Source organism: Streptomyces sp. MP131-18 (assembly GCF_001984575.1).
In the GTDB taxonomy this organism is placed as follows: Bacteria; Actinomycetota; Actinomycetes; order Streptomycetales; family Streptomycetaceae; genus Streptomyces; species Streptomyces johnsoniae.
Map to the genome: position 1 here is coordinate 6750729 of NZ_LZNS01000001.1, position 114064 is coordinate 6864792.

At 72.9% G+C, this 114064-nt stretch carries 108 protein-coding genes, 1 rRNA gene and 1 pseudogene (1 of these 110 running past the window's edge); 71 read left to right on the top strand and 39 right to left on the bottom strand.

What is annotated here, in order from left to right; genetic code table 11:
- Positions 1 to 67: 67 nt before the first annotated feature.
- The 3 genes and pseudogenes from rrf (at position 68) to STBA_RS38460 (ending at position 2033) form a co-directional block, all read left to right on the top strand.
- Positions 68 to 184 (top strand): 5S ribosomal RNA (rrf, locus tag STBA_RS30145).
- Between the two features lie 175 nt (positions 185 to 359).
- Positions 360 to 1037 (top strand): annotated as a pseudogene (locus STBA_RS38455) (tetratricopeptide repeat protein); the annotation flags it as partial.
- 306 nt (positions 1038 to 1343) lie between these two features.
- Entirely contained in the window at positions 1344 to 2033 is a 690-nt protein-coding gene (locus STBA_RS38460) for a hypothetical protein (protein ID WP_253195300.1), read from the top strand.
- Positions 2034 to 2039: 6 nt separating this feature from the next.
- Here STBA_RS38460 and STBA_RS30155 read toward each other — a convergent pair whose 3' ends face one another.
- Genes STBA_RS30155 through STBA_RS30165 form a run of 3 tightly spaced genes read right to left on the bottom strand, consistent with a single transcriptional unit; the run spans position 2040 to position 5741 of the window.
- Positions 2040 to 3848, bottom strand: a complete 1809-nt coding sequence (locus tag STBA_RS30155) for an IucA/IucC family siderophore biosynthesis protein (RefSeq protein ID WP_077062212.1) — start codon at positions 3846 to 3848, stop codon at positions 2040 to 2042.
- A 4-nt stretch (positions 3849 to 3852) separates the two neighbouring features.
- A complete protein-coding gene (locus STBA_RS30160) occupies positions 3853 to 4440 on the bottom strand; it encodes a GNAT family N-acetyltransferase (RefSeq protein ID WP_077062213.1) in 588 nt (195 codons plus the stop codon).
- Between the two features lie 47 nt (positions 4441 to 4487).
- On the bottom strand, positions 4488 to 5741 hold the full coding sequence (locus tag STBA_RS30165; protein ID WP_077062214.1) for a DUF1015 domain-containing protein: 1254 nt from the start codon (positions 5739 to 5741) through the stop codon (positions 4488 to 4490).
- A gap of 46 nt (positions 5742 to 5787) precedes the next feature.
- On the opposite strand from STBA_RS30165, the gene STBA_RS30170 reads away from it, so the two are divergent.
- The 6 genes from STBA_RS30170 to manD all read left to right on the top strand — a co-directional run bounded on the left by STBA_RS30170 (position 5788) and on the right by manD (position 12430).
- Positions 5788 to 6855 carry an HAD hydrolase-like protein gene (locus tag STBA_RS30170; RefSeq protein WP_077062215.1) on the top strand — a complete coding sequence of 356 codons (1068 nt, stop codon included), beginning with the start codon at positions 5788 to 5790 and terminating at the stop codon, positions 6853 to 6855.
- 43 nt (positions 6856 to 6898) lie between these two features.
- Positions 6899 to 7681 carry a FadR/GntR family transcriptional regulator gene (locus tag STBA_RS30175; protein ID WP_077063713.1) on the top strand — a complete coding sequence of 261 codons (783 nt, stop codon included), beginning with the start codon at positions 6899 to 6901 and terminating at the stop codon, positions 7679 to 7681.
- A 322-nt stretch (positions 7682 to 8003) separates the two neighbouring features.
- Positions 8004 to 9320: an extracellular solute-binding protein gene (locus tag STBA_RS30180; RefSeq protein WP_077062216.1), complete on the top strand. Its 1317-nt coding sequence runs from the start codon at positions 8004 to 8006 to the stop codon at positions 9318 to 9320.
- The gene (locus tag STBA_RS30185; RefSeq protein WP_077062217.1) at positions 9320 to 10288 is read left to right on the top strand and encodes a sugar ABC transporter permease; all 969 of its coding nucleotides are present in this window, start codon (positions 9320 to 9322) and stop codon (positions 10286 to 10288) included. Before STBA_RS30180 ends, STBA_RS30185 begins: the two co-directional genes overlap by 1 nt.
- A complete protein-coding gene (locus STBA_RS30190; protein WP_077062218.1) occupies positions 10285 to 11154 on the top strand; it encodes a carbohydrate ABC transporter permease in 870 nt (289 codons plus the stop codon). The genes STBA_RS30185 and STBA_RS30190 overlap by 4 nt, the downstream gene beginning before the upstream one ends.
- A gap of 55 nt (positions 11155 to 11209) precedes the next feature.
- Entirely contained in the window at positions 11210 to 12430 is a 1221-nt protein-coding gene (gene manD, locus STBA_RS30195) for a D-mannonate dehydratase ManD (protein WP_077062219.1), read from the top strand.
- 57 nt (positions 12431 to 12487) lie between these two features.
- On the opposite strand, the gene STBA_RS30200 is transcribed toward manD, so the two are convergent.
- Both STBA_RS30200 and STBA_RS30205 read right to left on the bottom strand, forming a co-directional pair.
- Positions 12488 to 13321 (bottom strand): siderophore-interacting protein, encoded by an 834-nt coding sequence (locus tag STBA_RS30200; protein WP_077062220.1) that lies wholly within the window; start codon positions 13319 to 13321, stop codon positions 12488 to 12490.
- 30 nt (positions 13322 to 13351) lie between these two features.
- The gene (locus STBA_RS30205; protein ID WP_077062221.1) at positions 13352 to 13543 is read right to left on the bottom strand and encodes a hypothetical protein; all 192 of its coding nucleotides are present in this window, start codon (positions 13541 to 13543) and stop codon (positions 13352 to 13354) included.
- Between the two features lie 174 nt (positions 13544 to 13717).
- On the opposite strand from STBA_RS30205, the gene STBA_RS30210 reads away from it, so the two are divergent.
- The 5 genes from STBA_RS30210 to STBA_RS30230 all read left to right on the top strand — a co-directional run bounded on the left by STBA_RS30210 (position 13718) and on the right by STBA_RS30230 (position 18934).
- Positions 13718 to 14050: a hypothetical protein gene (locus STBA_RS30210; RefSeq protein ID WP_077062222.1), complete on the top strand. Its 333-nt coding sequence runs from the start codon at positions 13718 to 13720 to the stop codon at positions 14048 to 14050.
- A gap of 7 nt (positions 14051 to 14057) precedes the next feature.
- Positions 14058 to 14882, top strand: coding sequence for a TlyA family RNA methyltransferase (locus tag STBA_RS30215; RefSeq protein WP_077062223.1), 825 nt, complete (start codon positions 14058 to 14060; stop codon positions 14880 to 14882).
- The gene (locus tag STBA_RS30220) at positions 14879 to 15793 is read left to right on the top strand and encodes an NAD kinase (protein ID WP_077062224.1); all 915 of its coding nucleotides are present in this window, start codon (positions 14879 to 14881) and stop codon (positions 15791 to 15793) included. The genes STBA_RS30215 and STBA_RS30220 overlap by 4 nt, the downstream gene beginning before the upstream one ends.
- Positions 15794 to 15846: 53 nt before the next feature.
- On the top strand, positions 15847 to 17649 hold the full coding sequence (recN, locus tag STBA_RS30225) for a DNA repair protein RecN (protein WP_077062225.1): 1803 nt from the start codon (positions 15847 to 15849) through the stop codon (positions 17647 to 17649).
- A gap of 172 nt (positions 17650 to 17821) precedes the next feature.
- Positions 17822 to 18934, top strand: coding sequence for a glycosyltransferase family 4 protein (locus STBA_RS30230; protein WP_077062226.1), 1113 nt, complete (start codon positions 17822 to 17824; stop codon positions 18932 to 18934).
- A gap of 27 nt (positions 18935 to 18961) precedes the next feature.
- Here STBA_RS30230 and STBA_RS30235 read toward each other — a convergent pair whose 3' ends face one another.
- Positions 18962 to 20014, bottom strand: coding sequence for a LacI family DNA-binding transcriptional regulator (locus STBA_RS30235; protein WP_077062227.1), 1053 nt, complete (start codon positions 20012 to 20014; stop codon positions 18962 to 18964).
- A 136-nt stretch (positions 20015 to 20150) separates the two neighbouring features.
- On the opposite strand from STBA_RS30235, the gene STBA_RS30240 reads away from it, so the two are divergent.
- On the top strand, positions 20151 to 21095 hold the full coding sequence (locus STBA_RS30240; RefSeq protein ID WP_077062228.1) for a glycoside hydrolase family 16 protein: 945 nt from the start codon (positions 20151 to 20153) through the stop codon (positions 21093 to 21095).
- A 33-nt stretch (positions 21096 to 21128) separates the two neighbouring features.
- On the opposite strand, the gene STBA_RS30245 is transcribed toward STBA_RS30240, so the two are convergent.
- A complete protein-coding gene (locus tag STBA_RS30245) occupies positions 21129 to 22934 on the bottom strand; it encodes a glycoside hydrolase family 15 protein (RefSeq protein WP_077062229.1) in 1806 nt (601 codons plus the stop codon).
- Positions 22935 to 23273: 339 nt separating this feature from the next.
- Here STBA_RS30245 and STBA_RS30250 point away from each other — a divergent pair, with 339 nt between their 5' ends.
- From STBA_RS30250 to der, 13 genes are all read left to right on the top strand, one after another.
- The gene (locus STBA_RS30250; RefSeq protein WP_077062230.1) at positions 23274 to 24962 is read left to right on the top strand and encodes a CTP synthase; all 1689 of its coding nucleotides are present in this window, start codon (positions 23274 to 23276) and stop codon (positions 24960 to 24962) included.
- Positions 24963 to 25046: 84 nt separating this feature from the next.
- Positions 25047 to 25691: an NUDIX hydrolase gene (locus STBA_RS30255; protein ID WP_077062231.1), complete on the top strand. Its 645-nt coding sequence runs from the start codon at positions 25047 to 25049 to the stop codon at positions 25689 to 25691.
- Between the two features lie 54 nt (positions 25692 to 25745).
- Positions 25746 to 27926 (top strand): tetratricopeptide repeat protein, encoded by a 2181-nt coding sequence (locus STBA_RS30260; RefSeq protein ID WP_077062232.1) that lies wholly within the window; start codon positions 25746 to 25748, stop codon positions 27924 to 27926.
- 77 nt (positions 27927 to 28003) lie between these two features.
- Complete coding sequence (gene ald, locus STBA_RS30265) at positions 28004 to 29119, top strand: alanine dehydrogenase (protein ID WP_171987912.1); 1116 nt, start codon at positions 28004 to 28006, stop codon at positions 29117 to 29119.
- A 342-nt stretch (positions 29120 to 29461) separates the two neighbouring features.
- Positions 29462 to 30631 (top strand): ParA family protein, encoded by a 1170-nt coding sequence (locus STBA_RS39100; protein WP_077062234.1) that lies wholly within the window; start codon positions 29462 to 29464, stop codon positions 30629 to 30631.
- Positions 30628 to 31200 (top strand): hypothetical protein, encoded by a 573-nt coding sequence (locus STBA_RS30275; protein ID WP_171987914.1) that lies wholly within the window; start codon positions 30628 to 30630, stop codon positions 31198 to 31200. The genes STBA_RS39100 and STBA_RS30275 overlap by 4 nt, the downstream gene beginning before the upstream one ends.
- Positions 31190 to 32398: a segregation/condensation protein A gene (locus tag STBA_RS30280; RefSeq protein WP_253195113.1), complete on the top strand. Its 1209-nt coding sequence runs from the start codon at positions 31190 to 31192 to the stop codon at positions 32396 to 32398. Before STBA_RS30275 ends, STBA_RS30280 begins: the two co-directional genes overlap by 11 nt.
- Positions 32395 to 33033, top strand: a complete 639-nt coding sequence (gene scpB / locus STBA_RS30285) for an SMC-Scp complex subunit ScpB (RefSeq protein WP_077062236.1) — start codon at positions 32395 to 32397, stop codon at positions 33031 to 33033. Before STBA_RS30280 ends, scpB begins: the two co-directional genes overlap by 4 nt.
- A complete protein-coding gene (locus STBA_RS30290; RefSeq protein WP_077062237.1) occupies positions 33033 to 34001 on the top strand; it encodes a pseudouridine synthase in 969 nt (322 codons plus the stop codon). The genes scpB and STBA_RS30290 overlap by 1 nt, the downstream gene beginning before the upstream one ends.
- A gap of 42 nt (positions 34002 to 34043) precedes the next feature.
- Positions 34044 to 35129: a prephenate dehydrogenase gene (locus STBA_RS30295; protein ID WP_077062238.1), complete on the top strand. Its 1086-nt coding sequence runs from the start codon at positions 34044 to 34046 to the stop codon at positions 35127 to 35129.
- 153 nt (positions 35130 to 35282) lie between these two features.
- Entirely contained in the window at positions 35283 to 35972 is a 690-nt protein-coding gene (gene cmk, locus STBA_RS30300; protein ID WP_077063714.1) for a (d)CMP kinase, read from the top strand.
- A complete protein-coding gene (locus STBA_RS30305) occupies positions 35969 to 36607 on the top strand; it encodes a lysophospholipid acyltransferase family protein (RefSeq protein WP_077063715.1) in 639 nt (212 codons plus the stop codon). The genes cmk and STBA_RS30305 overlap by 4 nt, the downstream gene beginning before the upstream one ends.
- A 59-nt stretch (positions 36608 to 36666) precedes the next feature.
- Positions 36667 to 38133, top strand: coding sequence for a ribosome biogenesis GTPase Der (gene der, locus STBA_RS30310; protein ID WP_077062239.1), 1467 nt, complete (start codon positions 36667 to 36669; stop codon positions 38131 to 38133).
- Positions 38134 to 38161: 28 nt separating this feature from the next.
- On the opposite strand, the gene STBA_RS30315 is transcribed toward der, so the two are convergent.
- Positions 38162 to 38461 (bottom strand): hypothetical protein, encoded by a 300-nt coding sequence (locus STBA_RS30315; protein WP_253195115.1) that lies wholly within the window; start codon positions 38459 to 38461, stop codon positions 38162 to 38164.
- 122 nt (positions 38462 to 38583) lie between these two features.
- Positions 38584 to 39408 (bottom strand): hypothetical protein, encoded by an 825-nt coding sequence (locus STBA_RS30320; RefSeq protein WP_171987818.1) that lies wholly within the window; start codon positions 39406 to 39408, stop codon positions 38584 to 38586.
- A 421-nt stretch (positions 39409 to 39829) separates the two neighbouring features.
- Between STBA_RS30320 and STBA_RS30325 the strand changes: the two genes are divergently transcribed.
- Positions 39830 to 40045 (top strand): hypothetical protein, encoded by a 216-nt coding sequence (locus STBA_RS30325; RefSeq protein WP_077062241.1) that lies wholly within the window; start codon positions 39830 to 39832, stop codon positions 40043 to 40045.
- A 50-nt stretch (positions 40046 to 40095) separates the two neighbouring features.
- On the opposite strand, the gene STBA_RS30330 is transcribed toward STBA_RS30325, so the two are convergent.
- The gene (locus STBA_RS30330) at positions 40096 to 41055 is read right to left on the bottom strand and encodes a phosphatase PAP2 family protein (RefSeq protein ID WP_107485139.1); all 960 of its coding nucleotides are present in this window, start codon (positions 41053 to 41055) and stop codon (positions 40096 to 40098) included.
- A 376-nt stretch (positions 41056 to 41431) separates the two neighbouring features.
- Here STBA_RS30330 and STBA_RS30335 point away from each other — a divergent pair, with 376 nt between their 5' ends.
- From STBA_RS30335 to STBA_RS30345, 3 genes are all read left to right on the top strand, one after another.
- A complete protein-coding gene (locus STBA_RS30335; RefSeq protein ID WP_079252237.1) occupies positions 41432 to 43009 on the top strand; it encodes an MFS transporter in 1578 nt (525 codons plus the stop codon).
- Between the two features lie 10 nt (positions 43010 to 43019).
- Positions 43020 to 44207: an acyl-CoA dehydrogenase family protein gene (locus STBA_RS30340; protein WP_077062242.1), complete on the top strand. Its 1188-nt coding sequence runs from the start codon at positions 43020 to 43022 to the stop codon at positions 44205 to 44207.
- A 136-nt stretch (positions 44208 to 44343) separates the two neighbouring features.
- Positions 44344 to 45516 carry a glycosyltransferase family 39 protein gene (locus STBA_RS30345; RefSeq protein WP_253195302.1) on the top strand — a complete coding sequence of 391 codons (1173 nt, stop codon included), beginning with the start codon at positions 44344 to 44346 and terminating at the stop codon, positions 45514 to 45516.
- 37 nt (positions 45517 to 45553) lie between these two features.
- Here the strand turns inward: STBA_RS30345 and sepF are convergent, their stop codons facing one another.
- Positions 45554 to 45997, bottom strand: coding sequence for a cell division protein SepF (gene sepF / locus STBA_RS30350; RefSeq protein WP_077062243.1), 444 nt, complete (start codon positions 45995 to 45997; stop codon positions 45554 to 45556).
- Positions 45998 to 46367: 370 nt separating this feature from the next.
- Here sepF and STBA_RS30355 point away from each other — a divergent pair, with 370 nt between their 5' ends.
- Positions 46368 to 47288 (top strand): S1 family peptidase, encoded by a 921-nt coding sequence (locus STBA_RS30355; RefSeq protein WP_077062244.1) that lies wholly within the window; start codon positions 46368 to 46370, stop codon positions 47286 to 47288.
- A gap of 459 nt (positions 47289 to 47747) precedes the next feature.
- Positions 47748 to 48830 (top strand): S1 family peptidase, encoded by a 1083-nt coding sequence (locus tag STBA_RS30360; RefSeq protein ID WP_077062245.1) that lies wholly within the window; start codon positions 47748 to 47750, stop codon positions 48828 to 48830.
- Between the two features lie 121 nt (positions 48831 to 48951).
- On the opposite strand, the gene STBA_RS30365 is transcribed toward STBA_RS30360, so the two are convergent.
- A complete protein-coding gene (locus STBA_RS30365) occupies positions 48952 to 49977 on the bottom strand; it encodes an aspartate-semialdehyde dehydrogenase (protein WP_077062246.1) in 1026 nt (341 codons plus the stop codon).
- A 205-nt stretch (positions 49978 to 50182) separates the two neighbouring features.
- On the opposite strand from STBA_RS30365, the gene STBA_RS30370 reads away from it, so the two are divergent.
- From STBA_RS30370 to STBA_RS30395, 6 genes are all read left to right on the top strand, one after another.
- Positions 50183 to 50485 (top strand): urease subunit gamma, encoded by a 303-nt coding sequence (locus STBA_RS30370; protein ID WP_077062247.1) that lies wholly within the window; start codon positions 50183 to 50185, stop codon positions 50483 to 50485.
- Between the two features lie 62 nt (positions 50486 to 50547).
- The gene (locus STBA_RS30375; protein ID WP_077062248.1) at positions 50548 to 50874 is read left to right on the top strand and encodes an urease subunit beta; all 327 of its coding nucleotides are present in this window, start codon (positions 50548 to 50550) and stop codon (positions 50872 to 50874) included.
- Entirely contained in the window at positions 50867 to 52588 is a 1722-nt protein-coding gene (locus tag STBA_RS30380; RefSeq protein ID WP_077062249.1) for an urease subunit alpha, read from the top strand. Before STBA_RS30375 ends, STBA_RS30380 begins: the two co-directional genes overlap by 8 nt.
- A 12-nt stretch (positions 52589 to 52600) precedes the next feature.
- Complete coding sequence (locus tag STBA_RS30385; protein ID WP_077062250.1) at positions 52601 to 53275, top strand: urease accessory UreF family protein; 675 nt, start codon at positions 52601 to 52603, stop codon at positions 53273 to 53275.
- A gap of 13 nt (positions 53276 to 53288) precedes the next feature.
- Positions 53289 to 53987 (top strand): urease accessory protein UreG, encoded by a 699-nt coding sequence (gene ureG, locus STBA_RS30390; protein ID WP_077062251.1) that lies wholly within the window; start codon positions 53289 to 53291, stop codon positions 53985 to 53987.
- A complete protein-coding gene (locus tag STBA_RS30395; protein ID WP_077062252.1) occupies positions 53984 to 54748 on the top strand; it encodes an urease accessory protein UreD in 765 nt (254 codons plus the stop codon). Before ureG ends, STBA_RS30395 begins: the two co-directional genes overlap by 4 nt.
- Here the strand turns inward: STBA_RS30395 and STBA_RS30400 are convergent.
- Positions 54727 to 55635, bottom strand: a complete 909-nt coding sequence (locus STBA_RS30400; protein WP_079252239.1) for an AraC family transcriptional regulator — start codon at positions 55633 to 55635, stop codon at positions 54727 to 54729. The genes STBA_RS30395 and STBA_RS30400 overlap by 22 nt on opposite strands.
- A 75-nt stretch (positions 55636 to 55710) precedes the next feature.
- On the opposite strand from STBA_RS30400, the gene STBA_RS30405 reads away from it, so the two are divergent.
- Entirely contained in the window at positions 55711 to 56520 is an 810-nt protein-coding gene (locus STBA_RS30405) for a phytanoyl-CoA dioxygenase family protein (RefSeq protein ID WP_077062253.1), read from the top strand.
- A 63-nt stretch (positions 56521 to 56583) separates the two neighbouring features.
- Here the strand turns inward: STBA_RS30405 and STBA_RS30410 are convergent, their stop codons facing one another.
- Positions 56584 to 57609 carry an aldo/keto reductase gene (locus STBA_RS30410; protein ID WP_077062254.1) on the bottom strand — a complete coding sequence of 342 codons (1026 nt, stop codon included), beginning with the start codon at positions 57607 to 57609 and terminating at the stop codon, positions 56584 to 56586.
- A gap of 197 nt (positions 57610 to 57806) precedes the next feature.
- On the opposite strand from STBA_RS30410, the gene STBA_RS30415 reads away from it, so the two are divergent.
- Positions 57807 to 58379: a TetR/AcrR family transcriptional regulator gene (locus tag STBA_RS30415; protein ID WP_077062255.1), complete on the top strand. Its 573-nt coding sequence runs from the start codon at positions 57807 to 57809 to the stop codon at positions 58377 to 58379.
- Positions 58380 to 58400: 21 nt separating this feature from the next.
- On the opposite strand, the gene STBA_RS30420 is transcribed toward STBA_RS30415, so the two are convergent.
- A complete protein-coding gene (locus STBA_RS30420; RefSeq protein WP_077062256.1) occupies positions 58401 to 59057 on the bottom strand; it encodes an HAD family hydrolase in 657 nt (218 codons plus the stop codon).
- Between the two features lie 303 nt (positions 59058 to 59360).
- On the opposite strand from STBA_RS30420, the gene dnaE reads away from it, so the two are divergent.
- From dnaE to STBA_RS30440, 4 genes are all read left to right on the top strand, one after another.
- Complete coding sequence (gene dnaE / locus STBA_RS30425; RefSeq protein ID WP_077062257.1) at positions 59361 to 62801, top strand: DNA polymerase III subunit alpha; 3441 nt, start codon at positions 59361 to 59363, stop codon at positions 62799 to 62801.
- Entirely contained in the window at positions 62798 to 63781 is a 984-nt protein-coding gene (locus STBA_RS30430) for a helix-hairpin-helix domain-containing protein (protein ID WP_077063719.1), read from the top strand. Before dnaE ends, STBA_RS30430 begins: the two co-directional genes overlap by 4 nt.
- A 246-nt stretch (positions 63782 to 64027) precedes the next feature.
- Positions 64028 to 64258, top strand: coding sequence for an antitoxin (locus STBA_RS30435; RefSeq protein WP_077062258.1), 231 nt, complete (start codon positions 64028 to 64030; stop codon positions 64256 to 64258).
- Positions 64255 to 64680 carry a type II toxin-antitoxin system VapC family toxin gene (locus STBA_RS30440; RefSeq protein ID WP_077062259.1) on the top strand — a complete coding sequence of 142 codons (426 nt, stop codon included), beginning with the start codon at positions 64255 to 64257 and terminating at the stop codon, positions 64678 to 64680. Before STBA_RS30435 ends, STBA_RS30440 begins: the two co-directional genes overlap by 4 nt.
- Before the next feature lie 567 nt (positions 64681 to 65247).
- Here STBA_RS30440 and STBA_RS30445 read toward each other — a convergent pair.
- Positions 65248 to 65484, bottom strand: a complete 237-nt coding sequence (locus STBA_RS30445; protein WP_171987608.1) for a hypothetical protein — start codon at positions 65482 to 65484, stop codon at positions 65248 to 65250.
- Complete coding sequence (locus STBA_RS38105) at positions 65481 to 65681, bottom strand: hypothetical protein (protein WP_171987609.1); 201 nt, start codon at positions 65679 to 65681, stop codon at positions 65481 to 65483. The genes STBA_RS30445 and STBA_RS38105 overlap by 4 nt, the downstream gene beginning before the upstream one ends.
- A gap of 240 nt (positions 65682 to 65921) precedes the next feature.
- On the opposite strand from STBA_RS38105, the gene STBA_RS30450 reads away from it, so the two are divergent.
- Positions 65922 to 67163, top strand: a complete 1242-nt coding sequence (locus tag STBA_RS30450; protein ID WP_077062260.1) for a PP2C family protein-serine/threonine phosphatase — start codon at positions 65922 to 65924, stop codon at positions 67161 to 67163.
- A gap of 560 nt (positions 67164 to 67723) precedes the next feature.
- On the opposite strand, the gene STBA_RS30455 is transcribed toward STBA_RS30450, so the two are convergent.
- On the bottom strand, positions 67724 to 68563 hold the full coding sequence (locus STBA_RS30455; protein ID WP_077062261.1) for a class I SAM-dependent methyltransferase: 840 nt from the start codon (positions 68561 to 68563) through the stop codon (positions 67724 to 67726).
- Here STBA_RS30455 and STBA_RS30460 point away from each other — a divergent pair.
- The 4 genes from STBA_RS30460 (at position 68550) to STBA_RS30475 (ending at position 73525) form a co-directional block, all read left to right on the top strand.
- Positions 68550 to 69407, top strand: coding sequence for a hypothetical protein (locus STBA_RS30460; RefSeq protein WP_143659587.1), 858 nt, complete (start codon positions 68550 to 68552; stop codon positions 69405 to 69407). The genes STBA_RS30455 and STBA_RS30460 overlap by 14 nt on opposite strands.
- A gap of 34 nt (positions 69408 to 69441) precedes the next feature.
- On the top strand, positions 69442 to 70341 hold the full coding sequence (locus STBA_RS30465) for an aminoglycoside phosphotransferase family protein (RefSeq protein ID WP_077062263.1): 900 nt from the start codon (positions 69442 to 69444) through the stop codon (positions 70339 to 70341).
- Positions 70342 to 70706: 365 nt separating this feature from the next.
- Entirely contained in the window at positions 70707 to 72197 is a 1491-nt protein-coding gene (locus STBA_RS30470) for a pyridoxal-dependent decarboxylase (protein ID WP_216355989.1), read from the top strand.
- The gene (locus STBA_RS30475; protein WP_077062265.1) at positions 72194 to 73525 is read left to right on the top strand and encodes a SidA/IucD/PvdA family monooxygenase; all 1332 of its coding nucleotides are present in this window, start codon (positions 72194 to 72196) and stop codon (positions 73523 to 73525) included. Before STBA_RS30470 ends, STBA_RS30475 begins: the two co-directional genes overlap by 4 nt.
- On the opposite strand, the gene STBA_RS30480 is transcribed toward STBA_RS30475, so the two are convergent.
- On the bottom strand, positions 73513 to 74301 hold the full coding sequence (locus tag STBA_RS30480; protein WP_077062266.1) for a class III extradiol ring-cleavage dioxygenase: 789 nt from the start codon (positions 74299 to 74301) through the stop codon (positions 73513 to 73515). The two genes, STBA_RS30475 and STBA_RS30480, sit on opposite strands and share 13 nt — an antisense overlap.
- 27 nt (positions 74302 to 74328) lie before the next feature.
- A complete protein-coding gene (locus STBA_RS30485; protein ID WP_077062267.1) occupies positions 74329 to 74901 on the bottom strand; it encodes a DoxX family protein in 573 nt (190 codons plus the stop codon).
- A 113-nt stretch (positions 74902 to 75014) separates the two neighbouring features.
- Here STBA_RS30485 and STBA_RS30490 point away from each other — a divergent pair, with 113 nt between their 5' ends.
- Positions 75015 to 75479, top strand: a complete 465-nt coding sequence (locus STBA_RS30490; RefSeq protein WP_077062268.1) for a MarR family winged helix-turn-helix transcriptional regulator — start codon at positions 75015 to 75017, stop codon at positions 75477 to 75479.
- Positions 75479 to 75907, top strand: a complete 429-nt coding sequence (locus tag STBA_RS30495) for a GntR family transcriptional regulator (RefSeq protein WP_171987819.1) — start codon at positions 75479 to 75481, stop codon at positions 75905 to 75907. Before STBA_RS30490 ends, STBA_RS30495 begins: the two co-directional genes overlap by 1 nt.
- Positions 75908 to 75914: 7 nt before the next feature.
- Here the strand turns inward: STBA_RS30495 and STBA_RS30500 are convergent, their stop codons facing one another.
- The 3 genes from STBA_RS30500 to STBA_RS30510 form a co-directional block, all read right to left on the bottom strand.
- Positions 75915 to 77591 (bottom strand): glycoside hydrolase family 13 protein, encoded by a 1677-nt coding sequence (locus STBA_RS30500; protein ID WP_077062269.1) that lies wholly within the window; start codon positions 77589 to 77591, stop codon positions 75915 to 75917.
- A 115-nt stretch (positions 77592 to 77706) separates the two neighbouring features.
- Positions 77707 to 78729: a LacI family DNA-binding transcriptional regulator gene (locus tag STBA_RS30505; protein WP_077062270.1), complete on the bottom strand. Its 1023-nt coding sequence runs from the start codon at positions 78727 to 78729 to the stop codon at positions 77707 to 77709.
- Between the two features lie 228 nt (positions 78730 to 78957).
- Positions 78958 to 79584, bottom strand: coding sequence for a hypothetical protein (locus STBA_RS30510; protein WP_077062271.1), 627 nt, complete (start codon positions 79582 to 79584; stop codon positions 78958 to 78960).
- A 174-nt stretch (positions 79585 to 79758) separates the two neighbouring features.
- Between STBA_RS30510 and STBA_RS30515 the strand changes: the two genes are divergently transcribed.
- Complete coding sequence (locus STBA_RS30515; RefSeq protein WP_077062272.1) at positions 79759 to 80964, top strand: helix-turn-helix transcriptional regulator; 1206 nt, start codon at positions 79759 to 79761, stop codon at positions 80962 to 80964.
- A 49-nt stretch (positions 80965 to 81013) separates the two neighbouring features.
- On the opposite strand, the gene STBA_RS30520 is transcribed toward STBA_RS30515, so the two are convergent.
- The 7 genes from STBA_RS30520 to STBA_RS30550 form a co-directional block, all read right to left on the bottom strand.
- Entirely contained in the window at positions 81014 to 82447 is a 1434-nt protein-coding gene (locus STBA_RS30520; RefSeq protein WP_077062273.1) for an RICIN domain-containing protein, read from the bottom strand.
- A 621-nt stretch (positions 82448 to 83068) separates the two neighbouring features.
- Complete coding sequence (locus tag STBA_RS30525) at positions 83069 to 84064, bottom strand: phosphotransferase (RefSeq protein WP_077062274.1); 996 nt, start codon at positions 84062 to 84064, stop codon at positions 83069 to 83071.
- Between the two features lie 400 nt (positions 84065 to 84464).
- A complete protein-coding gene (locus tag STBA_RS30530; protein WP_077062275.1) occupies positions 84465 to 86399 on the bottom strand; it encodes a DUF2264 domain-containing protein in 1935 nt (644 codons plus the stop codon).
- Positions 86396 to 87379, bottom strand: coding sequence for a hydroxyacid dehydrogenase (locus tag STBA_RS30535; RefSeq protein WP_079252506.1), 984 nt, complete (start codon positions 87377 to 87379; stop codon positions 86396 to 86398). Before STBA_RS30535 ends, STBA_RS30530 begins: the two co-directional genes overlap by 4 nt.
- Before the next feature lie 32 nt (positions 87380 to 87411).
- The gene (locus STBA_RS30540; protein WP_253195117.1) at positions 87412 to 88236 is read right to left on the bottom strand and encodes a carbohydrate ABC transporter permease; all 825 of its coding nucleotides are present in this window, start codon (positions 88234 to 88236) and stop codon (positions 87412 to 87414) included.
- 26 nt (positions 88237 to 88262) lie between these two features.
- Positions 88263 to 89189 (bottom strand): sugar ABC transporter permease, encoded by a 927-nt coding sequence (locus STBA_RS30545; protein ID WP_077062277.1) that lies wholly within the window; start codon positions 89187 to 89189, stop codon positions 88263 to 88265.
- Positions 89186 to 90511 (bottom strand): extracellular solute-binding protein, encoded by a 1326-nt coding sequence (locus STBA_RS30550; protein WP_077062278.1) that lies wholly within the window; start codon positions 90509 to 90511, stop codon positions 89186 to 89188. The genes STBA_RS30545 and STBA_RS30550 overlap by 4 nt, the downstream gene beginning before the upstream one ends.
- A gap of 118 nt (positions 90512 to 90629) precedes the next feature.
- On the opposite strand from STBA_RS30550, the gene STBA_RS30555 reads away from it, so the two are divergent.
- The 5 genes from STBA_RS30555 to STBA_RS30575 all read left to right on the top strand — a co-directional run bounded on the left by STBA_RS30555 (position 90630) and on the right by STBA_RS30575 (position 96633).
- Complete coding sequence (locus tag STBA_RS30555; RefSeq protein ID WP_077062279.1) at positions 90630 to 91721, top strand: substrate-binding domain-containing protein; 1092 nt, start codon at positions 90630 to 90632, stop codon at positions 91719 to 91721.
- A 310-nt stretch (positions 91722 to 92031) separates the two neighbouring features.
- Entirely contained in the window at positions 92032 to 92997 is a 966-nt protein-coding gene (locus STBA_RS30560; RefSeq protein ID WP_366510909.1) for an ABC transporter permease subunit, read from the top strand.
- Positions 92994 to 93926 (top strand): carbohydrate ABC transporter permease, encoded by a 933-nt coding sequence (locus STBA_RS30565; RefSeq protein ID WP_253195119.1) that lies wholly within the window; start codon positions 92994 to 92996, stop codon positions 93924 to 93926. Before STBA_RS30560 ends, STBA_RS30565 begins: the two co-directional genes overlap by 4 nt.
- Before the next feature lie 20 nt (positions 93927 to 93946).
- The gene (locus STBA_RS30570) at positions 93947 to 95596 is read left to right on the top strand and encodes an extracellular solute-binding protein (RefSeq protein WP_077062280.1); all 1650 of its coding nucleotides are present in this window, start codon (positions 93947 to 93949) and stop codon (positions 95594 to 95596) included.
- 305 nt (positions 95597 to 95901) lie between these two features.
- Entirely contained in the window at positions 95902 to 96633 is a 732-nt protein-coding gene (locus tag STBA_RS30575) for a class I SAM-dependent methyltransferase (protein WP_077062281.1), read from the top strand.
- Between the two features lie 17 nt (positions 96634 to 96650).
- On the opposite strand, the gene STBA_RS30580 is transcribed toward STBA_RS30575, so the two are convergent.
- The gene (locus tag STBA_RS30580; protein WP_077062282.1) at positions 96651 to 97586 is read right to left on the bottom strand and encodes an RNA polymerase sigma-70 factor; all 936 of its coding nucleotides are present in this window, start codon (positions 97584 to 97586) and stop codon (positions 96651 to 96653) included.
- 173 nt (positions 97587 to 97759) lie between these two features.
- Here STBA_RS30580 and STBA_RS30585 point away from each other — a divergent pair, with 173 nt between their 5' ends.
- Complete coding sequence (locus tag STBA_RS30585) at positions 97760 to 98245, top strand: carboxymuconolactone decarboxylase family protein (RefSeq protein ID WP_077062283.1); 486 nt, start codon at positions 97760 to 97762, stop codon at positions 98243 to 98245.
- A 318-nt stretch (positions 98246 to 98563) separates the two neighbouring features.
- Positions 98564 to 98833: a hypothetical protein gene (locus tag STBA_RS30590; RefSeq protein ID WP_077062284.1), complete on the top strand. Its 270-nt coding sequence runs from the start codon at positions 98564 to 98566 to the stop codon at positions 98831 to 98833.
- Positions 98834 to 98867: 34 nt separating this feature from the next.
- Here STBA_RS30590 and STBA_RS30595 read toward each other — a convergent pair whose 3' ends face one another.
- The 5 genes from STBA_RS30595 to STBA_RS30620 all read right to left on the bottom strand — a co-directional run bounded on the left by STBA_RS30595 (position 98868) and on the right by STBA_RS30620 (position 104942).
- Positions 98868 to 99626: a GntR family transcriptional regulator gene (locus STBA_RS30595; RefSeq protein ID WP_077062285.1), complete on the bottom strand. Its 759-nt coding sequence runs from the start codon at positions 99624 to 99626 to the stop codon at positions 98868 to 98870.
- A 49-nt stretch (positions 99627 to 99675) separates the two neighbouring features.
- Complete coding sequence (gene hmgA / locus STBA_RS30600) at positions 99676 to 100968, bottom strand: homogentisate 1,2-dioxygenase (protein ID WP_077062286.1); 1293 nt, start codon at positions 100966 to 100968, stop codon at positions 99676 to 99678.
- A 62-nt stretch (positions 100969 to 101030) separates the two neighbouring features.
- Complete coding sequence (locus tag STBA_RS30605; protein WP_077062287.1) at positions 101031 to 102338, bottom strand: hypothetical protein; 1308 nt, start codon at positions 102336 to 102338, stop codon at positions 101031 to 101033.
- 230 nt (positions 102339 to 102568) lie between these two features.
- On the bottom strand, positions 102569 to 103030 hold the full coding sequence (locus tag STBA_RS30610; RefSeq protein WP_077062288.1) for a MaoC family dehydratase: 462 nt from the start codon (positions 103028 to 103030) through the stop codon (positions 102569 to 102571).
- A gap of 394 nt (positions 103031 to 103424) precedes the next feature.
- On the bottom strand, positions 103425 to 104942 hold the full coding sequence (locus STBA_RS30620) for an NAD(P)-binding domain-containing protein (protein WP_077062290.1): 1518 nt from the start codon (positions 104940 to 104942) through the stop codon (positions 103425 to 103427).
- A gap of 127 nt (positions 104943 to 105069) precedes the next feature.
- On the opposite strand from STBA_RS30620, the gene STBA_RS30625 reads away from it, so the two are divergent.
- From STBA_RS30625 to STBA_RS30640, 4 genes are all read left to right on the top strand, one after another.
- Positions 105070 to 106098: an aldo/keto reductase gene (locus tag STBA_RS30625; RefSeq protein WP_077062291.1), complete on the top strand. Its 1029-nt coding sequence runs from the start codon at positions 105070 to 105072 to the stop codon at positions 106096 to 106098.
- 70 nt (positions 106099 to 106168) lie between these two features.
- Complete coding sequence (locus STBA_RS30630; RefSeq protein ID WP_077062292.1) at positions 106169 to 106729, top strand: GNAT family protein; 561 nt, start codon at positions 106169 to 106171, stop codon at positions 106727 to 106729.
- A gap of 63 nt (positions 106730 to 106792) precedes the next feature.
- Positions 106793 to 107209 (top strand): AraC family transcriptional regulator, encoded by a 417-nt coding sequence (locus STBA_RS30635; RefSeq protein WP_216355992.1) that lies wholly within the window; start codon positions 106793 to 106795, stop codon positions 107207 to 107209.
- Between the two features lie 48 nt (positions 107210 to 107257).
- Positions 107258 to 107665, top strand: coding sequence for a VOC family protein (locus tag STBA_RS30640; protein ID WP_077062294.1), 408 nt, complete (start codon positions 107258 to 107260; stop codon positions 107663 to 107665).
- 8 nt (positions 107666 to 107673) lie between these two features.
- Here the strand turns inward: STBA_RS30640 and STBA_RS30645 are convergent, their stop codons facing one another.
- On the bottom strand, positions 107674 to 107988 hold the full coding sequence (locus STBA_RS30645; protein WP_077062295.1) for a DUF202 domain-containing protein: 315 nt from the start codon (positions 107986 to 107988) through the stop codon (positions 107674 to 107676).
- The gene (locus STBA_RS30650) at positions 107985 to 108383 is read right to left on the bottom strand and encodes a DUF202 domain-containing protein (RefSeq protein ID WP_077062296.1); all 399 of its coding nucleotides are present in this window, start codon (positions 108381 to 108383) and stop codon (positions 107985 to 107987) included. Before STBA_RS30650 ends, STBA_RS30645 begins: the two co-directional genes overlap by 4 nt.
- 112 nt (positions 108384 to 108495) lie before the next feature.
- Here STBA_RS30650 and STBA_RS30655 point away from each other — a divergent pair, with 112 nt between their 5' ends.
- Positions 108496 to 109482, top strand: a complete 987-nt coding sequence (locus STBA_RS30655; protein WP_077062297.1) for an oxidoreductase — start codon at positions 108496 to 108498, stop codon at positions 109480 to 109482.
- Positions 109483 to 109518: 36 nt separating this feature from the next.
- On the opposite strand, the gene STBA_RS30660 is transcribed toward STBA_RS30655, so the two are convergent.
- Positions 109519 to 110214, bottom strand: coding sequence for a GntR family transcriptional regulator (locus STBA_RS30660; protein WP_077062298.1), 696 nt, complete (start codon positions 110212 to 110214; stop codon positions 109519 to 109521).
- 183 nt (positions 110215 to 110397) lie between these two features.
- On the opposite strand from STBA_RS30660, the gene STBA_RS30665 reads away from it, so the two are divergent.
- The 5 genes from STBA_RS30665 to STBA_RS30685 form a co-directional block, all read left to right on the top strand.
- Positions 110398 to 111684 (top strand): MFS transporter, encoded by a 1287-nt coding sequence (locus STBA_RS30665; protein ID WP_077062299.1) that lies wholly within the window; start codon positions 110398 to 110400, stop codon positions 111682 to 111684.
- Positions 111685 to 111817: 133 nt separating this feature from the next.
- On the top strand, positions 111818 to 112585 hold the full coding sequence (locus STBA_RS30670; protein ID WP_077063725.1) for a putative hydro-lyase: 768 nt from the start codon (positions 111818 to 111820) through the stop codon (positions 112583 to 112585).
- Complete coding sequence (locus STBA_RS30675; RefSeq protein WP_077062300.1) at positions 112582 to 113355, top strand: 5-oxoprolinase subunit PxpA; 774 nt, start codon at positions 112582 to 112584, stop codon at positions 113353 to 113355. The genes STBA_RS30670 and STBA_RS30675 overlap by 4 nt, the downstream gene beginning before the upstream one ends.
- On the top strand, positions 113352 to 113972 hold the full coding sequence (locus tag STBA_RS30680; protein ID WP_077062301.1) for an allophanate hydrolase subunit 1: 621 nt from the start codon (positions 113352 to 113354) through the stop codon (positions 113970 to 113972). Before STBA_RS30675 ends, STBA_RS30680 begins: the two co-directional genes overlap by 4 nt.
- Positions 113969 to 114064, top strand: partial view of a biotin-dependent carboxyltransferase family protein gene (locus STBA_RS30685; protein WP_077062302.1) — the start only. It continues 777 nt past the right edge of the window; the window shows 96 of its 873 coding nt (coding positions 1-96); it begins with the start codon at positions 113969 to 113971; the stop codon falls past the right edge of the window. Before STBA_RS30680 ends, STBA_RS30685 begins: the two co-directional genes overlap by 4 nt.

Sequence of the window (114064 nt, forward strand, 5' to 3'; positions counted from 1 at the left end):
GACGGCTATTTATCTTGAAGTGACAAGTGAAGAGTGCGCTTGTTCGCTTGGAGCACTTCCAAAGTGTTCCGGTGGTCATGGCGGAGGGGAAACGCCCGGTTACATTCCGAACCCGGAAGCTAAGCCCTCCAGCGCCGATGGTACTGCATGGGGGACCGTGTGGGAGAGTAGGACACCGCCGGACAATTTTTATGGGACCTCTGGTTTCTCAGCGTTCATGCTGGGAAATCAGAGGTCTTTTTTTTGTGAGCTGAGAGGCAGGAATCACGGCGATGTCGAATTCGGACGAGGAACGGCCGGCGCGGCCCGAGCGCGGGTCCGGCCGGGATGGACGGGACGACGGGCGGAACCGCGGTTACCGGCGGGACGAACGTCGTTTCGGTGGGCGGGACGGGGACCGTCGTGATGTTCGCCGTGATGAGCGGCCGCGCAGCTCCGGCCGGTTTGGGCGCGATGACCGGCGTGACGATCGGCCTGGCGGTAGTGGTGGTGGGTTCCGGCGTGACGACCGGCGGGATGACCGGCCGCAGGGTGAACGGCCCCGTGGGGGCGGTGGCTTTCGTCGGGACGATCGGCCTGGCGGCAGTGGTGGTGGGTTCCGGCGTGACGACCGGCGGGACGATCGGCCGCAGGGTGAACGGCCCCGTGGGGGCGGTGGCTTTCGTCGGGACGATCGGCCTGGCGGCAGTGGTGGTGGGTTCCGGCGCGATGACAGGCGGGATGACCGGCCGCAGGGTGAACGGCCCCGTGGGGGCGGTGGCTTTCGTCGGGACGATCGGCCTGGCGGCAGTGGTGGTGGGTTCCGGCGCGATGACAGGCGGGATGACCGGCCGCAGGGTGAACGGCCCCGTGGCGGAAGCGGATTCCGGCGGGACGACCGGCCTGGCGGCAGTGGTGGTGGATTCCGGCGTGACGACAGGCGGGACGATCGGCCGCAGGGTGAACGGCCCCGTGGGGGCGGTGGCTTTCGTCGGGACGATCGGCCGCATTCCGGCGGGGGTGGGTTCCGGCGGGATGACCGGCCGTACGGTGATCGTCCCCGTGGCGGTGGGGGCGGGTTCCGGCGCGATGACAGGCGTGATGACCGGCCGCATGCTGACCGGCCGCGGGGCGGCGGGGCTGGGTTCCGGCGGGATGACCGAGGGCGTGGCGGTGCCGCCGGATACCGGCGGGACGACCGCAGGGACGACAGGCGCGACGAGCGCCGTGACTCGGATCGGCCCGGCGGACGGGACTTCCGGGGGCGGCGCGATGACCGCGGCGGTCCCCGTGCGGGGTACCGGCGCGAGGGACGGGCGCGCGGTCCGGAGCAGCAGACGCGGCGGCTGCCCATCCCGGACGAGGTGACCGGGGAGGAGATCGACAGGTCGGTGCGGCAGGAGCTGATGAGTCTGCCGAGGACCCTGGCGATCGACGTGGCCAGGAACCTGGTCATGGTGGCGCAGCTGCTTGATGAGGACCCCGAGCGAGCCTACGGCTATGCGCGGGTTGCGTTGCGGCTGGCGTCGCGCGTGGCCGCCGTACGCGAGGCCGCGGGCTTCGCCGCGTACGGGGTGGAGAAGTACAGCGAGGCGCTGACCGAGTTCCGCGCGGCCCGGCGCATGTCCGGGGCGGTGGACCTGTGGCCGATCATGGCGGACTGCGAGCGCGGTATCGGGCGGCCGGAGCGGGCGCTTGCAATGGCCGGGGAGCCCGAGGTGCGGCAGCTGGACAAGGCGGGGCAGGTCGAGATGCGGCTGGTCGCGGCCGGCGCACGGCGTGACCTCGGTCAGGCGGAGGCGGCGGTCGTGACGTTGCAGAGCCAGGAGCTGGCGTCCACGGCCGTGCATCCGTGGACGGCCCGGCTGCGCTACGCGTACGCGGACGCCCTGCTCGCGGTGGGCCGCGAGCAGGATGCGCGGGAGTGGTTCGCGAAGACGGTCGAGGCCGACAGCGGCGGCACCACGAATGCCGCCGACCGGCTTGCCGAGATCGACGGGGTGGAGTTCGTCGACGCCCTGGACCCGGACGCCGACGAACCAGACGAGGAGTGACGCCGCTCAGGCGAAGCGGGCCAGGGGGTTCTCCAGCGTCCCGATGAGCTGGAGGGCCTCCGCGGCCTGCGCGGGGTCCTGGATGTTCACCATCTGCTGGTTGTTGCGCAGCTGAAGGCGGTTCAGGCAGGAGAGGGCGAAACGCTCCACGAACAGGTCGAGGCGATTGAACTTCTCGGCCAGGTGGGGCGTCGCTTTTTGGTAGTCGGTGATGCACTCGGCGACCGCGGCCCAGAAATCGTCCTCGTCGAGCAGGCCGGCCTCACTGAGGATGGCACTGAGGAACCGGAAGAAGCAGTCGAAGACGTCGGTGAACAGGGTGAGCGTCCACAGGTCGTCTGATATGTCCAGCCGCAGCGCCTCCATGACCGGGGGCAGCGGGGTGTCGGGGTTCATGACGCCGATTTCCTCGGCGATGTCCTTGATGAACACCCGCTGCGGGACGCCGTCCGCCAGCACCATGATCACGTTCTCGCCGTGCGGCATGAACACCAGGTCGTAGGCGTACAGGCAGTGCAGCAGCGGCGTCAGGTAGGCGGTGAGGTAGCGGCGCAGCCAGTCGGCGGCGGTGAGGCCGGATTCCTCGATGAGCGCGCCGACGAACGGGTCGCCGTAGCGGTCGACGTGCAGGAGCGAGGCCATGGTGGCGAGGCGTTCGCCGGGCCGCAGGGAGGGGACCGGGCTCTCGCGCCACAGGGCGGCGAGCATTTTCAGGTAGGGCGAGCCCTTCTCCGCGATGGCCTCGTACTGCGTGTGGTGGTAGCCGATGGAGGCGCGTTCCCGCAGGACGCCGAAGCCGTTGGCGGTGAGGAACGCGTCGCCGGTGACGGTCTCCGCCACCCACTCGTTGATGGCGGGGGTGCGGTCCATGTAGGCGGCGGAGAGGCCGCGCAGGAAGCCCATGTTGAGGACCGAAATGGCGGTCTTCACGTAGTGCTTGCCGGGGGCGCTGGTGTTGAAGAACGTGCGGATCGACTGCTGGGCCTGGTACTCGTCGTCGCTGTGGCCGAGGAACACCAGGTGACGGCGGGCTATCTCGGCGGCGAAGGTGATGGTCAGCTTGTTGACCCACTGCCAGGGGTGCGCCGGGAAGAGGTAGTAGTCGTCCAGGTCGAGGCCGAGGTCGGCCATGCGGTCGGCGAAGGCGCGCAGGGTTTCCTGGGCGATTTCCTGGGCGATGAGCGTGTCGTAGTCGAGGTCGGCGGACGACTTGAACGTGGCCAGATCGCGGCGGGCGGCCAGCCACACCAGGCGGACGGGGGCGGCGGCCTCGGGTGTGTAGGCGTGGTACTCAAGGCCGTCGAAGCCGATGCGCCCGTTGTTGGCGACGAAGCAGGGGTGGCCCTCCGTCATCCCGGCCTCGATCGTCTGGAAGTCGCTGCGGGCCAGTTCGGCCGCGGTGCGCGGGGGTGCGGCCAGTTTGTACGCGGTGCCCGCCAGGGTGCTGCTGATCTCTTCGAGGTAGACGGGGAGGACGGAGTCGTCGAGGCCGAGGGTGCCGCGCAGGTCCACGAAGAAGTCGAGGGCGTCGAGGGTGAGCGGGGCGCCGTCACGTTCGCGGGTGATGCTGGAGGCGTCGACCTGCCAGTGGTCAAGGGCGAGGCGGCGGGCGGCGAAGCGGTAGGCGACGGTGCCGTCGTCGCTGTGGACGGTGTGGCGGCCGTCGGGCGCGGGCTCCGGGGAGAGGATGCGTTCGTGGGAGAACTCGGCGAGTGCCTTGCGGATCAGCAGGCGGTTGGCGCGCTCCCAGTGCTCGGGCGTGAGGTGGGCGACGATCTCGTGTCCGGCGGCGGGGTGGGGGTGGGGGAGGGGCATGGGGTCATTCACTCCTGGTCGTCGCCGGGGCGGCGGCTGCCGCCGGTGCGTACTGCTCGCGCGTGCAGGTGCTGAGGTAGGCGTCCTTGCCGGGGAGGGACACGGTCCGTTCGACGCGGAAGCCGACGGCGGCGTTCAGTGCGTGGACGGACCGGTTGCGCACGTCGGGTTCGACGACGACGCGGCGGGTGGCGGGGTCGGCGAAGAGCAGTTCCATGACGGTGGTGATCACGGCGCGGGTGAAGCCGTGCAGCGGGGTGTCGGTGGGGGCGACCAGGAAGTGCATCCCGACGTCGCCGGGACGCACGTCGTAGGCGGCGCCGACCGGCTCGGTCGCCGGGTCGTAGCGTTCGACGAGGAACGCGGGGCGGCCGTTGTGCAGGCCGAGCAGGGCCTCGTGCGTGGGGGAGGCGGCGATGGCGCGGAACTCCTCCTGCACGTCGGCGAGCTGGGCGTTCTGCATCAGCCAGAAGACCGACTTGGGGTGTGTGAGCCAGCGGTGGAGCAGCTCGGCGTCGGTGGCGGGGTCGACGTGGCGGAGGGCGAACTGCCCCAGCCGGTCGTCCTGTCGGGCGAAAATGGTGGCGCTCATGCGGCTCCCAGATGAGGCGGTCAAGCTGGGAGTGAGGTTAGCCTAACCTAATTTTCGTCGGCAATGTCGAGTGGCCTGAGCAGCAGGCCCGTGGCCGGTTTCGGACCGAACGACGTCGACTTGTGCGGCATGGTGACCCCGGCCTCGGCAAGCGCGCGTACCGTCGGCTCGGCCACGGCCCGCATCAGGACGGCGCTGCCGCCGGCACGCTCGGCCTGGGCGACGGCGGCGTCCGCGTCGTGCAGGTGGCGCACCGTTCCCGGCTCGACGTCGGACCGCCACAGCGTGCCGAGCAGCGCGGCGTGCAGCACGGTCGCGTCCAGGCGGCGCCAGGCGGGCGGGCGGTCGTGGCGGACGGTGCGGTCGAGCAGCCCCGGATCGGGTCGGTCGAGCAGATGGCAGTGGCCCTCGCCCGCCAGGAGGAACGCCGTGCCCGGTGTCGTGTCGAGGAGGTCCAGGGCGTGCGCGGCCGGTACGTCGAGGCGCCGGGTGCGGAACGCACCGTTGAGCCGCGCCAGGGCCGCGGCCGGCGGCAGCGTGGGCAGGACGCGGTGGATGGGCTGCACATGCAGCGGGTACCTGGCGGTGTCGACCAGCAGCACGAGTCCGCGGTCCCACGGCGGCCGGCCCTCGTGCTCGGCGGACAGCCGCAGGTAGGTCGCCCAGCGGTGGTGGCCGTCCGCGATCAGGGCCCGATGGCCCCTCAGGCCCCCGGTGAGCGCGGCGACTTCGGCCGGTTCCGTCACCGGCCACAGGCGGTGGCGTGTGCCGTCCGCGGTGGTGGTGGCCAGTAACGGGGGGCGGCGCGCGATGCGTTCGACGGCGTCCGTGGTGGAGTCGGTGCCGTGGCAGGCGAGCAGCAGCGGTTCCAGGTTCGCGGCCGTGGCGCGCATCAGCGCGGCCCGGTCCTCGACGACGTCCGGCATGACGTCCTCGTGCGGCAGCACCACGCCCGCCTCGGGAGGGCTGAGCGCGAGGGCGCCGATCAGGCCGCGCTGGAGCGTTCCGCCCGCGCGCTGCTCGTAGACCCACACGGCCGGGTCCGGGTCGGCGGCCAGCACGCCTTCCGCGCGCCACCCGCGCAGCGTCCGTGCGGCATCGCGGTGGGCCGCGGCGGGGTCGCCCGCCTGCGGGAGGATCAGCCGGACGATGTTGTAGCGGTCGGCGGTCTGGAGTTCGCGCAGCCCGTCCGGGCGGACGACGACGTCGTAGGGCGGGGAGGTGACGGCGGCGAGGCTGCCGACCCGGTCCTGGGCGTAGCGCAGGGCGCGGAACGGCGCGAGGTCGAGACCGGCGTGCATCCCCGCATCGTAGGCGCTGGGGGGCGTGCGCGATGATCGGACCGACATGGCTGAATCGACGAATGAACGAAGCGACCCGCCGTCCGCCCCGCGGACCGCGCCCGGCGAGTGCGCCCAGGCGCTGTGCGAGGCGTACGACACCGCGCTGCTCGACCTGGACGGCGTGGTCTATGCGGGCGGCGACGCGCTGCCGCACGCCGTCGCGTCACTGCGGACGGCTCGGTCCCGCGGGATGCGGCTGGCGTACGTGACGAACAACGCGGCCAGGACGCCGCGGACCGTCGCGGACCATCTGACGCGGCTCGGCGTGCCCGCGGAGCCCGCGGAGGTCGTCACCTCGGCGCAGGCCGTGGCGCGGCTGATCGCCGAGCAACTGCCCGTGGGCGCCCGGGTGTTGTGCGCGGGCGGCGAGGGCCTGCGGGTGGCCTTGGCCGAACGGGGCCTGCTGCCGGTGGACTCGGCGGACGACGATCCCGCCGCGGTGGTGCAGGGGTACGGCGGCCCGGAACTGCCCTGGGGGGTGCTGACGGAGGCGGCGCTCGCGGTGAACCGCGGGGCGGCCTGGTTCGCCTCGAACACGGACCTGACGATTCCCAGCGGGCGCGGCACGGCGCCGGGGAACGGGGCCGCGGTGGAGGTCGTGCGCATCGCGACCGGGTACCGCAAGGAGCCGCGGGTGGCGGGCAAGCCGTGCCCGCCGATGCACCGGGAGAGCATTCTGCGGACCGGCGCGTGGCGCCCGCTGGTGGTCGGCGACCGGCTGGACACCGACATCGAGGGCGCGCACGCCGGCGGCGTCGACTCGTTGCTGGTGCTGAGCGGTGTGACGGACGCGGCGGAACTGCTCGCGGCGCGGCCGGCGCACCGGCCGACGTACGTGGCGGCCGACCTGCGCGGCCTGCTCGTCGCCCAGCCGGCCCCGGTGCCGGACGGCGACGGGTTCGCCTGCGGCGGGTGGCGGGCGTCGGTGCGCGCCGGGCGGCTGGAGCTGTCGGGGCAGGACGACGACCCGCTGAACGGGCTGCGCGCGCTGTGCGCCGCGGCCTGGTCGGCGGCGGGACGGGAGCGCGGCACGGCGGAGTGCGGGGCGGCCGTCGCGCGGCTGGGGCTGTGACGCGGGAGTCACCGCGGTGGCGGCACCCTGTATCCTCCAGAGCATGCCCGCCGTCCCCGCCTCAGCGCCGGGCCGCGTCGCCCCTCAGCAGCGGGGACTGCTGACCGAGCGGATCGCTCGTCAGCTGGAGCACGACATCCGGTCCGGGAAGTTCGCCGTCGGGGCCAAGCTTCCGTCCGAGCGGGAGCTGGCCACGCAGTTCGGCGCGAGCCGCAATGTGGTGCGCGAGGTGTTGCGGCGTCTGGAGGCGCAGCACCTGATCTCGGTGGCACCCGGCCGCGGCTCGTTCGTCAGCGAGCAGTCCTCGGGGCAGGCGCGCAGCTACGACGCGCTGTACCGGGCGGGGCGGCCGACGGTCAGGCAGCTGATCGAGGCGCGTATTCCGCTGGAGGTCGAGATCGTGGGGCTCGCCACCGAGCGGGCCACCGAGGAGGATCTGGCCGTGATGCGGGCGGCCAACGACGGGCTGCTGCACGCGACGGACGTGATCGTGAAGGCGAACGCGGACCTCGCGTTCCACGACGCGATCGCGGCGGCGAGCGGCAATCCGGTGCTGCGGATCATGCTGTCGTCGATCAGCGGCATGATGTTCGAGATGATGCTCCGGTCCAATTCGGACCCGTCGATCGGCGAGCCAGGGGTGCCGCACCATCCGGAGATCCTGGCCGCGATCCTGGACCGCGACGTCGAGCTTGCGCGCCGGCACATGCGCGAGCATCTGCGGCTGGGGCTGCGCACGTACGGGCGGGACCTGGATGTGAGTGTCGGCGTCATGGCGCAGCAGCACATCGAGACACTGCTGCGGCAGGGGAACGGCCACTCCTAGGTCCTGTTGTTTGGATCTTCGTGGGTCAGGTCGCGTTGTCAGATGCGGTGGTCCCCCAGGTCTTTGGGGGCCTGGGAGGTGCCCCCAAGGCGGTGGATCGCACTGGGCACCTCCCAGGGAGCCAGGCCGGGGGAGTGCCGTAGCTGGCAGCCGCGGGCCCGCGAAGATCCGAACGACAGGGCCTAGTCGCGGGCGGCGGCTTTCCGGGGGGCTCGCGGATTGAGGGTGGTCATCCGGTGGTCTCGCTGTTATGGTCCCACTGGTCCTACCAGTTGGACCAGGAAAAGCGGGACAGAACGTAGCAAGAAAGTCGAGGACGCGGATGTCCACGAGGAGCCAGTCCCTCAGCCGCCGTTCCTTCGGGAAACTCGCGGCGGCCGCGGCGGCAGCCGCGGGCGGGGTCACGCTCGGCGCCTGTTCGAGCGGCGGGGGCACCGCCTCGCCGAACGCGCCCTTGCGGATCATGGCGATCAATCACGTGTGGACGCACACGATCAGCAAGCGCCTCGGCGAGTTCGAGGATTTGATCGGCCGACGGGTGTCCATATCGATGCTCACCGCCGACCAGCTGGCCAACAGCTACAACGTGAAGCTGAACGCGTCGGCCACCGACGTGGACGTGATGATGGTCCGCGCGCTCCAGGAGCAGCTGATCTTCGCCCACAACGGCTGGCTCACCGACCTGTCCGACCGGGTGCGGGACGATGCCTTCCGCTGGGACGACTTCCAGGAAGCGCCGCGTGAGCGCTCCGCGACCGCGGGCAAGGTGCTGAGCGTGCCCGTCGTGACCGAGCGGCCCGCGCTGTACTACCGCAAGGACCTCGTGGCGGACCTCGGCGGCCCGCCGCGCACGCTGGACGCCCTCATGGACCAGTCCCTGGAGCTCGCCGACCGGCGGAACAACTTCTTCGGCTACGTCGGACGCGGCCAGCGCAACGGTTCGGTCAGCCAGTGGTCCAGCTTCCTGTACTCCTTCGGCGGCGACTTCACCGTCGACGGGCAGTCGGCGATCGGCACGCCCGAGGCCATCGCGGCCTACGAGTTCTACGGGCGGCTGCTGGAGCGCACCGGGCCGCCCGGCGTCACCAACATGAGCCTCGAACAGGCCATGCCGATCTTCGCGCAGGGCAAGGCGGCGTTCTACATCGACGCCGACGCCATCTACACCAACTTCCTCGACCCGGGCGTCTCGACCGTCCAGGACACTGTCGGCTTCGCGCCGTTCCCCGCGGGCCCCGCCGGGTCGCGGCCGCACAACATCCCGTCGTGGAGCCTGGCGATCAACGAGTTCTCCCTGCTGCGCGACGACGCCTGGGCGTTCATCCGCTGGGCGTCGAGCCCCGAGATGGTCGCGGCCCTCCAGTCCGAGGGCATACCCGGGGCCCGCGAGTCCGCGTGGTCGGACCCCGCGACGCTCGGCGCGTTCCCCGGGGAACTGGCCGAGAGCATGCGGATCAGCACCGAGAACGGCCTGGGCCACGACCGGCCCGACGTACTCCAGGTCAGCCGCGCCAGGGACATCGTCGGCCGCCCGCTCGTGGCCGGGATCCTCGGGGAATCGGTGCCGCCCGTCGCGCGCGACGCCGACGCCGAGTTCGCCGACTTCCTTGTCCGCGACAACCGCCACCGGGAGAGCTGATGCCCACCACCAAGGCCCCGGAGACGACCCCGGAGCGCGCGGCCCTCCCCGGCCCGCGCCGCCCGCGCACCACGCGCGCGCCCCGCACGTTCGAGCAGGCCAACCGGCGGCTGAAGTGGGCCATGCTCGCCCCCGCGCTCGTGTTCGTCGGGGCGATGATCGTCTTCCCGCTGATCTTCACCGTCAACCTCAGCTTCACCGATGCCTTCGGCGCGGTGAACGCGGACAAGGGCTACGTCGGCTTCCAGAACTTCACCGATGCCCTGGAGGATTCCAGGCGCTTCTGGCCGGCGATCCGGCGCACCGTCTGGTTCACGATCGGTGCCGTGGCGATCGAGACCGTACTCGGCCTCGCCCTCGCGATGCTGATGCGCAAGGCGTTCCGCGGCATGCGCTGGGTGCGCACGCTGCTGATCATCCCGCTGCTCACCACGCCGGTGGCCATCGGCATCCTGTGGCTGCTCATCCTGGACCCGACCAACGGCATCGCCAACCACCTGCTGGACTCCCTCGGGCTGCCGCCGCAGGAATTCCTCGGCTCGGTGAGCCAGTCGCTGCCGACCCTGATGTTCATCGACGTCTGGCAGTGGACGCCGATGATGACGCTGCTGCTCCTCGCGGGCCTGTCCACCCTGCCCGAGGAGCCGGAGGAGGCGGCCCGGGTCGACGGGGCCAACGGCTGGCAGCGCTTCCGGCACGTCATCCTGCCGATGCTCGGCCCCACGCTGGCCACCGCGCTGGTGCTGCGTTCCGTGGATGCGCTGAAGACGTTCGACATCCTCTACGCCACCAAGGGACCGGGCGGCGGCTCGGACTTCGAGGTGGAGACCCTCAACGTCTACGCCTACGGGCTGACGTTCGACTACCAGGAGTACGGGCTCGCCTCGGCCGTGCTCGTCCTGTTCACCCTCTTCATCATCGGCGTCGTGGTCGTGCTCAGGCGCCGCGCCGGAAGGAAGTCCGCATGAGTGCCGCGACCTCGTCCCGTCCCGCGCCGCAGCGCCCCCGCGTCCGCAGCCGCGGGCGGCGGCGGAGCTGGTCGTGGCTGCGCGGCGTCGCCGTCACCGTGGTGTCCCTGGTCTTCGCGCTGCCGCTGGTGTGGATGTTCGCCGCCGCGTTCAAGACGAACGTGCAGGTCACCGACCCGAGCGTCGGGCTGATCTTCTCGCCCACCCTGGACAACTTCCGCAACATCGTGGAGGACGGCGAGGTCTTCCGCTCCATGCTGAACTCGCTGATCGTCGGCGTGGTCTCCACCGTTCTGTCCGCCGTCATCGCCGTGCCCGCCGCCTGGGCCGTCGGCCGGTTCCGCATGCACCGCACCGGGTCGGTGGTGCTCGTCGCGCGCATCGTTCCGGCGATCTCGCTGCTGGTGCCGTGGTACTACCTGTTCGCGCAGATCGGCCTGGTGGGCAGCTACACCGTGCTGGTGCTCAGCCACATGTTCGTCTCGGTGCCGCTGATCCTGTGGATCATGATCGGCTTCTTCGAGAGCCTGCCGGTCGAGCTGGAGGAGGCCGCCCGCACGGACGGGCTCAGCGCCTTCGGCGCGTTCTGGCGGATCGCGCTGCCGCTGGCCGCGCCCGGCACCGCGACCGCCGCGCTGCTCGCGTTCGTCTCCAGCTGGAACAACTTCATGTTCGCGCTGATCTTCGCGGACGAGGACACGCAGACGGTGCCCGTGACGCTGTTCAACTTCATCTCCTACGCCAGCACCGACTGGGGCGGGCTGATGGCCGCCGCCAGCCTGATCACCGTTCCCGTCGTCATCGCCGCCCTCATCGGGCAGAAATACCTGGTGGCCGGTCTGACGGCCGGAGCCACCAAGGGCTGACGCCCCCAGCCCGTCCACGCCCGCCCCACGCCAGGAAGTGCAGGAAGAATCCCCTATGAAGATCGTCGACGCGAACGTCGTCGTCACCAGCCCCGGCCGCAATTTCGTCACCCTGGAGATAGCGACCGACGAGGGCCTCACCGGCCTGGGCGACGCGACGCTCAACGGGCGTGAACTCGCCGTCGCCAGCTACCTCACCGACCACGTCGTGCCGCTGCTGCTCGGCACCGACCCGCACCGCATCGAGGACACCTGGCAGTACCTGTACCGGGGCGCCTACTGGCGGCGCGGACCGGTGACCATGGCGGCCATCGCCGCGGTCGACGTCGCGCTGTGGGACATCAAGGCCAAGGCCGCGGGCCTGCCGCTGTACCAGCTCCTGGGCGGCGCGAGCCGCGAGCGCGTGCGGACCTACGGGCACGCGGGCGGGCGGGACGTTCCCGAACTGTTCGACTCGATTCGCGCGCGGCTGGCCGAGGGTTACCCCGCGATCCGCGTGCAGACGGGCGTTCCCGGCCTGACGAAGGTGTACGGCGTGCGCAGCGAGGCCGAGCTGGCCGAGGAGAGCGCCGGTCGCGGGCGCGTGGCCCGTCCGGTGGTGGAGGACTGGGACACCGACGCGTATCTGCGCCACATCCCGCGGGTGTTCGAGGCGGTCCGCAGCGAATTCGGTCCCGAGCTGCCGCTGCTGCACGACGCCCACCACCGGCTGACGCCGATCCAGGCCGCGCGCCTGGGCAAGGAGCTGGAGCCGTACCGGCTGTTCTGGCTGGAGGACTGCACGCCCGCCGAGAACCAGGAGGGGCTGCGGCTGGTGCGCGAGCACACCACCACGCCGCTGGCGATCGGCGAGGTGTTCAACAGCGTGCACGACTACCGGACGCTGGTGGACGAGCAGCTGATCGACTACGTGCGCTCGGCAGTGACGCACTTCGGCGGGGTCTCGCCGCTGAAGAAGCTGTTCGACTACGCCGCGCAGCACCAGATCAAGAGCGCCATCCACGGGCCCGAGGACATCTCGCCGGTCGGCATGGCCGCCGCGATCCACCTCGACCTCGCGGTGCACAACTTCGGGATACAGGAGTTCTCCGGGCACACCGCGCTGACCAACGAAGTGTTCCGGCACGCCTACACGTTCACCGACGGGTACCTGCACCCGGGCGAGGAGCCGGGCATCGGCGTCGAACTCGACCGCGGGCTCGCGACGGCCCACCCCTACGCACCGTCCTACCTGCCGGTCAACCGGCTCCAGGACGGCACCGTTCACGACTGGTGACGCGGTCCTGGGCCCGCCGCCCGTACGGCCGGGCGGCGGGGAACGGCGCGGCGGCCGTCAGGCGGCGGCCGCCGCGGCGATCGCCTCGTTGATCAGGTCCTCCTCCGAGGTGCCGCGGCGCCAGTAGCCGGTGAACGTGACGCGGGGGCGGTCCACACCCCGGTCGTTCACCAGGTGGCGGCGCAGGCCCCGCACGGTGCTCGCCTCGCCGGCGAGCCACGCGTAGGGCGTGCCGCCGGGGAACGCGGCGCTCCTGACCGCGTCCAGCACGGAGGCGCCCGGCGCCTCCTCGCGGACCAGCCAGGTGATGTCCGCGTCCGCTTTCGTCGGCAGCTCCCTGCGGTCGGCGGCGTGGTCCACCTCGATCCACACCTGGGCGCCGATGCCGGGCGGCAGCCAGGCGAGGATGCCCTCGACGGCCGGGAGCGCGGTGGCGTCCGCGGTCACCAGAACCCAGTCGGCCTCCGGCGGCGGGCGGAAGTCGACGCCGCCGTTGTCCTCCTCGACCGGGCCGAGCAGCGTCAGCTCGTCGCCCGCGACCGCCCGCGCGGCCCACCGGGAGGCGACGCCGACGTCGCCGTGCAGGGCGAAGTCGATGTCCAGCTCGTCCGGCTCGCGGCGGTGTTCGCGCACGGTGTAGGTGCGCATCGTGGCGCGCTCGCCGGGGCTCATGCGCTGCCAGGCGGGCCACCAGCCGGCGCCCGCGCCGCGCGGCACGACGGCCCTTGGCTGGCCGGGGTGCGGCAGGAACAGTTTGATCCGCTGGTCCCGGCCGCCGCCGGCGAACCGGGCCAGCGCCGCACCGCCGACGGTGACCCGGACGAATCCGGGGCTGATGCGGTCGGCGCGCAGGACGTGCACGTCGAAGAATTCGAAGGGTGCGGCTGTCATGGTCGTCCTCCCGGGGGTCCGGCTTCGGCGTCAGCCGAGCCGCTCGGCGTTGCTGAGGGCTTGGGTGAGCCGCTCGACGAGCGGCGCGCAGCCCTGGTGGGTCCAGCGCTCCTCCATGGACCAGGGCACGATCCGGCGGGCCCGCGTGCGGGCCGCCGGGACCCGGCCGCGCGCGGTGGCGACGCGCCGGGGGGAGGGGATCGGCGTGCGGGGTCTGGCCATACAGACTGCCTTGGCCTCTCGGTCGATTCGGGCAAAGGTTAGGCTAACCTAACTGCACGGTGCCCGCGAGATCCAGCAGCCGGAGGGACGTGCGACCCGCGCGCGCCCCATGCGCCGTGGCCGTTCCCGCGGCGCGGCGGCCGGCCCGGGCGGCCACCGGGTAGCGTCGGGCGCATGCACCAGCCCCAGCCCCACGACGCAGCGCCGCCGCCCGCGGCGGAACGGGCCCACCGGGCCGGCGAACCGTCCGGGGAGCAGCCCCCGGCCCACGACGAGGCCTCCGACGAGGCCCCGGCCGCCGGCGAATACGCCGAGGACGGCCCGCGCCCGCTCGGCATCGCCGTCGAGCGCACCGGCAACGCCGAGGTCGACGCCCGGCTCGCGCGCCTCGCCGACGCCGACGGACTCGGCGTCGGCGGCCACATCGAGGTGTACGAGGATGTCCACCGTGGCCTGCGCGAGACGCTGGCCGCCCTCGACCGGCCGTCCGTCACCCCCAGGAGCTGAACTCCCCGTGGCAGCAGCGACACAGCGACGCCTGAGCCGACTCGACGCGGAGCTGGTACGGCGCCGGCTGGCCCGTTCCAGGGAGCACGCCAGAACGCTCATCGACGCCGGCCGGGTCACCGTGGACGGCGCCACCGCGGCCAAGGCCGCCACCCAGGTCGCCACCAGCGCCGCCGTCGTCGTGCGCGAGGACAACGGCGATCCGGACTACGTCTCCCGCGGCGGCCACAAACTCGCGGGGGCCCTGGCGGCGTTCACCCCGCACGGCCTGACCGTCGGCGGCCGGCGCGCCCTGGACGCCGGTGCGTCCACCGGCGGATTCACCGACGTGCTGCTGCGGGCGGGCGCTGCCTCGGTCGTCGCCGTCGACGTCGGCTACGGCCAGCTCGCCTGGTCCCTGCGCGCCGACGACCGCGTCACGGTCAAGGACCGCACCAACGTGCGGGAGCTGACCGTGGCGGAGATCGGCGGCGAGCCGGTCGAACTCGTCGTCGGCGACCTGTCGTTCATCCCGCTCGGCCTGGTCCTGCCCGCCCTGGTCCGCTGCGCGGCTCCCGGCGCCGACTTCGTGCTCATGGTCAAGCCGCAGTTCGAGGTCGGCCGCGAACGCCTCGGCAGCGGCGGCGTCGTGCGCAGCACGCAGCTGCGCGCCGAGGCCGTGCGCACCGTGGCCCGGCACGCGGCCGGCCACGGCCTCGGCGTGGCGGGCGTCACGGCCAGCCCGCTGCCCGGCCCCTCCGGCAATGTTGAATACTTTCTCTGGCTGTGCGCCGGGGCACCCGCACTCGACCCGGCCGACGTCGACCGCGCCGTGACGGAGGGCCCGCAGTGACCACCAGCGAGGACGCACGCACCGTCTTCCTGCTCGCGCACACCGGCCGCCCCGCGGCCATCCGCAGCGCCGAACTGGTGGTCCAGGGGCTGCTCGCCCACGGCATCGGCGTCCGCGTACTCGCCGAGGAGGCCGCCGACCTGCCGCTGCCCCCGGCAGTGGAGCGGGTCGAGAAGGACGCGCCGGGCTGCGGCGTCCTGGACGGCTGCGAACTCCTCATCGTCCTCGGCGGCGACGGCACCCTGCTGCGCGGCGCCGAGTTCTCCCGCGCCTCGGGTGTGCCCATGCTGGGCGTCAACCTCGGACGCATCGGTTTCCTCGCCGAGGCGGAACGCGACGACCTCGACAAGGTCGTCGACCGCGTCGTCGGCCGCGCCTACGAGGTCGAGGAACGCATGACCCTCGACGTCCTCGTGCGTGACAACAGCAACACCGTGTACGCCGACTGGGCCCTCAACGAGGCGTCCGTGGAAAAGGCCGCCCGCGAACGTCTGCTCGAAGTCGTGATCGAGGTGGACGGCCGTCCGGTCTCCGGCTTCGGCGGCGACGGCGTCGTGTGCGCCACCCCGACCGGCTCCACCGCCTACGCGTTCTCCGCCGGCGGGCCCGTCGTCTGGCCCGAGGTCGAGGCGCTGCTCATGGTGCCCATCAGCGCCCACGCCCTGTTCGCCAAACCGCTGGTCACCGCGCCGGACTCGGTCCTCGCCGTCGAGCTGAGGCACCACACCCAGCCGGGCGTGCTGTGGTGCGACGGCCGCCGCAGCGTCGACCTGCCGCCGGGCGCCCGCGTCGAAGTGCGCCGCGGGGCCGTTCCCGTGCGCCTGGCGCGGCTCCACCACGCCCCCTTCACCGACCGTCTCGTCGCCAAATTCGCCCTCCCGGTGGCCGGCTGGCGCGGCGGCACGCACTGAGCCGGAGCCTTCCGTACAGGGGCCGTCGTCGCCAGGCGCCCGGTTAACCTCGTATGGTCGTATCCGTGTTGGAGGAGATGCGGATCAAGGACCTGGGCGTGATCGACGACGCCATCGTCGAGCTGTCCTCCGGCTTCACCGCGGTGACGGGGGAGACCGGCGCGGGCAAGACCATGGTCGTCACCAGCCTGGGCCTGCTGCTCGGCGGGCGCGCGGACGCCGGGTACGTACGGGCCGGCGCCGCCGCCGCGGTCGTGGAGGGCCGCATCGCCGTCGCGCCCGACTCCGCGGCGGCGCACCGGGCCGGGGAAGCCGGCGCCGAGCTGGACGAGGGGGCGCTGCTCGTCAGCCGCACCGTCTCGGCCGAGGGCCGCTCCCGCGCCCACGTCGGCGGGCGCACCGTTCCCGCGGGACTGCTCGGCGAGCTGGGCGAGGACCTGGTCGCCGTCCACGGCCAGACCGACCAGCAGGGGCTGCTGCGCCCCGCGCGGCAGCGGCGGGCCCTCGACCGCTACGCGGGGCGGGCCGTGTCCGCCCCCCTCGTCGACTACCGGGAGACGTATCAGCGGCTGCGCGCCGTCGCCGCCGAGCTGGCCGAGCTGACCACCCGCGCCCGCGAACGTGCCCAGGAGGCCGACCTGCTGCGGTTCGGACTCGATGAGATCGCCGCGGCCGAGCCGCGCGCGGGCGAGGAGGCCGAACTGGCCGCGGAGGCCGCGCGCCTCGGCCACGCCGAGGCGCTGGCCGCCGCCGCGGCCACCGCCCACGGCGCGCTGGCCGGCGATCCGGCCGACCCCGAGGGCGTCGACGCCGTCACGCTGGCCGGCGGCGCCCACCGCGCGCTCCAGGCCGTCCGCGACCACGACCCGGCGCTCGCCGGCCTCGCCGACCGGCTCGGCGAGGTCGCGATCCTGCTGGCCGACATCTCCGGCGACCTCGCCGGGTACGCCGACGGCCTGGACGCCGACCCGCTGCGCCTGGCCGCCGTGGAGGAGCGCCGCGCGGCGCTCACCCACCTCATCCGCAAGTACGCCGACCGCGACGGGGACACCGAAGGCTGCACCGCCGTGCTGGCCTGGGCGGAGCACGGCGCCGCCCGCCTCGCCGAGCTGGACGGCGACGACGACCGCATCGGCGAGCTCACCGCGGAACGTGACGCCCTGCGCGACCGGCTGGCCGGCCTCGCCGCCACGCTCACCGACGCGCGCCGCGAGGCGGCGAAGCGGTTCGCCGACGCGGTCACCGAGGAGCTGGCCCAGCTCGCCATGCCGCACGCGCGCATCCTCGTCGACGTCCGCCTGACCGAGGCGGCACCGGATGACGAGGACGCGATCGACCTCGACGGCCGCCAGGTGGCCGTCGGTCCGCACGGCGCCGACGAGGTCGAACTGCTGCTCGCCCCGCACCCGGGCGCCCCGGCGCGCCCGATCGCCAAGGGCGCCTCCGGGGGCGAGCTGTCCCGCGTGATGCTGGCCGTCGAGGTGGTGTTCGCCGACGCGGCGCCCGTGCCGACCTACCTGTTCGACGAGGTCGACGCCGGGGTGGGCGGCAAGGCCGCGGTCGAGGTCGGCAGGCGGCTGGCCAGGCTCGCCGACTCCGCCCAGGTCGTGGTGGTCACCCACCTGCCGCAGGTCGCCGCGTTCGCCGACCGGCACCTCGTCGTGGAGAAGACCAGCGACGGGTCCGTCACCCGCAGCGGCGTGCGCTCCGTGCACGGCGAGGGGCGGGTGCGCGAGCTGTCCCGGATGCTCGCCGGGCAGGAGGACTCCAGTCTGGCCCGCGCCCACGCCGAGGAACTGCTGGCCACCGCGGCGAGCCTCGGCCGCCGCGCGGCCGGCGGAGGGCGGGGGGCATAGGCCCGTTCACTCACCCGTGCGAGTGGCGGGCGCTACCGCGATCAGGGGCCCGGCTGGCATCCTGGACGGCGTCCCACTCCCACGAACGGGAGGTCGCCGAGCGCACCGCGGGCCGGCCGGCGGCGACGCGACCACCAAGCCGCTACGGCGGGCAAGTCCGGGAGAGGATGGCGTGAGCAGCTCGACCGCACCGCCGCACGGCCGTCCCCCGCTGCACGTGGTGCAGCTCCTCGGCGGCGGGAGCGTGGGCACGGGCGCACACGTTCGTTCGCTGTCCGCGGGCCTCGTCGCCCGCGGTGTCCGCGTCACGGTCGGGGCCGCGCCCCCGGCGGAGCGCAAATACCGGTTCACCGCGGCCGGGGCGCGCTTCGTGCCGGTCCCGGTGCGGATGACCCCGGCGGCGCTCGGCATGTTCGCGGCCCTGTGCGCGGACGCCGACCTCGTGCACGCCCACGGCATGCGGGCCGGACTGCTCGGCGCGCTGGCGCTGCGTCGCCGCGGCACGCCCCTCGTCGTCACCTGGCACAGCCGGTCCACGGCCCCCGGGCTGCGCGCCCGGGGGCGCGGCCTCACCGAGTCCTGCGTGGCGCGCGCCGCGTCCGTGGTGCTCGCCACCACCTCCGACCTCGTCGACCGGGCCCGCAGCCGGGGAGCGCGCGATGCCCGCCTCGCGCCGGTGGCCCTGCCGTCCGCGCCCCCGGCGGACGAGGGCGCCGCGCCGTGCAAGCTCAGGGCCGAGCTGGGCGCCGTCGGCAGGCCGCTGCTCGTCGCCGAGGCGCGGCTCGACCGTTCGCAGACCGCCGGCGTACTGCTCGCCGCCGCCCGCGGCTGGCGGCGGCTGGCGCCCCAGCCGCTGCTCGCCGTCGTCGGCGAGGGGCCGGAGCGCACCGCGCTCCAGCGGCGCATCGACCGGGAACGACTGCCCGTCCGGCTCCTCGGCCGGGGGAACGACCCGGCCGCGCTGCTCGCCGACGCCGACGTGGCCCTGCTCATCGCCCGCTGGGCGGGACGCGCCCCGCTGGCCGAGGAGGCGCTGCGGCGCGGGGTGCCGCTGGTCGCGACGGCGGTGGGTGGCGTCACCGAGGTCGTCGGCGATGCCGCGGTCCTGGTGCCCTACGGCGATCCGCAGGCGCTGGGCGCCGCCGTCGGTGCGCTGCTGTCGGATCCCGACCGGCGCGCGGCGCTGGCCGCGGCCGGGCGCGCCAGGGCGCGCAGCTGGCCGACGGAGGACACCACGGTGGCCCAGGTGCTCAGCGTGTACGACGAGCTGGCCGCCGCCCCGTGACGCGGCCCGCCGTCCGCGGGGCGCGCGTCACGACGAGCCGCGGACGACCAGGCGCGCCGGAGTGACCACCGGGGCCGGGGGCGCGTCGTCTTCGGACGCGCCGCCGCGGCCGAGGCGTTGCAGCAGGAGGCCGGCCATCAGCTCGCCCATCCGTTCCACGTCCTGCCGCACCGTCGTCAGCGAGGGCTCGGACCAGGTGGCGGCCGGTTCGAGGTCGTCGTAGCCGACGACCGCCACGTCGTCCGGCACCCGCAGGCCGCGGTCCCGCAGCGTCCGCAGGGCGCCCGTCGCCATCAGGTCGTTGCCCGCGAACACCGCGTCGGGCCGCGCCGCGGGGCCGGGGGAGCGGTCGAGCAGCCAGGCCATGGCCTGCGCGCCGCCCTCCACCGTGAAGTCGCCGTGCGCGTGCAGGCCGGGGTCGGGGGCCTCGGCGCCGAGCGCGTCGAGGTAGCCGTCGAGCCGGTCGGAGGCGGAGGTCTGGTCCAGCGGTCCGGTGATCACCGCGATCCGCTTCCTGCCACGTTCGAGCAGGTGGCGAACGGCCTGCCGGGCGCCGTCCCGGTTGTCCGTGTCCACGTACAGGATGTCCGGCTGCCGCTCGGCGCCGCTCCAGCCCGGCCGGCCGCCGAACACGGTGGGCAGGCCGGAGGCGGCCGCGATGGCCGGCAGCGGGTCGTCGTTGTGCAGCGAGAACATCAGCGTGCCGTCGACATGACCGCCGGTCAGGTAGCGCCCTATCCGTTCGTAGTCGGCACGCTGTTCGAGCAGCATCAGCAGCAGCTGCGTGTCGTGTGCCGCCAGCGTCCTGCTGATGCCGCGCAGCTGCCGCGCGAAGAACGGGTCCGCGAAGACCCGGGTCTCGGGCTCGGCGATCACCACGGCGACGGCGCCGGTGCGGCGCGTGACCAGATTGCGCGCCGCGATGTTCGGCACGTACCCCAGGGCGGCCACCGACGCCTTGACCCGTTCCCTGAGCTCGGGCCTGACCCCCGCCGTGCCGTTCACCACGCGTGAGACGGTCGCGCGCGACACGCCCGCATGGGCGGCCACGGCCTCCAGGGTGGGATGGTCACCGTGCACTTTTCAGTCCTCTTCCTTCGCGGGCTCTTGACGCTACCGGCATGCGGCGGCAGTGTGCAGTGGCACGACATGAGAGCGCTCTCACCGTCTTTGGTACGGCCCCCCACTTCCCCCCACACCGGAAGAGTGCACTGTCATGAAACTGAAAATCCGCAGGTGGCCGGCCGCCGCCGCGGCCGGCGTGGCCGCCCTGGCCGCGCTGGTCACCCTCTCCCTCCCCACCGCAGGCGCGCAGGAGCCCGACGCCGCCGCACAGGACGCGCCCGGCACGCTCGCCGAGATCTGGCGCAGCGACTTCGAAGGACCGGCCGGCTCCCTCCCGGCCGGCAGCGACTGGATCATCGACACCGGCACCGGCTACCCGGGCGGGCCGCCCAACTGGGGCACCGGCGAGATCCAGACGTACACCGACGACCCGGCCAACATCCAGCTGAACGGCTCGGGACAGCTGGAGATCACCGCGCTGCGCAACGGCGATGCCTGGACCTCGGCGCGCATCGAGACCCAGCGCGCCGACTTCGCCGCGCCCGAAGGCGGCGTGCTGCGGATCGAGGCGTCCCTGAAGCGCCCGGACGTCTCCGGTGAGCAGGCCCTCGGCTACTGGCCCGCGTTCTGGACGCTGGGCGGCGACTACCGCGGCAACTACTGGAACTGGCCGGGCATCGGCGAGTTCGACATCATGGAGAACGTCAACGGCCTGCCGCAGGTCTGGGGCGTGCTGCACTGCGGCGTCAACCCCGGCGGCCCGTGCAACGAGACCAACGGCATCGGCGCCTCCACCCCGTGCGACACCTGCGGCACCGCGTTCCACGAGTACGCCATCGAGCTGGACCGCACGGGTGACACCGAGTACCTGCGCTGGTACCTGGACGGTCAGGAGTACCACTCGGTCAGCTCCGCCGACATGGACGCCGCGACGTGGGCCAATGCCACCGACCACGGCCACTTCATCCTGCTCAACCTCGCGATGGGCGGCGCGTTCCCCAACGGGGTGGCCGGACAGACCACCCCGACGCCCGCCACCGTGTCCGGCGGGAAGCTGACCGTGGACTACGTGTCCGTCTCGGTCACCGGCCCCTGACCAGCCGGGCGTACGGCGGCCGAGCGCGCCGCATCAGCCGCCGTACGCCCCCGACGCCGTCAGGCGCAGCGCTGTGTCGATCAGCGGCACGTGGCTGAACGCCTGCGGGAAGTTGCCCACCTGGCGCATCCGGCGCGGGTCCCACTCCTCGGCCAGCAGGCCGAGATCGTTGCGCAGCGCGAGCAGCTTCTCGAACAGCTTGCGGGCCTCGTCGACCCTGCCGATCATGGCCAGGTCGTCGGCCAGCCAGAACGAACACGCCAGGAACGCGCCCTCGTCGCCCTCCAGGCCGTCGACGCCCGCCTCCTCGCCCGCGGTGGGGTAGCGCAGGATGAAGCCGTCCAGCGTGGACAGCTCCCGCTGGATCGCCTCGATGGTGCCGATCACCCGCTTGTCGTCGGGCGGCAGGAAACCCATCTGCGGGATGAGCAGCAGGGAGGCGTCCAGCTCCCTTGAGCCGTAGGACTGGGTGAAGGTGTTGCGCTCCTTGTCGTAGCCCTGCTCGCACACCGAACGGTGGATCTCGTCCCGCAGCTCGCGCCACCGTTCCAGCGGGCCGTCCACCTCGCCCGACTCGATCAGCTTCACGGTGCGGTCGACGGCGACCCAGGCCATCACCTTGGAGTGCACGAAGTGCCGGCGCGGCCCGCGGACCTCCCAGATGCCCTCGTCGGGCTCGTCCCAGTGGTCCTCCAGGTAGCGGATCAGCTTCAGCTGGAGCAGGTTCGCGTGGTCGTTGCGGGCCAGGCCCGTCATGTGCGCCAGGTGCAGCGCCTCGGTGACCTCGCCGTACACGTCGAGCTGGAGCTGCCCCGCGGCGCCGTTGCCCACCCGGACGGGCTGGCTGTTCTCGTAGCCGGGCAGCCAGCTCAGCTCCGCCTCGGCCAGCTCGCGCTCGCCCGCGATGCCGTACATGATCTGGAGGTTCTGCGGGTCGCCCGCCACCGCGCGCAGCAGCCACTCGCGCCAGGCGCGGGCCTCGTCGTGGTAGCCCGTGCGCAGCAGCGACGACAGCGTGATCGCCGCGTCGCGCAGCCAGGTGAAGCGGTAGTCCCAGTTGCGCGAGCCGCCGATCTCCTCGGGGAGCGACGTGGTGGGGGCGGCGACGATGCCGCCGGTGGGCGCGTAGGTCAGCGCCTTCAGGGTGATCAGGGAACGGACCACGGCCTCGCGGTACGGACCGTGGTAGCTGCACTGCGCGACCCAGCCCCGCCAGAACTCCTGCGTGACCCGCAGCGACTCCTCCGGGTCGGCGACGGGCGGCTCGCTCTTGTGCGAGGGCTGCCAGACGATCGTGAACGCCACCCGGTCGCCCGGCGCGACGGTGAAGTCGGAGTAGGTCGTCAGGTTCTTGCCGTAGGTGTCGGCCGAGGTGTCCAGCCACACCGAATCGGGCCCGGCGACGGCCACCGTGCGGTCCTCGACCTTGTGCACCCAGGGCACCACCCAGCCGTAGGAGAACCGCATCCGCAGCGCGGAGCGCATCGGCACCCGGCCGCTGACGCCCTCGACGATGCGGACCAGCTGCGGGGCGTCCGTCCCGCGCGGCGGCATGAAATCGGTCACTCTGACCGTGCCGCGCGGGGTGTCCCACTCGGATTCCAGGATCAGCGAATCACCCACGTAGCGGCGCCGGCTCGCGCGCGGCGGCGGCATGTCCTTGCCGTACGCGGGACCGATCCGCCAGAAGCCGTGGTCGTCGGTGCCGAGCAGCCCGGCGAACACGGCATGGGAATCGAAGCGCGGCAGGCACATCCAGTCGGCCGACCCGTCGCGCCCGATGAGGGCGGCGGTCTGCATGTCCCCGACGAGTGCGTAATCCTCGATGCGCCCGGCCACTTGCCACTCCAGTCGAACAGTGTTCCGCCCCGTGGGACGTGCGGTTTTCCGTCGCCCATTCGGGCGTCCGAGCAGAATACGACGACGCTCACCGATCTGCTGGACGTACGTCACAGTTGCCCAGGGCAGCCCGGGTGAGCTTGTTCACGTTGGTTCAAAAATGTCGGTGTCTTCCGATGGAAACACTTCGGCGTCACCTTAGGTTCCCTCCACTGATACCCTGGTAGCCCGTGGACCGGAGGGCAGTGAACCCCCGAACCCAAGCGACGTTCCCCCGGAGTATCCCCGCGCCGGAGCGTCTGGCATCCGACCTCGCGACCACGGGAGCTCCACTTGGCCATGCCGCCCAGTAGTACGACGACCAAGCACATCTTCGTCACCGGCGGGGTCGCCTCCTCGCTCGGCAAGGGGCTCACCGCCTCAAGCCTCGGAGCGCTGCTCAAGGCACGCGGACTTCGAGTCACCATGCAGAAGCTGGACCCGTATCTGAACGTGGACCCCGGCACCATGAACCCGTTCCAGCACGGTGAGGTCTTCGTCACCAACGACGGGGCCGAGACCGACCTGGACATCGGGCACTACGAGCGCTTCCTCGACGTCGACCTCGACGGCAGCGCCAACGTCACCACCGGCCAGATCTACTCCACCGTGATCGCCAAGGAGCGGCGCGGCGAGTACCTGGGCGACACCGTGCAGGTGATCCCGCACATCACCAACGAGATCAAGCACCGCATCCGCCGGATGGCCACCGACGACGTCGACGTGGTGATCACCGAGGTCGGCGGGACCGTCGGCGACATCGAGTCGCTGCCGTTCCTCGAGGCCGTGCGGCAGGTGCGCCACGAGGTCGGGCGGGACAACGTCTTCGTCGTGCACATCTCGCTCCTGCCCTACATCGGCCCCTCGGGCGAGCTGAAGACCAAGCCCACCCAGCACTCCGTCGCCGCCCTGCGCAGTATCGGCATCCACCCCGACGCGGTGGTGCTGCGCGCCGACCGCGAGGTGCCCACCGCGATCAAGCGGAAGATCTCGCTCATGTGCGACGTCGACGAGGCCGCGGTGGTGGCCGCCATGGACGCCAAATCGATCTACGACATCCCGAAGGTGCTGCACGACGAGGGCCTGGACGCCTACGTCGTGCGCCGCCTCGACCTGCCGTTCCGCGACGTCAGCTGGACCGAGTGGAACGATCTGCTGCGCCGCGTCCACCGTCCCGAGCACGATGTGACGGTGGCGCTGGTCGGCAAGTACATCGACCTGCCGGACGCCTACCTGTCGGTGACCGAGGCGCTGCGGGCCGGCGGCTTCGCGAACAACGCCAGGGTCCGGATCAAGTGGGTCACCTCCGACGACTGCCGCCCGCCGGGCGGGGCGGCCCAGCAGCTCGCGGGCTGCGACGCGATCTGCGTTCCCGGCGGCTTCGGCGACCGCGGCATCGAGGGCAAGATCGCCGCCATCACCTACGCCAGGCAGCAGCGCATCCCGCTGCTCGGGCTGTGTCTCGGCCTCCAGTGCATCGTGATCGAGGCGGCGCGCAACCTCGCCGGGATCGAGGGCGCCAACTCCACCGAGTTCGACCAGGCCGTCGCCCACCCGGTGATCTCCACGATGGAGGAGCAGCTGGACATCGTCGCCGGCGACGGTGACATGGGCGGCACGATGCGGCTCGGCCTGTATCCGGCCAAGCTCGCCGAGGGCTCCGTCGTCCGCGAGGTGTACGGCGGCGAGCCGTACGTCGAGGAGCGCCACCGGCACCGTTACGAGGTCAACAACGCCTACCGCGCGGAGCTGGAGAAGAAGGCGGGACTCGTCTTCTCCGGCACCTCCCCGGACAACAAGCTGGTGGAGTACGTGGAGTACCCGCGGGACGTGCACCCCTACCTCGTGGCGACGCAGGCGCACCCGGAGCTGCGGTCCCGGCCGACGCGTCCGCACCCGCTGTTCGCCGGGCTGATCCGGGCGGCCGTGGCCGGCCGTGGCGCGCCGGTCGGCGACCCGGACGAGGCACCGGGCCGCGGGGCCGACTGAGGCGTTCCGTCCGGTGCCCCGCGACGCGGCCCGTCGCGGGGTGCCGTGCCGGACGGGGGCCGTGGGCGGGGCAGACTTGGGGCCATGACCGAGCAGCCCCGCGAGTTCCTCGCCGACACCCCGGAACGCTGGTCCGTGACCGCCACGGACACTCCGTTCACGGGCAACAAGACCAGCGTCCGCGCCGACGACGTGGTGATGCCCGACGGCTCCGCCGCCCGCCGCGACTACCAGGTGCACCCCGGTTCCGTCGCCGTTCTCGCCCTCGACGAACGGGACCGGGTGGTCGTCATCGAGCAGTACCGCCACCCCGTCCGCCACAAGCTCTGGGAGATCCCCGCCGGGCTCCTCGACGTCCCCGGCGAGAATCCCCTGCACGCCGCGCAGCGGGAGCTGTACGAGGAGGCGCACGTGAAGGCCGAGGACTGGCGCGTGCTCGCCGACGTCTACACCACACCTGGCGGCAGCGACGAGGCCGTGCGCGTCTTCCTGGCCAGGGAGTTGTCGGAGGCCGAGGGCGAACGGTTCGAGGTGTTCGGCGAGGAGGCCGACATGCGGCACGACCGGGTGCCGGTGGCGGATCTGGTGCGCGGCGTGCTCGCCGGCCGGCTGCACAACACCTGCCTGGCCGTGGGCGTGCTGGCGCTCCAGGCCGCCCGCGCCGGCGACGGCATCGAGTCGCTGCGCCCCGCCAACGCGCCCTGGCCGGCCCGCCCGTTCCCGGCCTGACGTGTCCTGACCGGCCCCTGCCGCGGCGTGGCATACGCTCGGCCCGTGACGGATGTGACCGAACAGACAGTCACCGGCGGGGCCGGCTCTCCCGGATTCCTCGGCCGCAGAAGTGAGCTGGCCGCGCTGCACTCCGACGTGGAGAAGGCCGGCCTCGACACCCTCGCGGGCCGCCCCGTGGCCCGCGGCCGGGTCCTGCTGATCGCCGGCCGTCCCGGCAGCGGGAGAACGGCGCTGGCCGAGGAGTTCGCCGCCGAGATCAGCAGCGGCGCCGACTACCCGGACGGGCTGCTGCGCGCCCGGCTGACCGAGCCGGGCGGCAGCCCGGTGCCCGTCGAACGCGTCGCGCGCGACCTGCTGACGGAGCTGGGCGCCGACGCCCCGCCCGGGGCCGACGAGGACGAGCTGGCCGACATCCTGCGCGAGGCGCTCGACGGGCGCCGCGTCGTGCTGCTGCTCGACGACGTCTGCAGCGCCGAGCAGCTCGCCGAGCTGGTGCCCGACCACCGCGACTGCCTGGTGGTCGCCGTCTCCCGCGGGCCGCTTCCCAAGGTGCCCGACGTCCGCCCCTGCACCATCGGCGCCCTGGACCGGATCACCGCCGTGTCGCTGCTGGAGCGGGGCGCGGGCGATGTCCGCATCACCGTGGACCCCGGCGCGGCCGACACCCTGGCCGAGTCGTGCGGCCACCAGCCCGCCGCCCTCGTTCTCGTGGCCGGCTGGCTGGCCGCGCACCCGGAGGCCACCGTCGCCGACGCCGTGCGGCGCATGGCGGAGGCGGGGGATGCCGTGGCCGCCTCAGGCGAGGCGGCCGAGCAGGAGGCGGACGAGGACGCCGCCCCGCCCCCTTCCTCCGCCCCGCCCGGCTACCCGGCCCCGCCCCCGTACCCGCCGCCCGACGCCGCGGACGAGCCGCTGCGCCGCGCGTTCCGCCTCGCGTACGCCACGCTGCCCGCGCCCGCGGCCCGGATGCTGCGGCTGCTCGCGCTGGCCCCGGCGGGCCTGGTCGACGCGCACACCGCCGCCGCCCTGGCCGGCTGCCCCGTGCCGACCGCCCGCACCGCCCTGGCCGGCTTCGCCGCCGCGGGGCTGCTGCGGCCTGTGCCCGCCCGCGAGGGCGCGGGCGGCGGCGCCCAGTACCTGGTGCCCGGCTGCCTGGACGCGCTGTTGCGGGCGCTGCTGCACGCCGGGGACCGGCCCGCGGAGATCCTGCTCGCGCGCGCCCGCATGCTGGAGCGGACCGTCCGGCTGCTGCGCGCCTGCCACGCGGTCACCGAGCCGCAGGGCACGCCGGCCCGCGCGTGGCTGGCCGGCCTGCCCGGCTCCCTCCGGTTCGCCGGGCGCGCCGAGGCGGCCGGCTGGCTGGCCTCCCGGCAGTCGGCGCTGCTGGCCGCCGCACGCCTGGTCGTGGCGGACGGGCAGCTCGACACGCTCGCCCGCCGCCTGGTGAGCGCCCTCAGCCGCGCTCTGATCGCCCACCGCGGCGCGGAGGCGGCGGCCCCGGAGCTGTACCGGCTGCACGAGCTGGTGCTCGGCGTCGCCGAGCGCCAGAACCTGCCGAGGGAACGTGCCGCCGCGCTGCTCAACCTCGGCGACATCGACGCTCGCACGGGCCGCCTGGCCGAGGCCCTTCAGCGGTACCGGGCCGCTCTGGAGGCGGCCAGGAGCGAACGGGACCAGGCCGACCCGCTGGCCGTCGGCCGCACCCTGGAGTCCATCGCGGGCACCTACGCGGAGCTCGGCGACTGGCAGCGGGCGGCCGACTGGTACAGCAGGGCCGTCGCGCTCGCCCAGTCCCGCGGCGACCTGCTCGCGCAGGCGCGGCTGCACGGCCGCATCGCCGCCGCGTGGACCTACACCGGCAACTGGCCCGAGGCGCTGCGCGCCTGGCGCGCTGCCGCCGCTGCGCACCGCAGGACGGGGGACGCGCGTGCCCACGCGCGGGCTGTCGCGGAGACGGCGCGGGTGCAGGAGTACGCGGGCAGGCCGGAGGAGGCGGGGCGCACGGGGGAGGAGGCGCTGCGGCTGGCGGAACGGTCGGGCGACCGCCGCCTCCAGGCCGCGCTGCGCCTGCGCCTCGCCGACAGCGCCGACCGGCTCGGCCACTCCGCGGCCGCCGCCGCCCACCGTTCCGCGGCACAGGCGCTCCTGGCCGGGACTCGCCCGGTGGAATCCTCTGTGACTACAGAGGGAAACACTAATGAAACAGAGCTAGAGTCGCCGAAACTTGACTGAAAGCAAGGCTGTACATCGGTCAATCCTTCATTAGACTGGCTGCCGTAACCCTCCGTGACGCAAGGACCGTGATCGACGTGAAGGTCGGCATCCCCCGTGAGGTCAAAAACAACGAGTTCCGCGTGGCCACCACCCCGGCCGGAGTGCATGAGCTCGTCACCGGCGGACACCAGGTTCACGTGGAGCGGGGCGCCGGCCTCGGCTCCGCCATTCCCGACGACGAGTACGCCGCGGCCGGGGCCGAGCTGGCCGCGGACGCCGACGAGGTGTGGGCCAGGGCGGACCTGGTCCTGAAGGTCAAGGAGCCGGTGGCCGAGGAGTACCACCGGCTGCGCAAGGACCAGGTGCTGTTCACCTACCTCCATCTGGCCGCCTCCCGTGCGTGCACCGACGCGCTGCTGCGCTCCGGCACCACGGCCATCGCCTACGAGACGGTCGAGGGGCCGGGCCGCCAGCTCCCGCTGCTGGCCCCGATGTCCGAGGTGGCCGGGCGGATCGCGCCGCAGGTGGGCGCCTACCACCTGATGCGTTCCGCCGGCGGGCGCGGCGTGCTGCCCGGCGGCGTGCCCGGCACGCCGGCGGCCTCCGCGGTCGTCATCGGCGCCGGGGTCTCGGGGTGGAACGCCACGCAGATCGCGGTCGGCATGGGCTTCCAGGTCACCGTCCTGGACAAGGACATCGCCAAGCTCCGCGAGGCCGACCGGATCTTCGGCACGCAGGTGCGGACCGTGGCCGCCAACGCCTTCGAGGTCGAACGGGCGGTGCTCGCCGCCGACCTTGTCGTCGGCGCGGTCCTCGTGCCGGGGGCCAGGGCGCCCAAGCTGGTGTCCAACGAGACGGTGGCGCGCATGAAGCCGGGGAGTGTTCTTGTCGACATCGCGATCGACCAGGGCGGCTGTTTCGCCGACTCGCGCCCTACGACGCACGCGGACCCCACGTTCGCGGTCCACGACTCGCTCTTCTACTGCGTCGCCAATATGCCTGGCGCGGTGCCGAGCACGTCCACCCACGCGCTCACCAGCGCGACGCTGCCGTATATCGTGGAGCTGGCCAACCAGGGCTGGCAGCAGGCCGTTCGCCGTGACCCGGCGCTCGCCGCGGGGGTCAATGTGCACGACGGCCACGTCGTCTGCGGCCCGGTGGCGCAGGCGCACGACCTGCCGCACGCGGAGTTGCACGCGGTGCTCGGCTGACGCGCGGGCGCGGTCAACTCCCGGCGTCAACATCGGGAATGTCACACCACGCCGGGCGCGATCCCGGCGCGTCGGCGCGGAGCGGGCGTCGCGCGCGCCGTCGCGCGGTGGCCAACTCGTCGCGAACGTAGTGCTTTAACCGATTCGTGCGCCGTTGAATCGTCCCACTGACGCGTCTTGTGGCCTTGACAACCGAATGTTCGAGGCCCGACACATCCGTGCCGGTCCGGCGGATTGTGTTGCTGCGAACCACCGACACGCCATAGAGTCGCCAAACGTCGGCATGGTGCAACGCTGACCCTGTCTAGAAGTTTCCTGGTCCCCAAGGAGGTAAGACGACTTGTGAATGAGTCGACAATTACTCCCCGGGGGGGACAACCAGGGGTCCCGGAGCGGCATCAGGGCGCCTCGGAGCCGGCGGGCCACAGGAGCTCCGTCGCTGTCCATTCCTACGCAACCCACCAGAGCCCACCGAGCATGACAGCGCATCAGAGCACGGACAGCCATGACGCCAATGCCATGGCAGGAGACCGAACGGGCGGCGAGGCCGGCCGTTTCCCCGACTACGAAGAGCTTCCGGACGGGCAGTTCTACGACCCGGACGCGGAGTACGAGCCCGATCCCGAGTACGCGGCCACCATCGCCCCCGACGCGGCCCGGCAGCGCCGGGAGCGCATCGGACCGACCGGCCGTCCGCTGCCGTACTTCCCCATTCCCGGGCCGCTCACCGAGCGCGGTCCGGCCAAGATCATCGCCATGTGCAACCAGAAGGGCGGGGTCGGCAAGACGACCTCGGCCATCAATCTGGGGGCCGCGCTGGCGGAGTACGGCCGCCGTGTGCTGCTGGTCGACTTCGACCCGCAGGGCGCGCTGTCCGTCGGCCTCGGGGTCAACCCGATGGAGCTCGACCTCACCATCTACAACCTGCTCATGGAGCGGGGGATGGCGCCGGACGAGGTGCTGCTGAAGACGGCGGTCGCCGGTATGGACCTGCTGCCGAGCAACATCGACCTCTCGGCGGCCGAGGTGCAGCTCGTCAGCGAGGTGGCCCGCGAGTCCACCCTCCAGCGGGCGCTGCAACCGCTTGTCAGCGACTATGACTTCGTCATCATCGACTGCCAGCCCTCCCTGGGCCTCCTCACGGTGAACGCGCTTACCGCGGCGCACAAGGTGATCGTTCCGCTCGAGTGCGAGTTCTTCGCCCTGCGCGGGGTGGCGCTGCTCACCGAGACGATCGAGAAGGTGCAGGAGCGGCTGAACCCGGAGCTGCGCCTGGACGGCATCCTGGCGACGATGTACGACTCCCGTACGGTGCACAGCCGGGAGGTACTCGCCCGGGTCGTGGAGGCGTTCGACGACAACGTCTACCACACCGTCATCGGGCGCACCGTCCGCTTCCCCGAGACCACGGTCGCGGGGGAGCCGATCACCACGTACGCCTCCAACTCGGTGGGGGCGGCGGCGTATCGCCAGCTGGCCAGGGAGGTGCTCGCCCGGTGCCACGCCGAGTGAGTCTCCCGGCGGCCGACGAACTGTTCCGTAGTACCGGAGGGGCCGCGGTGCAGCCCTCGTCCCCTCCCGAGAACGCCGGCGGCACCGCCGAGAGCCCTTCCGCGCCGCGGGTGCCCTCCCCCTCCCCGGGGGAGCAGGCGCCCGGCGCTGAGGAGGGCGAGGGCACGCGGCAGCAGGAGCCGAAGACCGCGGGCCGCACGCCGGGCGCGGGCCGCGAGGCGGCCGTGCCCGGGCAGCCCAAGCGCGAGCCCGCCGGCCGTCAGACGCCGTCCGGCGCGGGCAAGAGCGCCCGGGCGAACAGCGCGGGCGCCGCACCGGCGAACGAACGGCGCCGCGGGCGCAGCCCTCGCCGCCCCAGCGGGCGTGAGCGCCACGACGAGAAGATCACGGTCTACGTCTCCGCCGAGGAGCTGATGGACCTGGAGCACGCCAGGCTGGTGCTGCGCGGCGAGCACGGTCTCGCCGTGGACCGCGGCCGCATCGTGCGCGAGGCCGTCGCCGTCGTCCTGGCCGATCTGGAATCCCGCGGCGACGCGAGCATCCTCGTGCGCCGCCTGCGTGGCCGCTGACCCCCGGGTGACCACCCCGGCACGCCCCCGGCGCCTGCTCGGCCGCGGCCCGGGAACGCAGTTTCCCGAAGCCGCTCCCGCGCCCGCCGGTGAAACTCCCGAGGAGCCGGCCGATGCCGGTGCCGGGGCTCCGGGGGCGGGCGCCGAGCCGCCACCGCCCGCGACGGCGGAGGAGCCCCCCGAGCCGGTGGAGCACGGCCCGGGCGCGGTAGGCGAGGTGGCGGCCGGGGCCGAGGAAGCCGCCGCAGACCCGGAGGAGTCCGCGGGCGGTGCCCAGGACGCGGACGACGGGCGGTTCAAGGTCGTTCTCGAAAACTTCGAGGGCCCGTTCGACCTGCTGCTCCAGCTCATCTCCCGGCACAAGCTGGACGTCACCGAGGTCGCTCTCTCCCGCGTCACCGACGAGTTCATGGCCCACATCCGTGCCATGGGCCCGGACTGGGACCTCGACCAGACCACCGAGTTCCTGGTGGTCGCGGCCACCCTGCTGGACCTGAAGGCCGCCAGGCTGCTGCCCACCGCCGAGGTCGAGGACGAGGCCGACCTGGCGCTGCTGGAGGCCCGCGACCTCCTCTTCGCGCGGCTGCTCCAGTACCGCGCCTACAAGCGGGTCGCGGACATCTTCAACGACCGCCTGGCCGCGGAGGCCAGCCGCCATCCGCGCACCGTCGGCCTCGAACCGCACCACGCCGAGCTGCTGCCCGACGTCGTCATCCGTATCGGCCCCGAGGGGTTCGCCCGCCTCGCGGTGAAGGCCATGCAGCCCAAGCCGAAGCCGCAGGTGTACGTCGACCACATCCACGCCCCGCTGGTCAGCGTCCGCGAACAGGCCGAGGTCGTCGTCGCGCGGCTGAAGGAGCTGGGCCGGGCCGACTTCGCCGAGCTGACCCGCGACGCCCCGGACACGCTCACCGTCGTGGCCCGCTTCCTCGCCCTGCTCGAGCTGTACCGGGAGCGTGCCGTGACGCTCGACCAGGACGAGGCGCTCGGCCCGTTGATCATCAGCTGGCAGGGGGCCGAGCCGGGGCGTCCGCTGGTCACCGACGAGTTCGACCAGGACGAGGCGCTCGGCCCGTTGATCATCAGCTGGCAGGGGGCCGAGCCGGGGCGTCCGCTGGTCACCGACGAGTTCGACCAGGCCGTGCCGCAGGAGACGGCGGACGGGGCCCGGGAGGAAGGAAAGGCGCAGCTCCCATGAGCGAGGACACCACCGCCGCGGCACCGCCCGCGCAGCCGCCGCTGAAGCCCTGGCTGGAAGCGGTTCTCATGGTCGTCGACGAGCCGGCCACCGAGGAGCACCTGGCGAAGGTCCTCGACCGGCCGCGGCGCGCGGTGGCGGCCGCGCTGCGCGAGCTGGCCGACGAGTACACGCGCGAGGGCCGCGGCTTCGAGCTGCGGCTGATCGCGGGTGGCTGGCGCTACTACACCAGGCCCGAGTACGCGGCGGCCGTCGAGGGCTTCGTCCTGGACGGCCAGCACGCCCGGCTCACGCAGGCCGCCCTGGAGACGCTGGCGGTCGTCGCCTACCGGCAGCCGGTCACCCGTTCCCGGGTCTCCGCCGTCCGCGGCGTGAACTGTGACGGCGTCATGCGCACCCTGCTCCAGCGCGGGCTGGTGGCCGAGGCGGGCACCGAACCCGAAACAGGTGCGATCCTGTATGTGACGACGCACTACTTCCTGGAGCGGATGGGCCTGCGCGGCCTTGACGAGCTACCCGAGCTGGCGCCCTTCCTCCCCGAGGCCGAGCAGGTCGAGGGCGAGAGCCAGGAGGGAGTGCCGTCGTTCGACGTGGACGAAGAAGACGACACCGGCGACTCCCCAACGGATCATTGATGCGAAGCAGCGGCAGGAACAGCAACCGGAACTACCGGGGCGCGGGCAACAGCCGCGACGACCGGCAGCAGAGCTCGGGCCGGCCCCGACCGGAGGAGCGCAGGTACGGCAGCGGCGGCGGCCCGGCGCCGCGCAAGAAGCGGGCCGCCCCGGCGCGTTCCCGCGAGTACGACGCGCAGATCGAGGAGCGCAACCGCGCGCGCCACGACAAGCCGGCGCCGCGCCTCCCCAAGACGTTCGGCGACCAGGAGGGCGAGCGCCTCCAGAAGGTGCTGGCCCGCGCCGGGCTCGGCTCCCGGCGGGCGTGCGAGGAGCTGATCGACCAGGCCAGGGTCGAGGTGAACGGCAAGATCGTCACCTCCCAGGGGCGGCGGGTGGACCCGGACAAGGACGAGATCAGGGTGGACGGCCTGACCGTCGCCACCCAGTCGCACCTGTTCTTCGCGCTGAACAAGCCGGTCGGCGTCGTCTCCTCGATGGAGGACCCCGACGGCAGGCAGTGCCTTGGCGACTACGTGCAGAACCGCGAGACGCGGCTGTTCCACGTGGGCCGGCTCGACACCGACACCGAGGGCCTGATTCTGCTGACGAACCACGGTGAGCTGGCCCACCGCCTCACACACCCCAAGTACGGCGTGACCAAGGGCTACCTCGCCGCCATCCAGGGGCCCATCCCGCGCGACCTCGGCAAGCGGCTGAAGGCGGGCGTGGAGCTGGAGGACGGCTACGCCCGCGCCGACAGCTTCCGGGTCGTGCAGAACACCGGGCGCAACTACCTGGTCGAGGTCTCGCTGCACGAGGGCCGCAAGCACATCGTGCGCCGCATGCTCGCCGAGGCGGGCTTCCCGGTGGACAAGCTGGTCAGGACCAGGTTCGGGCCGATCGTGCTGGGCGACCAGAAGTCGGGCTGGCTGCGGAGGATGACCAACACCGAGGTGGGCCGGCTGATGCGCGAGGTGGGCCTGTAAGGGGCGGCCCTGCGCCGCCGCCCGCGGCACTACGCTGGAACGATGCGCACCGCCCTCGTCATCGGCACCGGCCTGATCGGTACCTCCCTCGCCCTCGCCCTCTCCGGCCGGGGCGTGCGGGTGCACCTGGCCGATACCGACCCGGACCGGTCCCGCACGGCCGCCGCCCTCGGCGCCGGTACCGAGGAGCCGCCCGAGGGCCGGGTCGACCTCGCGGTGATCGCCGTGCCGCCCGCCCTGATCGCCACCACCGTGGCCGGTCTCCAGCGCCGCGGCGCGGCCCGCGCCTACGCGGACGTCGGCAGCGTCAAGGGCGGCCCGCGCCGCGAGCTGGCCGGTCTGGGCGGCGACACGGCCTCCTACCTCGGCTCGCACCCCATGGCGGGCCGGGAGCGCTCCGGGCCGCTGGCCGCCACCGCCGACCTCTTCGAGGGCAGGCCGTGGGTGCTCACGCCCACGCCGGACACCGAGACCGAGGTGCTGAACCTCGTACTCGAGCTGGTCGCGCTGTGCCGCGCGGTGCCCGTCGTCATGGACGCGGACGCGCACGACCGGGCCGTCGCGCTGGTCTCGCACGCTCCGCAGCTGCTGTCCAGCCTGCTGGCCGCGCGGCTCGGCACCGCGGACGAGTCCGCGGTGCGGCTGTGCGGGCAGGGGGTCCGGGACGTGACCAGGCTGGCGGCCTCTGAGCCCCGCATGTGGCTGGACATCCTCGCGGCCAACCCGGGGCCCGTCGCCGACGTCCTCTCCGAGCTGGCCGCGGACCTGGAGGAGACCATCCGCTCGCTGCGCGCGCTCGAGGCCGCGGACGAGGCCAAGCGCGAGGGCGGCGCCGCGGGCATCGAGGCCGTGCTGCGGCGGGGGAACGCGGGCCGGGAGCGGGTGCCGGGCAAGCACGGAGCCGCGCCGGCCGCGTATGAGACGGTGGCGGTGCTCATCACGGACCAGCCGGGCGAGCTGGCCCGCATCTTCGCCGACGCCGGGCGGGCCGGGGTCAATATCGAGGATGTGCGCATCGAGCATGCCACCGGGCAGCAGGCCGGTCTCGTTCAGCTGATGGTCGAGCCGGTGTCCGCGCCCGTCCTGATCGCGTCGCTGCGCGAGCGGGGATGGTCGATCCGGCAGTAGGGCCGCCACCCGGGTGCCGGTACGCTTCTTCTGGTGAGGGCCCTTTTCTTGAACGGGGCGTCGGCCCTTGCCGGGGGCGCCGGCCCCTCCATGCCTCTCCCGCGCCGAGCATGAGGCGCACGGGACCCGTCTTTGAGAAAGGTGCGCACCGCCGTGGCTGAATCCTCCGTCATCGTCGCCATCGATGGCCCCTCCGGCACGGGAAAGTCCAGCACCTCCAAGGCCGTCGCCACGCGCCTGTCCCTCGGCTTCCTCGACACCGGCGCCCAGTACCGGGCCATGACGTGGTGGATGCTGGCCAACGGCATCGACGTCAAGGACCCCGTGGCCGTCGCCGGCGCCTGCGACAAGCCCCTGATCGTTTCCGGCACCGACCCCAAGGGGCCCACCATCACGGTGGACGGCGCGGACGTCTCGGCGCCGATCCGCACCTCCGAGGTCACCGCGGCGGTCAGCGCGGTGAGTGCCGTTCCCGAGGTGCGGGCCCGGATCACCGAGCTGCAGCGGACCATCGCGGCCGAGGCCCCCGGCGGCATCGTCGTCGAGGGCCGGGACATCGGCACCACGGTGCTGCCCGCCGCCGACGTCAAGGTTTTCCTGACCGCCTCACCCGAGGTGCGGGCCGCGCGGCGCAGCGCGGAGCTGAAGGGGAAGGACGCGGCCGACGTGGCCGCCACCCGGGAGGCGCTCGTCAAGCGGGACGCGGCCGACTCCGGCCGCAAGGCGTCGCCGCTGGCCAAGGCGGACGACGCGGTGGAGGTGGACACCAGCGAGCTGACGCTCGGGCAGGTCGTCGAGTGTGTGGTCATCCTGGTCGAAGAGTGGAAGCGGCGGGCACGGTGACCCCGCCCGCCGCCCGCGGCGCGGCGGCCGGACGCCGCCTGTCGGTCGGCGTGATCCACACCGTGTGGCGGCCCCGCGTACTCGGCGCCTGGCGGGTGCCCGCGGCAGGCCCCGTCATCCTCGCCGTCAACCACGCGCACAATGTCGACGGCCCGGTGCTGATGGGCACCGCGCCGCGCCCGGTGCACTTCCTCGTCAAGCAGGAGGCGTTCATCGGGCCGCTGGGCACGTTCCTGCGCGGCATCGGCCAGATCGGGGTCGACAGGTCGGGCGCCGACCGCGCCGCCGTCACCTCCGCGCTCGCGGTGCTCGACGCGGGCGGGGTGCTCGGCATCTTCCCGGAAGGGACCCGCGGCGTCGGGGACTTCGCCGCGCTGCGCTCGGGCCTGGCCTACTTCGCGCTGCGCGCGCAGGCGCCCGTCGTGCCCGTCGTCGTGCTCGGCAGCGGCGAGCGGCGGGGCCGGGTCATACCGGCGCTCCCGGCCGCGCGCTCCCGCATCGACGTGGTGTTCGGCGAGCCGGTCACCGTCGGTGGCGGGCGGCGCACCCGGGCGGCGCTCGACGAGGCGACGGCGCGCCTCCAGGAGCGCCTGGCCGCCCATCTGCGCGACGCCAGGCGCCGCACGGCCCGCTAGGGTCGGCCGTGCGTCCTCCACGCACTCAATCAACGGACACGGACGAGGTACAGGACTCCATGAACGACCAGAACCACCCGGGCAGCGCGGACGCGCACGGCGCGCTCGGCGACGCCGAGTACGCGGAGTTCATGGAGCTCGCCAGGGAGCAGGGCTTCGACGCCGAGGACATCGAGGGCGATCTCGCCGCGGCGGCGGCCGGCCCGCTGCCGGTGCTCGCCGTCGTCGGGCGGCCGAATGTCGGCAAGTCGACCTTGGTCAACCGGATTCTCGGCCGCCGCGAGGCCGTCGTCGAGGACCGGCCCGGCGTCACCAGGGACCGCGTCACCTACGAGGCCGAGTGGGCCGGGCGGCGCTTCAAGGTGGTCGACACCGGCGGCTGGGAGCAGGACGTGCTGGGCATCCAGGCGTCCGTCGCCGCCCAGGCCGAGTTCGCCATCGAAACCGCCGACGCCGTGGTCCTCGTCGTGGACGCCACGGTGGGCGCGACCGACACCGACGAGGCCGTGGTCAAGCTGCTGCGCAGGGCAGGCAAGCCCGTCGTGCTGTGTGCCAACAAGGTCGACGGCTTCTCGATGGAGTCCGACGCCACCTACCTGTGGTCACTCGGCCTCGGCGAGCCGCACCCCGTCTCCGCCCTGCACGGCCGCGGCACGGGCGACATGCTCGACGCGGTGCTCGCGGTCATGCCGGACGCGCCGGCCGAGACGTTCGGCGACACGACTGGCGGCCCGCGCCGCATCGCGCTGATCGGGCGGCCGAATGTCGGCAAGTCGTCCCTGCTGAACAAGGTGGCGCGCGAGGAGCGGGTGGTCGTCGACCCCGTGGCCGGGACCACGAGGGACCCGGTGGACGAGCTGATCGAGCTGGGCGGGAAGACCTGGCGATTCGTCGACACCGCGGGCATCAGGCGGCGGGTCCACCTCCAGGACGGCGCGGACTACTACGCCTCGCTGCGTACCGCCGCCGCCCTGGAGAAGGCGGAGGCCGCGGTGGTCCTGATCGATGTCAACGAGCCGATCAGCGTGCAGGACACCCGCATCATCACCATGGCCGTGGAGGCCGGCCGGGCCCTGGTGATCGCCTACAACAAGTGGGACGTCATGGACGAGGAGCGCCGGTTCTACCTGGAGCGGGAGATCGAGCAGGAGCTGGTCCAGGTGCAGTGGGCGCCGCGGGTCAACATCTCGGCGCACACCGGCCGGCACGTCGAGAAGCTGGTGCCGGCCGTCGAGACGGCGCTGGAGAGCTGGGAGAGCCGGGTACCGACCGGGAAGCTGAACGGCTTCCTCGGCCAGCTCGTCGCCTCCCACCCGCATCCGGTGCGCGGCGGGAAGCAGCCGCGGATTCTGTTCGGCACCCAGGCGGGCACGCGGCCCCCGCGCTTCGTGCTCTTCGCCTCCGGGTTCCTCGAAGCGAACTACCGCCGCTTCATCGAGCGCCGGCTGCGCGAGGAGTTCGGCTTCGAGGGCTCGCCGATCCAGGTCTCGGTCCGCGTGCGGGAGAAGCGCGGCCGGCGGAAGTGACGCCCCCCTGGCGCTGCCAGGAGCCGCCTCAGCGGCTCCTGGCAGCCTCGTGCGGGTCGCCGCCGCGCCGCCCGCCGGGGGGCAGTGCGGCCGGGCTCAGCCGCGCCGCCTGGGGGGTCCCGATGCCGCCGTACCCGGCGTAGCCGGGCTCACGCCAGCGCCAACTGCCCGCGCCCACGCCGTAGCTGGTCGAGAACGCCACGAAGCGCAGGTCCTCCTCGCCCGTGCGGTCCCCCGGCAGCGCCCGGAACAGCCTGCGGTACTCGGCGCACAGGGCGTCGTAGATGGGCGTCGCCGAGGGCGCCGGCCGCTCGTAGGACGAACGCATGCCGGGGATGTGCCGGTGGCTGGGCTGGGACCTGGGGGGTTCGTAAGCGTGCACATCGGTCCAACGAGCGGGCGCCGCGCCGGATGCGGTCCTGTCCCCCGATCGTCCTGCCGGCGTGCCGCTCAGGTGCCCGCGAGGGGCATGGCGGCGGCGACCAGGGTGCCGCCGGCGGCGGCCTTCTCCAGGGCGTCGCGGAGCAGGTCCTCCCGCGGCTGCTGCCCGATGGAGCCGGCGGGCGCGGCGTACACGAGCACGGTGTGCCGCTGGTTGGCGCTGGCCCGCCAGCCGTCGGTCAGGGTGAGCGGCTGGTGCGCCTGCCACCAGGCGCTCGGCTGGCCGCCGGCCGGATTGCCCTGGAGGACGGCGTGCAGCTGGCCCATGGCGATGAGCACCGACCAGCCGGGCAGCAGCGACGGCTCGGTGGCGACGTTCGTGACGGGCAGGAAGCCCGCCTCGATCAGCAGCGGCAGGAAGTCGTCGCCCGGCCCCGTGGAGCCGGGGCGGGCGATCGGGCCCGTGGGTTCGACGACGATCGCCGGGTGCAGGTCGTTGCCGAGCAGGATCTGCCCGCAGGTCACGCCGAGGACGGCCTGACCGGTCTCGCCGGCGTCACCGGCCGCCGCGGCCGGCGACGCCGGGGACACCGGTGCGGCGGGTGCGGGCACGGCGGTCTGGCCGGTGATGGACCGCACGGCGCCCTGGAGTTGCTCCTCGGAGACGGAGACCACTTGGGAGGGGATGCAGGAGGCGTGGGCGAACGCGAGCACCGCCGTCTCCCCGCCGACGAACAGGACCGTGCTGGTGCGCTCCTGTCCCGGGTTGCCAGGGGTGCGGCATGAGGTGCAGTCATAGCTGCCCGGGGCGTTCTCGCCGGCGAGCAGGCGATCGGCTTCTTCGTCGCCGATCTCGGCGCGTACGTCGTCGCTGACGTCGAGCAAGGGGGACACTGTCGGCTCCTCGGTTGGGGGTCTTCCCCGCGCTCCGCGGCGGGGTGCCCCGTGCACAACGGCGGGAGCCGCGCGGGGTCACGCCGGGTGGGCCGGAATCGAACGGCGAGTCGTCCGTCGTCGCGAACCCCGCACGGGTGAGCGACCTCCCGCCGGTGGTGAGCTGCTATAAACCATCCGTTCACCGTGTTCACAGAAAAGGTGAATGCGAGGCGTTCACAACGGGCCTGCCGCATTCGCCTCACCGGCCTCTCGGAATTACATGCGAAGGGCGGTGACGCCATTAAGGGCGGCCCATTAATTACAGAACGTGCACGTTACGCCGAACGGGTGGGCGGGGGGTTCGCTGTGACACAAGCGTGACAGTCCCCTGATCCTGGCGGGACTTCCGGGTGGTCGGACGAAGCCGTACGGTGGCGGCATGGCACCGATTCCGCGTCCGCCGAGGACCCCCGACGACAGCCCCGAGGAGTACGTCGGCCTGGACGCCGACGCGGCGGAGCGGCGGGCCCACGACCGCGGGTGGCCCCGCGTCCGGCGCCTCGCACCGGACGCGATCATCACCATGGAGCACATGCCGGGCCGGCTCAACCTCGCGGTGCGCGACGGCCACGTCGTCCGCTGCTGGCACGGCTGACGGCGGCTTGACGGCGGCTCACGGGCGGCCGGCGCGGCCCCCGCGCCGCGTCAGTGGCTGCTGACCGGCCGCGCCGGGTGCTCGGGGCAGCTCGGGTGCGTGCGGCCCGGCTGCCGCAGCCGCCCCCCGTTCACCCCGCGGGGTGCGGTGCCGGCCCGGCTCCCGGCCGTCACCGCGGGCTCCGTGCGCGACCGCGGCTCCTCGGATGTGCGGCCGGCCGTGGCGGGCAGGTGCTGCTGCACGTCGAAGGCGGGCACGGCGCCGCGCGACTGCCCCGGCACCCCGTAGAGCCGGTCCCGCAGCAGGAACGCGTAACGTTCGACCGTCGCGATCAGCGGCTCGCACCAGGGCAGGGCCAGCAGCACGAGCAGTCCGGCCGCCCAGCCGAGGAGCACGTCGCTCACCCAGTGGGTGCCGAGGTAGACGGTGGTGGCCCCCACGCCGAGCGCGAAAACCGCGGCGATGACCGACAGCGTCCGTCTGGCCCGGGGGGTGGTGGCCAGGTAGGCGAGGATGCCCCAGGTCACAACGGCGTTGGCGGTGTGTCCTGAGGGAAATATATCGCCGGTCAGCCACATCTCGTTCGAACCGATGACGTTGGCGTAGTGCGGGCCCTCGCGGCCCATCCCCAGCTTCGCGGCGCCGACCGAGACGTTGAGCAGGAGCAGGGCGCTGGCCATCACCAGCAGCGGGCGCAGCGTCCGCTGCCGCCAGCAGCGCCAGCCGAGCCACGCGGCGATCAGCACGGCCGTGGGGCCGCGCTGGCCCAGGACGACGAAATAGTCCAGAAACGCGTGCATGCCGGGCCACTGCTTGTACGGCCGGAACAGCATCACCTGCCAGTCCAGGTCGACCAGCCAGGTGGTCGACCACACCGCCGCCACGATCACCGCGTAGAACCCCAGGGTGGCCCACAGGAGCATCAAGCGGGTACGGCTCATAACAGGAGCCGGCACGTTCGGCGGCTGCGGCTCCTGTTCGAGGCGGGCTAGGAATCGGTCGGTACGCACACTCGTCAGATTACAGCCCGTGATAGCGGGCTTCCTGCTGCGGCCCGCCTTCGTAATGGCGATGTGATGTAGGGCTGACATTTTCCGCCATCCTATTTCCCGGCTTTACGAAATTCCGGGAGGCCCGGATTTGCCGTGACGGGTGGTGCGGAACGGGCTTCCGCCGTCGCATTCCGCGGCAATGCCCAGGTGAACAACGTGCACTGCGCGTTACCCGCCGCGGTGCCCGGGGGCGGGCGGGGGAGCGGTGGGTTGAGGGGACCGGGCTGTCGTAGTCTGTCTGACCATCTGCCCTCTTCACCGTGCCCGGCGCGCGCGCACCGCCGGGTTTCCCCCGCGGTGGCGAGGGGACGGCGCAAGACAGGGAGGTGCGTTGATGTCCGGGGCGACCCCGCCCGGAATCCCCGCTCAGGACCGCAGCCGCTGGACGGTTCTCGTCGTCCTCTGTGCCAGCCTGCTCCTCGTCGCCGTCGACGCCACCGTGCTGCACGTCGCCGTGCCCGCCGTGAGCGAGGACCTGCGGCCGAGCGGCGTGGAACTGCTGTGGATCGTCGACGTCTACCCGCTGGCCTGCGCGGCGCTGCTCATCCTCTTCGGCACCCTCGGCGACCGCGTCGGGCGGCGCCGGGTGCTGCTGATCGGCTACGCCTGCTTCGCCCTCGCCTCCGCGCTCGCCGCCTGGGCCGCCACCCCCGCGGTGCTGATCCTGGCCCGCGGGCTGCTCGGCGTCGGCGGCGCGATGATCATGCCCGCCACGCTCTCGATCCTGCGGCAGGTCTTCCCCGACCGGCGCGAACGGGCGCTGGCCATCGGCATCTGGAGCGCGGTCGCGGCCGTGGGCGCCGCGATAGGTCCGCTGGTCGGGGGCGTGCTCCTGGAACACTTCTGGTGGGGATCGGTCTTCCTGATCAACATTCCGCTGATGGCCGTGTGCCTGCCGGTCGGCGCGCTGGTGCTGCCGGAGTCCACCGGCGACCGGCGGGGACCGTGGGACGTGGGCGGCGCGCTGCTGGCCGCGGCCGGTCTCTTCGCCGTGATCCTCGCGGTCAAACGGGCCGGCGGCGGCGACCTGTTCACCCCGGGCACCGCGGCCGCGGCGGGGCTCGGCTGCGGACTCCTGGCCGCGTTCGTGCGCAGGCAGCGGCGGCGCCGGGAGCCGCTGATCGACCTGTCCGCGTTCTCCCGGCCGGCGTTCGGCACCTCGGTGGGCTGCATCGTGCTCACGGTGCTGTCCCTGGTGGGCCTGGCCCTGGTCGCCGCCCAGTACCTGCAACTCGTCCTCGGTCTTTCCCCGTTGCAGACCGGGCTGCGGCTGCTGCCGCTGAGCCTGGCCGCGATCGCCGCCGGGCTGGCCGGCTCCCGCATGCTCCAGCGTCTCGGCCCGCGCCGCATGGTCGCGCTGGGCTTCGCGCTGACGGCGGTGGCCGTGCTGACGCTGACCTGCCTGGACGACCACGACCGCCCGCTGGTCATGTCCGTCGGCTTCGTGCTGCTCGGCTTCGGCCTGGAGACCACGCTGTTCGGGTCGTACGAGTCGATGCTCAGCGACGTTCCGGCGGGGCAGGCCGGGGGAGCGGCGGCCGTCGGGGAGACCGCCTACCAGTTCGGGGGCGGCCTCGGCATCGCCCTGCTCGGCAGTGTCATGAACGCCATGTACGCGCCCGCGGTGCGCCGGGTGGACGGCGTCGGTGCGGCGGACACCGAGTCGGCCGGGCACTCGCTGGGCGAGGCGCTCACCGTGGCGGCCAGGATCGGCGGCGACCCCGGGGATGCGCTGCGGGACGCGGCGCGCGACGCGTTCGTGCACGGGATGCACATGACGCTGCTGGCCAGCGCGCTGCTGCTGGTCGCGGGCGCGCTCGCGGCGCTGCGCCTGCCGCGCGAGCTGACCGGCCACACCGCGCGGGACGAGAAGGACCTGACGCTCTTGCCGAGCGGGGTTACCCGCCCATAACGTCGGCGCCATGGCTGCCGGAACCCTGCCCCCGTTCGACCCCGCGGACCCGCTCGGCATCGACGACTTGCTCGACGACACGGACCGCGCGCTGCGGGCGACCGTGCGCGCGTGGGCCCGTGACCGGGTGCTGCCGCACATCGCCGAGTGGCACGAGCGGGGTGAGCTGCCCGACGTCCGCGGTCTGACCAAGGAGCTGGGCTCGCTCGGTGCGCTGGGCATGACGCTCGACGGCCATGGCTGCGCCGGGGCGTCGGCCGTGCAGTACGGTCTGGTCTGCCTGGAGCTCGAGGCCGTCGACTCCGCGGTGCGTTCGCTGGTCTCGGTGCAGGGCTCGCTCGCGATGTACGCGATCCACCGGTTCGGTTCGGCGGAGCAGCGCGAGGGCTGGCTGCCGTCGATGGCCGCGGGGGAGGCGATCGGCTGCTTCGCGCTGACCGAGCCCGACCACGGCTCGGACCCGGCCGGGATGCGGACCCGTGCCGAACGGGACGGCGGCGACTGGGTGCTGACCGGCAGGAAGATGTGGATCACCAACGGCTCGGTGGCTTCGGTCGCCGTCGTCTGGGCCCGGACGGAGGACGGCATCCGCGGCTTCGTGGTGCCCGCCGGCACCCCGGGCTTCTCGGCGTCCGACATCCGGCACAAGGGTTCGCTGCGTGCCTCGGTCACCAGCGAGCTGGTGCTCGACGGGGTACGGCTGCCCGCCGCGGCCGCGCTGCCGGAGGCGCGCGGGCTGCGCGCACCGCTCGGCTGTCTGAGCCACGCCCGTTACGGCATCGTGTGGGGCGCCCTGGGGGCCGCGCGCACCTGTCTGGAGACCGCGCTCGACTACGCGCGCACCCGCGAGCAGTTCGGCCGGCCGATCGGCGGCTTCCAGCTCACGCAGGCAAAGCTCGCCGACATGGCCGTCGAACTGCACAAGGGGCTGCTGCTCGCCTGGCACCTCGGCCGCCGCCTCGACGCCGGGCGGCTGCGGCCGGAACAGGTCAGTTTCGGCAAGCTGAACAACGTTCGCGAGGCGCTGGCGATCTGCCGGACGGCGCGGACGATCCTCGGCGCGAACGGCATCTCCTACGCGTACCCGGTGATGCGCCACATGGCGAACCTGGAGTCGGTCCTCACCTACGAGGGCACCAGCGAGATGCATCAGCTGATCCTCGGCAAGGCCCTCACCGGCCTGGACGCGTTCGGCTGACCGCATCCGCGGACCGCGGACGCGGGCCGGGTCCGGGGCCGCGGCGGGCATCACCGATAATCGGACCGTGACGGATCTCGCCAGCGCCGGTGCCCTGTCCGGAGAGGCCGGCCCCGACGGACGCGCCGGCCGTACGTTGCGGCGGCTGCGTGCGGTGGCGCCCGCGCTGCTCGGCTTCGCCGCCGTCCGGTTGCTGTGCGTCATGGTGCTGGCGCTGTGGGACCCGGCCGAGGACAAGGGTGTGGTGCGCCTGCTGTCCGGGCGCTGGGACTCCGTCTGGTACGCCAGCATCGCGGACGAGGGCTACGGCCGCACGGTCGTGGCGGACGACGGCGGGGTGCACTCCGACCTGGCCTTCTTTCCGCTGCTTCCCTGGCTGGAACGTGTGATCTCCGCCGTCTCACCGCTCTCCGCGGGCGAGGCCGGCCTGCTGGTGAGCGCCGTCGCCTCGCTCGCCGCGGCCTGGGCGCTCTTCGCCATCGGCGAGCGGCTGTACGGCCGCCGGGCGGGGGTGCTGCTCGCCGTGCTGTGGGCGGCGGTGCCGGTCGGGATCGTTCAGTCGATGGCCTACACCGAGGCGCTGTTCACGGCCCTCGCCGCCTGGTCGTTGTACGCCGTGCTCACCGGGCGGTGGCTGACGGCCGGACTGCTGTCGGCCGCCACGGGGCTCTGCCGGCCGGCCGGGCTCGCGGTGGCCGCCGCGGTGGCCGCGGCCGCGCTGGCGGTGCTGCTCGCCGAACGGGCGGAGCGGCGCGCTGCGGAGCCCGCGGCGGAACGTGCGGCGGGCGTGGCCGCCGGGCCGTGGCCGTGGGCGGCGCACCGGCGCATGCTGGCCGGCGTGCTGCTCGCGCCGCTCGGCTGGGCGGGCTACGTGCTGTGGGTGGGCGCGCGCACCGGCGAGCCGCTCGGCTACCTCCGGGTGCAGGGGGACTGGGGCAACGGGTTCGACGGCGGGTGGGCGTTCGCCCGGTTCATCGGGGACCGGCTGGCCGGCGGCAACCCCGTGGCGGGCCTCGGGCTGTGCGCGGGGGTGGCGCTGCTGCTGTGGGTGTGCGTGCGGTGCGTGCGGATGGGGCTGCCGCTTCCGCTGCTGGTGTACGGCGGGGCGATGGTGGTGCTGGCGCTGTGCGCGGCGGGCTACTTCGGCAGCAAGCCCCGCCTGCTGCTCCCCGCGTTCCCCCTCCTGCTGCCCGCCGCGGTGGCGCTGGCCGGTGCGCGCGCCCGAGTGGTCGCGGTCGTGCTGGTCACGGCCGCGACCGGGGCGGCGCTCTACGGCGCCGTCTGGCTGACCGGCTCTGGGCCGCCGTGACCCGGCGGTCCGGCTCCGCCGTGACGGCGGAGCCGGGTCAGCTCTGGTTGAAGAATCCGCCTTCCGAGGCGTGGCGGCTGTCGCCGCTGACGACCTCGTAGTCGGCCGGGGTCAGCAGGAAGACGCGGGTGGCGACGCGCTCGATGTCGCCGCGCAGCCCGAACGTCAGCCCCGCGGCGAAGTCGACGACGCGCTTGGCGTCGGCGGACTCGAGCACCGTGAGGTTGACGACGACCGGGATGCCGTCCCGGAACAGCTCACCGATGCGGCGGGCGTCCCGGAAGCTGCCGGGGGTGACGGTGGCGATCCTGCCGCCCTGCTCCTCGGCGGCCTCGGCCGCCACCCGGAGCCTTGGGTCCGTCGTCCACGACGGAGCCTTTTCCCCCGGCTCGGGCCCTTCGGCGTACTCATCGTCGTAGTAACGCATCTCGCTGTCGTCGACGAGGCCAAGCCAGGCACTCGCCTTGCGCACCGATCCCATGGTCGCCTCCTCTCTGCTACGCGGTCCCCTACCCGTCCGCGGCCCTCCTATGGTTGACCATGATGCGGACAATGCGCCAAGCGGATAGCCGCTTCGGGCCGCTTTCGTAACGGTTCTGGTGCATACGATGTGCCGTCTCATCAGCGGGATTGGGGTGTCGGGGCGCTGACGGAGAGTAAGTTGTGCACGCCCCGCCAACCGGGTGACACGGGGCGTGTCCGCTGTGACCGAAAGGCGTTCTTGGCAACAGGGCTGACGGCGAGAAGACTCAATGCAGCGCTTGTCAGGAGCATGCCGTACAGCGAGCTCCTGACCAGGCCTCACGGGCCGTTCATCCAGCGGCCCCTGATTCCTTACTGGAGGAAGCCAAGTGAGTTTGAAGCGCACCAACCCCCACAGACGCGGGACCCGACGGCTGGGGCTGACCGCCGCCGCGACGGGCCTGCTCGCCATGGCGGCATTCGTGATGCCGGGCTCCGCCCAGGCGGAGCCCGTGGAGACGTTCTCGGCCTCGCAGCTGGCCGCGGCCAGCGATGCGGTGCTGACCTCGGACGTCGACGGCGGCAAGGCGTGGACGGTCGACGAGGAGACGAACAGGGTTCTGCTCAGCGTCGACGAGACCGTCACGGACGCCGAGGTCGACAGCATCCTGAAGGACGCGGGCTCGCTCGCCGACGCCATCACGGTGGAGCACATGCCGGGCACGCTCGAGCGCTACATCGCGGGCGGCGACGCCATCTACGCCGACGCCGGCTGGCGCTGCTCGGCCGGAGTCAACGTCCAGTCCGGGAGCACGTACTACTTCATCACCGCGGGGCACTGCACCGAGGGCTTCCCCGACTGGTACACGAACTCCTCACTCAGCACCTACATCGGCCCGACGGCGGGCTCCAGCTTCCCGGGCAACGACTACGGGATTGTGCGCTACGACAGCTCGGTGCCGCACCCGGGCACGGTGAACCTGTACAACGGTTCCACGCGTGACATCACCGCCGCGGCCAACGCCTCCAACGGCCAGTCGGTGCAGCGCAGCGGCAGCACCACGGGCCTGCGCAGCGGCACGGTGACCGGGCTGAACTACACGGTCGACTACGGCGGCGGCGACGTCGTCTCCGGGCTGACGCGGACCAACGCCTGTGCCGAAGGCGGGGACAGCGGCGGCCCGTTCTTCTCCGGCAACACCGTGCTCGGCCTGACCTCGGGGGGCAGCGGCAACTGCTCCTTCGGCGGCACGACCTTCTACCAGCCGATCGTGGAAGCTCTCAACGCCTATGGCGTGAGGGTCATCTAGCGCCATCGCGCCGGTAGTGCGCACCGACCGCCCCCGCCCGCGCCCCGGGCGGGGGCGGTTTTCGTGTGGTGGGCGCGAGCGGAGTGGCCCAAGTCGCGTGCCGCGAGGCCGAAAAACGGACAGCCGGCACGAAGAACGGCCCGTAACAGCGATTTTCAGACAGGTGTAGACCTCACGGGGCAAGGATGCTCCCCTCACACCCGGTGACACTTGGGCGGCACGGGGTGCCTCCTCTGGGTGGCCTAGGCATGAAAACGCCGTGTGTTCTGGAGGGTTTACGCGTATTACACCGCGCAGTGTGATCGTATGTCCGGGGCAGGATCTCGTGCTTGTATGACTCGGCCATGGTGGGAATACTCGCCAACACCGCTTGGCATGGACGTGACCGACCTCGCAGGACTGGCCAAGTCCGTGCTCTCTCCGGAGTCAAAGGGCTCCAACCCCCACAGGAGGAAGAGCGTGACACACCGACGTACCTCACACCGGCGCATGGCCGTCGCAGCCACCGGGCTCGCGGCGCTCCTCGCCGGTTCGTTCGCCGTCACTCAGGCGAACGCCACCTCTCCCGCAACCGACGCCGTTCCCGACGTCCTCTCCTCGGCCGAGGCCGGCGAACTGGCCGGCTCCCTGGCCGGTCTGCTCAGCGACGAGGCCGCCGGCGGCACCTTCTACGACTCCGACACCGAGACCCTCGTGGTCAACGTCGTGGACGAGGCCGCCGCGGACACGGTGCGGGAAGCAGGGGCCGAAGCCCGCGTGGTGGAGAACAGCCTCGCCACGCTGAGCGAAGTCAGGGCCTCGGTCGAGGACTTCGCCGTACCGGGCACCGCCTGGTCGATCGACCCCGTCAGCAACACCGTGCGCGTCACCGTGGACAGCACGGTGACGGGCGAGGAACTGGCCTCGGTCCGTGACTCGGTGGAGGCCCTCGACGGCCTGGCCACGCTGGAGCAGCGGGCCGGCGAGTACCAGCCGTTCATCGCGGGCGGCGACGCCATCTACAGCTCGGGCGCGCGCTGCTCGCTCGGGTTCAACGTGTCGGTGGGCGGCCAGCCGGGCTTCCTGACCGCCGGGCACTGCGGATCGGTCGGCAGCGGCTGGTCCGACTCCTCCGGCGGCGGCGAGATCGGCACCATGACCGCGGGCGAGTTCCCGGGCGGCGACTACGCGCTCGTCGAGTACAGCGCGGACATCGACAACCCGAGCGCCGTCAACCGGTACGACGGCTCCACCCAGGAGATCACCGGCGCCGCCGAGGCGACCGTCGGTCAGTCGGTGGAGCGCAGCGGCAGCACGACGGGCCTGCACGGCGGCGAAGTCACCGCCGTGGACGTCTCCGTCAGCTACCCGCAGGGCACGGTCAACGGCACCATCGAGACGACCGTCTGCGCCGAGCCCGGCGACAGCGGCGGCGCGCTGTTCTCCGGCTCCGACGCTCTCGGCATCACCTCGGGCGGCAGCGGCAACTGCTCCTCGGGCGGTCAGACGTTCTTCTACCCGGTGACGGACGCGCTCGACGCGGTGGGCGCGACCCTGCCGTAACGGCCCGACGGCACACCACCGTCCGCATGCACAAAGTTCCCCGCTCGCCCGCCCCGCAAGGGGCCGGGCGGGCGGGGAACCGCGTGTGCGGGCCCTGTGGCTTCGGCCGTGGCCTCGGCCCTCAGCGCTCGGCGGCGACCAGCTCCGCGATCTGGACCGCGTTGAGCGCCGCCCCCTTGCGCAGATTGTCGCCGGAGACGAAGAGCGACAGGGCGTTGTCGGCCGTCTCGTCGCGGCGGATGCGGCCCACGTAGCTGGCGTCGCGCCCGGCGGCCTGCTGCGGGGTGGGGATGTCCGACAGCTCCACGCCCGCCGCGCCGGCCAGCAGCTCGCGGGCCCGGTCGGGCGGGAGGGGACGCGCGAAGCGGGCGTTGATCTGGAGGGAGTGGCCGGTGAAGACGGGGACGCGGACGCAGGTCCCCGACACCTTGAGGCCGGGGATCTCCAGGATCTTGCGGCTCTCGTTGCGCAGCTTCTGCTCCTCGTCGGTCTCATCGAGGCCGTCGTCCACGATCGAGCCGGCCATCGGCAGCACGTTGAACGCGATGGGCCGCACGTACTGCTCGGGCGTGGGGAAGTCCACCGCGAGCCCGTCGAACGTGAGCCGGGCGGCGTCCTGGGCGACGGCGCCGCGCGTCTGCCGGTCCAGCTCCGCGACGCCGGAGAGCCCGCTGCCCGACACCGCCTGGTAGGTGGCCACGACCAGGGCGGTCAGCTCCGCCTCCGTGTGCAGGGGGCGCAGCACCGGCATGGCGGCCATCGTGGTGCAGTTCGGATTGGCGATGATCCCCTTGGGGCGCTGGGCGACGGCGTGCGGGTTGACCTCGGAGACGACGAGCGGGACCTCGGGGTGCATGCGCCAGGCGGAGGAATTGTCGATGACCACCGCGCCGGCCGACGCGACCTGCTCCGCCAGCTCCTTCGAGGTGCCCTTGCCCGCGGAGAACAGGGCGATATCGAGACCGGAGAAATCGGCGGCCGCCGCGTCCTCGACCGTGATCGCGCCGTCCTGCCAGGGGAGCGTGCTGCCGGCGGACCTGGCCGAGGCGAACAGCCGAAGCTCGTCCACCGGGAACTTCCGTTCGGCCAGTATCTGCCGCATGACGCCGCCCACCTGGCCGGTGGCACCGATGATCCCGATTCTCATGACGCTCCTCGTGTCCGTTGCGGGTCTCCAGACCTGCTCCTACCCTGCACCGGATGGCCGGACGACGGCGAATTCTTTGACGTCGGTCACACTCGGTGAGCCCCGTCACGTTGATACTTCTGAATGAAAGTAACGCCGCCGTAACGAGGTCGAACTAACCTCCAGTTCTGGCGGTTTCCGACCGGACGACGTGAGGTGGGCAAGCATGCAACTGACCCCGCACGAGCAGGAACGTCTGCTCATCCATGTGGCCGCCGACGTGGCGGACCGCCGCCGGGCCAGAGGGCTGCGGCTCAACCATCCGGAGGCCGTCGCGCTGATCACCGCGCACGTCCTCGAGGGCGCGCGCGACGGGCGCACAGTCGCCGAGCTGATGGATTCCGGCCGCCGGGTCCTCGGCCGGGCGGAGGTGATGGAGGGCGTTCCGGAGATGATCCACGACGTCCAGGTCGAGGCCACCTTCCCCGACGGCACCAAGCTGGTGACCGTCCACGAGCCCATCGCCTGACATTCCGGGGCCAGGGCCCCGAGCAGCCGCGGCCCCGCGGCCGATACCCGAGAAGGGCAGTCGTGATTCCCGGAGAGATCCTGTTCGCCGAGACGCCGGTACCGCTGAACGAGGGCGCCCCCGTCACCCGGCTCACCGTGCGCAACCTTGCGGACCGCCCCGTCCAGGTCGGCTCCCACTACCACTTCGCCGAGGCCAATCCAGGACTCGACTTCGACCGGGCCGCGGCCCGCGGGCTGCGCCTGGCGATCCCGGCCGGCACCGCCGTGCGGTTCGAGCCGGGCATCCCCGCGGAGGTGGCCCTGGTGCCGCTGGCCGGCCGTCGGATCGTCCCCGGACTGCGCGGCGGAGCCGGCGGGGCACTCGTGGAGGGCGGGGCCCGTGACTGAGCTGGCACGGGCCCGCTACGCGGACCTGTACGGGCCGACCACGGGCGACCGGGTGCGGCTGGCGGACACGGACCTGCTGATCGAGGTCGAGGAGGACCTGGCGGGCGGCCCCGGCCGCGCCGGGGACGAGGCCGTCTTCGGCGGTGGCAAGGTCATCCGCGAATCGATGGGCCAGTCCCGCGCCACCCGTGCCGAGGGCACCCCGGACACCGTGATCACGGGCGCCGTCGTACTGGATCACACCGGCATCGTCAAGGCCGATCTCGGTATCAGGGATGGCCGGATCGTTGCGCTCGGCAAGGCCGGGAATCCGGACACGATGGACGGGGTCCACCCGGGCCTGGTGATCGGCCCGGAAACGGAGATCATCGCGGGGAACGGCCGGATTCTGACCGCGGGCGGCGTCGACGCGCACGTCCACTTCATCTCGCCTCGCCTCGCCGACGAGGCCCTGGCCTCGGGCGTCACCACCCTCGTCGGCGGCGGCACGGGACCGGCCGAGGGCAGCAAGGCCACCACGGTGACGCCCGGGCCCTGGCACCTGGCCAGGATGCTCCAGGCCCTGGACGACGTCCCGGTCAACGTCGGGCTGCTCGGCAAGGGCAGCACCGTCTCCCGCGAGGCCATGCTCAGCCAGCTGCGCGGCGGCGCCGTCGGCTTCAAGATCCACGAGGACTGGGGCGCCACGCCCGCCGTCATAGACGCCTGCCTCGGGGTGTGCGAGGAGACCGGCGCCCAGCTCGCCATCCACACCGACACCCTCAACGAGGCCGGTTTCGTCGCCGACACCCTCGCCGCCATCGCCGGCCGGTCCATCCACGCCTACCACACCGAGGGCGCGGGCGGCGGGCACGCGCCCGACATCATCACGGTCGTCTCCGAGCCGAACGTGCTGCCCAGCTCCACCAACCCGACCCGGCCGCACACCCTGAACACCGTCGAGGAACACCTCGACATGCTGATGGTCTGCCACCACCTCAACCCGGCCGTCGCCGAGGACCTGGCCTTCGCGGAGTCCCGCATCAGGCCCTCCACCATCGCCGCGGAGGACGTCCTGCACGACCTGGGCGCCATCTCCATCATCTCCTCGGACTCCCAGGCCATGGGCCGCGTCGGCGAGGTGATCATGCGGACCTGGCAGACCGCCCACGTGATGAAGCGGCGGCGCGGCGCGCTGCCGGGCGACGGTCCGGCCGACAACCACCGGGCCTGTCGCTATGTCGCCAAGTACACGATCAACCCGGCGGTCGCCCAGGGGCTCGGCGACGAGATCGGCTCCGTGGAGCCGGGCAAACTCGCCGACCTGGTGCTGTGGGAGCCCGCGTTCTTCGGCGTCAAACCGCTGCTTGTCATCAAGGGCGGCCAGATCGCCTGGGCGCAGATGGGGGACTCGAACGCCTCCATCCCCACGCCGCAGCCGGTGCTGCCGCGGCCCATGTTCGGCGCGCTCGGCCGGGCGGCGGCCGCCGGCTCCGTCAACTTCGTCACCCACCTCGCCCTCGACGGCGGGCCGCTCGACGGCCTCGGCCTGGCCAAGCGGCCGGTCGCCATCGCCGGCACCCGCGGCACCACCAAGGCCGACATGCGGCTGAACGACGCGCGCCCCCACGTCGCCGTCGATCCCGACAGCTTCACCGTCACCGTCGACGGCGAGGCGGTCACCCCCGAGCCGGCCACTGAACTGCCCCTAGCCCAGCGCTACTTCCTCTTCTGACGGGCCCGTTCGATGTCCACAGCGGCACTGCTCCTGATCGCGGACGGCCGCTTCCCCGCCGGGGGCCACGCCCACTCCGGCGGTATGGAAGCGGCCATCCGCGCCGGCCGGGTCACGGGCCCCGCCACGCTGGCCGCGTTCTGCTCGGGCCGCCTGCACACCGCGGGGCTCACCGCCGCCGCTCTCGCCGCCGCGGCCTGCGGTGGCTGCGATCCGTGCGACCTGGACGAGGCGGCCGACGCCCGCACGCCCTCGCCCGCGCTGCGCGCCACCGCGCGCAGGCTCGGCCGGCAGCTGCTGCGCGCCGCGCGCGCCACCTGGCCCGCACCGCACCTGGACGCCGTGGCGGCCGAGCACCCGGGCGGGCTCCACCAGCCCGTCGTGCTCGGCCTCGCGGCCCGCGCCGTGGGCCTCGCCCCGCGGGACGCCGCCCTGGCCGCCGCCCACGAGGCCGCGGGCGGGCCGGCCTTCGCGGCCGTGCGGCTGCTCGGGCTCGACCCGTTCGACGCCACCGCCGTACTCGCCCGCCTGGCCCCCGACCTCGACCGCGTCGCGGACCGCGCCACCGCCGCGGCCGCGGCGGTTCCCCGGCACGGTACCGACGCCCTGCCCGCCGCCTCGGCGCCGCTGCTCGATATCACCGCGGAAGCACACGCCACCTGGCCCGTGCGCCTCTTCGCCTCCTGAACGGAGCCCCGCCATGCACCTGGACCACCACGAGACGTACCCCACCCGCCACACCTGCACCCTCCGCCCCGACGGCACGCGCCGCGCCCTGCGCATCGGCCTCGGCGGGCCCGTCGGCTCCGGCAAGACCGCCACGGTCGCCGCCCTGTGCCGCGAACTGCGCGACAGCCTCTCGATCGCCGTCGTGACCAACGACATCTACACCCGCGAGGACGCCGACTTCCTGCTGCGGAACGCCGTGCTGCCCGCCGAACGCATCACCGCCGTCGAAACCGGCGCCTGCCCGCACACCGCGATCAGGGACGACATCTCCGCCAACCTGGAGGCCGTCGAGGAACTGGAGGACCGCACCGGGCCGCTCGACCTGATCTTCGTCGAATCCGGCGGCGACAACCTCACCGCCACCTTCTCCACCGGCCTCGTCGACGCCCAGGTCTTCGTCATCGACGTCGCCGCGGGCGACGACATCCCCCGCAAGGGCGGCCCCGGCGTCACCACGGCCGACCTGCTGGTGGTCAACAAGACCGACCTGGCGCCCCACGTCGGCTCCGACCTGGCCGCCATGGCACGCGACGCGCGGGCCCAGCGCGGCGATCTGCCGGTCGCGTTCACCTCGCTCACCGCCCCCGGCGGCATCGGCCCGGTCGTCGACTGGGTGCGCGGCCGGCTCGCCGCCTGGACCGCGGCGCACCCGGCCGGGGTCGGCGCGTGAACGCACCCGGCCGGGCCGGCGTCGCCGCGCACGCCAGGATCGCCGCCGCCCCGGGCGGCGCGCTGCCCGTGCTGCGCAGCGAAGCGCCCCTGGCCCTGCGCCGCACCCGCGCGGCCGGGCCGTGGGCCCAGGTGGCGGTCGTCGGTGCGATGAGCGCCCCGCTCGGCGGCGACCGGCTGCGCCTGACCGCCGACGTCGCGGCCGGGGCGGCGCTGCGCGTCGGCTCGGCCGCGGCCACGCTCGCCCTGCCGGGCCGCGCGCCGTCGGAGCCCGCCACCTACGACATCGCCCTCGCCGTCGGCGAGGGCGGAGAGCTGCGCTGGCTGCCCGAGCCCGTGATCTCGGTCCGCGGCAGCGAGCTGCACACCACCACCCGCGTCGACCTGGCCGCCGGAGCGCGCCTGGTGCTGCGCGAGGAGCAGGTACTCGGCCGGGCGGGGGAGGAGCCGGGCCGGCTGCGCGCGCGGCTGACGGTGCGCCGCGACGGGCGGCCGCTGTTCGACCAGCAGCTCGCGTTCGGCCCCGGAACGCCGGGCTGGGACGGCGGCGCGGTACTCGGTGGCCACCGGGCGGTGGGCCAGCTGCTCGTGGTCGACCCGCGTCTCGCCGACGCGCCGGCCGAGGCCCGCTCGCTCGGCGGCACGGCCGTGCTGACGCCGCTCGCCGGACCGGCCGCGCTGGTCACCGCCGTCGCGGACGACGCCCTGGCACTGCGCCGCCTGCTGGAACGCGGCGCCGGCTACCTGTGCCGCACCCGGTAGGCGCCGGGCGGCACGCCGTAGCGGGCGCGGAATACCCGGCTGAAGTGGAACGGGCTGGCGAACCCCGAGGCGGCGGCCACCCGAGCCACCGGCAGATCCGTCACCTCCAGCAGCCGCGCGGCGTGCCGCAGCCTGGCGTCGCGCAGCACCCGCATCGGGGTGTCGCCGAGCGCCTCCGCGAACAGGTGCCCCAGCCGGGACGGGGACAGCGCGACCCGGGCCGCCAGTGACTCGACCGTGTGCGGGGCCGCCGGGTCGGCGGCGATCAGCGCCGCCACCCGCCGCACCCGCGGATCGGTGCCCGCCCCGGTCGCCCCGGCCGCGGCGGCCGGGGGCACGGCGGTGGCCAGCAGGACGATCTCCTCCAGGCTGCCGAGGGCCAGCTCCGTGGCGGCGGCCCCGTGCGCCACGGCGACCCGGTTCGGCACCGGCCGCGGGTCCGGGTCCGGCGGCGCGCCCTCGCCCGACCACCTGGCGTCGGCGTGCAGGCGGCGGAAGGCCGCGGCGATGCGGGGGCGGACGGCGGCGGGCACGGGCACGACCGTGTACAGCCGGCCGCCCGCGGCGTGCGGGCGCAGCCACGCGGCCCAGGCCGCCCTGGCCCGGCAGTGCACCCACCAGAACGCCCAGCGCTCCGCGCCCGCCGCGGTCGCGTAGTGGTGCGGAACGCCGGGGCCGAGCACGACCAGGTCACCGGGGCCCGCCTCGGCCCGTGCGGCGCCCTGGCGCAGCAGCCCGCGGCCGACCGCGGTCCAGGTGAACAGCCAGCTCTCGGTGCCGCTCGGCCTGCTGACGGCGTAGCCGGGCCGTTCGTCGAAGTACCCGGCGGTGACCAGGCCGGGCGGCGGGGCAGGGGTTTCTGGCAGGTCGGCAGCGTTCACGGGCATCCTCAGCGCGGTGCGGTCGGGCCTAGCGTCGCAGGGGAAGAAGGCTCACGGAAGGCTCACGGAAGGAGCGGGCGGATGACAGTCACCACGGCCGTGGACGACTACGTCGGGCAATTCCAGGACGAGGGCTTCCTGGTGGTGCGCGGCCTGTTCGGGGCGGCGGAGATCGAGGATCTGCGCGCGGAGTTCATGGCGCTGCACGCGGGCGGGCCGATTCCCGGCCACTTCGAGCCGCGGGGCCGGGAGGACGAAGGCCCGGCGGACCCGCTGCACAGCTTCCCGCGCGTGATGCACCCCCACCGCATCAACGAGCTGGCGCTGCGGTACCTGCTGGAGCCGCGACTGCGCGGCATCCTGGAGAACCTGCTGGGGGAGGAGGTGCTCGCGGCCCAGAGCATGTTCTACTTCAAGCCGCCGGGGGCCCGCGGCCAGGCGCTGCACCAGGACAACTTCTACCTGCGGGTGGAGCCGGGCACGTGCGTGGCGGCATGGATCGCCTGCGATGAGATCGACCGGGACAACGGCGGCCTCGAAGTCGTTCCCGGAACGCACCGGATGGACCTCTTCTGCCCGGAGGAGGCCGATCCGGAGCTTTCGTTCGTCCGCGAGTACGTGCCGCCGCCGCCCGGCCTGAAGACGGTGCCGGTCGACATGTCGCCGGGCGACGTGCTGTTCTTCAACGGCAGCCTGGTGCACGGCTCGCAGCCCAACCGCACGGCCGACCGGTTCCGGCGCTCGTTCATCTGCCACTACGTGGGCCGGTCCGCCGAGCGGATAGGCCACTGGTACCGGACGCTGTCGATGAACGGCGACCGGGTGCCGCTGGCGGAGAGCGAGGGCGCGGGCCCCTGCGGTACGGAGTTCGACGCCGCGGGCCCGCACTGAGCCCTGGCCGGGCGGGCGTGCGGGGCCGGCCGGGCGGGCGGCCCGTTCCGGCGGGCCCTGCGTTCAGGCCCGGTCGGGGTGGAGCATCCGGAGCTGTTCCGGGGTCAGCTCGGGTGATCCGGCGCCCCTGACGCGCTCGGCCAGCGGGTCGAGGGCCGCGGTCTCGGCCGCGGTCAGGCTGATGTGGGCGGCACCGGCGTTCTCCAGGAGCCGGGCGCGGCGCTTCGTGCCGGGGATCGGCACCACCGGCAGTCCGCCGTGGTGCGCCGGCCTGGTGAGCAGCCAGGCCAGGGCGATTTGCGCCGGAGTGGCGGAACGGGCCTGCGCGATCCGCAGCAGCGGCGCGAGCAGGCGGGCGTTGTGGGCCGCGTTCTCGCCGTTGAAGCGGGGGATCGTGCGGCGGAAGTCGTCCTCGGTGAGGTGGGCGGCCGAGGAGTACTGGCCGGTGAGGAAGCCGCGGCCGAGCGGCGAGTAGGGGACGAAGCCGATACCGAGCGAAGCGCAGGCCGGTACGAGGTCCCGTTCCGCGTCCCGGCCGAACAGCGACCACTCGCTCTGCACGGCCGCCACGGGATGGACCAGGTGGCCGGCGCGCAGCTGCGCGGCGGTGACGTTGGACAGGCCGAGGTGGCGCACCTTGCCCGCGGCGACCAGGGCGGCCATGGCGCCGACGGTGTCCTCGACGGGGACCTTGGGGTCCGGGTGGTGGAGGTAGTAGAGGTCGATGTGGTCGGTGCCGAGCCGCCGCAGGCTGGCGTCGCAGGCGGCGGCCACGTAGGCGGGGTCGGCGCGCAGGCCGAGCAGCCGCCCGTCGTGCGGGTCGCGCACGGCGCCGAACTTGGTCGCGACCACCACGTCCGCGCGGGCCGCCGAGGTGCGCAGGAAGTCGCCCAGCAGGAGTTCGTTCGCGGAGCCGACGCCGTACATGTCGGAGGTGTCCAGGAACGTCACTCCCTGGTCGACGGCCAGCCGGAGGGTGGCGAGGGCCTCCTGTCGGTCGGCCGGGCCGAAGAATTCGCTCATGCTCATGCAGCCGAGGCCGATGGCGGACACCTCCAGGCCGGTGGGGCCGAGGGCAACCGTGTGCATCGGGGGTCCTTTCGCGGGATGTGCGGGGGAGCCGCCCCACGGAAGCGGGACGGCTGTCCCGTTTGAAAATACGGGACGCCCATCCCGCTTGTCCAGGCGGTGCGGTCAGGACGCCGTCGGGAGCCGCGCCGCCCCCGCAGAGCCGAGCCCTAGAATCGGGAGGGCGAGCAGCCGGGGAGACAGGGAGGCGGACCAAGGTGCCGGAGGAACGTCCCCTGCGCGCCGACGCCCGGCGCAACCGCGCCAGGGTGCTCGCCGTGGCCATCGACACGTTCGCCGCGGAGGGCATGTCCGTGCCCGTGCACGAGATCGCCCGCCGCGCGGGCGTCGGCACGGGAACCGTCAGCCGGCACTTCCCCACCAAGGAGGCGCTGTACGAGGCGATCGTCCGCGAGCGCGTCGGGCAGATCGTCGGGGACGGCCGGGCCCTGCTCGAACACGGCGATCCGGCGGAGGGCTTCTTCGCGTTCTTCCGGCTCATGGCCGAGCAGGGCGCGGCCGACCGCGGGCTGGCCGAAGGGCTCGCCGGAGTCGGGTTCGACATGGAGGCCGCCGCGGCCCGCGGCGGCTACGACGTCACCGGCGTCTGGCGGGAGCTGCTGGCCCGGGCCCAGCGGGCCGGCGCGGTGCGCGGCGACGTGGAGGTGGCCGACGTCAAGGCCCTGCTCAGCGGCTGCGTCGCCCGGGAGCGGTCGGGCCCGGAACCGGCCGCGAGAGAACGCATGATCGCGATCGTCCGCGGCGGGCTGCGCCCCGCGGCGCCCGCCTGACCTGCGGGGTCCAGGTCACCCCTAGGTGGCCAGCAGGGCGGGCAGCTTGCGCATGTCGTCGAACACCACCGTGCCCTGGCCCGCCAGCCACTCGGCCGGGGTCAGCCCGCCCGCGTAGCCGAACGAGCGCATGCCGGCGGCGCGCGCGGCGCGCACGCCGTACTGGCTGTCCTCCACCACCGCGCAGCGCTCGGGCTCGGCCCCCATCCGCGCCGCCGCGTGCAGGAAGAGGTCGGGCGCCGGCTTGCCGTGGGCCACCTCGGATGCGCTGAAGATCCGCCCCTCGAACCGCGGATACAGGCCGGTGCGGGTGAGGGTGCGGCGCATCTTGGTGTGCAGGCCGCTCGACGCTATGCAGTGCGGGATGGTGATGCTGTCCAGCGCCTCGCCGATGCCCTCCACCTCGGTCAGCTCGGCGTCGATCGCCGCGTCCAGCCGCTCGCGGTACCGCTCGCCCCACACGGCCGCCTGCTCCTTGCCGAGGCGCTCGGCGATCTGCGCGCGGACCGCGCGCTCGGAGCGGCCGAGGAAGCGGTCGATGATCTCGCCCTCGGTGAGCGGCCAGCCAAGCTCCTCGCCCAGCTCGACGCAGACCCGCAGGGCGAGCGGCTCGCTGTCCACCAGCACGCCGTCGCAGTCGAAGATGACGAGGTCGAAAGGGGCTGGAGGAGGCGTCACGCCGACAGCCTAGCCTGTCCGAGTGACAGCCACGGGAGACCGGTTGCGCGGCTGCTCGCGGACGCGGAGCGGACCGTGCGGGCGGCGTGGCGGCGGCGGGTGGTCGCGGGGGAGGCAGCGGTGGCGGCGGTGTTGGGCGCTCTGCGGCCGGAGCCGTAGCGGGGATGTTTTCGGCCACGCTGGCCCCGGTCGGCGGGGGTGTGACCTGGTCGTTCGCCAGATTCGCACTTGTGTTCGATGGCTGGTTTATGGTGGAGACGGACAGCGGCGAAACAGGGGGGCCGGGTGTGACAGGAGGTGCGGATGCCGGGCTTCGCACACCTGCACGTGGCGTCCGGATTCTCCGCGCGCTACGGCGCCTCGCACCCCGAGCGGCTCGCCGAGCGGGCCGCCGAGCGGGGCATGGACGCCGTGGCGCTGACCGACCGCGACACCCTCGCCGGCGCCGTGCGGTTCACCAAGGCGTGCGCGCGTGCCGGGGTGCGCCCGGTGTACGGGGTCGAGCTCGCCGTCTCCCCGCAGCGCCCGGCCGAGGCCGCGCGGCGGCGTCCGAGGACCCCGGTGCGCGGTGGCGCCTTCGCCGATGAATCGGCGCCGCGGGTGATCTTCCTCGCCAGGGACGGCGCGGCCGGCTGGGCGCAGCTGTGCCGGCTGGTCACGGCCGCACACGCCGGTGCGCACGCCGGTGCGGCCGGCGGCGAACGGCCCGTGCTGCCGTGGTCCGAGGCGCACGGGGACGGGCTGACCGTCCTGCTCGGACCGGCATCCGAGCCCGGCCGCGCGCTGGCCGCCGGCCGCCCCGACCTGGCCGCCCGGCTGCTCGCCCCCTGGCGTGAACGGTTCGGCGGCGCGCTGCGCATCGAGGCCGACGCCGCGGGCCCGGCCGCCGCCGCGGGCCGCGCCCTCGGCCTCGCCGCGGAGCAGGGCGTGCGCCCGGTGCTCACCAACGCGGTCCGCTACGCCGACCCGGGCCAGGGCGCGGTCGCCGACGTGCTGGACGCGGCGCGGCGGCTCGTTCCCATCGATCCGCGCGGCCCCCTGGACGGCGGGGAGCGCTGGCTGAAGGGGCCGGAGGAGATGGCCGCCGCGGCGGTCCGCGCCGCGGAGGCGGCCGGCTACGGGCGGTCCGCCGCGCACCGGCTGCTCGCCCTCACCGAGGAGACGGCGGCGGACTGCCGGGTCGACCCGGGCCGCGACCTCGGCCTCGGCGGCGTGCACTTCCCCGAGCCCGGGCTCGTGGGTGCGGCCGGGCGCACCGCGGACCGTGCGCTGCGTTCGCGCTGCGCCGCGGGGATGGTCGTGCGCCGCCACGAGCGGGACGCGGCGCGCTGGCGGCGCCTGGACGAGGAGCTGGCCATCATCGAACGCCTCGGCTACGCCTCCTACTTCCTCACCGTCGCCCAGGTCGTCGAGGACCTCAGGGGCCTGGGCATCCGGGTCGCCGCCCGCGGTTCCGGGGCCGGGTCGCTGGTCAACCACCTGCTCGGCATCGCGCACGCCGACCCCGTTGAGCACGGCCTGCTGATGGAACGGTTCCTCTCCCCGCGCCGTGGCGCGCTGCCCGACATCGACATCGACGTGGAGTCGGCCCGCCGCCTGGAGGCGTACCGGGCCATCTTCGAGCGCTTCGGGGAGGAACGGGTCGCCACCGTCGCCATGCCCGAGACCTACCGGGTGCGGCACGCGGTCCGGGACGTCGGCCTCGCGCTCGGCCTCGACCCGGCCGAGGTCGGCCGGCTGGCCAAGGCGTTCCCGCATATCCGCGCCAGGGACGCGCGTGCCGCGCTGGCCGAGCTGCCCGAGCTGCGCGACGTCGACGCCGACCGCTACGGGCCGCGGATGTGGGAGCTGGTGGAGGCGCTGGACGGGCTGCCGCGCGGGGTGGCCATGCATCCGTGCGGCGTGCTGCTGTCCGACGCCTCGCTGCGCCTGCGCACGCCCGTGGTGCCCACGAGCGGCGAGGGGTTCGCCATGTCGCAGTTCGACAAGGACGACGTGGAGGATCTCGGCCTGCTCAAGCTCGACGTACTGGGGGTGCGGATGCAGTCCGCCATGGCGCACGCGGTGGGCGAGACGGAACGGGTCACGGGGGAGCGGATCGATCTGGAACGGGTTCCGCAGGGGGATCAGGAGACCTACGCACTGATCCGTTCGACCGAGACGCTGGGCTGCTTCCAGATCGAGTCGCCGGGGCAGCGCGATCTCGTCGGGCGGCTCCAGCCGGAGACGTTCCACGACCTCGTTGTCGACATATCGTTGTTCAGACCCGGGCCCGTCGGGGCCGATATGGTGCGGCCGTTCATCGACGCCAGGCGCGGGCGGCGCGCGCCGCGCTATCCCCACCGCGACCTGGAGCCGGTGCTGCGCGAGACACACGGTGTGGTGATCTTCCACGAGCAGGTCATCGGCATTCTGGCCACGCTGACCGGCTGCGACCGGGCGCTGGCCGACGAGGCGCGGCGGGCGCTGTCCGATCCGGAACGCCGGGGGCGGGTGCGTGACTGGTTCGCCGCCGAGGCGGGCGGGCGCGGCTATCCGCCCGAGGCCGTCGCCCGCACCTGGGAGATCCTGGAGTCGTTCGGCAGCTTCGGCTTCTGCAAGGCGCACGCCGTCGCCTTCGCCGTTCCGACCTACCAGTCCGCCTGGCTCAAGGCGCACCACCCGGCCGCCTTCTACGCCGGGCTGCTCACGCACGATCCGGGCATGTACCCCAAGCGGCTGCTGCTGGCCGACGCGCGGCGGCGCGGGGTGCCGGTGCTGCCGCTCGACGTCAACCGGTCCGATGCGGCCTATAGAATCGAACTGGAGTCTGAATCGGGAGTGCTGGGGGTCAGGCTCGCCCTCGGCGAGGTGCAGGGCATCACCGAGGAGGAGGCGGAACGGATCGCGGCCGGGCGGCCGTACACCTCCCTCACCGACCTGCTCGGCCGCGCCGCACCCTCGCGCCCCGTCGCCGAACGGCTGGCCCGTGTCGGCGCCCTGGACGCCTTCGGCGGCAATCGCCGCGACCTGCTGCTGCACCTCGCGGAACAGCACGCGCAGCGGCGCACGGCCGGCCGGCCCGGCGGCCCCCAACTGCCGCTCGACGACGGCGAGGAGACGCCCCCCGCCGGGCTGCCCGACCTCGACGAGGACGAACGGCTCGGCGCCGAACTCGGCGTGCTCGGCATGGAGACCACGCGGCACCTCCTGAGCGGCCACCACACCTTCCTCAAGGAGCTGGGCGTCCTGTCCGCCCGCCGCCTGTGCGAGGCCGCGCACGGGGAAACGGTGCTGGTCGCCGGGGCCAAGGCCGCCACCCAGACGCCGGCCATCAGGTCCGGCAAGCGCATCATCTTCGTCACCCTCGACGACACCACGGGCCTGGTCGACCTGGCCTTCTTCGAGGACAGCCACCCCGCGTCCGCCCGCACGGTCTTCCACTCCTGGCTGCTGCTGGTGCGCGGAACGGTCCAGCGGCGCGGTCCGCGGACGCTGAGCGTCGTCGGCCGGACCGCCTGGGACCTCGACGAGCTGGCCGGACTCCGCCGCACCGGCGGCCTCGACGCGGTCGCCGCGCGGCTCGCCGCGGGCGGCGACGACGGCGCGGCGGCGGAGGACGCTACGGCGGACGCTACGGAGGGCCGCCGCATCGAGCTGGCCACCGGCTACTCCCTGCACCCCTGGGCCGACCTGCGGCCCGCCGGGGACTCCGCCAAGTACCCGCGCAAGCTGTGGCACGCGAGCCCGGGGAGCGCCGGATGACCCGGGTGCTCTACGTGCGGTTCATCGGCCGCTCCGCCGCCGAAGGGCATCCGGCACTGCTGCGGCTGCTCCACGGCATCACGCCCGTGGTACAGGCCGTGCCGCCCGACGCGGCGTTCGCCGATGTCGGGGGCGCCCTGCGGTACTTCGGGCGCGATGCCGCAGGGCTCGCCGGCCTTGTCCGGGTGCGGGCGCTGGCGCTGCACGGCACGGACTGCGTCATCGGCGTCGCCGCCAACCCGCTGCTGGCCCGCATGGCGGCCGACGCGCACGGCGCCCCCGGCGTGGCCGAACTGCCCGACGCGGCGGACGCCGTGGCCGGTTTCCTGGCGGACCGGCCCGCCACCGCCCTCCACGGCGTCGGTGCCGCCACCGCCCGCACCCTCGCCTCCTACGGCCTTGACACCGTGGGCCGGATCGCCGCCGCGCCGCCCGCCACCCTCCAGCGCATCCTGGGCGCCGCCCGCGCCCGCCGCGTCCGCGCCCTCGCGCAGGGCACCGACCCCACGCCCGTCACCCCGTCCGCCCCGGCCCGTTCGGCGTCGGCGGAGCACCGTTTCGGCCACGACGAACTGGACGCGGGGCTGCGGCGGCGCGCCCTGCTCACCCTCGCCGACGAGCTGGGCTACCGGCTGCGCGGTACCGGGCAGGCCGCCCGCGCCCTCACCCTGACCATCCACTACGCGGACCGGAGCACCACCACCCGCAGCCGCACCCTCGCGGAGCCGACCGCGCACACCCAGGACCTGACCGGCGCGGCCTACGCACTGCACGACGCGCTCGGCCTCCAGCGCGCCCGGGTGCGCGCGGTCGCCCTGCGCGCGGAGGAGCTTGCGGACGCGGCACACACCACCCGTCAGCTCTCCCTGGACCCGACCGAGGAACGCCGCCACCGCGCGGAGGCGGCGGCGGACCGCGCCCGCAGACTCTTCGGCCCCAAGGCAGCCACCCCCGCGGGCCACCTGGACGACGCGGCGTGAAGATCTGCTCGGTCAGTACCTCGAACGTCCGATCCTGGCCGGGCTCGAAGCCGCCCTCGCCCTCGACCTCCTTACCCGGCGGAAGCGTCCGCGACATGTCGACATCGCGGGTTGATGGCTCAGCGGGCTCCCGGAACGATCGCCCCGGCGGGGAACGATGTCCTGAACCGGGCCCGTCCGCCCGTCGTGGGCAATCACCACTTTCTCCTGACTGCATAATGACTGCGTTGACGCTAGAATGCAGTCATGACTGCCTTCACCATCAGGGAAGTGCCTGACGACATCGCCTCCCGCCTGAAGATCCGCGCCGCTGAAGCCGGCCAGTCCCTCCAGACCTACCTTCTTGCCCTCGTTACCCGGGAGGCAACTCAGCCCACTCTTGCCGAGATCGCGCAGCGTGCCGAGCAGTACGCGGTCAGTGAGGTCGACAACGATGATGTGCTCGCGCTCATCGACGAAGGACGAGCCGCACGTTGATCGTCATTGACTGCTCAGCCATCACCATGTTTCTCACCGACAGCGGGGTCGTCGGCCAGCAGGTCCGCGCCCGCGTCGCCCAGGAAGACACTCTGCACGCGCCCCACCTCCTGGACACCGAAGTCGCATCCGCACTCCTCGGCATGGCGCGCGGCACAAGAAGCGGCCTTCCCAAGCTGCGGAAAGCTGTGCTGGACGAGCACATCAAGACGTACAGTGCCCTGCGCATCGACCGTCATGAGGCAATGCCCCTGTTGCCACGCGTCCGGGTCCTGCACGCCAGCCTGTCCGCCTACGGTGCCACCTATGTCGCCCTCGCCGAGACCCTCGGCGTCCCCTTCGTCACCACGGACGCCAGAATCAAGCGGGGCATCCAAAAGCCGCGATGCACGATCGAGGTCGTCGGCGTCGAGGAGACCTGATCTGACTGCTCGCAGGATCGTGTCACCGTCCGCAGTGCAACGCCGTGCTGCCGTCAACGCGGGCCCGCGCAGGTCGAGGCAGTCGAGGTGAAGGCCCCGATCTTCGGCACGTCCGGCCAGCGCGGCGCCGTGCCGACGCGTGCCCGTCAGGACGGTTGATCACGGGTCAACAGCGATTCTCAGCGGTGGGCCGATCCGTCGCAGAAGCCGAGGTCTCAGCAGGTCAGCGTTCTGAAGGGTTCCGGAGCGCGAGTTCGATCCTCGTCGCCCGCTCCGAACGGTCAAGGCCCAAGTCAGGGACATGCCTCCCAGGCTGGGCCGTTGTGCTGGCGGGTCTCCCGCTGTCACGCACGGTCTCTGCCTGCGTCGCCCTGCCCTGGATCGCCAGCGTTCGCCCGGACCTTGTGCCACTTCCCGACCCGCCGCTCCGGCAGTTCCTTCTGTCCGTCCAACCGACAGTCCTCTTCCCGACGTCTGCGCCACCGCCGATGAGCCATAGTCCGTAAGCGGTCACGGCTGCCGGCCTGGCAGGGCGCAGACCGCCCCGGCATATGGCTTCTGGGCTGGTCAGAGGCTGTGGTGGTGTCTGCGAAGGAGGCGGGGGTTGGTGCGGCGGGCGGCCCATAGGGTCGTGGTGCGGTTGATGACGAGTGATTCGCCGGAGCTGAAGACGAGGCGTTTGGCGCCGCCGCGCATCGCGGTCATGTCGGTGACGGTGAAGGTGTGGCCGCCGATCATGATTTGGTCGCCGCGGGCGATGGTGGCGGCGTCCACTTCGACGGATACCAGTACCCCGGCGTTCACGATCGGGCCTCGCAGTTCGGGGTGCAGGCGCGCAGCGGGTGGCCGTTCACGGTGGCCAGGACGCGGGAACGTTCGCCGGGGCGGTGGCCGAGCCAGGTCCGGCACAGTACGCAGGCGGTTCCGGACCACTGCCGTGGCGTCAGGTCCCGTTCGAGGTCGAGGCCCATCAGCAGGACGGGCAGCGGCGCGTCAGGCACGGCTGCCTCCTCGGGCGGGGAGGATGTGGGCCAGTGCGTCGAGGAGCAGTGGCGGGTCGGTCAGGCAGGTGCCGGTGGGCCGGATCAGCCACTGTCTGTCACCGGGCGTGACATGCCGCGTTTGGCCCAATGGGCTCGGCGGGCCGGTCGGCCGCGCCACCCTGTGCGGGGTGATCAAGGCCGTTCCAGGAGCTACTGGAGCCGGGGCAGGACGGCCCACAGCACGAAGGGGTACGGCCAATGGCGCAGGGCGAACGGCGGCCCGGCAAGGGCGCGGTGGACCGGTCGGAAGGGTTCGGCGAGCGACTGCTGGGGGTGCTGCTGGACCGGGCGCATGAGATGCCGCCGCAGCTGATCGGGGCACTGATCGCGGAGGAGGTCGCCAGGATCGGCGGCCGGGATGTCTCGATCCTCCTGCAGGACTACGCCCAGCTGCTCCTGGTGCCGCTGTCGGGCCCGGGGCTGACGGTCGGCGACCCCGAGGACATCGGCGACTCCCACGCCGGCACGGCCTTTCTGCGCGAGTCCGCCGTCGAGGTGCCGGAGGCCGGCGGCGTCCGGATGTACCTGCCGTTGCTGGACGGCAGCGACCAGGTGGGAGTGATGGCCCTGACCCTGGACACCGTCGACGACGACGACCGCCGCCTCCTGCGGAGGCTGGCCGGCCTGGTCGCCGACATGCTGGTCACCAAGAACAGTTACACCGACCAGTTCTTCATGGCCCGCCGCCGCGGACCGATGAGCCTGGCCGCGGAGATCCAGTGGTCCCTGCTGCCGCCACTGGCCATGTCCGTGCCGCAGGTCGCGGTGGCCGGAATCCTCGAACCTGTCTACGACATCGCCGGTGACAGCTTCGACTACGCCTTGAACGACGACATCCTGCACGTGGCCATGGTCGACGCGATGGGCCACGCCCTGGACGCCGCCACGATGGCGACCGTCGCTGTCGGCGCCTACCGGCATGCCCGGCGCGCCAGTATCGACCTGGCCGAGATCTACGCCTTCATGGACCGGGCCATCGCCGAGCAGTTCGGGCCCGACCATTTCGTCACCGCGCAGATGATGCGTCTGGACATCACCACGGGCCACCTGCAGTGGGTCAACGCGGGCCACCCGGCACCTTTGTTGATCCGCGACAACCGCGTCGTCCAACGCCTGACGGGCCCGACCACGCTGCCGGTCGGCTTCGGCGGTGAGCAACCACGGATCAGCGCCCAGACCCTCCAGCGCGGCGACCGGGTGCTGTGCTTCACCGACGGCGTGATCGAGGAACACGAAGCCGGTGGTGTCGAGTTCGGCGAGGACCACTTCGTCCGCTGCGTCGACCGCATCGGCCAGTCCGAGGAAGGGGTGCGGGGGATGCTGCGTCGGCTCTCGCACGCCCTCAGGCAGGAACGGGGCGGCAGCACCAGCGATGACGCAACCCTCTTCCTCATCGACTGGCGTGGAGGTGCCGCCGATCACCTGGCCGTCCTGGAGTGAGCCGATAGCCACCATCGTTGATCCGATCGAGCCAGGCCGCCTGCCCGGCATCGGCCTTTCCGGTGATCGTCATGCCGGTCACCCTCCCAGCGGCGGGCGCCGACCGGCGCCAGCATCGAGTGCAAGGACTGGATACCGATCGACGCCGATCTTCGGTCCGGGAAGCGGCCAAAGCCGCTCGTCGGACCTCCTCATCGAGCCGGACTGCCGGGTGCGGCGATGACCGGCCCCGGGCAGCGCCCACTGCTCTTCCTCGGTGTCGACGGACCACTCATTCCTTTCGGCGCGGCGCCGCAGCAGTAACCGGCCTGTCAAACGAGTCGCGAACTACAGCAAACCGGCACTCGGTTTGGTCGGGCCTGCGCACGTGGCCCGATGAAGCCGGCCTGCTCGTCCGCCGAGCGCGTCTGGCGAACGAGGGCCGGGTCGGTGGGGCCGGAGGCATCGATCTCGTCCTCTCCTTCATGCCGCGCGCGACGAGGATCAATGGCGAGTTCGGTGTCCGGCAGCCGGTCTCCGTGTGAAGCACAGTGCGAGCGGTCCGCGTTCTCCGCTCGGCCTTACGGCTTGTGTGACACTGCCAGTTCGATGAGGTAACGCTTGGTCACCCGGCCGCCGTGCTGTTTGTCGATCAGGCTTGCGATGCATTTCAGCAGTCCGGTCCTGGCGGCTTCCGGGAGAGCCCGGTGGCCGGAGTAGGTGCGCAGCAGGTCCAGATACTCCGACGTCGTGTATGTGAGATCTTGTTCGTGGCGGCGGAAGACCGTGGGGCCGAACCGGCCGCTCAGTGCGACCTCGTGCGCATGGTCCGAGCCGTCGATGTCGGCGGCCGCGGGGAGCCGCAGCCCGGGCGGTGTGTCCGGATCGAAGCGCTCGTAGCAGCGCTGGACCTCGACGAAGAACTCCTCGGTGCCGCCCCTCACATGCTGCGTTCGCACCACGGCGAGCGCCCCGCCCGGGCGCAGTGCCTCGGCGGCCTTCGCCATCCGCACGGCCGGGTCGATCCAGTGGAACGCGGTGGCCGCGACGACCACGTCGAACGGTTCCTCCGGCAGCGGCCAGCTCTCGAAGTCCGCCGTCACCACCTCCACCGCCGCGGCCCCGGCCAGATTGCGGCGGGCGACGGCGGCCATGTGCGGGCCCGCCTCGACGGCCGTGATCCGGCAGCCGAGCCGGGCGAGAGGCACGGTCGCCTGGCCGGTGCCGCAGCCCACCTCCAGTACGTGGCCGCCGGGGCGGGCGCCCGCGAGTTCCGCGAGGTCGTCGTACAGGCCCGGCGGGTATCCGGGCCTGGCCCGGTCGTACAGCTCCGCGTCCTCGTCGAAAGTCCGGCGCAGGCCCTCCCGCCGGGATTCCTCGGGCCGGTCGTCGCGCTTCGCGTGCGTCATGTCGTCGGGCATGTGGAGCAGCCTAGAAGGCTGCCTTAGCGTGGTCCCGGCTCGTCCGACCGAGGCGGCCGGGCAGGGGGACGACATGGATGAGAGACGCGAGGGCGGCGGCGTCACCGAGGTGAGCTTCAGGTCCGAGGCCCGCCCGCATGTGTATGCCGGACTCGTCGCCCCGGACGGTTCCGACGATCAGCTGGATTTCGCCGTGCTGGCCGTCGACGCGCTTCTCGCTCTCGGAGACGGTCTTTTCGAACCGCTCGCGGTGAACGTCGAGGTCGCCTGCTGTGACGCCGAATTCGGCTATCCGCTCAGGGAGCCGCAGCCGACCGCGCGCTTTCACCAGCTGCGTGTAGCCGCGCCGCCGGAATGGGTCGGAATCCCGGATATCTGGAACGAGCTCCTGGTGGCTCGGCGCGAGCGGCTCGACCGTGCCGTCATCCTGGACTGGTTCCGCACCATCCTCGCCCAGCAGGAGTGCTCGCGGGCTCACACCAGGACCGGCTGGACCGAACTGATCGTCGAAGCGGTCCGGGTGCGCCTGCCCGAGGCGACGCGCGCTCTTCTCGAAAGCGACGGCAGCGAGCTGCCGGTGTCCTGCGGTAACGGGGTGATCCGCTTTCCCGTCGAGAAGTCCGCGGACACCCTCTGGGTGGCCGGCCCGCTTGACTGGTACTCCGGCAGCGCTCCGTTCGGGGTGCGGATCGTCAACGAATCGGGGGACCTGACCCTCGACTTGTCGCTGAACTGGTCGCCCTGGATCGACGAGGACGGCGCTGGCCCCGCCATCGGGGCTGCCGTCCGCCGGCTCTCGGCCATGGGATGGGATGTGGTGCCCGGCGACCGGAAAGGCGTTTGACGCTCGTCGGCGTCCGGCGGTCGGATGGTCTGCCATGAGCACAGGAAGCACGGGAAGCACGGGACAAACCATCGACGACGACCTGGTGCGGCGGCTGATCGCCGGGCAGTTCCCGCAGTGGGCGGGGCTGGCGGTGGAGCGGCTTCCTTCGGGCGGCACGGTCAACGCCATGTACCGGCTGGGGGACGACATGGTCGTGCGGCTTCCCCTGATGGCGGGCGGGGCAGGCGACGTATCGCTGGAACGAACGTGGCTGCCGCGCCTCGCGCCCCGCCTGCCCACGTCCATTCCCGAGGTGCTCGGCGGCGGGCAGCCCGCCGAGGGGTATCCGTGGCCGTGGTCGGTGTACAAGTGGCTCGCGGGGGAGAATCCGGCGGCGGGGGCGCTGAGCGACCCCATCGCGCTGGCCGGGGATCTGGCCGGATTCGTGGCGGCGATGCGGAGCATCACCCTGCCCGGGGCGCCGCAAGCCCACCGGGGCGGGCCGGTCGCCTCGCTCGATGCGGCGACCCGGACCGCGATCGAGGAACTGCGCGGGGTCCCGCAGGAGGGCGTCGACTGTGACGCCGCCGCCGCTGTGTGGGAGGAGGCGCTGGAGGCCCCCGGCTGGAATGGCCCGCCGGTATGGCTGCACGCCGATCTCATGCCGGGCAACTTGCTGGTGAACGGTGGCAGGCTGACCTCGGTGATCGACTTCGGATGCCTGGGGACGGGTGATCCGGCGTGCGATCTGTTTCCGGCATGGAACCTGCTGCCGGCCGATGGGAGGGAAGCCTTCCGCGAGGCGCTGGGCGTGGACGACGCGACCTGGATTCGCGGCCGGGGGCGGACGCTCTCGCAGGCGCTGATCGCGCTGCCCTACTACCGGGGGACGAACGCGGCGATGGCGCACAACGCCAGGCACGTGATCCGGACGGTGCTCGAGGAGGGCTGAGGCGCCCACTTCCGGTGGGAGTTCGTCGTACCGAGTGGTGCGCCACCGCCGGCGAGCCCCAGTGCACCCGCGGCGCCGCCGGTGCCGAAGCGGCGGTCAACCTCCGTTCTGCTCCGGGTGGTTGTGACCTCAAAAGCGGGGGTGTCCGGGTGGGCCCGGTTGACAAACTTAGGTATGCCTAACCTAAATTGATCCGGTGGGCGGAGACCGCGGGAGCATCCGGGGCTTTCGTCCGCCGAGCCTGCCCCGGCGTACGCCCCAGCCCCTGAAAGCAGCCGCTCGCCGCCGCAGCACGCCGCCGCAACACGCCGCCAAGACAAGGGACACCCCGAGAACCCATGAGCATGCCCGGCCATGCCCCACCCGTGCCCGCGCCCCCCACGCTCCTGGAGCCCGATCTGCTGGCCGCCGACCCGGCCGGCCTCGCCGATGTCGGGCGACTCGTCACCGAGCTGACCAGGGAGGCCGCCGGAGCCCTGCGCCGCCGCACAGGGCCGCTGCCCGCTCTCACCCCGCAGGAGCTGGCGCGCCTGCTGGACGCCCAGCTGCCGGAAGGCCCGCTGCCCCGCACCGGCGGTGGCCGGGAGGCCGTCCTCGCCCTCGCCCGTTCCTACGCCGCCCACACCGTCGACCTCGCCGACCCGCACGCCGCCGCGCATCTCCAGCCGCCCGCCCTGTCGGTGGCCGCCGCCGCGGATGTGCTCGCGTCCGTCTTCAACGCCTCGGTCGACACCTGGGACAGCGGCCCCTACGCGGTCGAGATCGAACGCCGTGTCGTCCGTGCGCTCGCCGCGCTCGCCGGCTACGGGCCCGAGGGGGACGGTGTCCTCACCCCGGGCGGCACCGCCTCCAACCTCCAGGCCCTGCTGATCGCCCGCGATGCCGCGCTCGGCGCGCGCCGCGACGTCAGGAGCGCCGGGCTCACCGGCCTGGCCGCGGAGCCGGTGGTCTACTGCTCGGAGCTGGCGCACTTCTCCGTCGCCCGCGCCTGCGCCGTGCTGGGCCTCGGCGAGGACGCCGTGCGGCTGATTCCCGCCGACGGCGCCCACCGCATGCGCACCGACGAGCTGGCCCGCGCGCTCGCCGGGCGCAGTGAGAGCGAGGTGCCCATCGCCGTTGTCGCCACCGCGGGCACCACCGACTACGGCTCGGTGGACCCGTTGCCCGAGATTGCCGCCCTGGCCGCCCGCCACGGCGTGCGGTTGCACGTGGACGCGGCCTACGGCGGCGGTGCGCTGTTCTCCGACCGGATGCGTCCCTTGCTCGACGGTATCGAGGCGGCCGACACGGTCACCATCGACCTGCACAAAACGGCCTGGCAGCCCGCCGCGGCCAGTGTCCTGCTGGCCAGGGATGGCCGCGACTTCGCGGCCACCACCGGGTTGCGTGTCGCCTACCTCAATCCGGACGACGACGGTGCGGCGGGGTACGACGGGCTGCTGGGCCACTCGCTGGCGACCACCAGGCGGGCCGACGCGCTGAAGGTCGCGGCCACCTTCCTGGCGCTGGGTCAGGAGGGCATCGGCGCCATGCTGGACGCCTGCCACGACCTGGCCCTGCATGCGGCGGGCACGGTGACCTCCCACCCCCGGCTCGAACTCACCGCGCCGCCCACCCTCACCACCGTCGTCTTCCGCTACCTGCCCCGCGCGCAGGACGCCGACGCCGACGCCGTCAACGGCGCCCTCCGCCGCCGCCTCCTCGCCCGCGGCACCGCGCTCATCGGCCGTACCGACGCGGCGGGCGGGGTCCGGTTGAAACTGACCCTGCTCAACCCGCAGGCCACCAAGAACGACATCGACGAACTCATCGCCGCGGTCGTCGCCGCCGGCTCCGCAGTGGAGGAGGCGGCGTGAGCGGCGACGCTAGCGAGCCCGAGGTGCTCGACCTGGCGGCGGTCGGCATCGGGCCGTTCAACCTCTCGCTCTCCGCCCTCGCCGACGAGGTCGACGGCCTCTCGTTCGCCGCCTTCGACCGGCGGCCCGCCTACGACTGGCACCCGGGCCTGATGTTCGACTGGGCGTCGCTCCAGGTCGGCTTCCTCGCCGACCTCGTCTCGCTGATCCGGCCCACCAGCCCCTGGTCGTTCCTCAACTACCTGGTCGAGCACGACCGGATGTACCCGTTCTATATCGCGGAACGTTTCCACGTGCCCCGGCGCGAGTACGCCGACTACTGCGCCTGGGCCGCGGCCCGGCTGCCCGGCTGCCGGTTCGGCGCCTCGGTCGACGAGGTGCGCTGGGACGCCGCGCGCGATCTGTGGGAGCTGACGGTGCGCGACACCGGCACCGGTCGCACCGCGGTCCACGCCGCGCGCAACCTCGTGCTCGGCGTCGGCACCGAGCCGGCGCTGCCGCCCGCCCTCGCGAAGGCGGCGGAGGTGGCGGGGGACCGGGTCTTCCACTCCGGCGAACACCTGAACCGCATCGACGGGCTGACCGCAGCCGGGGTGCGCGACGTCACGGTCGTCGGCTCGGGGCAGTCCGGCGCCGAGGTGTTCCTCGACCTGCTGCGGCGCCAGCGCGAGGCGGGCTGGGCGGTCACCTGGCTCACCCGGTCCTGGGGTTTCGCCCCGCTGGACTACTCCAAGCTGGTCCTCGAATACACCACGCCCGCCTACATGCGGTACTTCAACGGCCTCGAACCGGCCGTGCGCGACCGGCTGATCACCTCCCAGTGGCAGCTGTACAAGGGCATCGACACCGAGACGATCGACCTCATCCACGACGAGCTGTACGACCACCTGCTCGACGGCGACCGCCCGCCGGTGACCCTGCTGCCCGCCACCGCCCTGCTGGACGCCCGGGTGGCGGACGGCACCGTGCGGCTCACCACCGCACATGCGGACACCGGCAGCCGGGCCGAGCGCACCACCGGCGCCGTGGTCGCGGCCACCGGCTACGCCGGGCGCCGCCCCGACTGCATCGCGCCGGTGGAGAAGCTGATCGCCTGGGACGACAAGGGACGCTACGACGTGACGGCCGGTCACCGGGTGCGCACCGTTCCGGAGGTGAGTGCCGGTCTCTTCGTGCAGAACGCGGAGCTGCACACGCACGGTGCGGCGGCCCCCGACCTGGGGATCGGCGCCTACCGCGGCGCGTTGATCCTGAACGCGGTGGCGGGCCGCGACGTCTTCCGCATCCCGCGCAGGACCGCGTTCCAGTCGTTCGGTCAGCCCAGCTGAACGGACCGCTTGGCGAGGCCGGCCCAGAAGCCGTCGATCACCGTCCGCTGCCGGGACAGGTCGGCCTCGCCCGCGCCGAGCGCCAGGAACAGCGGCGCGAAGTGCTCGGTGCGCGGATGCGCCCGCCGCCCGGCGGGAGCCCGCACGGCGAAGTCGAGCAGCCCGTCGACGTCCCCGCGCGCCAGGGCCTCCGCGCCCCAGGCGTCGAACTCCCGCGACCAGCCGGGCGCCTCCCGCGGCCCCGAACCCCAGGTCAGCTCCGAGAGGTTGTGGGTGAAGAAGCCGCTGCCGACGATCAGTACGCCCTCGTCGCGCAGCGGCGCGAGACGGCGGCCGAGCCGCAGCAGCCGCTCCGGCTCCAGGGTCGGCATGGACAGCTGGAGCACCGGGATGCGGGCGTCCGGGTACATCTCGGCCAGCGGCACGTACGCGCCGTGGTCCAGGCCGCGGCCGGGGGCGTCGTGCACCGGAACGCCGGGCCCGCCGAGCAGCCCGCGCACGCGCTCGGCGAGCCGCGGCGCGCCGGGCGCCGGGTAGGTCACGCGCGAGTAGCGCTCGGGAAAGCCCCAGAAGTCGTAGGTCAGGGGAACCGTGGTGGTCGCGCCCAGTGTGAGCGGGGCGCTCTCCCAGTGCGCGGACACCATCAGGACCGCCCGCGGCCGGGGCAGCCGCGCCGCCCAGGCGGCGAGCTGTCCGGGCCACAGCGCGTCGTCGGCCAGGGGCGGCGCCCCGTGGCTCAGGTACAGCACGGGCATGCGCGCGGCGGTGTCGTTCATCGGCCTTCCTCGTGGAACGCGGGGATGTCAGTCGCGCAGCAGCAGGACGACGACCGCCGTCACCACGGCGAGGCCGAGCGCGGCGGCGCCGTAGGTCGTGCGGTGGGTGCGCAGCGCGGGAACGGGCAGCAGCGGGTCGACGGCGAGGCGCCCCGGTCCGGTGAGCGCGAGCGATGCGGCGCCGAAGCCCATGATCATGGCGTACTCGTAGCCGGCGGGCAGGAAGAATCCGCTCTCCCAGTGCACGGCGAAGACGGCGTTGATCATGGTGCCGAGCACCGCCGCCGCGGCCAGTGGCGTGAACAGGCCGAGGGCGAGCCCGAGTCCGCCGAAGGTCTCCGACAGACCGGCCACCAGGGCCATGGTCTCGCCGGACGGGTAACCCATGGACGTGAAGCCCGCCCCGGTGGCATCGAGTCCCGCGCCGTCGAACCAGCCGAACAGCTTCTGGCTGCCGTGCGCGGCCATGGTGAGGCCGACGGCGAGGCGGAGGAGCAGCAGGCCGAGGTCGAGCCCGGCGGGTGCCTGCCCGGGGAGCGGGGCGGGGGCTGCGGCGGGCGGAGCGGTGGGCGCGGTACCGGTCGTGGTGGGGGACGTCACGGGCGGCCTCCTGCGGGGGCGCTGTCGATACGGGGGGTGGTTCAAATTAAAACAACTACCCGGTCGACAGTACCCGGTACTTCAGATCCGAACAACCTCCCTATGATGGCCGTATGGCGAAAACCCGGTGGCTCGACGAGCAGGAAATGGCGGCCTGGACGGCATTCCTCGAAGCCAGCCACCGCGTCTTCCGCAGCGTCGAGCAGCAGCTGAAGGAGGAGGCCGGCCTCTCCCACCCGCAGTACGAGATCCTGGTCAAGCTCGCCGCCGCCGGCGGCGCCGGGCTGCGGATGACGGAACTGGCCGAATCCCTCATCACGTCGAAGAGCGGCCTGACCTACCAGATCGGCCGCCTTGAGGAGCGCGGGCTCGTCGTACGCGGTGAGGTCCCCGGCGACATCAGGGGCGTCACGGCCCGGCTCACCGACGTGGGCGCCGCCGCCCTGCGCGCGGCCGCGCCCGGCCACGTGGCGCGGGTGCGCGAGGTGCTGATAGACGGCCTCGACCGCCACCAGCTGACCGTTCTCGCCGAGGCCCTGGGCGAGGTCAGCGACCGCCTGCGCGAGCACGGGGCCTGATGCCGCCGGATCGCGGCTGCGGCACAATCGCCTCCGTGAAGGTCACCATCGATTCCCGGGCGCCTGGCGCGCCCTACGAGCAGCTGCGCGCGCAGATCGCCGAGCAGGTACGGCGCGGGCAACTGCCCGTCGGCTACCGGCTGCCGACCGTCCGCGGGCTCGCGGACGAGCTGGGGCTCGCCGCGAACACCGTGGCCAAGGCCTACCGCGCGCTGGAGAGCGACGGCGTGGTGGAGACCAGGGGCCGCAACGGCACGTTCGTCGCCGCGGCCCGGGACGCCGCCGCGCGGGAGGCAGCGGCGGCGGCCCAGACCTACGCGCAGCGCGTCGCCCGGCTCGGCCTGGACCGCGCCGCGGCCGAGGCCGTGGTCCAGGACGCGATCCGCGCCGCCTACCCGACCGGGGACGCGCGCCCCCCGACCGGATAGCCGGTGGTCAGGCGCGCGACGCGCCGCCGCCCCACAGCCACACCGTGGTGTCGGACGGCAGGGTCCCGTTCGTGATCCGGTCGCTGGTCAGCAGCACGCCCCAGTTCTTCGGGAGGGGGAACGGCTCGCCCGAGAAGTTGACGACGCAGCGCAGCACCGGCGACCGCTCGAACGCCAGCACGCCCTTGGGCGCGTCCAGCCAGCGCAGCGACTCGCCCCTGAACCCGGGCTGGTCCTGACGCAGCCGCAGCGCCGAACGGTACAGCTCCAGCGTCGACGCCGGAATCCCGGACTGTGTCTGCGCGGTCAGCGACTCCCAGCCGGCCGGCTGCGGCAGCCACGGCTTGCTGCCCTTCGGCCCGAAGCCGAACGGGCTGTCGGAACCCGACCAGGGCAGCGGCACCCGGCAGCCGTCCCGGCCGCGCACCGTGTGGCCCGACCGCTCCCACGTGGGGTCGGCCAGCACCCCCTCCGGCAGGTCCTCGACCTCCCAGAGGCCCAGCTCCTCGCCCTGGTACAGGTAGGCGCTGCCGGGCAGCGCCAGCATCAGCAGCGCCGCCGCCCGCGCCCGCCGCAGCCCGAGCCCGAGATCACTCGGCCCCGGGTCCACGTCGTGCTCGTGCGTGCACGTCGCGGCGCGGCCGTACCGGGTGACGTGCCGCGGCACGTCGTGGTTGGAAAGCACCCAGGTCGAGGGCGCGCCCACCGCGCCGAGCGTGGTGACACAGCGATCGATCACCGCGCGTAGCTCCTCGGCGTCCCAGGCGGACTTCAGGAACGAGAAGTTGAACGCGGTGTGCAACTCGTCCTGCCTGACGTACAACGGCAGCCGGTCGTCGTTCACGTGGGCCTCGGCGATGAACAGCCGGTCGCCCGCATAGGAGTCCGCGATCTTCCGCCACGTCTGGTAGATCTCGTGCACGCTGTCGAGGTCCCAGTGCGGGTGCTTTTCGAGCTGCCGGTCCTCGTCGAACAGCGCCCCCTCCGGCAGGCCGAGGTCCGGCAGCGCGGGGTCCTTGGCCAGACCGTGGGCCACATCGATACGGAACCCGTCCACCCCCCGGTCGAACCAGAAGCGCAGGATCGACTCGAACTCGGCCCGCACTTCGCGGCTCGACCAGTTGAGATCGGGCTGCTCGGAGGCGAACAGGTGGAGGTACCACTGCCCGGGCGAGCCGTCCGGCTCGGTGACCCGGGTCCAGGCCCGGCCACCGAAGCGGCTGCGCCAGTCGTTCGGCGGCTCGGAACCATCGGGTCCGCGGCCGTCCCTGAAGACGTACCGGTCCCGTTCCGGCGAGCCGGGAGGCGCGTCGATCGCCTCCGTGAACCAGCGGTGCCGGTCGGAGGTGTGGTTGGGCACGATGTCCAGGACGACGCGGATGCCGAGGGCGTGCGCCTCGGCGATCATCTCCTCGCCCTCGGCCAGCGTGCCGAAGGCCGGGTCGATGCCGCGGTAGTCGGCCACGTCGTAACCGCCGTCCGCCATCGGCGACGGATACCACGGATTGATCCACACGGCGTCGACGCCCAGCTCCCTGAGGTAGGGCAGCCGGGCCCGCAGTCCGGCGATGTCGCCGATGCCGTCGCCGTTGCCGTCGGCGAAGCTGCGGATGTAGACCTGATACACGACGGCGGTGCGCCACCAGGGTGCGGCCGTGTTCTGATGAATGCGGGTGCGGGGCACGTATCTTCCATTCCTCTTGCGAGTTGACCCTGGAAAATGCGCGGATTGAGCGGCTCACCGCGCAGTAGTGCGGCTGTACTGGTCCGGTTCAGGTCCCGGCCGGGGTGAGTGGTGATCATGAGAGAGGCGCGCTGCGTGAGCATGCGCCGGTGGTCCCACGGACGACCAGCCTTGTGGGCACCACCACCCGGGTCGGCTCCTCGCTCGCTCCGGACAGCGCGTCCAGAATCTGACGAGCAAGCAACTCGCCCTGGTGGGATACGGGTTGTGCAATGGTGGTGAGGTCGAGCAGCTCCGCGGTCTCGTGGTCGTCGAAGCCGATGACCGAGACGTCGTCCGGGGCGCGCAGGCCCATCCGGCTCAGCGTGCGCAGCGCGCCGAACGCCATCTGGTCGGACTCGGCGAAGACGGCGGTGGGCGGATCGGGCAGGCTGAGCAGCTGTGCCATCGCCGACGCACCTTCTTCGATGCCGAGGTGACCCGGAGCTTCGAGATCCGGGTCGTAGGGAATTCCCGACTGCGCCAGTACGGTGCGGTAGGCATGCTGACGGACGATCGGCGTGGTGAAGCCCCTGGGGTCCCCGAGGGCGCCGGTGATCATACCGATCCTCCGGTGCCCGAGGTTGATCAGGTGGCGGACTGCCGTGCTCGCCCCCTCCGCGTTGTCGATGGCGACGTGCCAGCAGCCGGGTATGCGGGTGCCGAGCACGGCTATGGGCACTTCCAGCGACACCAGCGTCTCGGACTCGCTCGCGGAGAGCGGCAGATTGAGCACGATCAACGCGTCGACGCGGCGGCGGAGCGGCATGCGGGCGAAGAAGCGCTCGTGCACCCGCTCGTCGCCGAGGTTGTACAGCAGTATGTCGAGGTCGTTGGCGCGCAGCACCGTGTCGATGCCGGCCACCACCTGGCTGTAGAACCACCGGTTGACGAACGGCAGGACGACGCCCACCGTTCCCGTCCGGCCGGAGGCGAGGGAGGAGGCGTGCGGGGAGACCGAGTACGACAGCTCCTCCGCGGCGCGCAGCACGCGCTCACGGGTCGCCTCCGACACGTTCGGCAGCCCGCGCAGGGCCCGCGAGACGGTCGCGGTCGACACCTCCGCGCGCCGGGCGACATCAATGATGCTGGCGGCCATAACCCTCCGATCACGGCAGTGTGCCGAACGTACTGCCGACCGAGGAGGGAATGCAATCGCTTACATGTAAAGATCTTGAGTTCTCGCCGAATTGGTGCGCGTAACCGTCACTTTGACGAGAGAGTCCCAGGTGAAACGCTTGAAACGGGTGATGTAAACGTGTGCAGAAAATAGTCACCCGGTGCCTGTCCGCCCCCGGACGGCAGGCACCGGGTGACATCTGTGGTGTCAGGCCCCCAGCTTGTCCAGGGCCGTGCTCAGCGTCGTGCCGAACTCCTCGACGGGCGCGTCCTGGAGGGTGCCCATCTGGCCCCAGTCGACGAGCGTGACCCGCGTGCCGTCGCGGCCCACGCCGAACAGCCGCACACCGAGCCCGGCTTCCTGCGGGGCGGTGTGCACGCCGTACACGTGGCCGCCGTCGGCGGCCTCGACCGGGCCGTAGTCGTCCCAGGCCGCGGAGGCACCGGGATTCTCGCGCAGCCAGTCGGCCGCACAGTCGGCCGCCGCCGTCGACAGCGCGGCGACCAGCGCCTCGGCACCGGCCTCGTCACCGGCTTCGACGACGACCTGAAGGGCGCCTGTGTCGAGTTCGGTCCAGTACGGCTGGTGCCAGGCGTCCTCGGCGGGCAGCTGGTCCTCGAAGCAGAAGACCGGCCACTCCGGCAGCCCGGCCACGGCACCCGAGGAGTACCAGCCGGTGTCGTGCGCGGGCAGTTCGTCGCCGGTGAGGAACGCCTCGGGCGGTACCTCGGCGGCGGCCGGCTGCGCGCCGGCCGGAACGGTCACGGCCAGGACGCAGGCCGCGGCGAGCGAACCGGCCGCCGCGTAACGGCGGCCGGAGGAAAGAAGGTTCACGTGTCCCCCCAGAAGGAACGTGCGGATGTCTGCCGCGAGCAGCCTGCGGGCCGTGCGCCGCGCGCGGCAACAGTTCCGTGCCGATCGGGGACGCGGGGACGTTCCCGGGCCCTCTGACGTGGGACGATGGGCCTCCCCTGGAACGGCGGCCGGGGACGGGGAGATGGGGGAGAGATGACGGGGAACGTCGCGGCCGAGCGCTTCGCGGAGCGGCTGCGCGAGCTGAAGGAACGTTCCGGGCGTAGCTTCGGCGCGCTCGCCCGGCACCTGCACATCAGCACGTCGACACTGCACCGCTACTGCTCGGGCGCGGTCGTCCCCGCCGAGTACGCCCCGGTGGAGCGGCTGGCCAGGCTGTGCGGGGCCACCCCGGAGGAGCTGGTCGACCTCCACCGCCTGTGGCTGCGCGCGGACGCCCTGCGTCCCGCGGCACGCTCCGCGTCGCGCTCCGCGGGAACGCGGAAGGAGCGGGAACCGGAGGGCGGTGCGGCGTCGGATGTGCGGGAGCCGGCGGAGCGGGAACGGGCACCGGAGCCGGAGCCGGAACGGGCACCGGAGCCGGAGCCGGAACAGGCGACCGAGCAGGAGCAGGCACCGGAGCAGGAGGAACGGGGCGTGCCGGTGCCCGCCCGGCGCGGGCGGCGGCGCTGGCCGCTGGCCGCCGGGCTCGCCGCGCTGCTCGTCGTCATCGTCACCGCGCTGAACGCCGCGAGCTCCGGCGGCTCCCCCACCGACCGGCCGCCCGCTGCGAGTTCCGCCGAGGCGCCCCTGACCTGGACCGCGCGTTCCCACGTGTGGGCGGGCGGCTGCGGTCACCGCTACCTGGCCGACCGGCCCGCCGCCGAGGTTCCGCCGCCGCCGGTCGCGCAGGACGCGGAGCCGTGGGCCGACCGGCTCGGTGCGGTGCACGGCGACTCCACCATCGTCGAGTCGACGGTCCGCGCGGCGCTGCCCGGCACGGTCGTCGTCGAGGCCGTGCACATCCGGGTCGTCGAGCGCAGGGCGCCGCTGGAATGGCCGGTTTTCGACATGTCGCTGGGCTGCGGGGGCGCATTGACCCCGGCCACGTTTGCGGTCGACCTCGATGCGGAACGCCCCGTCGCCCGGCCGGTCGCCGGGTTCGACGGGGACACCATGACCGAACTCCCGGCCCCCGCCCTGCCGTTCGCCGTCACCGCGGACGAGCCCCTGGTGCTCCGGGTGGAGGCGGCGGCCGGCGCCTGCGACTGCTCCTGGTCGGTCGAGCTGGAGTGGAGCAGCGGCGAGGAGCGCGGCACGCTCGTCATCGACGACGGCGGCGAGCCGTTCCGCACCAGCGGTGGCGGGGAGGGCGCGACGTACTCGTACGGGTTCGACACGGAGAGCTGGCGCGCCGAGTGAGGGTCCCGGTCCGCGCCGTGCGCGGCCCGGGACCCCCTCCGCCACCGGATCAGACGGTCGCCCGCCTGAACTGCTGGTGCTGCGCGTCCGAGCAGCTGTACTGGATCAGGCGCGCGCCGTCCGCCGTCGACTCGTCCGAGACGTCGAGGCACATGCCGCTGTGGCGGGCGGCGAGCCGGACGTACCCGTCGCCGGTGTCGGTCACCTGCCACTGCTGCTCGGGCCCGCCGCCGCACGTCGTCTGGACCACGGCGGCGCCCGCGGTGGTCGAGCCGTCCGCGACCGCGAGGCAAAGGGAGCTGTGCCGGGTGACGAGCTGGACGTGGCCGTTGCCCGCGTCGCGCGGCCAGAAGTGCTGGTTGCCCCCGCCGTTGCACGGGTACTGGGCGAGCTGCTGGCCCACGGTCTGGGACCGGCTCGGTATGTCGAGGCACTTGCCCGAGTGCCGCGCGGTCAGCGTCTGGTAGGGCCCGCCGACACCGCGGACTGTTCCGGCGTCGGCGTCGATGGCCAGCTCGGGGGACCAGCTCATGCTCATCGTGCGGTTCGTCGGGAACGACAGCGGGAGCCAGACGTAACGCGAGTCGTTCACCCGGCCGCCGAACGAGTTCCCCCAGCGGTCTCCCATGTACATGTAGGTGGTGGCGCTGGTGCCCTGGACGGGCAGGACCCAGGCGGTCTGGGAGCCGTAGGTGGTGGAGTCGCCGATGTTTCGCATGCTGCTCCAGCCGGAGGTGAGGCTGGTGGAGGTGGCGTACTGCTGCTGGTTGGGGTTCCAGCCGGTGGCGCCCGAGGTGAGCATGAAGTAGATGCCGTCGCGCTTGAAGAGGGCGGGGGCCTCGCGGTGGCCGCCGGGCCAGGGGTTGGCGACCAGGCTTTCGATGTCGGTGTAGTCGTCGGTGAGGCGGTAGAGGTGGAGGTCGTAGTTCTCGCGGGCGGCGGAGGCCATGTAACCGGTGCCGTCGTCGTCGACGAAGACGGTGATGTCACGGGACATGTGACCCAGCGGGCGGAAGCTGCCCTGCCAGGCGTAGTCGCCGTCGACGGTGCCGGATACGGCGACGGCGGCGCGGGCCTCGCTGTAGTCCTGGCCGTTCTCCTTGTGCATCCACATGACGAACTGCCCGGTGGATTCGTTGTACATGACCTTGGGGCGTTCGATGTTGGCCTGCTGGAGCTCGGGGTCGGAGTCCTGGGTGAGGACGTGGTTGCGGAACTCCCAGGTCCTCAGGTCGGTGGAGCGGTACACGGAGACGTAGCGGAAGGCGTTGCTGTCCTCCTGCCGGTTCTCCCCGAACCAGTAGTAGTAGCCGTCCACTTCGATGACACCGCCGCCATGGGCGTGCACCGGGTCGCCGTTCGGATCGGTGAACTGGGTCCCGTTCAGCACGGTGACCGGCGCCGCCCTGGCCGTCGGCGCCGCGAGGACGACGGCGGCGAGGCTCAGGCAGAGAGCGGTGACCAGCAGCCGGGCGAGGCGCACGGCCCGGCCTCCTGGCTCGCTCGCGGTGGGGGAGTGCATGGGTGCCCTACCTTTCTGACGCGGCTCGTGAAGGGGCCGTTCGAAAAACTCGGTGGAGCGGGACGGCCAGATGTGTTTGCGTAAACATGGGTGGCCGACGCCGTTCAGTATGGGCCCGTGCCCCGAACAGTCAATCCCTCCCGCACCGCCACATCCGCAGTGTGCGGACGCCCCGCACGGCTGCCTGCCGGTCCGAGGGCGCCGGCTGGTCAACGGGCATGGCAGAGCCCCGCCGCTTCCGGTGAGCAGGACGAGGCGTGGGGCAGTGGCTTCGAGTCGCTCTCCGTGCGTTCCGCGACCGATCAAGGTGTCGATGGGGCCGGTCCTGGGAGCGTCGAGCGCCCATATGTCCGCTTCCAGGAATCCGCCCTGCGGAAGAAGGGCGTACGGCTGAAGCCGGATTCCCGGCGGCTGCGGTCTTCTGCTCGTCGCCGTGTCGTGCCGGGCGGCGGCAGGCGGAACGGCGGTCGCGGCAACGTCTGACGGTCATCCGGGAAGGCGTCGGACGACGATGGAGGAACAGACACGTGGATCATGTCGAGGAGCAGGCGGGTGTTCCGCGCGGCCCCGCGTATCCCGGGGCTACACCAACGGCAGGAGCGCCAGCGCCTCTTTCGCGTTGTGTTCGGCGATCCCCTGCATGACCGCCCGGTCGGGGAAGTCGCCGTCGAGGAGACGCAGTGGACCGGCCACCAGCGACAGACGCATCGCGAGCATGTAGAGGTCGAGCCGCTGCGAATCGAGACCGGGCCGGACCAGCGCGGTATACCGCTCGCCGAAGCGGAGCCGGAGGAAGACGTGCTCCCACTCGACGTCGAAGTACATCACGCCCTCGATGTCGATCAGGACGGGGTGACCGTCGGCGTCGACCAGGACGTGATCGGGTCCGAGTTCTCCGTGGATCAGCCCGTATTCCGTGCGAGGGCTCACCCGGTCGGCCAGCTCCTGCAAGCGGTCGCGCAACGCGGCGCCGGCTGCCTTGATGCGGTCGTCGCGCCCCGCCGCCTCCGCAAGATCCCGCAGTGCGCGGTCGAGGACGCGCCGCTCGCACGAGATCTCGGATGCGGAGCCGCCCTGCTCCAGCAGATCCACCCTCCCGTAGTGCTCACCCCCCTGGTGCCGGTGCATCACCTCAAGCATCACGGCGAGGTTGTCCAGGGCTCCCGCGGCGCGCGCGGGATCGGTTTCGAAGAGTGCTTCGAGCGTGCCGCCGGAGACATCCTCGACCACGGCGACGTCCGCCGGATACCGGCGCCGGCTGTCATCCGCCAGAAGTACCCGAGGAACCCGTGCCCCGAGGCTGTCCAAGCTCCGCCGTGCGGTCAGGAACGGGACCAGCCCGGAGGCGGGCGCGAACGGGTCAGCCGGGTCGGCCTCCCGCGCGCCCGGCCAGAAGTTCTCGGCTTCGGCCCAGCTGTACACGATCACGCTCGGTGTGCGGGTTCCGTCGAGGCGGACCCGGTACACCCCTTTCTTGCTCCCCCCGCGCAACCGTTCCACCGCGGCGACGTGGCATCCCGCTCCCAGTGCGTCACGAACGAGCCCCGACAGGTCTTCGATGTCCGAGAATTGCCGCATCCGCAGAACCTACTGAAGACGGTGCAGCGCGTGCCACTGGATACTCCTTCCGCAGCCTTCGACCGCCGAGGAACGACGCACCTCCGGGAGGCCCTCCCGGCAACGGCGAAGCAACGCCATCTGCCCGCAACGCACACCTTGCCCGGACGGTGTCCGGAGCCCTGACATCCACCAGCAGCCCCAGGCCGATGGCGATCGGCCCCTGCTGGAGAAGGACCACGAAACGTTCACGAGGCGGCCGAACACCTCACTCCGGGCCTTGCGTTGCTGCGGCCCCGCGTAAGTCGGGCCGACGGGGCCGCTTGTCCTCATCACCCGGTCGGCCATGTCTCGATGACATCTGTGCAGAGAACGCCGTATGAAGGTTCGGACGACGAGGCCCGGCGCCAGGGAAACGGCGTCAGATCGGCACCTGCGTTCGGTGGCCGTCCGGCCAGTGGATCGTGGCTCCTTCCGGATGCACGGTCAACTCCGGTGCGGCGCCGAGGGGTTCTCCGCCGCGGTCGAGGGTGACCAGGGCCGCGAGGAGGCCGTCCGGCGGCAGGGTGCCGTCCGTGGCGACCCAGGGCACGGCCGTCCAGGTGCCGAGCGGACCCGAGTCGCGTTCCGCGTGCACCCCCGCCCCGGGGAAGCCGCGCAGCGGTCGGACCGCGGAACGCAGGGCGGCGGTGCACGCGGTGGCCCCGGGGCCCGCCGCCGGCCGGTCGGCCGCGGCGACCGGCCAGCCGCCGAGTCGCAAGTCGTGCGGTCCGGCCGGGAGTCCGGCGGTCGCGACGCGCACCAGCCGGACCTCGATGCCGTCACGCACGGCCGAGGCGACGGTGATCCCGGGGCCCGGCGCGATCCGGCCGGTGCGCCCGGAGCCGTGGTCGGGTCCGGCGTCGGGCGCCGGGTCCACCCAGTACGTGTGCCCGCCGGAGGCGGCGAGCAGCACGCCGCCGGGTGCCTGGCGGGCGAAGTGGGCGGTGAAGCCGGTGCGGTGCGTGGCGCGGCCCTCGGCGTCGAGGAGCACCACGGCGTTGTCCAGCGGCGCGTCCACCGTGGGGCCGGTCAGCGGCGGGAGCGTGGCGGTGGAGTAGCCGAGCCGGGCGTACAGCGGGGCGTCGGTGGCGGTGGTGCCGGGGCTCGCGTGGTCGGTGCCGTGGTTGACGACGGTGACCAGCCCGTCGCGCTGCCGTCCCGAGACCAGCCAGCCCGGTGCCTCGACGACCCGGCCGAAGTCGCCGCGTTCCACCGGAAGGGGCGCTTCCGGCTCGGTCCACACGGGGTGGTCGGCGGGGAGGGCCAGGCCCAGCATGCCCTTGGCGGCCCAGTAGGGCGAGCCGGGGCCCGAGTACGCCTGCTTCATGGCGGGCCAGGGGTGGTGCCAGCCGAGGGTGAGGAGCCCCTCGGCGTCGGGCGCGCCGTGGTCGGCGAAGTGCCGCACGATGCCGCTGGCCGCGCGGCGCAGCAGGCCGGGCGGCAGGTCGCCGGTGCCGGTGTAGGCGGCGGTCCACAGCGGGGCCGCGGCGGCGAAGCGGTAGATGAGGCTGCGGCCCTGGAGCAGGGGGGAGCCGTCGGCGCCGACGAGGTGGACCGCGTCGTGGAGGTAGTGGGTGAGGTCGTCGGCCCACGTCCGGCGGAGTCCGGGCGGGCAGAGGGTGCCGGTGACGTCGAACGCCTGGCTCCACAGCAGTGGGTAGAGGTGCAGTGCCCAGCCCGTGTAATGGTCGAACGCGCGCTGGTCGGCGCCGTCGGAGAGCCAGCCGCCCGGGCGCCGCAGGGACGCGTGGACGGCGAGGTCCTCCTCGATGTCGGTGGCGGACCAGGGCCCGCCGGCCTCGCGCAGGAAGGATTCGACGACGATCCGGAACCAGACCCAGTTGATCGGCGGGTAGGGCTGGCCGATGACGGTGGCCAGCCAGTCGACGGTGTTCTGTCGCACCCGGTCGTCGAGCCGGTCCCACAGCCAGGGGCGGGTGAGTTGCAGGATGAGCGCGATGGAGGCGGCCTCCACCTTGGCCTGGCCCAGTTCGTCCGGCCGGGGCCACGCCTCGGGCGAGGCCGGGTCGGTTCCGGCGGCGAGGCCGTCGGCGTAGCGTTCCAGCAGCCCGGTGGGGTCGGCGCCCCGTTCGCCCGCGATGCGGAAGCCGGCCAGCAGCAGGGTGCGGGCGAAGCCTTCGAGGCCGTCGGAGGCGGGGCCGAAGCGGCTGGGCGGTCCCGGCAGGTCGACGCGCGCGCCGAGCGGGGACCGGTGCCGGTCGACGGCGGCCAGCAGCCGGTCGGCGGTGGCGGCCCAGTGGGCGCGGGTCCAGCCGGTGTGGGGCGAGAGAGCGCGGTCCTCCGGCGGGTTCATGCGCGCACCGCCATGTCGTGCGAGGACACCGGGTCCACCGGGGGGCGGCCGGCGCGGTAGCGCTCCAGTTCGTCGAGTGCGGCCTGGGCCATTCTCCGGGTCTCCGATCCGAGCGAGCCCGCAACGTGCGGGGTGACCAGCACGTTCGGCAGGTCGTACAGCGGGGAGTCGGCGGGCAGCGGCTCCGGTTCCGTGACGTCGAGGATGGCGTGCAGTCCGCCGTCGGCGCAGGCCCGGGTCAGCGCCTCGGTGTCCACCAGGCTGCCGCGCGCGGTGTTGATCAGCACCGCGTGCCGGGGCAGCGCGGCGAGTTCGGCAGCGCCGATCAGCCCGCGGGTCTGCGGCAGGGCCGGGGCGTGCAGGCTGAGGACGTCGGCCTGGGGCAGGGCCTCGGCGAGGGTGGCGGGCTGGGCGCCGGCCGCGCGGATGGCGGCGGGGTCGGCGACGGGGTCGACGATCAGGACGCGGGCCAGGCCGAGGCCGGTGAGCAGGGCGCAGACCCGCGCGCCGATCCGCGAGTGGCCGACGAGGACGACGGTGCGGTCCCGCCCGGACAGTTCGCCGCGGCGGTCGCGGTAGCTCCAGTCGGTGCGGAACGTGCGGGCGTCGGCGCCGAGGAACGGCACCTTTTTGAAGGCCCAGAGCACGGCGGCCAGGGTGTAGTGGGCGACGGGCTCCGCATTGGCCTCGGCGGCGGTGGTGACGAGCAGGCCGCGGTCGAAGACGGCCCGGCTCACGTGCGGGCGCACCGAGCCTGCGGCGTGCAGGACGGCGCGCAGGCGCGGGGCGGCGTTCAAGATGTCCTCGGTGAGGTAGGGGCAGCCCCAGGAGGTGATGAGCACTTCGGTCTCGGCCAGCCGGCTGAGCGTTCCGGGGGAGTGCAGCTCGTCGGTGACCAGGGGGTCGCCGAGGGCGGCGAGGTAGCGCAGCCGGGCCAGCTCGGCTTCGGCGAACTGGGCGGTGAAGGTGTCGTGCCCCATGACGAGCATGGTCTGGGGCCCGGCCTGGTGGCTCACTTGACGCTCCCGGTGGCAAGGCCGGAGCGCCACTGCCGCTGGAGCACGATGAAGGCGATCACCAGGGGCACCACGGCGAGCAGCGAGCCGGTGATGACCAGGGGGCTGTACTGGGGGAACTGGCTCACGCGGGAACTCCACTGGAAGAGGCCGAGCGTCATGGGGAACAGCTCGGGATCGGTCAGCATGACCAGGGGCAGGAAGAAGTTGTTCCAGATGCCGACGAACTGGAACAGCAGAACGGTCACCACGCCGGGCCGCATCATGGGCAGCGCGATGGTGAAGAAGGTGCGCAGTTCGCCCGCGCCGTCGACGCGGGCCGCTTCGAGCACCTCGTCGGGAACGGCGGCCTCGGCGTAGGCGCGGGCCAGGTAGACGCCGAAGGGGTTGGTCAGCAGGGGGATGAAGACGGCCCAGAAGGTGTCGACGATGCGCAGTTCCGAGGCGAGCAGGTAGAGCGGCAGCGCCAGGGCGGTGGTGGGCACGAGCACGCCGGCGAGGGTGACGGCGAACAGGGCGCGCCGCCCGGGGAAGTCGAGCTTGGCGATGGCGTAGCCGCAGGCGGCGCAGATCAGCGCGCCGAGGACGGCGCCGAGCCCGGCGTACAGCAGGGAGTTGCGCACCCAGTCGAGGAAGACGCCGTCCTCCTCGGCGAACAGGTCGCCGAGGTTGCTCCACAGGTTCCAGTCGCCCAGCTCGAAGGCGCCGGTGGTGGAGAAGTCCCCGACGTTCTTGGTGGCGGAGGTGAACAGCCAGATCAGGGGGAGCACGCTGTAGAGCGCCGCGATCAGCAGCAGGGTGTGCACCACACTCTTGGACATCCAGCGGGATGTCCCCCGCGGCGCGTTCATCGTGACCTCCGGGCGGACAGGCGCATCACCAGCGCCGAGAGCAGGGCCGAGGCGAGTGCGAGCAGCAGCGAGGCGGCGGCGGCCCGGCCGTAGTCGTTGCTGATGAACGCGGCCTCGTAGACGTACAGGCTGGGCGTCCAGGTGCTGGTCACCGAGGTGGTGAACGAGCGCAGTACCAGTGGCTCGGTGAACAGCTGGAGGGAGCCGATGACGGTGAAGACCAGCGCGACGAACATGGTCGGCCGGATCATCGGGACCTTGATGGCGAGCGCGGTGCGGATCGGCCCCGCGCCGTCGACGGTGGACGCCTCCAGCACGTCGCGCGGCACGGTGCGCAGCGCGGTGTAGAAGATGATCATGTTGTAGCCCATCCACTGCCAGGTCGCCATGTTGACGATGGACGGCAGCACGCCGTTGCTGCCCAGCGGGTCCCAGGGCAGCACGTCGTTGAGCGGGCCGATGTTGGGGCTGTAGAGGTAGGCCCAGATGAGTCCGGCGATCACGCCGGGCACGGCGTAGGGCAGGAACACCGCCAGCGACCACACCTGCCGCAGCCGCACGGTCGCGCCGTCCAGCAGGAGGGCGAGCACCAGCGCGCCGCCGAGCATCAGGGGCACGTGGATGACGGCGTAGAGGGCGACGTTGCCCACGCTCTCGCGGAACGCGGCGTCGCCGAGCACGTCGGCGTAGTTCTCCAGCCAGACGAAGACGTCGTGCGGGCCGTCGAAGCCGAGCCCGGAGAGGCGTTCGGTGAACAGGCTCAGGTAGAGGGCGTAGCCGATGGGCACGAGAACGGTGCACAGCAGCAGCAGCGCGAACGGCGCGGCCAGCACCAGCGGCGCCAGCCGGGAGCGGCGACGCGGCCGGGGCGCGGTGTCCTTCTGCGTCTTCCCGCCGGTCGGGTCGGGGGTCACGATGGTCACGCCGCACCCCCTTCCCTGACCGACAGGCCGCGGTCGCGCATGGTGGACACGGCCGCCTCCTGCACTTCGCGCACGGCGGCGGGGATGGTGGTGCCGCCGGTGGACACGCCGCCGAAGGAGTCGGCGACCGAGGAGAACAGGCCGAGCGCGTTGGGGCCCCAGGTCCATTCGGGCACGCGGGCGTCCGCCTCGTCCAGCACGTCGTACACGGGGGCGCCGATGAAGTAGTCGTCGGGGACGACCTCGCGGGCGACGTCCCGGTTGGGCAGGTAGGCGGGGAACGGCGAGGTGAACGCCGCGCCGATGCGCGGCACTTCGGGGTCGGTGCTGAGCCAGCGCAGGAACGTCATCGCTGCCTCGGCCACCTCGCTCTCCGCGGAGATCCCGAAGGCCGTGCCGCCCTGCACGCCGTTGGCGGGCCGGTTGGTGTCCCAGACCGGCATGGCGGTCACGGCCCAGCGGCCGGTGTCGTCGGGGATGGACTTCTTCAGCGTGCCCACGCCCCAGGCGGCTCCCAGGTATCCCCACAGCCGGCCCTCGTGCATGCCGGCGATCCAGTCCTGGGTACCGGTGCCGCCGTTCCGCACCAGGTCGGCGTCCATCAGCTCCTGCCAGAACTCGGCGGTGCGCAGGGTGCCCTCGCCGGCCACGTTCACCAGCCAGGTGTCGCCCTCGATGCGCCACCACGGGTCCCCGGCGCCCCAGCACATGCCGGCGAAGAAGGAGCCGTCGTTCAGCGGGAACGTCGTCAGCCGGGCATCGGCGTCGGCCTCGCGCACCAGCTCGGCGGCGTCGGTGAACTCGCGCCAGTCGCGGGGGACCGGGATGCCGTGCTGGTCGAAAAGGTCCTTGCGGTAGTAGAGCGCCATGGGGGCCAGGTCCATGGGGACGGCCCAGGTGCGCCCGTCCGGGCGCACGGACCGCCAGGCGGCCGGCGAGTATCCGTCCGCGAGGTCGGCCATGTCCGCGGTGAGGTCCCGCAGTCCGCCGGTGGCCAGGATCTGGATGAGGCCCTGGTACTCGACATGCAGGATGTCGGGCGCGTTGTGGGCCTTGATGGCGTTGGTCTGCTGCGCGTAGCCGCCGGAGAGACCGGCGGCGATCACGCTGAGGTCGACGTGGACCTCGTTCTGTGCCGCGTTGAATGCCGCCACGTACTGATCCATCCCGGTCATCCAGGACCACAGGGTGACCCGGGTCGCCCCGGAGGCGGTTGTCGAGGACGTACAGCCGGCGAGACCGACGCCACCGGCGGCGAATGCGGCGGTGCCGGCCGACGCGCGCAGCAGCGCGCGGCGCGACCAGCCGGTGTGTTGCGCCATAGCCTCTCTTCCTTCCCGAACAATCTGTCGGGCCACTCCAACCTGTGGGATAGTTCACGGTCAATCACCTGGAGCCATAACGATCAAAATCGATCAAATGCGAAAGTGAGGGCAGCCGGTGTTCCTTCCCTCGGAGCGCCAGGAGCGCATCCTTGCCGCCGTGCGCCAGCAGGGCACGGTCCGGCTGAGCGAGCTGGTCGAGCGCCTCGGCGTCTCGGCGGTGACCGTGCGGCGCGACGTCACCGCCCTGGCCGACCGGGGTCTGCTGCAACGGGTGCACGGCGGCGTCACGCTGCGGCACCGCCGCGGCCGCGAGCCGGAACAGCAGCGCACCCCCTTCGGCCCCACGGCCGCCGGCGTGCTGCTCGGCATGGTCGTGCCGTCCGTGGAGTACTACTGGCCGCACGTCATCCAGGGCGCCCAGACCGCGGTGAACGCGGCGGAGGGCCGGCTGGTGATGCGCGTCTCCAGCTACGAGCCCGGCGAGGACCGGCGGCAGATCACCGCCCTGCTGGAACGCGGGGTCCGCACCCTGCTCGTCGCCCCGGTCGTCACCGGCACCTACGGCCTCGACCTGCTGCGCTGGCTGGCCGCCCTGCCGGTACCCGTGGTGCTGGTGGAACGCCAGCCCCCGCCCGAACTGCCGACCCTGGCCCTGGACGCCGCCACCACGGCGCACGCGATCGGTGCCGGGCTCGGCGTCCGGCACCTGGTCACCCTGGGGCACCGCAACATCGCGCTGGTCCTCTCCGGGAGCAGCCCCACCAGCCGGGCGCTGCGGCAGGGGTGGGCGGAGACCATGACCGAGCTCGGCATGCCCCGGCCCGACGCCTGGCTGTTCGAGGTCGCCAGCTACGGCACTCCCGGCTGGGCGACCGCGTACGACGAAGTGCTGTGGCGCTGCCGGGAGCAGGGGATGACGGCGCTGCTCGTGCACTCCGACCGGGAGGCCATCGGCATGGTGGAACGCGCCAGGGACCTGGGCATCGCGGTGCCCGGCGAGCTGGCCGTGGTCTCGTACGACGACGAGGTCGCCGCCACGTCCGATCCGCCGCTGACCGCCGTCCGCCCGCAGAAGCACCGGCTGGGCAAACTGGCCGCCGAACTGGCCCTGGCCCGCGCCACGGAGGCCGGCCGCCGCCCGGTGCACCGCGTGCAGCTGTGGCCGACCCTTGAGGTCCGCGAGTCCTGCGGCGGTCAGCCGGATTGAGCCCCGCCGCGGGCCCGGGTGTGTTTCGTTTGCCGCCCGGCCCGGGCGCGATGTGGAGGGCGACTTGTTCCGGTTGGTGGCCATTCATGGAGTGCTGAAGTGACGGAAAGCGACGATTTTGGCCTGCGGTGACTTACCGTGCCGATCGTTTCCGATGCCTTCCGATCACTTGTTGCGTGATTTGTTGACCGATGTTGCTTCGAGCCGGAACGTATCGGCCACCTCTCGTCGGCGGGCCCGTGACACGTTCCGGGCGCGCCGACGTGCTCGTCCCCGCATGCCGCGCCGCCCGAAGCCGACAGGAACCGCCGTGACCAATACCCTTTCACGCACCCGTTCGACGGGCGCCCCGCCGGGGCGACGGCCACCCGGCGAACGCCCCAGATCCCCTTGGCGCGCACGGCTGCGCGGCCAGCGCACGCTGCTGCTGCTGGCCGCGCCCGGCATCGTCTACTTCCTGGTGTTCCACTACGCCGCGCTGTTCGGGAACGTCATCGCGTTCAAGGACTACGTGCCGTTCCAGGGCGTCTGGGAGAGCCCCTGGGTGGGCTTCGACAACTTCGAGCGGATGTTCCAGGATCAGGCGTTCTGGCAGGCCGCGTGGAACACCGTGGCCATCGCCGGCCTCCAGATCGTCTTCTTCTTCCCGCTGCCGCTGGCCCTCGCCCTGCTCCTGCACAGCCTGGCCAGGGGCCGAATACGGGCCCTGGTGCAGTCCGTGGTCTACCTGCCGCACTTCCTGTCCTGGGTCATCGTGGTCGCCCTCTTCCAGCAGATGCTCGGCCCCACCGGCATGTTCGGCGGCGACGTGGCCTTCGTGGCCGACGTGCTCAGCAACCCGGACGCGTTCAAGCCGCTGATGGTCGCCCAGATCATCTGGAAGGACTGCGGCTGGGGCACCATCATCTTCCTCGCGGCGCTCAGCCAGGTGAACAACGACCTGTACGAGTCCGCCGCCCTGGACGGGGCCGGGCCCTGGCGCCGCTTCTGGCACATCACCCTGCCCGCGCTGCGTCCCATCATCATCCTGCTGCTGATCATGCGTCTTGGCGACATCCTCACCGTCGGCTTCGAGCAGATCCTGCTCCAGCGCGACGCGGTCGGCCCCGAGGCCGGTGAAGTCCTCGACACGTTCGTGTACTTCCACGGCGTGCTCGGCGCCGACTGGGGCTACTCCGCCGCCGCCGGCCTGTTCAAGGGCCTGGTCGGCGCGGTGCTCGTCTTCGCCGCCAACCGCATCGCCCACCGGCTCGGAGAACAAGGGGTCTACAAGTGAGCAGCGCCGTCATCGACCGGGTCCTCGGGACCGCCGAGGAACGCCCCGCCTGGCAGGAACGGCCCCGGCTCGCCACCCGCATCGGCAAGGTGGTGGCGCTGCTGGGGGTCTGCACGCTCATCGTGGTCCCCCTGCTCGTCGTCGTCTCCACCTCGCTGGCCTCCCCCGACGAGGTCACCGAAGGCGGCGGCTGGGTCCTGTGGCCCACGGAGCCCACGCTCCAGACCTACCAGGACATCCTCTCCGGCGGCACCATCACCCGTTCCCTCGTGATCAGCGTGGGGATCACCGTCGGGGGCACGCTGATCAGCCTGTTCGGCACCATCACCCTGGCCTACGCGCTCAGCCGCGACCACTTCTCGCTGCGCCGCCCGCTGCTGCTGATGGTCCTCTTCACCTTCCTCTTCCCGCCCAGCATGCTGCCGAGCTATCTGGTGGTGAAGAACCTGGGCCTGCTGGACACCTACTGGGCGCTGACCCTGCCCGTGGCGATCAACGTGTTCAACCTGGTGATCATGCGCGGCTTCTTCCAGGCGCTGCCGGGCGAGCTGTACGACGCCGCCCGCATCGACGGCGCCGGTGAACTCACCGTGCTGACCCGCATCGTCCTGCCGCTGTCCAAACCCGTCATCGCGGTGATCGGCCTCTTCTACGCCGTCGGCTACTGGAACAGCTTCTTCCACGCCATCCTCTACCTGAACGACTCCAGCGACTGGCCGCTCCAGGCGGTCCTCCAGACCGTCGTCACCCAGGGCGCCGCGCTGGGCGGCAACACCAGCGACGCGCTCTCCGACACCGGCGCCCTCGCCGCGCCGCAGAGTTACCAGATGGCCACCGTCGTCGTCGCCATCGTGCCGATCCTCGTCATCTACCCCTTCATCCAGAAGTACTTCACCAAGGGCGTGCTGACCGGCGCCATCAAGAGCTGAGCCGAGGAGAGACGACGCACATGGCACCGACCACCCGACGCGGTTTCCTGCGCGGCTCCGCCGCCGCGACCGCCGCACTCGCCGGCGCCCCCGCACTCGTGGGCTGCGGCACCTCCCAGGTGCGCAGCGCCGCCAACGTGGGCACCGACCCCGTGCCCTGGCCCGCCCACATCCCGCTGCCAGGGCCGCGGCCCGACCTGCCGCCCGACCCGCGTGGCGTGGACGCGGGCTTCCTGCGCTACCCCGACCGGCTGACGCGCGCCACCGCCGGGCGGCCGGGTAATGGAGAGCGGATCACCGCCCTGGTGGAGACCTACGAGTCGCCGCCGCTCGGGCCGGACAGAAACCAGTACTGGGCCGCGCTGAACGAGGCGCTCGGCGTCGACCTGGACCTCCAGATCGTGCCGAGCGGCAACCTCGGCCACAAGATCGCCACCATGATGGCCAGCGGCGACATGCCCGACCTGATGATGGTGCGCAACTGGATGCCGCGTATCGCCGACTACATGGTCAACCAGGCCGCCGACCTCAGCGACCACCTGGCGGGCGACGCCGTGGCCGACTACCCCAGCCTCGCGAACCTCCCCACCTACGCGTGGCAGGACGTGGGGCTGATGGCCGGCCGCATCTACGGCGTCCCCATCGTCCGCCCCCGCACCGGCTCGGCCATCCTGGCGAACCGCGAGGTGCTCTCGGACCTGGCCGGCGACGCCTACAACGCCTGGGACGCGGAGGAGTTCGTCGCGGTCCTGCGCGCCGCCACCGAGGGCAACCACTACGGCTTCGGCGTCCCCGAGGGCGGCTGGGCCTTCGGCGCCCCCACCTTCGCGGGGTGGTTCGGCGCACCCAACTTGTACGGCATCGACGACGCGGGCAACTTCCTGCGGGCCGAACTCACCGAGGAGTACCGGGCCGCGGTCGAGTTCACCGCGCGCCTGCACCTGGACGAGAAGGTGTACTACCCGGGGGCCGCGACCCTGCCCACGACCACGCTCAAGTCCCTCTTCTTCAACGGTACGGTGCGCAGCCATCTCGACAACCTCTCCGGGTACCGGACCGAGGTGGCCGTGGTGGGCGACTCGTTCACCGTGGACCTGCTCCGCCCGCCCACCGGGCTCTCCCCCAGGCCGCGGCCGCACTTCGGCGGCGGCACCTACGGCGCGGCCATCCTGCGGCCCGCGGCGCCCGAGCGCATCCGGCTGATGCTGCGCGTACTCGACTTCCTGGCCTCGCCGTTCGGCACGGAGGAGTACGAGCTGGTCAACTTCGGGGTGGAAGGCGTCCACTTCACGCGCGAGGACGGCGACATCCAACGCACGGAGCTGGCCGACACCGAGAACTCGAGCACCGTGCCGGTCAGCTACCTCACCGCCCCGCCGCCGGTGCACTACTTCCCCGGCGACCCGGACGCCGCGCGCCGGGCCCACGCCCATCAGCTCACCGAGGTGGCGGACGGCATCCCGCCGCTGACGTCCGGCCTGGTGGTCAAGGACTCCCGCCTCGAACGGCAGAAGCACACCAACCTGTTCCTCGACGCGATGCTGGCCATCATCCAGGGCCGCGCCTCGATGGACCGCTGGGACCAGGCCATCCGCACCTGGCGCACCGACGGCGGCGACCGGGTGGACGCCGAACTCCAAGCCGAGTACGAGGCGGTGCACGGCCGCTGAGAAACGCGCCACCCGCGGCGGGCGGCGGACCGACACCGGACGGCACCGACTGAGGCCGGGGAAGGCGCGTCCCGTCCCCGGCCCGCGCGCGAACTCGCGCGAAAAGCGTTCCTGGCGCGCTGCGGAACGCCCCGAGGCGGCCCGCCGCGGGGGTGCCCTGGCCCCGCCGTGCCCGGCGGGGCCAGGGCCGTCCGCGTTGCCGCGCGGGGTCGCCGCACGACCGCACACGGCCGCCGTTCACCCACTCTGAGCTGGGGATTCGCCGGAAACGGGCCTACGATCACATGAGCCGGAAAGGGGATGTGATGGACCGGAACATACGCACCGTGGACGATGTGCTGGGGCTCATGGACACGCTGTTCGCGCCGGGTGCCGACCGCTGGACGGCCGACGCGGGCGGCTGGTGGGACGACTTCTACGCGGACCGCGCCAGGCCGGTGCCGTTCTTCGCGGACAAGCCGGACGAAAGCCTCGTCTCCTGGCTCGACCACGGCCTGATCACGTCCGGCCGTGCCCTCGACCTGGGCTGCGGGCCCGGCCGCAACGCCCGCCACCTCGCCGCGCGGGGCTTCGACGTGGACGCGGTCGACCTCTCGCCCGTCGCCATCGCCTGGGCCGAGGACCGCGCCCGTGCCGCGGGCTCCGCGGTCCGCTTCGTGTGCGGCGACGCCTTCGGCCCGGCAGGCGAGCAACTCACCGGCCCCTACGACCTGATCTACGACTCCGGCTGCTTCCACCACCTGCCGCCGCACCGCCGCATCAGCTACCTCGCCCTCCTGGACCGGCTGCTCGCGCCCGGCGGCCGGTTCGCCCTCACCTGCTTCGCGGCCGGTGCGATGGGCTCGGAGCTCTCCGACGCCGACTTCTACCGCACGTCCGGCCTGCACGGCGGCCTCGCCTACACGCCGGAGTCGCTGCGGCAGATCTTCGCCGACCTGGCCGAGGTCGAACTGCGCCGCATGCGTGACGAGCAGCCCGCGTCCGGCCGGTTCGGCGAACCGTTCCTCTGGACGGCCCTGTTCCGCGCCCGCCCCTGACCGGCCGGCTCAGCGGCTCAGCGGCGCAGCGTGGTCTCCCGCTGCATGTGCGACAGCTTCTCGGGATTGCGCACGGCGTAGAGCCCGGTGATGAGGCCGTCGTCGATGCGCACCGCCACGACGGTGTCCAGCTCCCCGTTGAGCCGGATGATCAGCGCCGGGTAGGCGTTGACCTGGGCCGGCCGCAGCGACGCCGCCGTGATCCTGCCCAGCCCGGCCGCCAGCAGGCGGGCCACCTTGCCGGCCCCCACGATGGGCCGCAGGACGGCCTGTTTGACTCCGCCACCGTCCCCCAGGAGGACGACGTCCGGCGCGAGGACGTCGAGCAGGCTCTGCAGATCGCCCGTTTCGACGGCCCGTTGAAAGGCCGCGAGCGCGTTCCGGCTCTGGGCCGGGGAGACGGTGCCGCGCGGCCGGCGCGCGGCGACGTGCGCCCGTGCCCGGTGGGCGATCTGGCGGACCGCGGCGGGGGTCTTGTCGACGGCTTCGGCGATCTCGTCGTAGGCGAGGTCGAAGACGTCGCGCAGCACGAACACCGCGCGTTCGGTCGGGGTGAGCGTCTCCAGCACCAGCAGCATGGCCATCGAGACGCTGTCGGCGAGCTCGACGTCCTCGGCCACGTCAGGGGTGGTGAGCAGCGGCTCGGGCAGCCAGGGGCCGACGTAGGACTCCTTGCGCCGGCCGAGCGTGCGCAGCCGGGTGAGGGACTGGCGGGTGGTGATCCGCACCAGGTAGGCCCGTGGGTCCCGCACCGTGCCGAGGTCCACGCCCGCCCATCGCAGCCAGGTCTCCTGGAGGACGTCCTCCGCGTCGGCGGCCGAGCCGAGCAACTCGTAGGCGACGGTGAACAGCAGATTGCGGTGGGCGACGAACGCCTCCGTGGCGGGGTCGGCGCCGCCGTCGGCGGGCCGCCCGGCCGTGTCCTCCGTACGTTCTCCGCGCTCGCTCTGCACCGGCTGCCCCTGCCTGTTCGCTCCGGACGGTGTCACGCGCACAAGACGCCGGCCCCCGCAGCTTTGTGACGCCCCTGAGAGGTGGCGCACGTCACGCCACCGTCCCGTCACAAGGGGCGGCCCGTCGGCATCTCGTGTTCGTTCAGTGCAAGACCACGAGTGAGGACGAAAGTATGGAAGCCCGATTCGACATGCGCGCCAACGAGGTCGCCACCAAGTTCGCCAAGCGGCTCGCCAACGCGGGCCTGGTGATCCACCAGTCATCGCTGCCGAAGTCCACGCTGGAATTGGTGTCGCTGCGCGCCAGCCAGATCAACGGCTGCGGCTGGTGCGTCGACCTGCACACCAAGGAGGCCGCGGCCGCCGGGGAAACCGCGGTCCGGCTCCACTTGGTCGCCGCCTGGCGCGAGTCCACCGTGTTCACCGAGGCCGAACGGGCGGCGCTGGCGTTCGCCGAAGAGGGCACCCGGCTCGCCGACGCCCACCACGGTGTGTCCGACGAGACCTGGGCCCAGGTGCGCGAGCATTACGACGATGACCAGATCGCCGCGCTGGTCTCCTCGGTGGCCCTGATCAACGCGGCCAACCGGCTCACCGTGATCGTGCACGAGCCTGGCGGCTCCTACGAGCCGGGCATGTTTGCCGCCGAGTTCTACTGAGCGGCGGACGCATCCGGCCCGGGCCCGCACTGACCCGTGGGGGCCCTGCCGTGGCATATGTCACACCCTCTCCGGCGGGGGGAGCGGTCGCGGTCACTCCTTGGTGGGGGTGGCCGCGACCGGTGCGGCCACTCCGTTCATGATCAGGCCGCCGTGCCCGCACGCACAGGGGTTTCGGTGGGTGAACGCCTGTCTCGGGGTGTTCGTCAACCCCGTTGCTGGGAAAGGTGAATCATGGGACCGGGATACCCATGCGTCCCTGTGGGGCGTTAGGGTTACCCTGCCCGGACCGGGTGCCGTTGTACGGGTGGGAGAGTCATGAAGCAGATAACAGCGCGGAGCGGGCCGCCACGAGTGCCTGCGATCAACTGCGGGAGCAGCGCCAACAGCGCTCGTCTCGACCGTCACTTGAGCGTGCTCTCCGGCCCCGCGGTGCCGCAGCGCGAGGCCGAGGAGGCCACGACGCTGATGCGCGAGCTGACCCAGCGCGACGAGAAGGCCCTGGCCCGAGCGCGCCGCGGTCCCCGCGTGCTCCTCGTCGCACCGCTGCGCAGGCTGCGCCGCACGCTGTTCGGCGGTCGCGGCTGACCCGGCCGCCGGGCCCGGCCCGGCGGCCCGGCGGTCACTCGTCGGGGGAGGCGTCCATGGACACGGCAAAGGAGAACCGGTCCCCCCGGTAGTGAATCCGCGCGACGTCCACGGCCTGCCCCTGTCCGTCGTACTCGACCCCCGTGATGTGCAGGATCGGGCTCAGCAACGGCACGCCGAGCAACTGCGCCACGGGCGGATCGGCCAGCCGCGCCTGCACGGTGTTGGCGATCCGGCTGACCGTCACCCCGGCTATGTCCCGTAGCACTTTGGTCATCGGCCAGCGTTCGAGCGCGGCCGGGTCGATCCGGTCCGCGACCTCGGGACGCACCAGGTTCTCCGCACAGTTCGCCGCCTCGCCGGTGGCCCGGTCCCGCCGCAGGCGGCGGAAGCGGACCACCTCGGCGACGCCGGGGAAGTACTCGGCCAGCTCGGCCGGGACGGGCACGGGGCCGTGGTCGAGCAGGGTGGTGACCTCGCCCGACTGCTGCGCCACGATGGTGTCCACCGAGCCGAGGAGCCGCACCGGCGTGCCCCCGCCCGCGGTCGGCCGGATGAACGTGCCGCGGCGCCGTTGGCGGGTGATCAGCCCCTCCAGCTCCAGCTCCTTCAGCGCCTGCCGCATAGTCAGCACGCTCACCCCGTAGTGGGCGGCCAGCTGCTCCTCGGTCGGCAGCCGCAACGGCGCCTCGGAGGAGCGGCCCAGGATGGACGCGCGCAGCGACTGCGACACCTGGTACCACAGCGGCAGCTTCCGGTTCAGCTCAAGCGAGTCGGGGGCGAAGACGGTCACGGCGGTCGCTTTCGGCTCGGCGGGTCGTTTCCTCGGGGCCGTCCCCGGGTCAGGAGGGGAAGTGGGAGTTCAGACCCTGCCACACCTCGTCGTACGCGCGCTGCCTGGACGGCGTACTCCAGGCCTGCTCGGTGAGCGTCACCGGCCAGCGCGTCTCGAACATGATGGCCAGCCCGTCGTCGATCTTCTGCGGTTTCAACTCGGCCGCGCCGGCCCGCTGAAACGTTTCCCGGTCCGGGCCGTGTGCCGACATCATGTTGTGCAGCGAGCCGCCGCCCGGCACGAACCCCTCGGCCTTGGCGTCGTACGCCCCCTCGATCAGGCCCATGTACTCGCTCATCACGTTGCGGTGGAAGTACGGCGGCCGGAAAGTGTCCTCGCCGACCAGCCAGCGCGGGGCGAAGACGACGAAGTCGGCCCCGGGGGCGGTCAGCACCGTGAAGATCGACGGGTCCGGGTGGTCGAAGCTGATCGACCCGATCACGTTGAAGCGGCGCAGATCGTACAGGTACGGCACGTGGTTGCCGTGCCAGGCGACCACGTCGAGCGGGGAGTGGTCGTAACGGGCGGCCCACAGGCTCCCGCCGAACTTGTTGATCACCTCCACCGGACCGGCCGCCTCCTCGTACGCCGCGGCGGGGACGAGGAAGTCACGGGCGGCGGCGAGGCCGTTGGCGCCGATCGGGCCCAACTCGGGCAGCTCGAACGGCTCCCCGTAGTTCTCGCACACGTACCCGCGCGCGGCGCCGTCGGGCAGCTCGACGCGGAAGCGCACCCCGCGCGGGATCAGCACCATGTGCCCGGGGCCCGCGCGCAGCGGCCCGAACTCCGTGCGCACCAGCAGCGTGCCGCGCTCGGGAACGATCAGCAGCTCGCCGTCCGCATTGCCGAACACCCGGTCGGTCATCGGCGCGTTGGCGCGGTACAGGTGCACGGCCATGCCCGTGCGCCCGCGCGCGTCACCGTTGCCGCCCAGCGTCCACAGGCCGGCCACGAAGTCCGTGCCCGCCGGCGGCTCCGGCAGCGGGTCCCAGCGCATCCGGTTCGGATCGGGCTCCCGTTCGCCGAACGGTGCGCCGCGCAGCTCGCCGTTGCCGATGCGCAGGAACGGCGGGTGCGCGGCCGAGGGCCTGATGCGGTAGAGCCACGACCTGCGGTTCGTGGCGCGCGGCTCGGTGAATGCCGTCCCGCTCAGCTGCTCGGCGTACAGGCCGAGCGGGGCGCGCTGCGGCGAGTTCCGCCCGAGCGGGAGCGCGCCCGCGACCGCCTCACTGCTGTGCTGATTGCCGAACCCGCCGGAGGAGCCGGCCGCTTCGCCCATGTCCCGTGTCTCCGTGCCCATCGCCCACGCTCCCGTCACCGAACCATTCCTTTGTTCGACCGTAGGAATTGTGGGCGGTGGCGTCAACGTCCGTGCACGGTGCGTGCCAAAAGCTCCGCCGCGGGCCTGCGGTTGCGGTAGGGCTGAAGCGCCTGCCGCATGTCGCGCATCGCCCGTTCTGCGTCACCGGAACGCAGCCGCTCGCGCGCCGCGAGGAAGCTCTCCCACGCCGCGCACGCCTCGTCCAGATGCCCGGTACGCAGCAGCAACTGGCCGAATCTGGCCTGGCTCAGCGCCCGGCCGCGCACATCGGACGCGGCCCGCTCGCCCGCCGCCCGGCGCAGCGCCGCCAGCGCACCGTGCAGGTCGCCGAGCGACTCCAGCACGGCCGAGGTCTGGAAGTGCAGCGCGGCCGCCGGGTAGCTGTCGAACGGCGCGGACGCGCTCCCGGCGCGCTCGGCCGCCCGCTCGGCGTGGCCCATCGCCGCGAGCGCCCCCCGGCGATCACCGGTCCGCCCGAGCACCACCGCGAGCTGCGCCTGTACGTACGCCTGCTGCGCCGGGGGCGCCGTGCGCGCCCCCCGGTGCGCGGCATCGGCCAGCTGGAGTGCCGAGGGCAGGTGCCCCAGGCGCTGCGCCTGGGCGCTCATCGCGCGCACCACCACACTCCAGGTCGTGCGGTCGCCCGACTCGTCGGCCAGCCGGTGCGCATAGGTGTAGTAGCGCTGCGCAACTCCGTGCAGCAGTCCGTCCTCGTACATACGGGCCAGCAGGAACGCGAGGCGGGCGGCCAGGACCAGGACCTCACGGCGCAGCCGCTGCGGCTGCGCCGAGGTGAGCAGGGGCATCACGTCGTCGGCAAGATACGCGGACAGCGCGCTGCGGGCGTGCCGCCCGCCGTGCGTGTCGATGGACGCCGCGAAGAACACCACCGCGTCGTGCAGCGCCGCCGTGACCTCCGTGCGCCCCCCGAGCGGGCGGCCGGGCACGGCGTGCGCCGGGGCGCCCGCCACCACCGCGTCGGCCACCCGGTAGGGGCGTTGGTGCAGCAGCGTGCGCCGGGTGGCATCGGTGTCCGTGCGGCACAGCGCCGTGAATCCGGCGACCGGGTCGGCCGGGGTGGTGTCCCGGGCGCAGCCGGGAAATCCGGCCGCCTCCGGCGTGACCGGTCTGCCGATGCGCCGGGTCAGCGCCTCCGCGGTCAGCTGCGGAACAGGGTGCCGTGGCTGCGTTCCGGACAGCCAGTGCGCCACGGCCGTGCGGTCGTACCGGAGGATCGCGCCGATCTCGGCACCCAGGGCGTTCACGGCGCGGGCCAGCGCCTCCTGGGTCCAGCCGGCCTCGGTGAGCAGCGCCCGCAATTCGTAGTTCGGGCCGCGCCGGTTCGTCATGGTCCTGTGTTCTCACGGCGGCGCCCGCGTCGGCAGGGCGCACGGTGGCACAGGGCCGTTGAGCCCTGCGTCACCATCACACGATCGAGTTCGCATGCACGCCGTGCGGTCACGCGCGCGTGGTGGTCGTGCGCCGGGTGGTTGACGGTGGAGCCATGAACGACCCCGTCCTCCACGCCGCCGTCGCACGCCCCGGGCGCCTCCGGGCCCGGGCCCGGAGTGCCGACCGCTCAGAAGTAGTACCGGGTGACCGTTTCCGCGGCGCAGACCGGTTTGGTGCCCCCCTCGCGCTCCACGGTCACCGCGAGCGCGGTCTGGATACCGTCGGGGACGTCCGTCACCGAGGCCAGGCTGCCGGTGGCCCGGATACGGGAGCCGGCCGGCAGGGGGGAGGGGAAACGCACCTTGTTGGTCCCGTAGTTGAGGGCCATGCGGACGCCCTCCACCCGGATCAGATCCGGTAGCAGGGCCGGCAGCAGCGACAGCGTCAGGTACCCGTGGCCGATCGTCGACCCGAACGGGCCGTGCGCCGCCCGCTCGGGATCGGTGTGAATCCACTGGTGGTCGCCCGTCGCCTCGGCGAAAAGATCGATCCGCTGCTGGTCCACCGTCAGCCAGTCACTGACACCCAACTGCTCGCCCACCGCGGCACGCAGCGCGTCCGGCGAGGTGAAGATACGCGGCTCCGTCATCCCGCCAGGATACTCGCCGGTAGCAAGAGGGGAACGGGGCCGTGCGGACCGCCGGACCCGGGTCAGACGACCTGGTCGAGCCAGGGCTCCTTCGGCCGGTACCCGCAGGTGCATTCCCGCGGCAGGCCGTGGCCGCCCGGCGCCCTCCCGCGGCACGGGGCCGGCAGGTGCCGCCGATGGCCGCACGAGGCGCACGGCCACGTCTCAGGTCCGCCCACGTCCGCGGGCTTCGGCCAGAACTCCCGGCAGCCGCAGGGCCGGGGCGCGGCGCCACCGGCCCGGCTGCCGGTCGTTCCCCGGCACCGGCCGTCGACGAGGACCAGCCGGTCGTGGTCCGCGCGCGGATGCCCGCACTCCCGGCACTCCTGCACCTGCCACGCCATGCCGCCACTCGTCATCCGCGCCCCCCGCCTCCGTTCCCGTGCGTCCCATTCCGCGACCCGGTCCGCGTCACGTGGGAACCGGCCATCGGCTCGGCGAGCCTGAGGCGCCGCACCGCGGTCGGGGCACCTGCCACCACGTGGCCCTGGCCGAGCAGGTCCCTCAGCCCCGCGAGGGACAGCTCCAAGTGGGCCGGATCGACCCCCGCCGCGCGTGAGGCGTCCACGATGTTCGCCATCGCGGCGATCTGCAAGTCGAGCGTCTGGACGAGCCGCGGCTCGGCGCCCGACTCCCGTTCCGCATCCACCTCCGCGGCGAAGGCGGGCAGCACCCCGGCCATGTTCACCAGCCAGCGCACGAGCAGCCCGGTGAAGCCGGCCGCGGTGCCCTCCGGCCGCGAGGTGGCCATCGCGACCGCGTGATGGAAGCCCTCGAACATCAGGTTCATCCCGCTCAGCAGGGCCAGGTCGTAGAGCGAGGCGAGACCGGTGTCCGCGCCGAGGTACCTCGCCTCGCCCAGCACCTCGATCACCTCCCGGTGCGCGTCGAAAACGCGCTGCTGACCGCTGTAGAGGAAGAACGCGTCCGGGGTGGCGACGGTCGTCGGAATGGCCATGATGCCGCCGGCCAGGAAGTCCGCACCGTGCCCGGTGACCCAGGCCGACAGCTCCTCGGCCTGTGCGGGCGTGCCGGTGGTGAGATTGACGACCGTGCGGCCCGCCAGCTGCCCGGCCACCGGTTCCAGGGTCTCCAGCACGGACCCGTGGTCCAGCAGGCACACGATGACCAGGGGACTCGCGGTCACCGCCGCCTCGACCGAGTCGGCGCGCGACGCGCCGCGCGCCACCAGCTCGTCCCCCTTGGCGGCGGTGCGGTTCCACACCGTGGCCGGCCGGTCGGCGGCGAGCAGGGCGGCGGCCAGGGCCCGGCCCATCTCGCCGAGGCCGAGCACGCTGACCTGGGCGTTGTTGCTCATGTGGGTACTCCCTCGGGTGCGCTGATCGCTGTCGTTCCTCACCCTCACGGAGGCGACCTGGCGGCACAAGTACCCACAATGAAGTGCGTACTTACCCAAAGGTGCGTGGTGCCGCCGCCTGCCGGGTGGGGTGGGTGCGGTGCCGTAGCGGAGTCCGTCGACGAGCAGGGCGACCATGCGCCGGGTGTGGCCGTTGTCGTCGTCCTGTGCCGGCAGGGTCAGGTTGCGGGTGGCGAGCAGCAGGTCTTCCGGGGCGACGTCGGGGCGGATCTCGCCGGCTTTCGCCGCGGTGTCGAGCAGGGTGCCGAGGACGGGCAGCAGGCGCTGTTCGAAGCAGGAGGGCAGGGCGCCACAGGCCGGGTCCCCCGAGTGCAGGGCGGCGCTCAGTCCGCGTTTCGTGGCGATGAAGGCCGTGAAGCGCCGGAGCCGCTTGGTGAGTGCTTCGGCCGGTGCGTGCCGCGCGGCGAGGGGGGATGCGGCGTCGGCGCGCACGCGCCTGCGGGGCTCTCCGCCGGCCGCGCCGGCGTCGGCTTCCTGTGTCGCGTCCTCGCTCACGATGCTCCCTTGCTCCCCTGCTCACTTGCTAAGCGGAACACCGTTCCGTATTGTCTGGGCTGAACGCTGTTCCGTTTATGCGGCGTAGCGCGCTGCATCGGGCACCGGCCAACGCACAAGGAGCTTCATGAAGTACCGCCCACTGGGCCGAACCGGCATCAAGGTCAGCCCGTACTGCCTCGGCGCGATGAACTTCGGCGCCATCGCCAACACCGACCACGAGGACTCCGTCCGGATCATCCACAAGGCGCTGGGCGCGGGCATCAACTTCGTCGACACCGCCGACGCCTACTCACACGGCGAGTCCGAAGAGATCGTCGGACGCGCCCTCAAGGGCCGCCGGGACAACGTCGTGCTCGCCACCAAGGCCCACCTGCCGATGGGGGACGACCCCAACCAGCAGGGCAACTCGCGGCGCTGGCTGGTCCGCGCGCTGGAGGACTCCCTGCGCCGCCTGGGGACCGACCACGTCGATCTGTTCCAGATCCACCGGCCCGCGCCGGACACCGACGTGGAAGAGACCCTCTCCGCCCTCACCGACCTGATGCGCGCGGGCAAGGTCCGCGCCATCGGCAGTTCCACCTTCCCCGCCTCGGACATCGTCGAGGCGCAGTGGGTCGCCGAGCGGCGCGGCCTGGAGCGGTTCCGCACCGAGCAGCCGCCGTACTCGATCCTCGACCGCGGCATCGAACGCGAGGTGCTGCCCGTCTGCGAGCGCTACGGCATGGGCGCCCTGGTCTACAGCCCGCTCGCGGGGGGCCTGCTCACCGGCCGCTACCGCAAGGGCCGGCCGGCCGACACCCACCGGGCCGGCTACGGTTTCGCGTTCATGAGCGACGAGCGCCGGCTCGACGCCGTCGAGCGGCTCATTCCGCTCGCCGAGGAGGCGGGGATGCCGCCGGCGCACCTGGCCATGGCCTTCGCGATCGCCCACCCCGGCGTCACCTCCGCAATCATCGGACCGCGCACCATGGAGCACCTCGACGACCTGCTCGCCGGCGCCGGGACCACGCTGACCGAGGACATCCTCGACCGGATCGACGCCATCGTGCCGCCCGGCACCGACGTCAGCGCGCTCGATATGACCTACGACCCACCCGCGATCCAGCAGACCGCGCTGCGCCGCCGCACATCCGGCGAACGGTCCGCCGCCTGATCCGCCGGCTTTCGGGGTGCGGAACTGCGCGCCGGGAGCGAGGCGTTCGCCGCCGGTAGAGTCGCCGGGCATGCACCCAGTGAGCCGTAACAGCGCTCGTCTCGCCCTGCGGGAGCTGACCGTGGACGACGTGGACGCCGTCCACGCGATCTACGGCAGCCCGGCGGCGACGGAGCACCTCTCGTTCGAACCGCTCACCCGGGAGCAGGTCGGGCACATCGTTGCCAGGTCGGTGGTCTCCGCCCAGGCCGCACCGCGGGCGGAATACGCCCTCGCCGCGTGCGAGCGCGACGGCGGACGGCTCGTCGGGTACGCGCGCCTGTCGCTGGACAGCCACGGGCATCAGGCGGCGACGATCGGGTTCGCCCTGCCCCCGGACTCCTGGGGCGGCGGCTACGGCACCGAAATCGTCCGGGCGCTCCTCGCCCTCGGGTTCGGGGATCTGCGTCTGCACCGCATCTGGGCCGCGCGATCCCCCGTCAACACGGCTTCCGGCATCGTCCTGGACCGGGCCGGGTTCATCCAGGACGGACGCATCCGGCACCACGTGCACGTCCGCGGTGCCTGGCGCGACTCCCTCGTGCACTCGATCATCCGCGACGAGTGGGCCGGGGCCGCGGCGAGGGTGTGACGAGACGTCCGCCGGGGCCGCTCGCCGGCCTGCGGGGCGCGGAACCGTGGTGTGATGGGCCTTGTGAGCCGCGCCGCAGAGGACACCAACCGCCGCATGCTCCGGGCCAGGGACGCGATGGACCGCGCCTACGCGCAGCCGCTCGACGTGCCGGCCCTGGCCCGGATCGCCCACGTGTCCCAGGCACACTTCTCCCGCACGTTCCGGGCGACGTTCGGCGAGACGCCGCACCGCTACCTGCAACGCCGCCGTGTCGAGCGTGCGATGTCCCTGCTGCGGGATACCGACCGCAGCGTGACGGACATCTCCTTCGACGTCGGTTTCGGCAGCCCCGGCACCTTCAGCCGCACGTTCCGCGCCATCGTCGGCAGTTCACCGAGGGCCTACCGCAAGAGGGCGGCCGCCACCGCGGGCGTACCGACGTGCTTCACGATGGCGTGGACACGGCCGAGCGCCGGCCGGCTGCCGTCCGACGGCTGAGCAGTTTCGGATAAGTTTCCGGCCGGCCCGCTCGGTAGCGTGAGGCACGTGTTCAACGCCATTACGCACTCGCAGATATATGTCCTCGACCAGGACCAGGCCCTCGACTTCTATGTCGGCACGCTCGGCCTCGAAGTCGGCGCCGACGTCGACCTGGGCTTCATGCGCTGGCTGACCGTCGGCGTTCCCGGGTGTCCGGAGCGCCAGGTCCTGCTGGAGAAGCCGGGCGGTCCTGCGCTGTCGGAGGAGACGGCACAGCAGGTCAGGGAGCTGGTGACCAAGGGGGCGATGGGGTCCCTGATCTTCAGTACGGACGATTGCCGCAAGACGTACGAGACGCTGCGGGGGCGGGGCGTCGAGTTCACCGAGGAGCCCACCGAGCGCCCCTACGGAATGGACTGCGGCCTCCGCGATCCCTTCGGCAACCACATCCGATTCACCCAGCCGAAGACCTGACGGCCCGCTCACCAGGGGCCGGCCAGCAGTGCGCCCGCGCACAGGGCCGTGGCGGCCACCACCGCTGTCGCGGCCGGCACGGTGGCGCCGGCCGGGGGAGGCTGCCTGTGCGCGGTGAGGGTTCTGATGCGGTGGTGGGCCAGCGCCAGGAAGGCGACCCACAGCAGTGCGGTCGTCGCCACCAGCAGGGCGCCCGCACCGCGGGCGCCCTCCGCGGTCGCGACGCCGCGTCCGGCCAGGGCCACCACCAGCGCGAACGACAGGGTCGTGCGCCGCCATGCCAGGCGGGTGCGCTCCGGCTGGGCGCCGGGGTCGCGGGTCATGCGCCTGCCCGGCCCAGCAGCACCGCGCCGATCACCAGAAGGGCCGTCAGTACGGTGCCGATGGCCAGCAGCGCGGGGAAGCGGCTGGCGGGAAGGTCATCGCCGCGGCGCATGGCCCGCTCGGAGCGCACCCAGTGGTTGACCGCGCGGATGGCGCACAGCGCGCCGCCTGCCAGCAGGACCAGCGCGATCGTGGTGCGCACCGCCCAGCGCAGGTCGGTGAGGAACTGATCCACGGCGATGCCCCCGGCCAGCAGCGCCAGTGCGGTGCGCAGCCAGGCAAGGAACGTGCGTTCGTTCGCCAGCGAGAAGCGGTAGTCGGGCGTGACGCCCTCCGCCCGCAGGCGCTGCGGCGAGAACCACAGCCGCACCGTGTCCAGGACCTTTCGGATCATGTGATGAGCGTAGGCGGTGGCCGCGGCGTGGGCTTGCGCGCGCCGACGCGCGGCACTCTGCTGTCGGCTAATCCGACTGGGCGCCGGGTATGCGGGGTGCTTGGGTGTCCGTATGGACATTCTGGTGCTCGGGGGAACGGCGTGGGTGGGGCGGGAAGTGTCGCGGCAGGCCGTGGCACGGGGCCACCGCGTGACCTGCCTGGCGCGCGGCGAGAGCGGCGAAGTCGCGGACGGCGCACGGCTGGTGGCGGCCGACCGGCGCGAACCCGGGGCGTACGCGGCGCTGCGGGGCCGGGAGTGGGACGCGGTGGTGGAGGTGTCCTGGCAGCCGGGCTTCGTCCGCGACGCGCTGGCCGCGCTGGGCGGCCGGGCCGGGCACTGGAGCTACATCTCCTCGATCAGTGCCTACGCCTCGCACGCCGTGCCGGGCGCGGACGAGTCCGCGCCGCTACTGGCTCCGGCCGGCGGGCGCGAGGCCGACCGCGGGTCCTACGGCGCCGCGAAGGCCGCCTGCGAGCAGGCGTCAACGGCGGCCGTGGGCGGCCGTCTCCTCCTCGCCCGCGCCGGTCTCATCGGTGGTCCTGGCGACCGCAGCGGGCGTTCCGGCTACTGGGTGGCCCGTGCGGCGCGCGATCCGCTGGGGCCCCTGCTCGTTCCCGACGCGCCGGCCATGCCGACCCAGACGGTCGACGTGCGGGACCTGACCGCCTGGCTGCTCGATGCCGCGGAGCGCGGGCTGACCGGCACGTTCGACGCGGTCGGTCCTGTCGTTCCGCTGGGGGAGTGGATCAGCCTGTCCCGCAGCGTCGGCGGGCACACCGGCCCGGTGGTGCCCGCCGATTCGGCGTGGCTGCTGGCGAACGGCGTGGCCGAGTACATGGGCGAGGAGTCGCTGCCGATGTGGCTGGCCAGGCCCGGCTGGGAGGGCTGGTCGGCCAGGGCGGGGGCGGCGGCACGCGCCGCGGGGCTCCGGCACCGGCCGCGCGCCGACCTGCTGGCCGACACCCTGCGGTGGGAACGCGCCCAGGGCCTGGACCGCCCCCGCCGCGCGGGACTCGGCGCCGAGCGGGAACGCGGACTGCTCGCGGCCCTCGGCTGACCCGGACCGGTTCCCGGCCCCGGCTCCGGTCCGGGATCAGGCGAGCCTGCGCCCGTACGCCTCGGACAGCTGGCGTCGTGAGTCGTCGAGGTAGGAGGCGAGCATGGCCTCCGCCCCGGTCGCGTCGCCCGCCGCGAGCGCGGCGAGGATCTGCCGGTTGCGCGGCAGGTACGGCTCGTGGAACCGGCGCGGGTCCTCCATCACGTGGAAGACCAGGCGCAGTTCGGCCAGGATGCCGCGCATCACCTCGTCCGTGCGCGGGCTGCCGGCCAGCGCCACCACCTCCTGGTGGAAGCGGATGTTCGCCGTCCCCAGGTCGCGCCACTGCTCGGCGCGCGCGGCCTTCTCACCGGCGGCGACCGCGGCTTCGAGCCCGCCCAGCGGGTGGGGCGGCGCGCCGAGGCCGCGCAGCGCCGCGCACTCCACCAGGCGGCGCACGCGGTAGATGTCGACCAGGTCCTCGACGGTCAGGATGCGCACGAAGACGCCGCGATTCAGCTCGTGGACCAGCAGGCGCTCGTGCGTGAGCAGCCGGAACGCCTCCCGCAGGGTGTTGCGCGAGACGCCGAGCGCCTCGCCGATCTCCTTCTCCGAGAGCTGGGTGCCCGGCGCGAGGTCGCCCTTGGCGATGCGGCCGCGCAGGATGTGCGCGACCCCTTCCGCCGTGCTTTTCCGGGCCAACAGGGCGCGGTCCTCAGCGAGTCCGGCGAGCGCTTCCCCGGTGTCCGTCACGTGCTCCCTCTCTCCGCTCACCGCACCCCCGTGCCCAGGGTAGTTAATCGCAGAAACAAGGATGAGACAACATGGGTATTGCAGGATTGTTGAACGATCCTCTACCTTGTTGGTGAAGGCAGCCTCAACTGCCGGGCAAATCAGTCAACTTCCTGCTGGTTTCTCCTCATCTGCGAGGTGCACATGCGCACGCCCGCACCATCCGTTGCCCCCACCCCTTCCGGCGAACAGCGCGACGACAGCGGCGCCCTCGGCTGGTTCCGCGAGCTCGGGCCGCGCGGCCGACGGGCCTTCGCCGGCGCCTTCGGCGGATACGGCCTCGACTCCTACGACTTCTTCACACTGCCGCTGAGCATGGTCGCCATCGAGGCGTACTTCCTGCTCGACTCCGGGCAGACCGGCCTGCTCACCACCGTCACGCTCGTGTCCTCCGCCGTCGGCGGCGCCGTCGCGGGCGTCCTCGCCGACCGCATCGGCCGCGTCAAGGCGCTGCTCATCACGGTCGCCACGTACGCCTTCTTCACCGTCCTGTGCGGACTCGCCCCCACCTACGAGACGCTGCTCGCGTTCCGCGCGCTCCAGGGCCTCGGCTTCGGCGGGGAGTGGGCGGTCGGCGCCATCCTCGTCGCGGAGTACGCCTCCGCGAAGCACCGCGGGCGCACCCTCGCGTTCATCCAGAGCTCGTGGGCCGTCGGCTGGGGCCTGGCCGTCCTCGTCTACACCGTCGTGTTCCAGGTCGTCGAGGACGACACCGCCTGGCGCGTCATGTTCTTCACCGGCGCCCTGCCCGCGGTCCTCCTCGTCTACGTCCGGCGCAGCGTCCAGGACGCGCCCGAGGCCGCCGCCCGCCGCCTGCGCAGCCCGCGCCGCGGCTCGTTCCGCGCCATCTTCGGGCCCGGACTGCGCAGGCCCACCCTCTTCGCCGTCCTGATGTCGACCGGTGTACAGGGCGGTTACTACACGCTGGCCACCTGGGTGCCCACCTACCTCGACGACGAACGCGGACTCACCGTCGTCGGCACCGGCGGCTACCTTGCCTTCCTCATCACCGGCGCGTTCACCGGCTACCTCACCGGCGGCTGGGTCACCGACCGGCTCGGGCGCAAGAACAACGTCGCCCTGTTCGCGGTGCTCTCCGCCGCCGCGATCATCGTCTACACCAACCTCCCCGAGGGGGCGAACACCCTGGTGATGGTCCTCGGCTTCCCCCTCGGGTTCTGCATGTCGGCCATCTTCAGCTCCTTCGGGTCCTTCCTGGCCGAGCTGTACCCGGCCGACGTCCGCGGCACGGGACAGGGCTTCACCTACAACACCGGCCGCGCCATCGGCGCCTTCTTCCCCACCCTCGTCGGCTTCATGGCCGACAGCATGGGCGTCGGCGGCGCCCTGATCTTCGGCGCCGCGGGCTACGGGCTCGCACTGATCGCCCTCCTCGGCCTGCCCGAGACCAAGGGCAGGGAGCTCGCCTGACCCGCGCCCGGCCGGAAGCCGCACCGGAAGCAGCGCCGGAAGCAACACAAGAAACCGCACCGAAAGCAGCACAGGCAACCACCCGGCACAGCACTAGGAGCCCGCCGTGACCCTCCCCGACTCGCCGCCCCGCATGAGCCCGGCCGCCGCCCGCGCCCACTTCCGCGGCGGCGCCGCCCGGCCCACCGCCGGCTGGGCGCCCGGCCACATCCAGGCCAACCTGGTCGCCGTGCCCGCCGGCTGGGCGCCCGACCTGGCCCAGTTCTGCCGCAGCAACCCCCAGCCCTGTCCGGTACTCGACGTCACCGCGCCCGGGGCGTGGCGCACCCCGCTGGCCCCGGACGCCGACCTGCGCACCGACCTGCCCCGCTACCGGATCTGGCAGGACGGCACACTCGCCGGGGAGCCCGCCGACGTCACCGCGCACTGGCGCGAGGACCTGGTGACGTTCCTCATCGGATGCAGCTTCACCTTCGAGAACGCCCTCGCCGACGCGGGCATCCCGCTGCGCCACGTCGAACAGGGCCGCAACGTGCCCATGTACGTGACCAACCGGGCCTGCCGCCCCGGCGGACGCCTCAACGGCCCGCTCGTGGTGTCGATGCGGCCCGTCCCGGCGCGGCTGGTCGCCGGGGCGTGGCGGGCCAGCGCGGCCCTGCCCGCCGCGCACGGCGGCCCCGTGCACGTCGGCGACGCCGCCCGGCTCGGCATCGGCCACCTGGACCGCCCCGACTTCGGTGAGGCGGTCGCCCTGGAGCCCGGCGACGTACCGGTCTTCTGGGCCTGCGGGGTCACCCCCCAGGCCGCCCTGATGCGGGCGCGCATCCCGTTCGCCATCACGCACGCGCCCGGCTATATGTTCATTACCGACGCACGGGACAAGGAGTACCGAGTGGCATGAGCGGCAACGACACCGGGGCCATCGACCTCAACGCCGATCTCGGCGAGGGTTTCGGCCGCTGGCACCTCACCGACGACGCGGCGCTGCTCGCCGTGGTCACCAGCGCGAACGTCGCCTGCGGGTATCACGCGGGCGACGCCCCCACCATGCGGCGCGTCTGCGAACTGGCGGCCGAGCACGGCGTGGCCGTCGGCGCCCACGTCGCCTACCGCGACCTCGCCGGCTTCGGCCGTCGCGCGATGGACGTGCCGCCCGGCGAACTGGCCGCGGAGACCGCCTACCAGATCGGCGCCCTTGAGGTGTTCGCCCGCGCCGCGGGCACCCGCGTGCGCTACGTCAAACCCCATGGCGCGCTGTACAACCGGACGGTGCGCGACGAGGAGCAGGCCGCGGCCGTGGCCGAAGGCGTCGCCCTCACCGGGCTCGGCCTGCCGCTCCTCGGCCTGCCCGGCTCCCGGCTCCACGAGGCGGCCAGGCGGGCAGGACTGCCCGCCGTCGCCGAGGCGTTCGCCGACCGCGCCTACACCGTGGGCGGCACCCTTGTCCCGCGCGGCGAGGAAGGCGCGGTCGTCAGCGACCCCGGGCAGGTCGTGCGGCGTTCCGTCGGCATCGCCAGGGACGGCCGCGTCACCGCGCGCGACGGCAGCACGGTGCGCGTGCGCGCCCGTTCCCTGTGCGTGCACGGCGACACCGCGGGCGCGCACGACCTGGCCGTGCGCGTGCGCGACGGGCTGCGCGCCGCCGGCGTGCGTCTGGAGCCTTTCGCGTGAGAGTGCTGCCCGTCGGGGACCACGCGCTCCTCGTCGAACTGCCCACCGGCGAGGCGGCCCTGGCCCTGCACGCCGAACTGCTGCGCCGCCGCGCGGCCGGCACCCTGCCGCGGATCGGGGAGATCGTGCCGGCCGCGCGCACCGTGCTCCTCGACGGCGTCGAGGAGCCGGGCGCGCTCGCCCGGCGGCTGACCCGCTGGGAGATCCCCCCGGCGCCGCCCGCCGCCGAGGCGGCCCTCACCCTGTCCGTGCGCTACGACGGGCCCGACCTCGATGAGGTGGCCGCCGCCTGGGGCGTCCGCCCGGAAGAGGTGGCGGCCATCCACTCCGGCGCCGCCTACCGCGTCGCGTTCTGCGGATTCGCGCCCGGGTTCGGCTACCTCACCGGTCTGCCCGAGCGGTACGCCACCCCGCGACGCGGCACGCCGCGGACCGCCGTGCCGCCCGGCTCCGTGGCGCTGGCCGGGCCCTACACGGGCGTCTACCCGCGCGCCTCGCCCGGCGGGTGGCAGCTCATCGGCACCACGGACGCCGTGCTGTGGGACCCCGGCCGTGAGCCGGCGGCGCTGCTCGCCCCCGGAGTCCTGGTCCGTTTCGTCCCGGAGCCCGCCTCGTGACCGACCGCGCGTTCGCCGTCCTGCGGCCCGGTGCCCTGACCACCGTGCAGGACCTCGGCCGCCCAGGACACGCCCACATCGGCGTGCCGCGC

Coding starts and splice junctions, on each gene's coding strand:
- STBA_RS30365 (WP_077062246.1), bottom strand. CDS start 49,977: ATGAGAATCGGGATCATCGGTGCCACCGGCCAGGTGGGCGGCGTCATG.
- STBA_RS30180 (WP_077062216.1), top strand. CDS start 8,004: ATGTCCACGAGGAGCCAGTCCCTCAGCCGCCGTTCCTTCGGGAAACTC.
- STBA_RS30200 (WP_077062220.1), bottom strand. CDS start 13,321: ATGACAGCCGCACCCTTCGAATTCTTCGACGTGCACGTCCTGCGCGCC.
- STBA_RS30435 (WP_077062258.1), top strand. CDS start 64,028: ATGACTGCCTTCACCATCAGGGAAGTGCCTGACGACATCGCCTCCCGC.
- STBA_RS30490 (WP_077062268.1), top strand. CDS start 75,015: ATGGCGAAAACCCGGTGGCTCGACGAGCAGGAAATGGCGGCCTGGACG.
- STBA_RS30295 (WP_077062238.1), top strand. CDS start 34,044: ATGCGCACCGCCCTCGTCATCGGCACCGGCCTGATCGGTACCTCCCTC.
- STBA_RS30210 (WP_077062222.1), top strand. CDS start 13,718: ATGCACCAGCCCCAGCCCCACGACGCAGCGCCGCCGCCCGCGGCGGAA.
- STBA_RS30665 (WP_077062299.1), top strand. CDS start 110,398: ATGCGCACGCCCGCACCATCCGTTGCCCCCACCCCTTCCGGCGAACAG.
- STBA_RS30590 (WP_077062284.1), top strand. CDS start 98,564: ATGAAGCAGATAACAGCGCGGAGCGGGCCGCCACGAGTGCCTGCGATC.
- STBA_RS30650 (WP_077062296.1), bottom strand. CDS start 108,383: ATGATCCGAAAGGTCCTGGACACGGTGCGGCTGTGGTTCTCGCCGCAG.
- STBA_RS30325 (WP_077062241.1), top strand. CDS start 39,830: ATGGCACCGATTCCGCGTCCGCCGAGGACCCCCGACGACAGCCCCGAG.
- STBA_RS30495 (WP_171987819.1), top strand. CDS start 75,479: ATGCCGCCGGATCGCGGCTGCGGCACAATCGCCTCCGTGAAGGTCACC.
- STBA_RS30670 (WP_077063725.1), top strand. CDS start 111,818: ATGAGCCCGGCCGCCGCCCGCGCCCACTTCCGCGGCGGCGCCGCCCGG.
- STBA_RS30190 (WP_077062218.1), top strand. CDS start 10,285: ATGAGTGCCGCGACCTCGTCCCGTCCCGCGCCGCAGCGCCCCCGCGTC.
- STBA_RS30625 (WP_077062291.1), top strand. CDS start 105,070: ATGAAGTACCGCCCACTGGGCCGAACCGGCATCAAGGTCAGCCCGTAC.
- STBA_RS30385 (WP_077062250.1), top strand. CDS start 52,601: ATGTCCACAGCGGCACTGCTCCTGATCGCGGACGGCCGCTTCCCCGCC.
- recN (WP_077062225.1), top strand. CDS start 15,847: ATGGTCGTATCCGTGTTGGAGGAGATGCGGATCAAGGACCTGGGCGTG.
- ureG (WP_077062251.1), top strand. CDS start 53,289: ATGCACCTGGACCACCACGAGACGTACCCCACCCGCCACACCTGCACC.
- STBA_RS30570 (WP_077062280.1), top strand. CDS start 93,947: ATGGCACCGACCACCCGACGCGGTTTCCTGCGCGGCTCCGCCGCCGCG.
- STBA_RS30430 (WP_077063719.1), top strand. CDS start 62,798: ATGACCCGGGTGCTCTACGTGCGGTTCATCGGCCGCTCCGCCGCCGAA.
- STBA_RS30175 (WP_077063713.1), top strand. CDS start 6,899: ATGCCCGCCGTCCCCGCCTCAGCGCCGGGCCGCGTCGCCCCTCAGCAG.
- STBA_RS30370 (WP_077062247.1), top strand. CDS start 50,183: ATGCAACTGACCCCGCACGAGCAGGAACGTCTGCTCATCCATGTGGCC.
- STBA_RS30575 (WP_077062281.1), top strand. CDS start 95,902: ATGGACCGGAACATACGCACCGTGGACGATGTGCTGGGGCTCATGGAC.
- hmgA (WP_077062286.1), bottom strand. CDS start 100,968: ATGGGCACGGAGACACGGGACATGGGCGAAGCGGCCGGCTCCTCCGGC.
- STBA_RS30480 (WP_077062266.1), bottom strand. CDS start 74,301: ATGAACGACACCGCCGCGCGCATGCCCGTGCTGTACCTGAGCCACGGG.
- STBA_RS30675 (WP_077062300.1), top strand. CDS start 112,582: ATGAGCGGCAACGACACCGGGGCCATCGACCTCAACGCCGATCTCGGC.
- STBA_RS30250 (WP_077062230.1), top strand. CDS start 23,274: ATGCCGCCCAGTAGTACGACGACCAAGCACATCTTCGTCACCGGCGGG.
- STBA_RS30460 (WP_143659587.1), top strand. CDS start 68,550: ATGTCGTCGGGCATGTGGAGCAGCCTAGAAGGCTGCCTTAGCGTGGTC.
- STBA_RS30160 (WP_077062213.1), bottom strand. CDS start 4,440: ATGAGCGCCACCATTTTCGCCCGACAGGACGACCGGCTGGGGCAGTTC.
- STBA_RS30605 (WP_077062287.1), bottom strand. CDS start 102,338: ATGACGAACCGGCGCGGCCCGAACTACGAATTGCGGGCGCTGCTCACC.
- STBA_RS30205 (WP_077062221.1), bottom strand. CDS start 13,543: ATGGCCAGACCCCGCACGCCGATCCCCTCCCCCCGGCGCGTCGCCACC.
- STBA_RS30455 (WP_077062261.1), bottom strand. CDS start 68,563: ATGCCCGACGACATGACGCACGCGAAGCGCGACGACCGGCCCGAGGAA.
- STBA_RS30240 (WP_077062228.1), top strand. CDS start 20,151: ATGAAACTGAAAATCCGCAGGTGGCCGGCCGCCGCCGCGGCCGGCGTG.
- STBA_RS30535 (WP_079252506.1), bottom strand. CDS start 87,379: ATGGGGCACGACACCTTCACCGCCCAGTTCGCCGAAGCCGAGCTGGCC.
- STBA_RS30530 (WP_077062275.1), bottom strand. CDS start 86,399: ATGAACCCGCCGGAGGACCGCGCTCTCTCGCCCCACACCGGCTGGACC.
- STBA_RS30290 (WP_077062237.1), top strand. CDS start 33,033: ATGCGAAGCAGCGGCAGGAACAGCAACCGGAACTACCGGGGCGCGGGC.
- STBA_RS30340 (WP_077062242.1), top strand. CDS start 43,020: ATGGCTGCCGGAACCCTGCCCCCGTTCGACCCCGCGGACCCGCTCGGC.
- STBA_RS30505 (WP_077062270.1), bottom strand. CDS start 78,729: ATGGCCGCCAGCATCATTGATGTCGCCCGGCGCGCGGAGGTGTCGACC.
- STBA_RS30450 (WP_077062260.1), top strand. CDS start 65,922: ATGGCGCAGGGCGAACGGCGGCCCGGCAAGGGCGCGGTGGACCGGTCG.
- STBA_RS30465 (WP_077062263.1), top strand. CDS start 69,442: ATGAGCACAGGAAGCACGGGAAGCACGGGACAAACCATCGACGACGAC.
- STBA_RS30525 (WP_077062274.1), bottom strand. CDS start 84,064: ATGCGGCAATTCTCGGACATCGAAGACCTGTCGGGGCTCGTTCGTGAC.
- STBA_RS30405 (WP_077062253.1), top strand. CDS start 55,711: ATGACAGTCACCACGGCCGTGGACGACTACGTCGGGCAATTCCAGGAC.
- STBA_RS30255 (WP_077062231.1), top strand. CDS start 25,047: ATGACCGAGCAGCCCCGCGAGTTCCTCGCCGACACCCCGGAACGCTGG.
- STBA_RS30645 (WP_077062295.1), bottom strand. CDS start 107,988: ATGACCCGCGACCCCGGCGCCCAGCCGGAGCGCACCCGCCTGGCATGG.
- STBA_RS30630 (WP_077062292.1), top strand. CDS start 106,169: ATGCACCCAGTGAGCCGTAACAGCGCTCGTCTCGCCCTGCGGGAGCTG.
- STBA_RS30185 (WP_077062217.1), top strand. CDS start 9,320: ATGCCCACCACCAAGGCCCCGGAGACGACCCCGGAGCGCGCGGCCCTC.
- STBA_RS30335 (WP_079252237.1), top strand. CDS start 41,432: ATGTCCGGGGCGACCCCGCCCGGAATCCCCGCTCAGGACCGCAGCCGC.
- sepF (WP_077062243.1), bottom strand. CDS start 45,997: ATGGGATCGGTGCGCAAGGCGAGTGCCTGGCTTGGCCTCGTCGACGAC.
- STBA_RS30315 (WP_253195115.1), bottom strand. CDS start 38,461: ATGCGTTCGTCCTACGAGCGGCCGGCGCCCTCGGCGACGCCCATCTAC.
- STBA_RS30155 (WP_077062212.1), bottom strand. CDS start 3,848: ATGCCCCTCCCCCACCCCCACCCCGCCGCCGGACACGAGATCGTCGCC.
- STBA_RS30515 (WP_077062272.1), top strand. CDS start 79,759: ATGACGGGGAACGTCGCGGCCGAGCGCTTCGCGGAGCGGCTGCGCGAG.
- STBA_RS30540 (WP_253195117.1), bottom strand. CDS start 88,236: ATGTCCAAGAGTGTGGTGCACACCCTGCTGCTGATCGCGGCGCTCTAC.
- STBA_RS30585 (WP_077062283.1), top strand. CDS start 97,760: ATGGAAGCCCGATTCGACATGCGCGCCAACGAGGTCGCCACCAAGTTC.
- STBA_RS30170 (WP_077062215.1), top strand. CDS start 5,788: ATGGCTGAATCGACGAATGAACGAAGCGACCCGCCGTCCGCCCCGCGG.
- scpB (WP_077062236.1), top strand. CDS start 32,395: ATGAGCGAGGACACCACCGCCGCGGCACCGCCCGCGCAGCCGCCGCTG.
- dnaE (WP_077062257.1), top strand. CDS start 59,361: ATGCCGGGCTTCGCACACCTGCACGTGGCGTCCGGATTCTCCGCGCGC.
- manD (WP_077062219.1), top strand. CDS start 11,210: ATGAAGATCGTCGACGCGAACGTCGTCGTCACCAGCCCCGGCCGCAAT.
- STBA_RS30655 (WP_077062297.1), top strand. CDS start 108,496: ATGGACATTCTGGTGCTCGGGGGAACGGCGTGGGTGGGGCGGGAAGTG.
- der (WP_077062239.1), top strand. CDS start 36,667: ATGAACGACCAGAACCACCCGGGCAGCGCGGACGCGCACGGCGCGCTC.
- STBA_RS30400 (WP_079252239.1), bottom strand. CDS start 55,635: ATGCCCGTGAACGCTGCCGACCTGCCAGAAACCCCTGCCCCGCCGCCC.
- STBA_RS30410 (WP_077062254.1), bottom strand. CDS start 57,609: ATGCACACGGTTGCCCTCGGCCCCACCGGCCTGGAGGTGTCCGCCATC.
- STBA_RS30550 (WP_077062278.1), bottom strand. CDS start 90,511: ATGGCGCAACACACCGGCTGGTCGCGCCGCGCGCTGCTGCGCGCGTCG.
- STBA_RS30165 (WP_077062214.1), bottom strand. CDS start 5,741: ATGCACGCCGGTCTCGACCTCGCGCCGTTCCGCGCCCTGCGCTACGCC.
- STBA_RS30610 (WP_077062288.1), bottom strand. CDS start 103,030: ATGACGGAGCCGCGTATCTTCACCTCGCCGGACGCGCTGCGTGCCGCG.